Genomic DNA, 115,343 nt, shown 5'->3' with positions numbered 1-115,343 from the left:
TCAAATTTTAGCGTTCTCCTCGTAAAGTACTTTCCTGCTGATTTAAGTAAATTAAGCACCTTTTTACTCATTTCGAATCTCCTCATAGCAGCTTTCTTATCCTAAAATTATAGAACTAGATAACAATAGAATACAAGATCGTAATATAAATATATTTTATCTGAAAATAATGAACCTATAATTAATAGTGTAGTGGTATACAAAATTATAGAGGAGGAATGAATAATGATGACGGCTTCAAGATCACGAGGACCAAGTAAGTTATTTAAAATCGCTTTGCTGCTTTGCTTGTTAGCTGGATTGGTCCAAGGAGGCTTTGGTGGTATAGGTAAACCTGGAATTGCCCAAGCAGCCACCGTTTTCCCACTTAAAGTAAGCACCAATGGGCATTATTTGGTGGATCAGAACAATACGCCATTCTTTTATTACGCGGATACAGCTTGGATGCTAACCTCGAAAATGAGTGATGCAGATGTGATTTATTACCTGAATGATCGTCAAAGCAAGGGGTTTAATACGATTCAGGTCATGCTGACAGGACCTTTTATCGATCTTGCCTACAATGGCACCACTCCTTTTGCTAACCATACTTTAACCCAACCCAACAGCACTTTCTTCACCCATATCAAATGGGTTCTTGATCAAGCCGCCTCAAGAGGCATGCTGGTTGTCGGCTCCACAAGCTGGTTTGGTGCAAGTGCGGATGGATACTTCAACTATCTGACATCCACTAGTCTTGGCACTTCATTAGCGGAAACCTTGGAGAAGCCAACCCTCACTTCTGGTGCGACAAATCCCAACTACTTAGGCTCCTACAATAACTTAATTTACTTTCTTGGGGGGGATCATGCGCCTGGTACGGACGATGCTGCCGTTAAACAGTTAGGTACGAGGCTTAAACAATTAAATCCGAATAGGCTGATTAGCTACCATCCGAATGGCGGTACTTCAGGCTCGGCGTATTATCAGAGTGAATCATGGTTGGATTTCAATATGATTCAGACCTATACCGAAGGCTCTACGAATGCTTATTCACTGGTGAGATCAGACTACAATCTGACATCTCCAAAGATCAAACCGTCCATGCTGACAGAGCCAAACTATGAGAATGAGCATAATACTACCCCTTATTATGTCCGCACTGCCGCTTACTGGTCGATGTTCTCTGGAGCATTTGGTCAAGCATACGGAAACGGAGCTTTGTGGAATATTAATTCCGCCAGTGATCCGTCAGGCTTGTGGAAGAATCACTTGAATGATTCTGGTGTAATCCACTTGGGTTATCTGAAAAATCTGATGACTGCACGTACTTGGTATAATTTGGTTCCCGATCAAGCACATACTTTTATCACGAGTGGCTATGGCTCAGGTTCAAGCTTTGTTTCATCAGCAGTTGCAAGTGATTCCAGCTTTGGAGTCGCCTATGTGCCTTCTGCCAGTACAGTCACAGTCAATTTAAACAAAATTTCGGGAGGCGTAACCGCCAGATGGTTTGATCCTACAAATAACAGCTACACGACTATTTCAGGTTCGCCTTTTGCTGCTAATTCTGGTTCAAAGACTTGGACCTCACCAAGCACCAATAGTGCAGGAAACTCTGACTTCGTGCTTGTCTTGGATTCAGGTACTGCACCCACACCAACCCCGACACCAACGCCAGGTAATCCTGCTGTATATGAAGCTGAGAATGGCACTTACGCAGGTGGAGGACAGCAGCAAAGTGCAAGTAATGCATCCAATGGATTAGTGGTTGGAGCTTTAAACAACGTGGGTGCATATTCTCAGATCAGCAATGTAAATGGAGCCGCTGGAGGGAATGCTACTCTGAAAATCCGGTTTGCTAATGGTTCTGGAAGCACAAAGTCACTGAGCTTATACATCAATGGCGTAAAGCTGCTGCAAAACAGCTTTGCAAATACAGGCAGCTGGAATACCTTTGCCGATACAGCCTCAATATCCATTACTCTTAATTCAGGAACCAGCAACACTATAAAGCTGCAAAGAGATGCAGCAGATACTCCCGCAGCCGATATTGATAAATATACAGTCACCACATTAGGCACAACTCCAACTCCCACACCTACACCAACGCCAGCCGCGTTTTACAAAGGAATCAATTTAAACGGACCCGCGACTACCATTGACGGCAAGTCCTGGATATCTTACAGCAGTGCACAATCAAACGGTTTATCGTCAACGTCGGTCAGTCTCTTTTCAACCAGTGTTACGTTTAGCGGGACTCCAACTCCTGACACCAATAAGAATGCCATGTTGAATACGGGGATCTGGTGCAGCGTTTGCAATATTACACTTACTCAAGCATCATTGCCCGCAGGAAGCTACCAAATTTATCTCTATTCGGTTGAGAATTATATGACAAACTTTCGCAGCTATAATGTAAAATTGCAAGGAACCCAAGTAGCCACAGGTATTGGCACTATGGCCAACAATACCTATCAGAAATTCGGCCCCTATTCGGCAACTGTCTCTGGCACTGGAATTCTAACCATTGATCTTGTACGAGTAACAGGCGATCCCCAGCTATCAGGTATAGAATTCTATCATTAAAAGTTTAGAAAAAAAGCGATTCTTTTAGTAGAGAACTCTACTGAAAGGATCGCTATTCTTAACATTAACTTTATACCTCTTGTTCAGGTTCATGCTCCAGATCAGCCTGCTCCTGGTTGTACCAGTTTTCCACTTTCATCCAAGTCGAATCCGGAATTTCACTGGTCAGCGCAGCTAAAGTAGCTAACAATTGTCCCTCATTCGCTGGTCCTGTTAAATTGATATCAATTGCAGCTTGCCTTACTGGAAACTGCAAAGCAAGCGTCAAAAGCGGCAGATTGTTTTCTTGGCAAAACTTATAGAACTTTACAGCCCGCTTCTGCCTCCATAACTGAAGCGCTTGTCCCTGAGGAACCTTAATCCTATTTGGGTCTTCGCCTGTTAGAAGTCCGCTAAGGAGCGGAGTTGCATTGATGACGCCAAGCCCAGACCGGCTAGCGGATAAAATTACATTTGCCGCACTTGGGTCAACAGGCGTGTAATCCGAAAAAGTCAGAATCGTATCGAATTCCCCATGGTTAGCTGCAGCTTCCAATAGTTCAAGCTGTCTAGTAGCCATCCCGATATTGCGAATCCTTCCACTTCGTTTAGCCTCTAGCAGCATCTCCAGCACTCCATTGTCTGCAAGCAAATGGCTAAAGCTGAGGATATCGTGAATTTGGAATAAATCGAGATAATCCGTCTGCAGCCGGTTCAAACTGCTCTCCAAACTTAATTTCATCTCTGCCGCAGCCTCTTCGGGGGAAACGTTTCTAAGTACATATGATTTGGTAGCAAGGAAGATGGATTCCCTAGGAACTTGACTGACAAATTCTCCGACAACCACTTCACTTTCTTCATAGGCAGCAGCCGTATCATAATAAAGAAAGCCCTCATGGTAGGCCATAGCTAAAAGCTCTGCCTCTCTCTTGATTGTTTCCGTATCTACTCGGTCTCTTCCCAGATAGGCACACCCAATTCCATATGGAATCGTTTTTCCGGCGGTTCTCAGCTTATAGGAGTTCACTATTTCTTTAAATGCATTTATTCGGGAAGTCATGTTCGATCCTCCTCGCTCCAAGGTGTCTTGTATGACGGATCGTTAGCGAAGCGCTTTGTTGCTAAATTAAGCTTTGTATGACAGCCAGGTTCTAGCTCCACGAGCAGCCAATTGTCATCTATTTGCTGGATTTGTGTGCCGACAACGGGTTGTTGAATACCTGACGGCAGCTTCTCAGTCGTAGTAGAACCACCCAAATTAAAGGAAGATGATTGTGATGCTGCACCTCTTACCGTATATTGAACGCTGGTAAACTGATGCTCCCCGAACGCCCCTGCCTGCAAAATGACTCTGCGTGATTTTGTCGGATGAAGATTAACCAGTCGTACAATGGTGCTTTCACTCTCTAGTTCTTCTACAAGAGCAGCTACATCAGATGGTAGTCCTGGACGTTTGCTATCTGCGTCATAATATCGCAAACGGGCCATGAGCAGACCTCCATTGTATAGAGGTGAAGGTGCGCCAAGCGTTAGCTGAAGCAAACCTTCTACAGTAATCGGGTTTCTTATTTGAAGATAATCATCCTTGTAATCTGCCGGATCCTGCGTGTCCATCTTCATAAAATCAAGTCGTTGGTAAACCTGAGAAATATTGAATTTAAGCATTTCAACCGGATAGTTCACGTAATTACCCTCGAGGTAAGAGACCCAAGCGTAATCGTGGCCGCCTTGGTCCTTTGTCTTCCGGAAGCGGATATGTTCCCAATCAGGATCTGAATAATTGCGAAGTCTATTAAGGATGGTCTTATCCGAGTCTTCCATCGACATGTACCACAAGTGAGTCGGATAGAAAGCCTCAATTGGCCTAAATTCAAACCAACCATCTTTCCATAACACATTCTTATTCTGACCTTTAGTGGCAGCTTCCAGCGAATAGTCTTCACATAATTCATCCCCGCCCTCCACATGGTAACCATACCAGCCTTTGTCACCATGCTTATGAGGGACAAACCGAGTTCCTGCGGACTCTACGGCACGATCATCTAAGGCTACAATTTGAGAGCGGAGGAATTCCAGATAATCGGGATTTCCATCCAATAAAAGCGCATTCTCTGCAGCTACAGATACCCCCTGCCCAATGCTTACCCAACCATGAGGCCATGTCCATCCATACCAGCCTCCATACCATTTGCCTCCGTTATGTTCACCAACAATTCCGTTTAGACCAATATTATCTGGAACAATGCCGTTGTTCATCTGTGTTCGCTTGATCCAAGCATCCACATATGATTTCAACCAAACCTTGTATTTAACCTCACCCGTATGCAAATAGGCGTTGGCAACCATAGTTGTAGCTAGCAGATTCAACGGCACGTCGCCCTTGGACATCCGCTCAATGATAGCCGCTCCCATACTTAAGGCATTGTCATCCTCTTTAAGATCTTCAATTGTATTAACTCCAGGGACATCCTGGAATTGCAGCCCGTAATATCTCATCCAATCCAAATAGGACCATTTAACGAAATGCTGAATGAAATTTCGGTCCGTTGCCCCTTTGCTCCCAGAGTGTGGATAAGGAATGATATAATGCTCTTCATCGAAGTTAATAGCTTCCGGATCCTCATTGAGAAAAAAGCCGGCATAACGAATGGCTCGCGCTTTGTTCACTTCGTGGCTTGGATCCATTAGTGCCATATGATAGAAGAAAGTATAACCCTCGCCTTGATGGAACCAGTCGTAGCCTTGCTCGTATTCCTTCTCCACCATTCTGTGGCCAGTACCGGAGTCGTAGCCGGCAAACTGTTTGGTTACGGCTTCATACTCTTTCAAGGAAAGCTCGCGGAATTTCTCATGCCCCCCGATTACATAGAATAAAGGCCAGTTAAAGAAACTCTCATACGCATCATCCAGAGCATCAATTCCAACATGATCATCTGTCGGAGGCCATTTAATCCTGCCATCTGGATGTATATATCGTTCGATAAGCGGATCAACCGCCTCATTCATTAGATCAATCAGCTGTCGCTCCAGCAATGCCCACTCCGGAGGCTCGATAAACGGCAAATCCACTTTAATCTGTTTCATGATGGCTCCCCCTTGTTTAGACAAATCCATTTTCTTTTTTCCATTGCTCGAATTCTTGTCTTGCTTCAGCGTTAGGCGGATAGTGGGTATGCAGGGAAGCGCCCTCATCCAGCTTAAGCTTAATCCATCTTTCCTCAAGCTCATCGTGTTCTCTTGAGACCTTAATGATATGCTCGACACATTGAGGTGGAATAGCCACTACCCCGTCTCGGTCAGCTAAGATTATATCTCCAGGCACAACCCCTACACCACCGCATCGTATAGGCTCATTAAATCCGACCGACATGAGCGAACGCGGAATCGCACTACCGTGTACTCCTTTAGAGAATACAGGGAAATTCACGGCCTTAATCCGAATCAAATCTCTGATGCATCCATCAACCACGATAGCTTGACCGCCTAAGTAACGCAGACGTCGAGTGAAGATATCTCCAAAGACACCCGTTTCCATATGTCCTCCTGTATCAATAACTAGAACATCATTCTGACGGATAGATTCCAATGCCTCTCTATGCGGGGATTCTGTCAATGATTCATATTGTTGCATAACCAAGTCTTCTCGAAGTGGAATAAAGCGCAATGTAACCGCACGCCCTACCGCACTGTCCTGCCCCTCAGGGAAGCACATGGGCAAGATCCCCTGCATATAGGCATTCCTATACCCCATTTCCACTAGCATATGCGAGGCTGTAGATACGCTGACAAGCTTCAGCTCCTCCAACAATTCATCCGATATTTCATGCGTATTCTTAACGATCATCTGAATATCTCCTTTACTTTATCAAGCATGAGTATAAAGTCGTTTCTTCTTATAATAGTAATGATTCGAGCGGAGCTGCATCCATATACAAAGGAGATGGCCTCTCTGTCGGAATTGCCCATTGAACGGCATTTGAGATTACTTTTTGCACATTAGCGTCATAGTACGTTGGAAAGGTTTCATGACCGGGCCGAAAATAAAAGATTTTACCCATTCCGCGTTGGTAGCAGCAGCCGCTGCGGAAAACCTCTCCTCCTTTAAACCAACTAACGAATACCAGCTCATCTGGAACTGGAATATCAAAATGCTCACCATACATTTCTTCCTGCTCCAGCTCGAAATACGCGCCGATCCCTTGGGCAATTGGATGACCAGGAGACACCACCCAAAGACGTTCCTTCTCGCCAGTATCCCGCCAATTCAAGCTGCAGCTAGTACCCATCAGCTTCTTAAACAATTTGGAATAATGCGCAGAGTGGAGAATGATACAGCCCATCCCTGCTAAGATTCGTCTATGAACGCGCTCAACTACCTCGTCTGCCACTTCGTTATGCGCCGTATGTCCCCACCAGATTAGCACTTCAGTATCGTCAAGTACCGCATCTGTTAGTCCATGCTCAACCTCGTCAAGTGTTGCAATACGAATGTCGCAATGGGCTGCCAATCCTTCGGCGATCGGTGCGTGAATCCCGTTCGGATAAACTTTTTTAACCTGTTCATTGATCTTCTCATGTCGATATTCATTCCAAATGGTTACTTTTATTTTTTGCCCCATTGAGATTACCTCCTCTAATTTCCAGCACATCCAATTGACCTACGGATAACTCAAGCTCTACAGTTGCTTTACCCGTAGTAGAATCATAGTCAACTTCAACTGAAATGCCGTTCTTGGTTACAATTGGCTTTCTGCCAGCAGCTATCAGCTTAAGCCGACTAGTTCCGGATCCTTGTACATCTGCAGAGATAATACCATCCTCATATCGGTAATTAAGCAAATCCATTCCGTAAGCTGTTTGGATCGAGATTGGAAACTGGTTTTCTGCGACTCTATTAACTGAGATCGACACATGTTTTTCCCCGCCCATTAAATCAACAGGCAGCTTATTTGTTGCTAGCAGCGTTTGACCATCGATTATGATCGACTGAATATAAGGGCCGCTGCCTTTCATCTCGATATCTACGAGCTTGTTGCGGAAGTGAAGCCCCTGCAGGGTCATTTCCTCTCCAGCGTACGGATAGAATGTTAAACCGCCTGCTTCCATATCCACACCAACTACTCCATGGATGGCCGCTTGATAAAAGCCACGCATCGAATAAGCGTGCCACATGCCTTTAGCTGTATTCCAGCGGTCAATATCCGGTTCATCTGTATCGATATAACAAGAAATCCCTTCTGGGCATGTCAGCTTCTTCGTCCAATAGCTCACCCAACCGACCCATTGCTTGATCAAATCACCGCGGTTATTGCCGTTAATTAATCTCATGTAATATTCGCCAGTCACTGGCCACCAGCAATGCAGCTGATTGGCATCTGCATCATAGGCCTCAGACCAAGTCGGGATCTCCCTCAATCCGGCTTTGCACACGATATTCTCTTCAAAAAAAGACAAGCAATCCGCACTAATCGCTTCCATTAGCTCTCCGCAATAGCTGTTCTCCCATTTAACCGCATTCGAATTAAACGAATTTCTTTGCTGCAAGGTCTCGGAGTCAATGGAGCTGACAATGAACTTTTTCTCTTTATCAAAGAACAGCGGCAGGAAGTTTTTTTCGATATTGGTGAAGGTTGTTTTGGCTTCCAGCATCATTTCAAGATCGCCTGCGAGATCGGCTAAATATTCCATGGATCTTGCAGCACAATAGAAAATCGTATTATTCAGGCCGCTAATATCATGTCCGGTTTCTTTCATGTACAACGGGTAATCCGGGAATAACGAGGTTGATTCGCAGAAGCCTGTTCCTTGAACCTCGCGGGTCTTAATTAACTTAAAAATTCGCTTGGCGAATGGGTATCTATCTTTTACTTCCTGCAGATCACCCGTTATTGTATAGTACTGCTGCAGCAATGAAATATACATGCTCTGCGAAGGCAGTTCGCTAATGCTATTCAGAGACATATTATGGCCAAAACTATGGCCAATACCTAACTCAGGATCAGCTGTATTCTCGTAGAATTGCAGCATCTCCTGGATAAACGATTGATCTCCCCAATAAAGCGAAGCATAGTTGCTCGTCATCCCATCCCAGCCCCAAACCCAGTAGTTCGCATTCTTGGCTTTAATCGCACCTGGAGTATCCGTAACCTTGCAGGATTCGTGGTACATGGGAACCAAGCTGATAAAATCATTCAATTCTTTATATGGGCTAATTAATACCGGCGATTGATCAGCTACGCTTTGATAACGCTTGAATTGGTTGGCGATTAATGGTTTTAAGTTGGAGGTTAGATCCTTCATTTTAACCAGCAAATTTTGCTTATTTGTATCAAAAGTGATTACAAAGCTATAACATGTATTAGGCAAAAGCATCTCATCACTCATTAAAATATATTTTGGGTTAAGCGGGCGTTTCACATAGCTCAACGGAAAATCAGCGCTTATCCCAATGTGTAGTGGAGCTGTCTGTTCCTCGTTACGCTCAAGGTTTAACGTGCGGATGTCTTCTTCCTCATGCTCAGGCTCTCTTTCTTTAAAATGATCCTCCATCGAAGTAAGCAAAATAGAGTTTGCCGCGTCGAACTCCCATTCCTGCCAGGTACGGACCGCGCCGCCGCTGCCAAAACGCGGATCCTGAGAATCAACGGGAACCAAGCCGTAATCCTTATAAAATTCAAGCTCAAATTTGAGATCAGCTGGCAGATCAGCTGGTGTAATCAGCTGGATTACAATCGAATCTGCAACTGCAAACATCTGATGCTTCAATAGGGAGCCTTCAAACTCACATTGCGATTCAAGCCCAAACGGCCATATTTTCGATTGATTATGGTCCAACCTGTAAACCACTTGTTTCCGCTCCAGAAAATATCGAAATCCATCCCAAAGCCTCTGGAGGAATATCGTGTGGTTTCCCCGTGATTGCAATGGATTACGGTAATCGACCTGAGTGATTGAATTTTCATCCATTTGGAATGTCAATCTACTGTCTGAGAACCATCTTGGTGTCTCAGGAATCCCTTTCTCCGCGTAAATAATTCCTTTATCAACTGTATGTGTCATGGTAGTTAACCCTCTTTCTTTCTATATTAAATACATTCAAATAATCACATAATCATTGGTCAAGCCATTGAGCTCAATCCGACAATCTTTTTCACTAATGATCTCGATGATTGTATCCGCTCGCAATTTTATTCCGACTAAATTCCCGTTAGTAATCGTTAGTTGGTTGCCCTTATATTGAAAAGCAGCATTGATTTTTGAACCCCAGTGCCCTGTGAGAGTAATAACTGAGATATCACCATCATGGGAGACTTTTGAAATTATCCCATCAGGCAGCCTCACCTCGCAATATTGTTCAAGCTCACTAAGAATAGTGTTGAAATAGTGGGTCAATGGCATTTCGAACGAATAATATTCTACGTTGCTTTTCTGGACCCCCAGAATGTCCCCTTCATGACTCAGTTGAGTGTCACTATCCACGGACTGCATAGGATAACACTGCATAGGAATTTTGTTGGTTGTAAACCACATATCCCATGCGATATATTCATATTCTCCCTCATAGGAATTACTGGAGAATAGATCCCCGACAGCAGCACCGGTTAATTCAGCAAATTCTCCGCTTATATCGCGTCCCTCAACCGTGTATTGTGCTGGCGGACCGATGAAAATGATTTTTTTACCAGAGGCCGCATACTCCTTGATCTCTTTCCAAGTCGCTTCAGGCAGCATCGCAGGCCATAAAACGATTAGCGTATCGAATCTTGATAGATTGTTATCGTAAGTAGGTATGATATCGATTTCGATATTGCGCAGCAGCATCTTATCCAGTAAAGCTTTCATGCTTAGCTTGTGGTAATGCATGTTGTCATTGTTGAAGCAAGCGACCGACTCCCATACATACATCATCGCTACCTTAGGCTGGCTTACTGCATTGCCAATAAATGCTTGCAGTGTTTTCTGGCGGTGCAGGCTTAATTTCGTATCTTTCCAGGTAATGTGGTCGGGATACCCCGGTCCATAAGGGCCTGCACTGCCATATGCATGTCCGACCCATCTTACATTGCGGACTGCCAGAAGTCTTTGATAATAATCGAGCTTGCCTTGGGTCGTATTCCTGTCCCAGCACATATTGTATGCGATTCCACTATCTGAGAATTTTGCAAGCGATTCAGCCAACATAGTCATGGAGGTCATCGTTCTTTCAGCATCAAATTGCGCATCCACAAAACCGCCGCTTAAATTTTCTGTCAGCCGAAAATAGTCAATATTCCCTGACCATACATCCCCAGAGTTGCCTTCTCCCCACCATGTACTATGAAATCCACCAAATAGATCCTTGCCATAGAGTTCGGTATATCGGTCTTTGACATGTTTTTGAATTTGATAAGTGTGGTCCATGGTCAGCTGATAAAAAGCATATCTCGTTTTGCCAGCACATTCGTCTATGGCCTCATTTTTCAGCAAATAAAGCTTATCCAACAGCTCGTATCCATATTTTTCGCGAAAATTACTCTGAAAGCATTCACTGATAAAATAAGCATCACACACTCTGTTGCCAGCACCGAATTCATCAATGGCGTAACCGCTCAACGGCAAATCCGTATATTGCTCCATAAATTCATCAACAGAACGATTAATATCCTTGGATGCAAAATCCATATAATCCGTATGGTAAGCGGGATAAATGAGGATTTCCCCATCCTGCTCATAAGTACCCTTAAAAATAAAGGAGGAGTTAATTTCAATCGAATAGGTAATTTTGGCGGTAATATCAACTGCTTGCACAATCCTGCCATTCTCTCTAGTGACATGGAATGCCTTCGCAATTCCTCGGATCGAGGGCTCCGTTGAAACAAACCCGGCATTGTTCAAGCTTTTAATAGTCACCGAAAATAGCTTGTTGCTTATATGGCCGCGATGTTCTACGGTCCAAACTTGTCGGGATTCCGGAAATTGTTTGACCACATTAGGGCCTATCATTGGCATGATTTTGACAAATTGGATCCCAAGCCTTTGTGTTTCCTCTGCGACAATTTTCATTGCTGCTTTGCCTTGTGGATCATACTCCGTGTACAGGCAATTGCGAAATTCCAAACAAATCGTGTCAAAGCCTTTCTCGTAAATGTCTGAAACCGCATGACGAAGCCGTGCGTGATCCAAAAGAAAGCTGGTATCCACCAGAAGCATAATTGGAGCTGAATACATGTAGAAACCTCCTAAGATTTATATAGTTAAAGTCTGGCTAGTTTACGAGTGTTAACACCCAATCCTGCTGATCGGGAGTCACGGATCGCCACATCCATCCACAGCCATAAGGCGTATAGTCCCCTGCGGCTTTGCTCCATTCACCAGATCTCGGATTAAACCACTGTCCGGCAAAATGCTTCCCTTCTCCTTCCACGACCATTACCATTACAGGGGCAGGAGAATTTCCTCCAGTAATATAAATCACATATTGCTTACCGGAAATTGCAGAACAATAAATAGAATTTTCCTTCAGCGTAGTGACTCCTTCCGGATAAGGAACAAGCCTCCACCATTCCAGCGTTTCCATCAACGTTCTTAAATGCTTCATTTGCATAGATCCAGGAAGCTCCAGGTCGTGATACCACATGTCCGGCCGTTCATCATCTCGCCATTTATCGGATTCATCGCCATTAAACAAAGACCATATTCCGTGAGCTCCGTAGGTTTGGCCTACGCAGCCTTGAAGCAGTGATACATAAGCTGCGAATCGGATATCTTGATCTTGGATCCATTTTCCATCATCCATCAGTCGATTCGGATGATTCTCATACCAGGATTCACTCATAATTGCCGGTTTTGCTGGCTGTAAATGATAATCGATATACGGAAGCATTTCCATAAAATTCTTAAATGCAAGCACATGCCCAACCTGAATCAGGTTAAAATCATACCAGGCCTCCTTGTGATAATGCTGGCTGCCGCTGTGCGGAGCAACAGAATGGACAGAAGTTGGGTGCTTGTACGGATCATAGCTTTTCATCACCTCGCCAAGCTCACGCCATGCTTGCACATCCCAGGTAAAGAGGTATTCGCCTGCAGGCGACCAACTGACATTAAACGCTGCATATCGTGCAATTATGTAGCAAAGATACTCTTTTGTTATTTGCACACTCATCCCCTTGAGTTCTTGCCCCCACATTCCCATGATGCAAGGAACGAATCCCATATCGGTCATAAGCCTGATCCGTTGATCCAAAAACTGAAAATATTGCGGATTAATCAGATCGTATCTCTTCAGATAAGGAGCACCGCCTTCATTGAGAAAATATTTCGGGCTGTAGCTCACATAACTCCCATATTCATGATTGTCCTCGTCAGCTTCCGGATGGCCTGCCACCATTTGAATGACAGAGAAGCCTTTCTCCTTGCGGTCTAGCAAATATTTGGGAAGCGTATTCTCCAAATCGCATCTGGATGTATGAGCAGCCCATAACGTATCTCCCAACCAATAAAAAGGCGTTCCATCTGCGTATTCAAAATATCTGCCTTGCTCATGTACTCTGATAAAACCACGCCGATTAGGATTCTCCGCTATTTCCTTGACAGACCAAGGTAAAGCAGTAATCAACCCAACATTGCTATGCAATCCATTATCTTTTGGATTGGAACAGCTTGACCTCCAGCTCCACTCGCCATCTGCAACAGGAGCAAACCGCACCTTCCATAAATCGGCACCATCCCAAAACCCAGGAACAAGCAGCGTTTTTTCAGATAGGCAAGAAAACTCGACCTGAAGCTCCACATCTCTAAAAGGATTCTCATAGTTCATTTCTGCTCTAAATGACAATTCGATGCATTCCCACACATGCGTGCTATTTTCTCTATTCATAAAAGTAATCAATTCCCCCTTTTGAATACATCGGCCATCCCTCGTCGATACCAGCACGTTTACGAACCTGCACTCCAAATTCTATGCCAATCAAGAACCAAGTTATAGTAAATATACGGATATCTTATACCGCTATATTGATAGAACGATTAGGAAGATATTTCGCCAGATGTAATCAATGAATAAAAATATTTCCAGGTACTATATGAAAAAAAATTTCATATAACACCTGGAAACTGTCATTCACCTTGAAGCAGCTTATTTAATTTTGTCGATGTAATCTTTATTACTTTTTAGGAAGTAATCCGTATATTCTTTCAGAGATTGTTCGGTAGCCCCTTGTTGAACAGCTAATTCTTGGAACGCTTTCCACATGGACTCGAACTGAGCATCATCTTTAGCTGCCAATGTTTTGGTCAACGTTTTCTCAAAGGCATCTCTATTCTTCCAGAATGCATCAGCACTTGGTACGGCACCAAAGAAAGCCCAAAGTGCTTGATCTACTGCCAAGGTAGATGACGCTTCCGCTTGTGAATTACCCGGTAAATTACCTGGATCAAACCAGCCTAAAGCATCGGCAGCACTTGGTATTCTGACATAGTTATTCAATGGAGCATTCGGTCCTGCACCCCACATATAAGCCGGGTAATAAGGCCATGCGTTTCCATAATTACTTGTCGTACTGATTCGAGTATTGAACAGGTTATATTTAAGTGCTGCTCCATTATCTTGGTTGTTATAAACCATTGCCGCTTCTAAATCTTTATCTTTGAATATGCGTTTGCCGTCTGTCTCATCGAACAAACCAGCACTCTTAGGTCCCCATGAATACATTTTCTCGCCAACATCGGACATCAAGTAATCCAAGTATCGGATAACCTGAGGAAGATCTTCTTCTTTTACTTTATCTTTGAAGACCATAACGCTGTAATTCCCACCATCTGGACCCAACGGTGCAATATGGGTATCGAAGTTTACAGGAGCATCAATCCAGAGTTTTCTGTAACGATAAGTTTTACCTGCTGCTTTCATCACGGATGCATCAGGCGTATCGTAGAGATAAGGAACCGCGTATTGGCCGTTATTCAGCTTTTCTAGATGAGAAGCATTGTTCTCAAGCAATGAGTTCGGATCCATAATGCCATCACGAACCAATTTGTTGAATTCTTTAATGCCTGCTTTGAAGAAATCCTGTTGGAACGAATATTTAATGGTTTTGGATAATTTATCATAGTAAGTGAAATAATTGTTATTTGCTGGAAGCCGATTAATATTACCAAAGAGCTGAGTCATTGTGCTCCAGTTGTCTTGACCGCCGTTAGCATAAGATACCTGCATTGGCTTGCCGTTCTCTTTCAGCCCTTTATCTTTAATCAATTTCTGGACATCATAGAGGAATTTAATAAAATCATCGTGAGATTTAATCGGTACATCAAAAATATCTTCTTTGGTAAACTTCCCATTTTTTACATACAAAGCATCAATTTCATCTTGGCTTTTTGCTGAAGGATACATCATTTTTAGAATATCATCCCGAACCCATATCCAGTTATACCCTTGAGGTCCATTTATCGGATTAGGAGAAACGTATTCGGGATGCAAGGCTTTAATCGTATTATCCGGATTGCCAAGCAAAGCTGGGAAGCCCCAAACCTTCTTGCCGTCTTGATAATTGTTGGTAGTTTGTTTCTCTATAAGCGGAAATGTACTGATAGGCAATCTTTTTTGCATATTAGGTGCATATTTTTGAAGCGCGTCTGTCAGGTCATAAACCTTTCCAGCTTCAATCATGTCCTTGAAAGGTCCCATATCGCCTACAAAAGCAATTTCTGGCCAGTCATTGGAAGCATTCAACATACCCATCTTCACTTTTACATCTTGGCCGCCATTATCAAATGAGCCATCTTTGTCTATAGTTACGCCTGTTACACGCTTAATTTCCGGTGTTACCACATCATCCGAAGAAGATGGACGCTTTGCATCACCGCTGCCATGAGTATACCAGGCTTTTAAAGTCAATTGTTTGCCTGTCCAATCTGGCAATTCCGAGCTGTCTGCAACTTTATCGAGCATTTCATAATAATTTCCTGCGGCAGGTGCCGTGGTTTCAGCAGCTGCAGTGGTTTCAGTCGGTTTATCTGTTGCGACAGCTGTTGAGCTTGCTGGAGTTGTTTCAACCTCTTTGGTTTTGGTGCAGCCTGCATAGAATGCCATAATAAAAGATATCGTTAAGATAAGAGTCATACTCCTGATTAATTTCTTATTCATTTTCAATCCTCCTGGGTTTTTTCTATAAAATATGTTTGGTAGAAATACGCATGTTATGAGATAATTATAGCTGTATACGGTTTCATCTGAACATGTTAATGAGTCCATTTGGCTATTACGTTTTGCGACCGAATCAGCCATCTGCAACCTCTTTAATGTGTTCTTTTCTTCCTCCTCCCGATTTCTTTTACTCCCCAATGTGTGATATTCAATAGTATTGCAGCCCCACTAAAGACAACATCACCTCCCTAGATGAAAACGTTCTCATTAAATCTTTTATATCATACATACCAAGTATGTATAACACAAGAATGTAGACTAACTATTCTTTAACCGCTCCCATTGAAACTCCCTTTACAAAGTATTTTTGTAAAAATGGATACATAATGACGATCGGTAGGGTTGTAATGATAATATTGGCGGCTCGAATGGCTGCCGGAGTTATATGCTGTTGAGAGGAAGCTACCGGATTTATCCGATGTATGATTGCTTCTTCGAGAAGCTTTGCAACCCGATCGCCTTCCTTCAATATCTGCATTAAAATGTATTGCAGTGTAAACAGTTTATGATTGGTGATAAAGTATAACGTGGTAACCCAATCATTCCAATGAGATACAGCAGTCCACAATGTCATAACCGCAATAATTGGCAATGATAAAGGCATATAAACTCGCATCATGATAGTGAAGTCATTAGCACCGTCCATTCTTGCCGATTCACCTAGGCTTTCAGGAATACTGTATAAATAGGAACGAATAATGACCATATTATACAGGCTGAAGGACACAGGCAGAATATATACCATAAAACTGTTAAGAATATGCATTTTAGAGTAAATCAAGTAGGTTGGAATTAATCCTCCATTAAAGTACAAAGGAATTAGCAAGAAAATTAGGATTAAACCTCTCCCCGTAATTCCCCTCATCATAAAAGCATAAGCGCAAGCATATTGAACCATAACAGCAAAAGCAGTGCCTATAACCACTCTCAGGATAGAAATCCAGAAGGCTTGGATAATCGCATTGTTTTGCAGCAACAGATTGAAGTTATCAAATGTAAACACCCTGGGATAAATCGTGATTCCGCCAAATTGAGAATCCATCGAGTCGTTAAAGGCATATGCCAAAACATTCACATAGGGGAAAATCATAATGATAACAAGGATGGTTAATAAAGTTATATTGCAAATCTTAAAAATCTTATAAGAAACAGATTCATGATTCATTTTACTTTCACCCCTACCATAATGAAATTCCGGATACTTTTTTAGAGATTTTGTTAGCAACAATAATTAATAGAAAAGCGACCAGTCCTTGTACAAATCCAACAGCTGCTGCAGTTGAGTAATTCCCTTGCTGGATACCAGAAGAGTATACAACAGTCGAAATAACTGGAAAATCAATATACGCATTCTGCATGCCGTATACAAGCTCAAAATTACTGCCAAACAAAGTTCCAAGTGTAAAGATTAACATAATTACTGCGGTAATCTTCATACCAGGCCACGTAATATGCAAATGCTGTTTAAATCTGTTGGCTCCGTCTATTCTAGCCGCTTCATATAAACTGGGATCGATTGAAGTTATGGCTGCGAGAAATACTATCGTACCCCACCCAACTTCTTTCCAAACACTTAACAACAATAGAAACGGCAAGAAAAGCGATTGCTTCGAAAGAAACATTTCACGTCCGCTGTCACTGCCAAATAGTAAAAGCTTGAGATCATTTAAGGGTCCATCTACATCCATAAAAGAGTAAACCAGACCAACAACAGCAATCCAGGATAGAAAGTGAGGCAGATAAGTTAAAGTTTGCACACTTCTCTTAAACAATCCATTACCCACTTCGTTAATCATTAATGCAAGAATAATGGGTGCAGGAAATCCGACAATAATAGTTAATACACTCAAGATGAACGTATTGATAATCGAATTATACAATAAGGGGACTTGAAAAATTTCGATGATATGCTGCATCCCGACCCAAGGACTATGCAATATTCCTTTAAACATATTGTAATCCTGAAAAGCTACCAAAATTCCCGGCATCGGAAAATAGGAAAAAATCAATGTCAGGACTATAGATGGCAGCATCAGCAGATAGGCAAAATAACTTTTCTTAAAGTTTTTAATCCATTTTTTCTTCGATCGCTGCACAATACTTTTGTTTGCAAACGCTTTCTCCATTTTAACCCTCCCTGTTGTCAATACTCTTCTCTGTTCACAGTATATCGCTCATGGAAGCGTATTTATAGTAAAAATACGGAAGGAATATACCGTTATTAGGAGGGATTCCTCCATAAAAAAACTTATGATGAGGAAGCAGGTTTCCCTGACTAATCCCTATCATAAGATTGATTTCATGCTCATCTGAATGTTAGCATTTAAGAATGCAGGGATTCTGATAATGACTGTAGTACCCTGATCCTGAATGCTTACAATTTCAATCCCATACCCGCTTCCATAGAAAATCTCCATTCGTTTGCGGATATTTTCCATCCCATAGCCACCATAGGTTCCATCATCAGATCCATTCAATACTTTTTCCAGTTTTTCAGAATCCATCCCAGCTCCATTATCTGAAATGTCAAAAGCAATATCGCCTTCATAGTTCCTTGCATGAATACGAATTATTCCCCCCGTTTCCCGCCCATTCAACCCATGTAGAACGGCATTTTCCACAACTGGCTGGAGTAAATGCTTTAAGATCAGGTAATTGCCAATGCCCTCTTCCATTTCGATAACAAACTCAAATTCATTGCCGTATGCAAATTTCTGCAGCCGCAGATATTCCTCGATCATTTCCAATTCTTGTGTGATGGTAATAATGCTGCTTCCTTTGTTTAGAGCAATCCTGTAATATCTAACCATCGAATTTACAACTTCCTTGACCTTGGTATCCTCCGTGATCCACCTGATCGTGGATAAGGTATTATATAAAAAATGCGGATTGAATCGCTCTTGCAGAAGCTGCGTTTCCAATACCTTTCTTTCCAATTCGTAGTCTGTTATTTGTTTATAATACTCTTTGATCTTAACCGTCAATTCATAAAAAACATTTCCTATCGTACCGAATTCGTCTTGGGTTTTATTGAACTGCATATCGTTATTATTGATCAAGCTCTCCACACTTTTTTTATTCATTTTTCTGAATAGCACTTCCAATTTCTTAGTCAGAAAATAAGATACCACCTCAACTGTAAAAATAAGAAAGGCAATAATGACCAAGAAAATGACGATAACCGTAACCCAATACAATTTCAATTCCTGAAAAACCAGACTTCGCGGAATGAACATCGATATGTTTCCAACTTCAGAATATAATTTCAAGCTTAAGACATAGTATTTTGACAGCTTGTCTTCATCCAAATAAAGCTGTTGTTCCGTTTGGGCAATAGGGAGTCCCACAGCCTGACTCGTTCTGATAATAATATTTTTTTCACCTTTATCAGCCTCATAAACGATAGTGCTGCCTTTAGGAATATCATATTTAAAGAAACTGATTATCTGATTGAAGGGAATTCGCATTTCAATAATAGCCAACGGCTTATTCAAGGATTCGATTTTCTTATAGGCAAAGATATAGTCTGCCTTAAAATCTGAATTCATCGCAGGTTTGGCTGACCGAAATTCCCACATTATTTCCCCATCATTCAGCTTCAGAACTTCATCCTTAATACTCATTCCATTACTTCCTATTTCATTCTCAAGACTCTGAATACTCCTTAAGTACTCCCCATCATAATTGGTATCCTTTAAAGCGTAAATGGCTACATCTGTTTGCGAATTATCCGACTTAACTGCAGCCATAACACTCTGTAAATAGTCACTGAAATTCATGATGCCCAGTAAATTTTGATCCGAATTGGTCTCAAGATAATTGTTAATATAATAGTTTTTGTTAATATAAATCATTTTTTCGGTATTTGCGGAAAGCAGGCTGTTGATCCCAACCACGCTGCTTGTGAGCTGGGCGTTCTTCACCTCTAGGATATCCTTCACTTTGCTATTCCATATTTTGACGGTTAGAAAAGAACCAAGCACAAGCATCGGCAGCAAAGTGAATATAAAAATGATCAAGGCAATTTTATGCCTGTACTTTAGCTTCTTAAATTTAGGCATGCTTTACCCCCATTGCTTGAACAATACTCATCGCAGAATAACTTTACTTTTATATTCAGCTGGTGTCATTCCGACATTCTTTTTGAAGGCAAGGCAAAAATACGATGTATTCAAATATCCGACAATTTCAGCAATTGCGGCTACTTTACTATCCGTTTCCTTCAAGAGCTTCTTCGCCATTTCAATCCTGATTTGGATGATATAATCAAAAATTGTTTTTCCCGTTTCTTTTTTAAAGAGAGCATTCGCATGTCTGCCGCTTAGAAAAACCGATTTGGAAATGTCCTCAATTTTAATTTGCTCCTGGTACTTGCTTTTAATAATTTCCTTGATTGTTTCAACCATTTTCACATTCTTAGTAGGGTTAAGTTCGATCAGATGCTCTTTAATCTTCATGAAAACATGATGGATCCATTGCACCACATCGGCCTTTGTGTCCATTTGGCTTAATTTCTCCCATATCATAATATCATCTCCATAAATATCCTTAAAGGTGTGATTGGCTTCCATCAGAATAATTCCAGTTAGATTTACGATCAGAAAAGAAAAGCCTTTGATATAGTTTTCATTAGTTCTAAAGCCTTCTGCATTCAAATATTTATCAATAAAATCCTGAATATCCTTGTCGTTTCCAAAGGACATCAATGCCTTTACATCCTGATATACGGCTTGCAAATTGGGCATTTCCTCAAACGGGATATCGGAATGATCTTCGATTTCTTCAAAAATAATAATCGGATTGCTGCCGCTATAAAATCTCGTGTTCACAGCTTTCTGGGACTGCTTATACAATAAAGCTATATCGGATAACTCGGAGGAGCATTTACTGATTCCCATTGTTGTATTAAGATTCAAGCGTCTGCTAATTTCCATATTAATTTCTACCGAAGCATTGATTATGCTTTCCTGTTGGTCAAAACTCTGGTTTGAACTAGTAAAGCGATTGAAGCTATCGAATGCGATCGCAACAAATTCATTCCCTGAGATTTGCACGGGATAAATCTTGCGTTGCTCAGTTTCGAAAGATCGGATGATCCCCTTAAACGAATACGAAATTAAATAAGAATTGGCAACACTTTGATTATCCAAGCTTTTCTCCATGTCATTCGCCTTTATAGAAATCACATAAATGTTAGCGTTTTCTTCTATGGGAAGCTTTAAAAAGGCAATCCTCTGGACTATCTCCTCTTTATTACGGTAATCCCCAAGAAGCAGTTCTTTTAAGAATTGCTCCTGTACCAGAGGCAGCATCTCTTCAAGCTGCTTCATCATTCTAGCTTTCTCAACCTGCTGTGAGTTTTGTACAGCAAATTCATTCAACAGTTTCTGTATGGCATTCACCAATTCATCCGATAGGATTGGCTTCAATACGTAACCGTAAATGCCTAAATCTACAGCTGATCTTGCAAATTCAAAGTCGCTGTGACAGCTTATGAAAATGATTTTGATATCCGGATTACTCTTCTTAATATGTTCGGACATCTCAATCCCATTCATCACGGGCATAGCAATGTCCGTGATCACAATATGAGGCTGTAGTATTTCTATTTGGGCAATAGCCTCCGCTCCATTGGCGAAAACTCCAACGACTTCAATCCCAAGTGCCGTCCAATCTATCGAATTCTTAATCCCGGTTCGTTCATACTTGTTATCGTCTACAATAAATAACCTGAACACAGAGATACCCCCTGTCATCGAACTGAATTTATGGTTAATGTAGCTTGCTATTTCTCAATTCTATGCGAAACGTTCCAAATTAGATAGCTTATCTTACAAGGAATCCATATCTTGCATTTGCCTTTTCATCGTAAGATTAGCTTCTTCCCAAGCCTCTAATAAGCTATCATAGTAGGGTTGTTCAACCTGGCAGTCAATTGCGCCGTTTTCGTCTAACAGACGAATGACAGCTTGAATTCCTTGCGACCACGGAATTGTATAGCTAAAGCCAAGATCATTACGTGCTGCTGTATTATCAAAAATATTAGGGTGCTGGAAGTTTTCGACACACCATTCTGCACGGTTTGGCAGTAACGAACCCAACAAATCCGTCGGAATATGCACAATATGCGGCTCGGGAGCACCAAGCACTTCCGCCACTATTCGCCAGTATCGATCATAAGTCATCCATTCCTCTGCCGTTACATTATAAGCCTTTCCGCTAACGCGCGGATTGCCGATGGCTTGGATAAAAGCTCTAGCGACATCGCTGCGATGGCAGGCTGCCCAAATCGATGTTCCATCACCATGGATAATGATTCTGTGCCCCTGCCGCAGACGCTTCATTTGATAGGTGCCGTCCCCAAGGGAAGCAACAGCAAAACCCGTCCCGCCATAGGTTTGGGCAGGACGGAATATAGTAACAGCAAAGGTTTGCGGATCGTGCGCTGCAAGCAGCAGTTCTTCACAAAGCATTTTATTGTAGCCATAGGCAAAGGAAGGAAGCGCTTTGCGGCTGTGTTTTTCATCAATGGGGTAATAGTCGGCTTGCTTCGTATAGACATCAACCGTGCTGCAGAAGATGTACTGACCGACTTTCCCTTTAAACGCCCGAATGGCACTTTCTACTTCATCTGGCAGAAAACCAATCATGTCGATTACACAATCAAAGTAACCCGCCGTTTTCATTTGCTGTTCAAAGCTTATAAAGTCTCGTCTGTCCCCAATTATCGTTTGCACTCCGTCTGGTGACTCTCGATTTCCTCGATTGTAATGTACAATTTCCATTTCCGCCTGTTCCATTAGCTGTTCCGTGATGGCTGTGCTGATATTGCCAGTACCGCCAATAATCAATACCCTCATAATGGCTGATCACCTCTCAATTTTCGCTGTAAATGATTAATAAGGCATCTTGCTGAAAAGGTGAGCTAGAGGAGAATTCGTTATCCATAATCGCCTCGGCAGCAACCTGATCCCCACTCCCCGGCTCCCACCAAATGGCACGGATCGAAGAATCGAGTGAGGAGATATCCAAGCGGATCGGCCCCTTTTCTGGTAAATAGGCCAGCAGTAATTTCCCATCCTTCGATGCTGCAACGGAAATATACGATTGTTGTTCACTCAGCAATCTTTCAGAAGAAGGCTCCAAGCTATACCAAGGCAGCTTCATCAATAACTGCTTCATTCTCACCAAATCTAACGCACCAGGCAGCTGCAAAGCTTCTTGCCACGATATGTATTCTGCTGCTGAACGGTTTAAATGGACTTCACCGCTTCTAGCCCAATGCCAAATCCCATCGGCTCCATAAGTGACGCCAGTAATAGAACCTTCCATCACACTCCGCCAGCAAGCGCGACGAACATCATACCGATCAAACGGATGCTCTTTGTCCCTGAGTGGATGCTGTTCATAACACGGTTCTGCATTCAAGACTGGTTTAGGCGGATTTCTGTTCCATTCATCACGCACGAATAAAAAGGCCGTATCCTGATTATTACCATGACCGCTTTGTACCATATTGAAATCAAGCCAGCTGGCCTGATGATAGGTATCTCCCGATTTGTGCACAGGATGTGTCGTGATCAACCTGCCATACGTATCCGTTTCCTTGACTGCCAAAGCTACAGCATTGTAGAAATCAGCAACTCCATCTCCCTTGTAATCATCATCCCCGCTAATGATCCAAATGACATTTAAATCTTTCAGCTTCTTGACCAAATATTTTCCGTAGTGTACTCCTTGCTTAACCGTCATCCCTGGATGATCGGGAGGAATGACAGTAGGTCGTGAGTGGGGTACATGCTCAAACCAGATGACAATAAGCGCTATAAGCATCCCTTTGTTATTTGCGTAAACAATCATTCGCTCCAGAAAATCAAAGTAATCCTCATGAATATGATCATAATCCCATTTAAAAATTCTTCCGTCCTCGCTTTTAGCATCCTGCAATGAAAAAGGCTGGCGTCCTTGAAAGATTGGTTGATAAGCATCATGCTGCGGTAAAGAATTCATTTGAATCACATTAAATCCTTGGCTGGCTCTCGTATCGACATATTCGACCCACTCCTCCCAGCTTGCGCGTCCTGGGCAAGACCAAGCGGTATCCCCTAACCAGAATACGGGAATTCCCGCTTTAGTTTGAAAGCTTCTATTATTGGAAGCAATTTCTAAATAGCCATTTATATCCACTACTGAACAACTCCCTTATTTAACGTAAGCGCTTTCTATGAGCTAATTCAACTCAAAAATTTTCCCAACTCAATATTAATTATAGCTTTACGAAGTTTTATTTATAGTAAAGATTCGGATGACCTATAACGGTATTAGGAAGTTATTTTATTAGCAATAACCACCACATCTGCATTGAAATCTGACATTGCGATTGTTGTTACTCCCGCTTCTACTGAAATATCAAGCTTAAGAATATTACGTTTCTCAAGCTCAATGAATACAAAATCATATTCACTCATATCCAAATCAAGCTGCACTTCATTATTATAGGGAATGTATACGGCAATTTTATCTAAACCCTCACTTGCTGCTACCCTAATCTCTGGGTAAGGCGTAATAAGCAGATGCTGGGCAGGCTTCAAAGCGAACAACTCATATTGCTGAAAAAGCCATGCTGAATAACCAACATCCCATGCACCTTGGAGTCTTAGAGCGGATTGCCAATCTAACGGTACTTTCGACCAGCCGGCGTTATTAAACTCGGCGCCTGCTTTATGCCAAGACCAAATCCCATGGGCACCATAAGTAAAACCAGCACTTGCCCCGCTAAGCGTACTCCACCAGAAAGCTTTCCTTAAATCAAAAGCGCCAAATCTGCCATAGCGGCTGCCATGCCCATGGCCTTCATAACAAGGCTCTGAATTAATAATTGGACGCTGCACGGTTTTACTCAGAAATGCTTCTGCTAAACCATAATTCAAGTGCTGATCCTCCAAATTATGACCCGATTGATAAATATAGAGATCAAGCTTTTCAGAGTCGATAAACTGCTGCGGCAGCACATGATAATTACCCACTACGTGTAAAGCGGTTAAAGCTTCAGGCACAACTGACTTGACTGTATCCAGCACAATTTGGTAGTAATCAATAATTTCTTCACTTTCAAAGCTAGTATCTCCACTGACAAAATAGATCGGATCATAGGGTGTAAAAAGCTTTACAGCAAATTCCGTAAAAGCCTTTACGGCTGCCTTCGGCATCGTGTAAGCAGAAGCGATACGATTAGCCCAAGCCCCCGGAACAAAATTATTCCAAAGGATGACCAATGTGAGCACAAAGCCTTTATCATAGGCCATGCTCACCATTTTTTCAGCCTTCTCAAAGAAAAGCTTATTGGGTTGATAAAAGTTCCAAATTCCCTCTTCATCCATTTCAAAAGGATATTCCCCTGTATAGGTTGAGCTGGCATCGTGAAAAAGCGGTAAAATACTGATTTGCAACGTATTATAATTTTGCATTTTACGGTAATTCAGGTAGGTCTCCCATTCCTCTAGCGTTGTATTCGAAAAAACACTCCACACCGTATCTGCGAGATAGAAAAAAGGCTTGCCGTCTTTAATCAAATATTGTTTATTAGCGGAAACGCTTACTTTACTCATTTACTTTGCTCCCCATCATCTTAGGATTATGATAAATTATAAATACTTAATGCTGTTTTGCTTAATAACCATTCCTGCTGACTCTCGCTCAGCCCACATGAATTAATCTTCGCCAATTCCGTTCCTGCATTGTCAGCGTGATCGCTTCCAAACATAAAACGATTCGCTCCCAATTCATCCGACCAGCGTTTGATATTGAACCCTGCTGTCCATGTAATATCCGCATATATATTAGGGCAGCGTTTCATAGCTAAGTAAGCCTCTCCCGCCATAATCATCATCCCGCAATGTGCCATTACGATCTTCAAGTCTGGAAACTCCTCAGCAATTGGGATCAGATTAGCAGGATTGGCAAAAGGAATTCCCGCTCCAGTGTGAATCATAACGGGTAGATTAAGCTTTTGTGCTAAAGTAAAAACCTTGCGCCCCGCTACTCCACTTGGATTAACAGCATGTGCAAACGTATGGATTTTGACCCCAATAAATCCTAGCTCCTCGACACAACGTCTAATTTCTGCTTCGTACTTACTATCCGGTAAATGTGGGTTCGGATTAGCCATACCATAGAATTGATTTGGATATTGTTGAATTAGAGTTGCTATCGCATCATGCTGACTTATTACTGTGTCTAGATCATGACAGGAAGCAGGCTGAAGAATGGTTTTACTGATCTGCCAATCCTTATGTTTATTAAACTGATCCTCCGCAGTAAAATCCTCGTCAAAGACACAATCCTTGCCTAAATGAGCGTGTACATCAATGATCATCGTTATTGTTCCTTTCCTATTTCTCTGAGTTAGCTTATGCGGATAGGCATGTGTTCCTCTGCACTCTGGTAAGTCCCAAATGCCATTTTTAAAGTTATTAAGTTATCTGCAGCACTCGTATCGAACTCTTCTCCCGAGTTCAAGCAAGTAATGAAATGGGATTGCAACCGGAAGTGGCTTTCCTCATGGTCAAGCTCTGTTGTTTCAGCTAATACTTTTTCGTTAAGGCCATCTTTATCAATTAGTGTAATCTTGCCGTTGGTGAACAGCTTAAGCGTACCATTATCCCCGTCAATCACCATCTGCTCTAAGTGCAGTGCCCCTACCTCATGCCCCAGAGGTTTATCCAGCTTCTGCCGAGTTGCCCAACTCATATCCATGAATCCGTAAAAATCATCATAACCGAGTGTCACGATACCTGAATCTTCACCTTGAATATGGGGACTAACTCGGGTTGTTTCCGCATATAAACGTTTTGGTGTCCCGAAAAGAAACCGCCAGGTATCAAACCAATGCACACCCATTTCATAAAAAAGCAGCTTTGGCATTTCTCTAAAAAAGGGCTGTGGAATCTCAACTCCAGGCTCCATCCGTGGTGTGTAGTAATCGGTATGAACGTATCTAGCCACATTAAGCTTACCTAAAGCACCTGTTTTCAGCGTTTGTTTGATCAACTGAAAGGGCTGCAGCCAGCGCCAGTTTTCCGTAACCATTAAACGAACGCCCGCTTTATCCGCAGTATCGACCATTTGCTCCGCTTCTTCCAATGAACGTGCAAAAGGTTTTTGGCACATAATGTGTTTCCCATATGCTGCCGCTTTCTCTACAAATTCTAAATGCGTTTCCGGTCCAGTTACAATATCCACAATATCTATGTTTCCATTGCGGAGCATATCTTCTATGTTATCAAAAAGACAATCCTTAGCAATCCCATATTCCAACGCTTTCGCTTCAAGCTTGCTGCGGCTGCGATTACAAAGCCCGGCAATCACTACATTCGGAATTCGTTTCCATGCCTTTAAATGTTTATCCGACCAAAAGCCTGTTCCAACTAAACCGACTCTCCAAACCTTCATTACTTCATCTCCTATTTCCAAACTATTTTATTGCTAAACTAACATACTCATTTAATAAAAACAATAAATATTTGTATTGTATACAAGATGTATTGATTACACTAAATCCTTTTGTTACAATGACTTTACTTATAACGAAAGGTTGCGATTAACCATGTTGAAGCTTGGAATCAGTTCTTATACGCTCACTTGGTCGGTAGGTGTACCCGGCTATGAGGAGCCGCAATTCCCACTTGGCCCACTTGAATTAATTCAGTTAGCTGCCGATAACGACATTCCTGTTGTGCAAATTGCCGACAATATGCCGCTGCATCTCATGAACGAACCACTCCTCCAGCAGCTCAAGCTGGAATCAAGTAGATTGAAGCTTGAAATCGAAGTCGGGACAAGAGGATCAGAGCCTGCTCATCTCTTGAAATATTTAGAAATAGCGAAGAATCTCTATTCCAAGGTTTGTAGAACACTCATTACATCCATAGATATGGAGCAGGCAGAGAAAGATATTGCATCCGTGTTACCTTCTTTTATTGAGGCAGGTGTAACACTAGCCATTGAAAATCACGGCCTTCATACTACACAGCAGCTTATAACCTTATTCAAAAATTTGAATAATCCCTTAGTTGGGAGCTGTTTGGACACCGTCAATTCCTTCAGCGCACTTGAGTCTCCAGATCAAGTTATCCAAGCGCTTGCGCCTTATATCGTCAATTTGCATATTAAAGATTTCAATATTCAGCGAATTCATCATCAAATGGGATTTGAAGTGATCGGAACAGCAGCCGGATCAGGCAGACTCGATATCCCCTTGCTGCTGCAAACATTGAAAAAGCTTAAAAAACAACCAAATGCCATTCTTGAGCTTTGGACGCCTTACACAAACTCTGTTGCAGAAACCATTCAATTGGAAAAAACATGGTTTGATATGAGCTTAAATTATCTCAAAGCCGTTAATATTTGATATACTGTTTGGAATGTATATTCGAAAGGGGATTCTAATGCAAGAAGCTACACTTAAAGAAAAAGCTTACGTTAAACTTAGAGAATGGTTAATGAATGGTCACTTTACACCTGGTGAATTTTTAACCGAGCGTAATCTTGTCGAGAAGCTGGAAATGAGCCGTACTCCCATCCGTGCGGCCTTAGAGCGCTTGGAAGCAGAAGGCCATGTTAGCTATACGCCAAACAAAGGAATCTTTGTTAAGGAGCTTTCAATAGACAAAGTGATCCATTTCTACGATTTTCGGATCGCGATTGAATCCTTTGTCGCCAAAAAATTAGCCGGTCTTTCCTTATCTTCCGAGCAAATCGCCTGGTTTGAAGACAATCTAAGCCGCCAAAAAAGCTGTGTAGATAATCGAGACTATGCGCTTTTCACGACGATAGATTCCGAATTCCATTTAGGTTTAGCTAATTTATACGGCAATTTAGAAATCGTCCAAACCATGGAACGTTTGCAGGACAGGCTTTACCAAATTGCTTTAAAGGTATTACAGAAGGACATTACCCGTATTCAAATTTCCTACGAGAACCATCTCAATATTTTCAAGTTTATTACAAATGGTGATGCAGATGGTGCCTCTACTGAAATGACACAGCATTTAGAATATGGCAAAAGAATATTGCTGTTCTAAAAAATGTTCACCCTAAATATATACTTAATGGCCGCTCATCAGATCGGCTTTTTGAGTTTTTCCGGATGCAGCATAACATCCACTTGATCATATATACTGGCAGGCTCGAATAATTTTTTCCAGTCCTCTTTAATCATGTGTCGCTTACCGTATTCGATCGCGATTAGACAAGCATCTGAGAATGGGTTTCCTGCTGCTCCAAAAACAATGGCTAGTTGAATATTGATATGGCCTAGCATAAAATCCTTGGCTGCTTCAAGAGGAACACCACGTTTTACAGTTTCATCCAAAGCTTCACCTAGCATAGTCACAACCATGGAGCTAACCGTCTCAGCCATAGTCGGCTCTAAGATCGCCATTTGATCCACTGTAATTCGATGGGAACGAATTACTGGAGAATACATGATTTTAGCAACATCTTCACCCTTAAGATAATCTTCATCTGGCCCTTGCTTTAATGCACAAACAATAGCTTGCTTAGCCAAAACCCCTCCGAAAAAGTCCTTTTTAGCTTCCATCGTTGTTTCATCGTTAAAGACAGGAGGATGACAAGGATGGGATACAAAGTAGGTTATATCCTCACGTTCAGGCAGCTTTCCTAAATAGGCTGCAGCGGGATCAAGTAAAATCATCATAGCGCCACTTTGCATTTCTGGCACTATAGTAGCTGATATCACACCAATTCGAACATCTGGAACCGCCATAATCACAACATCGGATTGACCTACTGCTACTTTCATTTCAGTCGCTGCTAATCCACGGGAGGCCAGATTAAGCTTCCCCTGTTCACCAACCTCCACATAAAACACCTTATATTCCGTGTCTTTTAAATTATCTGTAATCCTACAGCCCATCTTTCCGCCTGCACCAATAAGTGTAATAGTCGTCATTATTGCTTCCTCCATTAGTTAAGTTTTGTACCAATAAGCTCAAATATTATCGCATCACCACGTCTGGCGATGTCTCGAATATAACTTATTGGCATAAAAAATACAACAGATATTTTTATTAAATACCTATTGTATACCACTTTAAAACCAAAAAATAATTACCCTTGCAGCTGATTATATTGCTGAAGAAGCAACTTACATTTTGAATTTCCAAAGGAATGAAAACTAAGGCAATACATGTCGGGTTCACTTAACTGGAAAATAAATAGGTTGTTGAGAAAGTCAATTTTTAGAGAACATGACTCCTACCACTCAGATGATTTAGATGGATTTTCTATTAATCCTATTTCGATCATTTTAGATAGATTTTTTCCAGTTAATCGATTGCAAGTGTAACAATGTATACTCTTTTTTAGTATTAGGCTTAGATTAAGCCTTTGAACGATTTACGATCACAATCCCCGAAACAACCAAACCAAGCGCTAGCAATACGATCAGATGTATTTCTTCGCTTAGCATTAGAGCTGATAGAATCACACCAAAAACTGGAACTAGAAATAGATACATTGAAATTTTTCCAACCTTATTATATTTCATCACATTATTCCAGAGTACAAAGCCTAATGCCGAAAGAAAGGCTAAATATAACAACATCAAGATCGTTTCCCAGGTGAATGTGAATGGCATTATTCCTGCAAAAGCTACTCCTAGAAGCAGCATTGCACCTCCTCCTATCAGCATTTGCCAGCTCGTGATATACAGGACATCCAGCTCTTGAGCTGCATTTTTGGAAAAGACATTACCCAATGCACCGAAAAACATCGCAATCAGCAAACAGATTTCAGCAATTCCAATATTCAGCGACAGCGTTCCTTTAGTCATGTTTACAATAATAACACCAGCAAAACCTAACAAAGTACCGATAACTATTTTTCGATTAATGCGATCATTTTTGTACATAAAGTGCGCTAATAATAGTTGAAAAAAAGAGGTAGTCCCGGCAATAATCGAGCCTTGGATACCAGAACTCCCACTTAAACCATAATAAAAAAAGACATATTGAAGAAAGGTCTGAAATAGTCCGATTTTACCGATTTTCAATAGAGTCCCGCTTTGGTAACCCGCTTTCTTCCTAATCAACATCATAAATCCAAAAATTAGTAAAGCTGCCATCACAAACCTGTACCCCGCAAACAAAAGCTGTTCCGGCCAATTATCTTTGCCAATTCCCAATTTACCATAGCTAAGCTTAATAAAAGGAAACGCACTTCCCCAAAGTAATGTAGCCATGGTTGCAGCGAGCATTATCCCGACTGGATGTTTAAAAAACTTCTCTGCATTCATATTTACGGACACCTCACGCTTCTAGATCTTATGCAAAAATCGACCAATCCGCGATACTGCTTCCGCCAATCGTTCTTCGTTTTGCACCAAGGCAATCCGCACATACCCTTCGCCTTCTAATCCAAAAGCATCTCCAGGAATGACAACAACCCCTGTTGCTAGTAAAATTTCCCGGGAAATTTGTCGAGAGGTCCAGCCTTGTGGTATCGGTGCCCAGATAAACATGGTCGCTTTCGGAAGCGGGATGTCCCAGCCAGCTTGCTTCAGTCCTTCGATGACCAAATCCCGTCTCCGTTCATATTGTTTAGCAACTGTATATTCATGGGTCATATCTTCTTCTAAGGCAGCAATTCCCGCTTCTTGCACAGCTAAGAATACACCATAATCAATATTTGATTTTAAGGTCCGCAGTGCTTTGACTACACTTGCATTTCCAACCATAAATGCCAAACGGCAACCTGCCATATTGAAGCTTTTCGATAACGAATGAAATTCCACTGCGATCTCCTTAGCACCTGCAATTTGAAGAATGCTAAGTGGAGAAAAGCCGTCAAACGTCATTTCTGAGTAAGCTAAGTCATGAACGATGATGATTTCATTCTTAACAGCAAACTCTACCAATTGCTCGAAAAAAGCTCGATCCGCCACCGCAGACAGAGGGTTACTAGGGTAATTTAAGAGCATAAATTTAGCTTGTTGAGCAATCTCTACGGGAATATCTTTTAAATTGGGCAGATACTCATTCTCGGCACGAAGCGGCATGGTATAGGCAGTAACCCCAGCTAGAATCAAGCTAGCCGAATAAATCGGATACCCCGGATCAGGGACCAATGCCAAGTCGCCAGGATCCGTTATCGCCATCGCCAAATGAGCCAGCCCATCCTGCGAGCCCATTAGCGCTAAAATCTCGTTGTCCGGATTCAATTCAACATCAAAACGGTGCTTGTACCATCGCGCAACCGTTTGACGAAAAAGCAGGCTGCCTTCCGATGAGGGGTAACCATAATTCTGCGGATTACTAACGGCATTAATTAATGCTTTCATAACCGTCGGGGAAGGTGGTTGATCTGGACTGCCAATCCCTAAATCTATGATATCCATCCCTTGGCTTCTTACCTGTTCCTTCCACTCGGCAATCTCGGCAAAAATCGCCGATCCAAGCCGCTTCAATCGCTTAGAGCCTGCTATGTTCATTTTCTACCTCGTTAAGTTATTATTTTATATAAAGCTCCATTTTTGATGCCGCATGCATCATATACCCTAAAAAAACCGCAAGTAAGGCATAGGTTATGCCATATTTCCATCTTACTTTAGGTGCAACCTCATAATAAGCATCGTTTGTATGAGGATAATAATCAACCTGACAACGAATAAGTAAATAAGCTTTGTTTTCTTTCGTTATCCGCTCAATTTGTGAGGTGTACACACTTTTAATCAAGCCTTGCTCGAATAAATTAAGCAATCCATGGAGGCCCATTTCCCGCCAATAGATCAGTACCCTCTGTTTGCCATCTTCCAGCTCAGAATACGTTTCAAAAGCCAATTCGCGACGATGCTCCGTTCCCGGAATGAAAAAACCTTGTTCAAGAATTGGGTCCATATCAACTTCAAAAGTCCCCCAAGTGCTTCTAGGCTTTGAATCTTTTTTACGAACATACTTATTATAGAGGTCCCAAGCAAACAATGCCCAGAAAATCAACATAACATAAGCATGAATATATAGAATGATGAATAGCCCGCCTGTTAATCCAAACAGCCACAACCAACGACTTACTGCAACTGAAATGCGCCCGCCATCTAAAGGGTGAATCGGCAATAAATTAATCAGGTTAAGAAAAAAGCCAATCCATGCAATATAAATAAATAATGGTAGCTCCCAATACCAGCCGATAAAGAAAGCACCAAGTGCGCCTACGGTTCCTAGAAGAGGACCGCCAAAAGCAATATAAGCTTCTGTTTCAGCATCACGCGGATTACGTTTTAAATTAATCATAGCACCTAAAAACGGGATAAATATCGGTGCGCTTGTTGGCAAGCCTTTTTGCTTCGAGGCAATGACATGTCCCATTTCGTGAATAAAAATCATCACAATTAGTCCAACTGCAGTTTGGATAGGTGCAATTTGCGCAAATGCCCAAACAGAAACCGCCATCGTTATTATTGTTCCGCCAAAAGTACCTAACTTGAGCAGTGGCAATAAGAGTTTTATTTTAGTTAAAAGAAATATACCGGCTGCACCCATAAACCACCATGGTTTATTCTTCTTTTGTGGTTCTCGTTTATCCGTCATTCGTTATTTCCCCCAAACCTCGACATATTCAGCTTCTTTAAAGCCTACCGTGACATTATGCTCGTCAAAAGCGATAGGGCGTTTAATTAACCTTCCATTAGATGCAAGCAAGGCAAGCTTTTCCTCATCCGACATCGAAGCCAGCTTGTCTTTCAATTGCATATCTCTATATACTTCACCAGATACGTTAAAAAATTTCTGAATTGGCAGTCCGCTAGTCTCAATCCAAGCTTTTAATTGCTTCACAGAAGGTGGAGTTTCAAACAATTCAATCATTTTCAGCTCATAACCTTTAGCACGAAGCGATTTTATAGCATCACGACAGGTATTACATTTGGAATAACCATATAATTGCAGACTCATAGCTGAATTCAATCCTTTATAGTAAAGTTAGTTTTTCAATAAAATGACTCATATCTGTTGGCAGCTTTGCCGTAAATTCCATCCATTGCTTGGTAGCTGGATGAGTAAATCCAAGCTTCTCCGCATGTAGAGCATGCCTTTCTATAAGCGGTACCGAATTATCTGCAAGCAGCTCTTCCCCAGCCTCATTCGTAAAATATAACTTATCCCCCATTAAGGGATGTCCAATCGACCTCATATGCACACGAATTTGATGAGTTCGCCCCGTATCGAGCCACAATCTGACGAGTGAAACATCCTTATATCGCTCTACCACTTCATAATGGGTAACGGATGGATAACCTGTTTCCAGAACAATACGTAAATGCGGACTTTCCGGATTGCGATCAATCGGAGCATCAATTGTACCTCGATCAGCTGCTACATGGCCATATACTATCGCCACATATTCTTTCTTAGTCGTTTGAGCAATCATTTGCTCCGATACCCACTGATGAACATAAGGATTTTTAGCGATAGCTAACACACCGGAGGTTTCTTGATCTAAGCGATGAATCGGACGAAAGCGAATATTCTGTCCGCTCTGTTGCCAGTAATAAACGACTCCGTTAGCAAGCGTGTTTATGTAATGCCCATGCGTCGGGTGGACAATTATCCCTGTTGGCTTATTTAAGATAAGCAAATGCTCATCCTCATGTATAATGTCTAGCGGAATATTCTGCGGGATAATATCTGTCGATGTTTCCTCTTCCATTCGCACTTCTACTCGGTCTCCCACAGCCACGCGCACACTAATGTAGACACGTTCCCCATTCAGCATGATTCCTTGCTCTGTCTGCTTCAACCGAGACAGCAAGCTCCGTGAAATAAACATTCTTTTCTGCAAAATAGTTTTTAGGATCCAACCATCTTCTTCTACCGGTATCTCGTAAACCAAGGGCTTATAATAGTTCATTTTGTTTTCGTCCGAAACACCAAGGCACTGCGTTCATATTCGACATCCTTTATATCTTCACGGAGGTTACCTACTCGAGCAATAGTGAAGAACAAATCAGACAATCTATTTAGATATCTGCGCACCTCTGGGTTAATTTCCTGCAATCGGGCCAATGCAACTACATTGCGTTCGGCACGTCGGCAAACTGTCCGGCAGATATGCAAGCTTGATGAAATCATACTGCCTCCTGGCAGAATAAACCGCTGCAAGTCTTCTGTTTCTGCATCATATTTATCAATCAAAGCTTCCAAATGATCAATCATTGCTGCAAAAACTTTAACAGGATGAAGCTCCAGCTTAGCTAGTGCAAGATCATGGCCGCAGTCAAAAAGCTCATGCTGAATATGTAATAGATCAATGCTTAAATCTGCATATTTAACATCAATCAACAAGCTGCGAGCCTGCCCTACAAAGCAATTAAGCTCATCCACAGTTCCGTAAGCTTCCACTCGAATATCGTCCTTCTCCACACGTCCCCCAATAATACCCGTTTGTCCCTCATCACCTGTGCGCGTATATATATTCATTCCTTCAGCTCCTTTTCCAAAATATAAGTATAAGCTTCACCATTATACAGCTCTTATATTTCCGGACAAACGCCATCTTAAAAGACATCTTAACGGTTTATCCTTGATATTCGTATCATCTCATAAAATTCCGCCATATCCAAATTTTTTAGTGCGTAATATGACAAGGACCAAACGCATCTTAATTTAAAATGCAGAAAAACCAGTACCTTTATGGCACTGGGATTTCTTACAAGTATTTTACCGTTATACAATGCTAGTCAGTGCTAGTTAGAATCCACACGTCATTAGGTTGAAGCTTCATGTCACCTTGCTTAATCTCACCTGATACTAGCGCAATTACAACCCATGAAACAAAATGGGGGATATAAGTAATGGTTTGTATCGTTCTTTTAAAAAAGGTTAAACGCACCTCATTTAAGAGAAGAGCAAGAACAATCGCACCAATAAAACCAAAGATAAGATTCAAAAAACCCATGCTCAATGTATTGCGCAGAACCAAGTAAAATTGCTCATCTGCAAACAACGTACGAAAATTGTCGAAGCCAACAAATTTACTGCCGAAGATGCCTTTATTTACTTTATAGTTCTGGAAAGCCATAATCCAGCCCCATAATGGAAAGTAGTTGAATACAAAAATCAGCATTAACAAGGGAATCGACATCACCAGGAGCTGCCATTGCTTGGAAAGCTTGCTAAACCATACTTGGGTTTTTCTCCATCTGCTTAATTGTGCTCTCTGTACCATAATAGGATTAACCAATTTCGCTTCCACTTCCTTTCTACTTTATTATCATAGAACGCCTAGTAACGAACAACCTGAAATTCAAGCTATTTTACCCCACAGATTACAGATTAACCAAAATTTACTCCCTAAATCATTCAATCATCAATTCCATAAGATTAATGCCCCTAACAATAAGAGCAGCTCCAAAAGCTCATTAAGTGCACCGTAAGCACGTCCTGTTAAGCCGCCTAATTTTCGCACTAAACCGTTTCCTATCAACCAGCCCATCAGTCCGCTTATTACAGGGAAGCCAATCGAATAACAGAACAACTCCACTCCGCCAAAGCCAAAAATCCACAAGGCTCCCAAAGACAGCAAATAGGCGATTGAAGTTGACCCCACTAGATGCTGTGAACGAACATTGCGATATAAGCTGCCTAACCCATCAGTTGTCCATACCTTAACATAGGGCCACCGAGCAACAGCGATCCCCATAAACCAGCGACTCCAAATAGGCGTACAGAAGAAAAAGACCGCAGCAAACCGCCAGGACCCATCCACCAATTCCATTATAAAAGATAGCTTAAGCAGCATATATAATACACAAACGATAACACCCATCGCTCCGACGCGCCCATCCTTCATAATCTCTAACATCTGCTCACGCGATCGATGACCAATCACTCCATCTGCTGTATTCATTAAGCCACCTAAATGCACTCCACCCGTAATCGCAATCCATAAACTTAGGAGGATGATTGAGGTTGGAAAGCTAGGCAGCCATTCTCGCAGGCTTGCTCCGGCTAGAGTATTGATTAAACCAACCACTGCCCCAACAAAAGGGTAGAATATAACGCTTCTCCGGAACAGCTTCTCGGTATACGCCATTTTTACCGGGAGTGGAAAACGTGTGAGAAATTGAAAAGCTGCCAAACAAGCTAACACCCAGCTTATAATCAACGCACGAAAAGCGTGCATGCCAAACCTCCCTAAATTAGATATCTCATTACCAGTATGTCCCAATTTACAGCAAAGCAAATACCGGTGGCGCAAAAAGAAACCACAAAGAAAACCCCCTACTTGTAAAATGTAGAAGGTTTAAGATTTTTCCCAAGAAAAAAGAACCGAGTTAACGGTTCCGATATGTTTTATACATATATTCATTTATTTTATGATCCAATAGATGGCTCAATTCTAGAACTGAATCAGAGGTTAACGATTGCTCTTGGTTAAACATTTGTTCCATTCGCCTACGTAAGAAATAAATTTCATCTTCTAGAAATTGTTCGGGGGAGGCTGTTTTTGAGCTGCGGTAATACCACTGTGGACTTAGGTCTTGGTCCCAACTCTTATGCTGTTCACGACAAGATCCGACTTTCATCTTAGTTGCTAAACCCACCTATACCCCCCTTTAATCCTGTCATTTGACAAAATTCACCTTAACTTAACACTAATGTAACATTTATTTATACAAAAGAAAATAGTAAATTATACCTTGTTTTGCTTTCTTACAAAATTCCCAATTCGTTCCATCGCTTCATTTAACTGTTGTACGGAAGTTGCATAGGAGCAACGAATAAATCCTTCGCCGCCTAGGCCAAAAACATAGCCTGGAACAGCCGCTACTTTTGCTTCGGTTAATAATTTTGTGGCAAAATCCTCCGAGCTTAAACCCGTTGAAACGATCGAGGGAAATGCATAAAATGCCCCCTGCGGTTCATGACAATCCAGCCCAATTTCTCTAAATCCTTTCACTACCAAACGGCGCCGTTGATTGTAGGACTCGACCATACGGTCTTTTTCACCCAATCCATTCTTCAAAGCTTCGAGTGCCGCAACCTGCCCCATGACAGGTGCACACATCACCGTATATTGATGAATTTTTAACATTGCAGAGATCAAATCTGTGTGGCCACAAGCATAGCCCATCCGCCAGCCGGTCATCGCAAAAGCTTTCGAAAAGCCGCTAACTAAGATAGTCCGATCCTTCATTCCGGGAATTGCAGCGAAGCTAACATGCTTTTGACCGTAGCTAAGCTCGGCATAAATTTCATCTGAGATCACAATTAAGTCATTATCTTCGACAATTTTCGCTATTGGCAGCCAATCCTCATAAGTCATAACGCCACCTGTCGGGTTACTTGGGTAGCATAATATGAGTATTTTGGAGCGCGGTGTAATCTTGGCACGCAAAGCTTCAGCCGTTAATTTGAAATTATTATGGGCAAAGGTTTCAATCCCAACGGGTACACCGCCACTTAAAGCAGTAATGGGAGAATAAGAAATATAGCAAGGCTCAGGGATTAGAACCTCATCCCCCTGCACGATTAAAGCTCGCAAAGCTAAATCAATGGCTTCACTTCCTCCAACTGTAACAAGAACCTCATTCTTCGGCTCATACGTTGTCTTAAAGCTAGTATGCAAATATTCAGCAATCGCTTCACGTAATTCTATATCGCCTGCATTTGAGGTATATTTGGTTCTACCACGCTCTAATGAGTAAACGGTAGCTTCACGCACATGCCAAGGAGTTCCAAAATCAGGCTCGCCTACTCCTAAAGATATGATGTCCTTACTGCCACTTACTAGATCAAAAAATTTACGAATTCCAGAAGGTGGGATAGTCCGAACACTTGGTGAAAGATAGTCCTGCATCGATTTACTTGTTTTTATCATCGCAACTCGTCCTTTTTATGGCGAGATCAGCAGTCGTTGATCATCTTCATGATCTTCGAAAATAACCCCGTCCTGTTTGTATTTTTTAAGAATAAAATGTGTTTTAGTAGAAAGCACTCGATCTATGGAGGATAATTTGCTCGAAACGAATGAAGCTACCTCTTTTAAAGTAGTCCCTTCAATTTCAACAAGTAGATCATAAGCCCCTGACATTAGATAAACTGATTTTACTTCAGGATATAAATAAATCCGTTCCGCTATAGCGTCAAAGCCACGTCCACGTTCCGGTGTAATTTGCACTTCAATTAACGCTGTTACTTTATCATCATCGACCTTGCCCCAGTTCACGACAGTCGCATATTTCACAATGACTTTATCTGCTTCTAATTCTGCTATAGCCGTTTCTACGGCCGCTCGGTCTTCGCCGAGCATAGTCGCCAGCAATTCCGCACTGTGCCTCGCATCTTCTTTAAGCAAATTAAGAATATTCAATTTCAGCTTATCCATTCAATAGCCTCCTACATAATGATTAGTTCCAATATACAACGAATTGTGGCTATCTGCAAAGAAAAAAACCGTTCACCTAGAGGTGAACGGTTACGTACTGCTGGCAAATTATTTCAATAGCTTGTCAATCTCTTCCTTAAGCAAAAGATAACGGAACACACTGCGTGCTACCTTAATCTTCGTTAATCCTTTTTTATCGACAAATAACTTCATTTGGTCTTTGGAAAGACCTAACATTTGCCCTGCTTCAGCAACCGTTAAAATTTCTTCATTACTTGTTGCATTAAACGTTTTTTTAAAAGCTTGATCTGAATCCTCAAACAAGTTCATCCGCCTCATCCTTCACTCAAAATTCCATTCCTTCAAATGCTGCTGACAAAAACCTAAACGCAAAGCATCCGTTTCACAACCAGCTGCATTACATTTTTTTACATTAAATATTTTTAATTTTGGTTTATTTCCCGCATTTCGTTGTTTTTGATAATGATTTGCACAAAACCCTTTGGATTTGGCAGCCTTCTCACAGCCATCTATGCTACAAAGTACCATTCCATCACCTTCCGAATACAAAACTGCAATACACATGTATATCTATTTTAACACGTTCGTCCCAATAAAAGGAGAGCTATTCAATTTTTCTTTTTATAATCGCTAAAAATGTGTCATATTTTAGTTTTTGCTGTATAAAGCAAATTTAATCAAATACGCAGTAAAGCCTGTCGTTCTGCTTGCGGTTTACATGTATTACATACACCGATTACTTTTCCTTGACGATCTGCGTAGAATGAAAGCTGGTCTACTTTTCTCTTGCAATAGGTGCAGGCTTGTTTGGAGCTCTGGCCAAGACGCTTTCGATTAATAGGAGTTACTTTAAAGTTACTCCTTTTCGCACGACTCACAAAGGAATAAATCAAGAAGGCTATAACTCCCAACCCAATTACTATACTTATTGTGCTTGTCATACTAGCATGGCTCCTTTCGTTATTTTAATGCCAACCCCAGAAGAATCCGTCGCGTTCCCAAGCCGCTCTACCGCCATGCAGCTTTTTAAAAGCTTTTTTAACTTCCTTATCAATCGATTTATTTCCATTCTCATTAATGTAAATGAATGCTTCGCCATATTGACGGACAATATAATCAATAGCTGCCCCCTGATGTAAGACGCCTGCAGATTTAACTTCATTTAACATCCATTCGGCAATTTCATTTGCAGTATTCTCCATTAGTTAAACTCCCAATCTTCTCGTTAGTATGAATACTTCTATTATATCACGATAATCCAAAACTGAAAAAGACGACTACCCATTAGGTAACCGTCATTTCGTTTGAAACTGGTCATAAACATTCACAAAGTTTATTTAGCTTTTAAGAAATCTCGCAGTACGGAAACAATAAGTCCGTGATCTTCTTCACCAGGCAACCCTGAAACCGAAATTGTCCCGATAGGCCCAACGTTCTTAATGAAAATCGGAAAGGCCCCGCCTTCAGCCGCGTAGTCCATAGGATCGAGATAGGAGTCTTCTTGAATATTCGTTTGCTTTGATTCAAGCAGCACATGCATATAATACGAGCTATGGCCAAAATGATTCGCAACATTGTTCTTGCGTTGAATCCAATGATCGTTATTAATTGTAGTTCCATCCAGCTTCCCATGAAATAAAGGCTGTCCATTTTTTTTGATATCCACTACGATAAATTTATTCTCCTGCATCGCTCGCTCTAGAATTGCGCTGCCAACTAAAACGGCTGTCTTATTAGTAAACTCCTCAAACTGCAATTCGCTTTCTTGTTGAAGCAACTGTTCCAACAACCCTGTAAAATCTTCCATTATGTACACATCCTTTTCAGAAAATAAGCTATCTAATAATCATACAAGCCACTCAACCTAAAAACAAGCTGATCACTTGGACTTATGCCATGTCCGATATGCATCTATATTTTCGTCCGAATGATGCCCTTTGCTGTTTTTTTCATATCAACCAGAACTCAGAGCCTTCCCGTAAATAATGCCCGCCATCCAAGCTGACTGAATCCTCTGAAAATCCTTCAAGAAAACCTACAGCTTCCAATTTCCCATTCGTCCATACCTCTATTTTCCTGCGAAAAACAATACTCCGTTGAAAGTCGCTATCTAATTTACATGCTTTTCTGATCATTTTATTTAATTCTCCTATGTTTTAATTTTCTTATTCATTGCATCCAACAAATTAATGATCTCAGCAATCCCGATCAACAATACCCCTGTCACAACAGAAACAGCCAACCAATATAAAGCAACAGTAACATTAAATTCACCTGATACCAAATTTCCAATATAATTACCTTGAACTGTACCTATAATAATGCCTGCAATTATGACTATGTATCCAATAAACTTAATTGTGGTTCCCACATAATTACCTTTGAAGCTATCTTCAACTATTACCTCTGTATGTCCATACTGTTTTAATTTCTCTGCATTTGAATTTGCTGACTGCCGATCAAAAAACCTAATTTCTTTATCTATGCCTTCATCCTTATCCTTAAACTTAAGCGTAAATGCCATCTTCATTCCCCTCTACTAAACTTTTAATCTCATCCATGTTTTCCATATTGTATCACAGCTGAAATCTCACGGAAAGATTATCCAAGTTTAGTCGCTTAAAGGCATCTTACAAAAAAGACCTCCTTAGCTAAGTGATTGACTTCACCTAACTAAAAAGATCATTTATCCTAGTAATTTTAATTCATAAGCTATTATTTCACACTAAACTCAAAGCTTCTTCATGAATTTCTTTAACTGCTCTATCTGTATTACTCAATTGATCATACATAAATTGCATCTGAACAATACTAAGCTTCCTATATTTACTCACTGGCAGCTGATACTTGGACCACAAAATATTACTTAAATTGTTAAGGGTACTGAATCTTAATTTCTTTGCTTCATCTGCGTTAGCCACGGTGTAACCTCCTGTAGGATTAAAAATAATCGACCTGATAAAATTAAGTCTTGTAACCCTATGATAATATATTATGGCAGAAGTAAGCAACTTTACCAGCGACTAATCGACTTCAACTGCGATTATTTTCCAATTTATCATACTATGGAACTCAACACTAAGATGGCCTGGATGAAAAATATCTATGCTGTGGAAACGAAAGAGCTCTTAAACGCTTTTGAACCACAATACTTGGGATAATCTGTTTTGCTGATTCCTGATCTTTAGGGAGTGGTTTATTTCCTTTTAGGTTTTAATGATATTTCTTTACTAAAAGCAGGATGATTATTATCTCTTTCCGATGTTATAATTTTCATTCCTTCTGGGATCGGCCAATCCACCCCTATTGTTTTATCATTCCAAAGAATACCGCCTTCATCCTCGGGCTGGTAATAGTCAGTTAACTTATAAGCAAATTCAGCCGTTTCAGAAAGGACTAAGAAACCATGTGCAAACCCTTCCGGAACATATAACATGTTATTCTTTTCAGCTGATAAAACAACACCAAACCATTTACCATATGTTTTAGATCCATCACGAATATCAACTGCCACATCAAAAACTTCTCCACTTGTAACACTTACTAGTTTTCCTTGCTGATACATTTTTTGAAAATGTAATCCTCTAAGAACACCTTTTTTAGACATCGATCGATTTTCTTGAACAAATTCCATAACAAGACCAGCTTCTTTAAAATCTTTAGAATTGTATGACTCTAAATTAAATCCTCTTTCATCTGAAAATATTTTAGGTTCTATTGTATAAAGTCCTTCTATGTCCAAACATTTATCAAACTTGAATTGTCCCATTTTCCACCTCAATCTATTGAATTTTTGATAGTCAAAAAACGACTTGAAAGCCTTTTTAAATATATCTAACAACCCAACTTATTAAAATAGAAGCAGGTATTAAAAACGCCTGAGCCAATAACGTTCCAATTAATCGTGAAACCATAAGCAAACCAAATATTCTTCCTAATCTCTTCTTCTCGTCACTATCAATCATTGCCTTTTCAGTTAATAAGGCCATCTGAGGGTCTATCAATATAGTCATAATTATTGTAGCAAGTCCATTTATAATTCCAGAGGATTGTGATGCAGTCACACCAAATTCCGGATTCATGTATGAGGCATTTAAAGCTGCTAATACGCCTACAGTATATATTCCCGACACAATGCAATTTAAAGCTAATAAACGTTTGGGGACCCCCATTAATCTTAACGATTTCAACATTCCAAGATTAGGACTTCTTAAATGATGACCTGCATGTTTTACTTTCCTAATCGTAACCGAAGTAATCAATTTTGGGATTGAGCCAGCTATTTCAAAATGATTTATAATTCTTACAGCCAAATATACTGCTGAAGGAAACAGTAAAATTGCTAATACTGTCCCGATAGATGCTGATCCAATAATTATTCTTAAATTTCGTTCAAGGTTATATTCATTATTTATTTTTGCATAATCAATCATCTTCCCTGTTAATGGTGCTTGTAATAGATTGGAAGTTCTAGAGATAAGTACAATGATTCCAGTTAAGGATAATGCAACAGCTAATTTCCCAACTCTCACACCAGCCAATCTAAATGCATAAGATAAAGTTTCTACCATATGAATAATCATAGTTAGTATAGAAATGAATATAAGCTTTTCTACCAAACAATAACCCCCAATATATGATTAACTCTTACTCATATGATGTTTCTTATCCTTTTTTTTAAAAGACAAAATAAAGTTTGTTTCCTTTTCATTTGATTCAAATTCTATTTCCCCATTATTTTTAGTCATTATTTCTCTACAAATTGCTAAGCCTAACCCTGTACCATTTTCTTTGTTAGTCATAAAGGGAATGAATAACAAATTTCGAATTTCATTTGGTATTTCTGGACCATTGTTCGTTATATGAATATACACATATTCTTCATCCTGAAAGCTTACTATTCTTATCAATTTATCGAATTTCACTGTAATTAGTGCGTCAATCGCATTGCTAATAATATTCGACATGACTTGTTGTATCGATATTTTTTGAATATTAATCTTACAATTTTCTATGTTGTTAATCGTTAAATGTATATTTTCATTGGTCAATCTTGGATTTAGCAAAAAAAGAGTTGAATTAAATAAGTCCATAATTGAGATTTCTATTTTCTTTTCTTCAAAAGCTTTATTTCTTGAAAAACTTAAGAAACCAGTTATATGCATATTTATTGAGTTAAATTCATCATCAATAACATCGATGTACTTCTGTAATTGCGTTTGCCCTCTGTTAAGAATATCTTGGCGTATTAATTTTAAAAATCCAGCAATGGCTGTCAATGGATTTCGTATTTCATGCGCCATACTAGAAGCCATCTTTCCAATTAAATTTAATCGATCATTATGCAATTTGTCGATTTTGGAATCTTTTTCATTTAGTAATTCTAAAGATATTTTCATATGAGATTCACAGTATTCTCTGAAAAATATATTTTGCCTTTTAAACAACACTTCCAAGAATTTTAATACATCCTTTGAATTTTCATAATCTATAAAAACATTAATAAAAGCATCTTTCAATTTATCGTTCACATTTAAAATGGAAGAGAATGATCTATGCTGCTGATAATTTTTCTTGCTCCATTCTCTAGTCGAAATAATAAAAGGATGGGTTTCCGCTTCAATATGAAAATCTGCTATAAAATCTATAAATAAATTTGCTACTCTTAGCCGCTCTGTTATATCAATTTGCTCTGGATAAATATCATCTTCCCTATTTAAGGAACTAAACCATCTTGCTATTACAGTTTTCTTTTGTTCCTTTAAAAACTGCAATTCTTTCTCAAAAGCCATTCCTAATCCCCCTGGTATTATGCTCACAAGCCCGTTCCTAAACATCATACCAATTTCCACCAGTTCTGTGAACATATTAAATAATTATCCAGAAAACTATGATGCCTAGGCTTAAATAAAGCTTCATGATCTTTACGCCATTCCAGCTCAACAGCATAAAATCACTCAACCACCGCACATACACGGAAATCGATCTGCCACCATTAATTTCTAAAGCAAAAACAAACGCTTAGAAGTTCATCCTAAAGCGTCTGTTTCTATTTATGTTCAACTCACACCTAGCCTTACATAAAGAAGTATTTTATCTAATCAACTTTCTTCAACTCACTAAACTTAATAGCATTCAGAAGCATTTTTTGAAATTCAATTGAAAGCTCGTGTTCTTTAGCCATCTCATACGTTTCAATAAGCTGGTGGTATTCAAGATACATTAGCATACTGTTATTATTCATTTTATCTCACCTAATCTTAATAGAGTCCTTACTATTCAGACTTTTTTTAACAATTTCCCATGAAGCTAGAATTTGCTCTTCCTTATAAATGTAATCTATATGTATTTCTCGAAGCATTTTCTCCATTACTAAATCAAACATTTGATCAACACTAAGTTTCATGACTTCCCTCCGTAACAATCAATTTACAACACAATCCACTATTTCAGTTGGAATTCTCCATTAAAAATACCATATATCCCCATGTTCAGGCGTAGTATTGAGAGTATGAATTTATATGGTAAAATTCTACAAATTATGATATGATAATGTGTTTTGGTTCATTATTAAGACTTTGGAAAAAGAAAATTTGTATTTTAGAAATATTTGGTGACTCCCTCACTTTATTACAGTACACTAGAACATAATGAAAACCTTTCCAATGGAGGATGTTTGAATGAACTTTTTAGGATTTATGATCTTCTCCCCTTTTGAATACATAGCAATATTCATACTTATGTTCAGTTTGTTTAGATTCAATTTTGATAGATTTTATACCAAGAGAATTATATTTGCTTCAATCTTATTATCTTGCCTATCATTTACAATGAGAGCTGAGTCCTTAACAAACTTTAATACACCAGTTATAGGTGTATTATTATTTATCTTTGTATGGCTTATGTTTGAAGTAAGAATATTCCATGCACTAATTATGTCTATTTCAGTATTCATTGCTTATGGGCTAATTCAGGCTACTCTAATAACCCTATTCCAATATATGAATATTTTTGATTTAAAAGAAATAGAGTCAACTGCTACAGGTTACACATTCCCTGGTTTTGTTATTGCAATAATTTCAATTCTAATTTTCATGATAGTTGCTTGGATAATAAAAAAACGTAATAGTGGTTTTGACTTTGTCTCTCATGATACTTCTAAAAAAAATGAATATAATGGCATAAACATCCTTCTTTCAATTGGAATACTTATTACCGCTACTATAACTGCTGTAACCTATTATTTAATTTTAGATTACGAACAAGGATTCTATTTAATGGCATTAGTATTGTTATTTACATTAATAATCATCCTGTATCTATCAAACCGTAAGGATTTACATGACGCGGAGGTTACTAGATGATAGAGAATATTAGTTTAAGACTGGCTACGATAATAAAAAACGCTAATGAAGAAAATACTGCAAGTATTGATGTAATGAAATATGGTTTGCTCATTCTAATCAATGGGATAATTATTTCAGTACTTTCAATTCTCTTAGGATTTCTTTTTGGAAAACCTACAGAAACCTTAATAACGATGATTTCATTTGTTATGTTGAGAATGGTCTCTGGTGGTTACCATTTTAAAACAGCAAACCAATGCATAATTATTTCAATCATATTAATGATTACCCTTCCATTTATTCCAATTAATGATAAAATAGAAGGAGTTCTAATAATAGTTTCTTTTGTAATTGTATTAATAAAAGCCCCTTCAAGCATTGAAAAACAATCAAGAATACCTAAACAATATTACCCACTACTAAAGTTAATAGCAGCATTATTGATCGTAACCTGTTACTTTATTGGTTCTGATACAATAACGAAGGCTTTTTTCATTCAATCGTTACTTCTTATTAAAATTAAAGGAGGTGATTGACATGAAAAAAAAATTGGCATTTTACGCTTCTTCCTCGCTAGTACTTATAGCATCATTTGTAGTAAGCGTAGCTTCTCCATGGTGGACACACAGCCCAGAAGTACCTACAGAACTATTAAAGAAGTAAAAAGGGTTAATTAGGGGTGTGAACTTGAGAATACGTGCTTTAAGAAATTCCAAGAAAAAGGAATCCTTCCTCATTGAGGAAGGAGATATAACTCATTTATCCATACATGGGAAAACTGTATCCATTCATATTGGTAGTGATGAATTTATTTTGCCTACTTCATTTGACGATTGGGTAAAGTGCCTTGAACCATTAGGACTTACGCAAGTAGATAGAAATTGCGCTGTGATAAATAACAAAATAAGAAATATAGATTTAGATGATCTAAAAGTTTATTTTGTAGATAGAATAAGTCATGATTCAAAATATGCCACAATTTCAAATGCAAGGTTCAGCGGCTTAAAAGATTCACTTAAAAATATGTTACATAAAAATAAGCAATCTAAATTGGAATAGACACCTTACTCTAATAAAATGGAGTAAGGTGTCTATTGATTTAAATCATAATGAATATACAATTCCTCATATAAAAATTGCCTTCAACGATTACATACGACAAGGACCAGTACTCCGTGCCTTGTAGCTTTGTCGATTACAACGTCTCGGCGAAGGGTTTTGACGATGAAGTGATGATAGTGGTTCATCGTGTTATCTTTACTATAAATTATCTTGTAAATAATACTTTTGCTGTTAATTGCAATTCTTCTTTCACTCTTTTTTAACAAAATAAAAAACCTCCTGAGTAGTGTATACATCATACACAAGCTCAGAAGGTTGTAATCTACAACCCATAACACTCACTTTTAGGGTTGTGTTCACCTAAAACCTTATTAAACCTCGACCTTATCATCACACTTCTCAACTAAGCCCTCTTCATCTCTTGCCTTAAATGACTGACCGCACCCGCAAGAAGCAACTGCGTTAGGATTTTCGATGGTGAAACCGCCGCCCATCCCGGAGTCTTTGAAGTCGATTTGCACACCGTCCAGATATTTATTGCTATCGCTGTCTACAACGACTTTAAGGCCGTGGAAGTCCATTACTTTATCTTCTGCGCTTTGGTTATCGTCAAAGCCCATGCCATATGAAAACCCACTACAGCCTCCAGCTTTTACACTGAGACGAAGAAACATATTGGGAATTTCTTCTGCGGCAAGCATTGTTCTTATTTGATCCGTTGCGGATTCACTGATTGTAATCATGATTATGACCTCCTAAATAATTAAGATTGCTCGCAGCGGACTGCTTACTTTAAATTATACTCCTTTATTTTGCTTTTTGCCATGTTCCATGTCACACATTTGTCGAACTCTTTCTTGCCCCTCTAACAGCATAGGTTTATAATAGGTAAGATACATGACTTTATCGTATTAATATAAAAGTAACCCTTTCATAGTATAGGAGGCCGCACTCATGAGTATTGTATTGAATTCAACAGAGAGACGCATGCAGGAAATAGCCGAAAAGGTGGAAAATCAACAACGTCTTACCTTAGAAGATGGCATATTTTTGTATGAGTCCGATGATTTATTATCCATTGGTCAAATGGCCAATAAAGTAAATTTACGCAAGAATGGTAAAAAAGTTTATTTTATCGAGAATATGAGTCTATATTTCACTAATGTATGTGAAGCTCATTGTTCTTTCTGTAATTTCCGTAAGGATGAAGGAGATGAAGGTGCTTATACATTAAGCGGTGCAGAAATGATTGCTTATGTGGAGAAGTATTATCACCCTGGTGTGCGCGAATTCCATATAGTCGGCGGACATAACACTAATGTTCCCTTTCAATATTATGTGGATTCCATTCGTGCTTTGCATGAGCGTTTTCCTGATGTAACTATCAAAGCTTACACAGCTGCTGAAATCGAGTTTTTCTCTCGTATTAGTGGATTGAGCTTTAAAGAAGTGCTTCAGACATTAATGGCTGCTGGATTAAAAACCTTGACAGGCGGCGGAGCGGAGATACTATCCGACCGTTATCGCGATAAAATGCATGTGGACAAAGCTAATGTCGAGCAATATCTTGAAGTACATCGTACCGCTCATAATTTAGGTCTGAAAACCCATACCACTATGCTTTACGGATCTCCTGTAGAAACCCTGCAAGAGCGTGTACAGCATATGATTTATTTGCGCGAGCTGCAAGATGAAACTAACGGATTCCAAGTTTTCATCCCCTTAGCCTTACAACCGATTAAACAAACTGCTGGCATCAAAAGACGGAATTCCGCCTATGATGATCTACGTGCCATTGCTATTAGTCGATTAATGTTGGATAATTTCCAGCATATTAAAGCTTATTTTATCAATATTGGTACACAGCTGACTCAGCTTGCTATGACTTTTGGTGCATCTGACGCTCATGGAACGATCATTAAAGAAAGAATCAGTCATGCAGCTGGTGCGCTTACTCCAGATGCGCTTACTCGTGATGAGTTAGTTTGGTTAATTAAAGGAGCTGGACGTATTCCAGTTGAACGCGATACTTTCTATAATGAAATTAAAGTTTATTAAAATTATTATACCCCTGGAAAATGCAAAGGTGGCGACAGTATGGAATTAATTTTCTTACTTCTCATGGCATGGACTAACGTAATCGGTGCTGCAGGCGAACAAGCCAAAGCAGATGCTTTAAAGCTCGAGCTGCTTCAGAAATCTGAGGCAGTTTTGTATGCGGAGCAGGCACCCACAGTGATGAATGCCGATGTTTCATTGATTCCAGCTATTACTTATCCAGGTGATGCCGTTCTTGTGAGGACGAAGAAAGCAATGGAAATTAAGTGGCAAGGTAAAACTTATCCTTTACTTCCCTTTGACAGCGGCTATTTCACCTATTTACCGATCCCGTTGGCTACAAAGCCAGGCAATTATTCAATTGAAGGACAAACCCTGCAGGTCAAAACAAAAAAGTTCCCAACCGACATGCTTACTGTAACTAAACAACAAGAAGCGATGAAGCAAGATACAAAGCGAATAAATGCCGATCAGCTTAAAATAAACTTAGCTCGCAGTAAGTCTGATCCGACTTTTGCCAGTACGGATTCTTTCATGATGCCCATACAAGGGAGATTATCTACGCCCTATGGGTATACTAGATATGTCAACGGCAAATATGACGGCAGTCATACTGCAATTGATTTGGCAGCACCAACAGGTACCGAAATCCATGCAACGAATGGTGGCAGAATAGTACTGGCAGAAACCTTATATTTAACTGGTAATAGTATTTATATGGATCATGGGATGAATTTATTTTCGCAATATGCTCATCTTTCCAAATTAATGGTCAAAACAGGAGATATCGTCAAAAAAGGCGATGTCATTGGATTAGTGGGTACCACCGGTTTCTCAACTGGCCCTCATCTTCATTTCACATTCTGGGTGGGGAATAATCCAGTAAATCCTAATCTATTCTTCGATACAACTCCCTTCCAATGGGGGAAAAAGTAAGCTTACTAATACAAAAGGGATGAACGTAACATGACTAAAAAGCTTGTGATACTTGGAGGCGGGTATGGAGGTATAACCATCGCTCAGCATTTGTTAGACAAAAAGAATATACCAGACGATGTTGAGATTGTGCTTATTGACCGTATGCCTTTTCAAGGATTAAAAACAGAGTATTATGCCCTTGCATCTGGAACCGTGTCGGATGTTGATATTCGCGTTCAATACCCTGTTGATCCAAGATTGCGTATTGTATATGGCGAGGTAACAGGGATAGATTTAACCAACAAACAAATTGATTTTGCAGGCATGGAATCCTTTGATTACCATACTTTAATTATTGCTCTTGGCTGTGTCGATAAATTCCATGACATCCCTGGTGCCGAACAATATTCCAATACGATCCAAACCTTATCGGCAACGAGAAGCACTTACCAAATGATTAATGATGTGAAGCCTTATGGACAAATTACGATTGTAGGCGGCGGATTAAGTGGAGTCGAGCTAGCTGCAGAGCTGCGTGAGAGTCGCAAGGATTTAAAAATCCGCATTATTGACCGTGGTCCAAGCATTCTGTCCGCATTTCCTGAAAAGCTGCAAAGCTTTGTTCGTACTTGGTTCACCGAGCACGATATCGAGATGAAAGGTCAGGCCGTCTTAACACAAGTAGAGCCCGGGATTATACATAACGGGATTGAATTAATCTATACGGATGTAACGATTTGGACGGCTGGTATTCAACCAAGTCCGATTGTACAGAAGCTAAATGTGTTAAAAGATGGGCAAGGCCGTGTACTAATTAATGAATTTCATCAAATCCCGACTTTTCCAGAGGTTTATGTTGTTGGCGATTGTGCCAGTCTGCCTTTCTCTCCAAGTGCGCAAGCGGCAGAAGGCCAAGGCAAACAAATTGTTGAAGTCATTCATGCAGGCTGGAAGAATGAAACTCCACGTTTAGGTCAAATCAAGCTTAAAGGTGTACTGGGTTCATTAGGTAAAAAATCAGGCTTTGGGCTTATGGGCAAACGGACCATGACGGGCAAGGTACCTCGCGCAATTAAAAGCGGTGTGCTCTGGATGTCAAAGCGCCATTTTGGTTAAAATAAAGAGGAGCAGCATCTTTACTAGTAACGGGCAACAATTAATGATTCCATTCCATCTAAACGCGAGGTTTCTCGCGGATTTCTCGCGAATGGAAATGTAACAAGTTGCCCGTTAACAGTATGCTACTCCTCGCTTAATAGGTTAAACATTTCTTCATTTTCTTTAATCTTAGCTTGGATATCTTTTTCTAAATCTTCCACCGTTGCAGATGCAACAACTTCGCCATTTACCAGAGCATATGGGGCTAAATAGCACTCGCCACAATTACCAAGACAGCCGTACTCAATGACATCATATTCGAGATTTTGTTCCAAATTTTTCATGAGGCGTTCTGTGCCATGATGCATATTATTTGTACAAAATTCGATAATTGGTCTCATTTTTAAACCCACCTTACTTTTAATTAGTGATTGCCATTTTATTTTGCAGCGATTTGTATTATAATAAGAAGATAACGAAAGGAGTTGATCCATATGACTGAATTAGTTCAAAACGCAAACATGTACGAAGAAGTATTGGATGTTCTAGATAAATTACGCCCGTTTTTACAACGTGATGGCGGTGACGTAGAACTTGTTGATGTTGAAGATGGCATCATTAAATTAAAATTAATGGGTGCTTGCGGCAGCTGCCCAAGCTCAACTATAACATTAAAAGCCGGAATTGAGCGCGCATTGCTTGAAGAGGTTGAAGGTGTTGTAGAGGTTATGCAAGTATTCTAATTAACCAAGAGTCCTGATAATCAGGGCTCTTTTTTTTGGATTTCACTCAAGGTACGTATTGGATCCAGTCCTCCGGAAATATCCATAATGTTGCCTGTAATAAAATCCGATTCGGCTAAACACAGAAAAGCAATAACGCGCGCAATATCCTCGCCAGTTCCTGGTCGTCCACGCAATGATTCTTTATCAATTTCATTAGCTACTTCAACAATCATTTTCTCTTTATTCAAGCCATAAATGTCCCCAGGACATATCATATTCACGGTTATGCCTTGCCCTGCTTCTTCAACGGCTAATGTTTTAGTAAAAGATACAAGCCCAACCTTAGCCGCTGCATAAACTGCACGATGAGGCCAGCCTCGAGCTTCAGCAGCATGGCCAAATCCAAAATGGATGATTCTCCCCCATTTTTTGCTGCGCATATAGGGTAGTACCAAACGATCCAGCTCCATAACGCTAATTAAATTGCCGTTCATTATATATTGAATTTCCTCTGAAGCATAATCGACGAAAAATCTGCGCTCGCGTATAAAGGGTCCAGCGTTATTAATTAGAACATCAATGCCGCCCCACTCACGCTCAATCGTCTCGAACATCGGTCGCAATTCTTTAAGATCTGCAATATTCGCTTTATAAATCATACAGCTTCTGCCTTTGTGCTCGATAGCCAGCTGCAGTTCTTTAGCATCATCGTCATTGCTTCGATAATTAACAACAATATCATAGCCTTGATCAGCAAGCACCAATGCCGTCATTCTTCCTAAACCTTTTGCACTTCCTGTGATGAGAGCTACCTTGCGAACCTGTCCCATACGCACCTCTAATTTATTAGGATTAGACTATTATACGCTAAGCAATTTGGAAAAACTATATTGTGGATAACATAGGAAAAAACAGCCTAGGCTCTGCCATCTGTAAAACAAGGAGCATTATAAATCGCAATAATCGTCTCACAAACCATTTCAAAGCATTTTTGCAAAATTTGATTATTGCCCGGTAAATTCTCAATGTGATTCCAACTGAAAGCACCGACTGTTGCGGAGTGCAGCAAGTCATCTGCGGCTTCATAATTAATCGAATGAATTTCTACATTCCGGTAATCGCGCAGTTTATTTAATGGTTCACTATATTTAACTTTAAGGTTGTACAGCTTTTGTTCCAAATCAGTCTGAATATGACGATCATGCATTTGGCGGATCACTGTAAAATAAGAAAATCTTGGCTTGACCTTCTCTGTATTCAAATGCAGCCGTTCATTGAGGAAAAAGCCAAGCTTATCGAGAATGGCAAAAACGCGAATGAAGCTATTTTTGTAATAATAGAGATAGCGCCGATACTCCGTTTGCTCTTCGCTCTTCATGTCTTCCACGTTCCGATTTAATACCTGTTCACTATACTTGAGACTGCTATAGACCCCCTGCTCCAGCTCGTCCACTGCCGTGATAAAGCTATGCACCCATATTTCCCAGCGACGCAGCTTGCTTAAATCGGATTGTCCCTTGGACTCAATGTCATGGAGGTCATTAAGATAGCGTCCAAGCACTTGATTCGTTTTCAATATCAGTCCACTATCCTGCCGTTCCGGTTCACCGAATAAGTGTCTTAGCATAGTACAAGCTCCTTTTTAAGCTGACTTTCTCAATACCTGCATCCGATCCTTTTGCACCAGATACATCGCGAGCAGCACACCTAAACCACCTAGAATCTGATTCAATCCGATATGTTCCTTCAAGATCCATAAGCCAGCCAATGCACCTGTAATCGGTAATAAATAACCGTAGACCGAGGATTTAAAAGGACCTAAATGACCGAGGCTCCAATTATGCAACGTATAACCCAAGATAGTAGCAAAAACCGATGTATAAATCAGACTGATCCAGCCAGCCGCAGAAACGGAAGCAAAATAATGAAAATCCATATTCAGTACAAAAGGCAATAAACAAATCCCAGCAAAGGTTACTTCCATGCTTATTAGAAGTGGTAAAGGATATTTGCCAACCAAGCGACTGACACCAATTAAATAAACAGCTCCGAAAACACTTCTTAATAATAACAGAGAGTCCCCGCGCAACGAATCTGAATTAAGATGAAAACCTTGCGAGCTTCCACTAACAATGACAACGGCACTCAGTAACGCAAGCGGTAAGCCCACCATTATTCGCCATGTTAGACCCATTTCACGAAGAGCTAATGAAATAATCACGGTTACTATTGGCATAAGCCCACGCCCAAGCACGGAACCATTAGCTGCATTTGAGTATTGCAGTGCATACGAGAGAAGGGCTTCCATCCCCAACCCCGTAATCACACCTAGCACGACAATAAGCATAAAATCTTTACTTTTCATCCGCATGGAAAGCTTGCGTTTTCTACAATAGTAATAGGTATAAAGCCATAGCAAGGGCGTGATACTTAGAAATCTCAACCCATTAAAAACAAATGGATCCCATTCTTGACCGCCAAGCTTCATTGAAGATATATTAATCCCAAAAATGATATAAACGATGATTAAGCTTAAATGAGGAAGAAAGCTAAAGAAGCGATGTGGAGCTTTTGTTGCTTGCATGAGGACTACCTTCTGCCTTCCATCAATTAGACTTAGAGCGCACTAGCACACCTAAGTAACTCAAAGCCCCGAACAAACAAGCAATAATTAAAGCATGAATCATCCCCGCTGTTAAATACCAACCAGTTCCAAGCGCAAACGTGACGAATGCTCCGCTTAGCACCTGCATCGACACCAAGTAAAAGCTCCATTGGGTAACAAAATGATTACGTTCCCCTTGTTTATTACCCTTAGCAGAATATGCGATCATGGCAATCAGTCCGAATAAAGCCAATGCGGCTAGACGATGAACGAAAACAATACCTTGAGCTCCTGTTATTTCGGGAACCAGCTCACCATTACATAAAGGCCAACCAACACAGCCTCCCGATGAATTCGTATGCCTTACAAAGGCACCTACATAAACAACCACATAACAATAAACCCAAGTAAACCATACCAATCGTCGAAATCCAGCGGTTATAGTTTTTGGAGTTGAAGCTGCTCGCTTATTTCCCGCTATGAGCTTTGCATCCTGCAAGACAAGAGCAAGCAGCAAAGTACTCACAAAGGCAAGCAAAGAGAACCCGAAATGCAGCGCTAATACAGGCGCTGACTGGGGCCACTGTACAGCTAATGCACCTAATACAGCTTGTACAATGGTAAAAAACAAGGCTGAAGAAGCATAAATAATCGCATCTCGCTGTTTAAATTTTAAGATAACAAGAATAAATACACCCAGTACCAGAAATCCTTCAATACCTGTAACAAACCGATGGCTATATTCAATCAATGATGAAAGGGTATAATCGGGGATAAACTTGCCGTTGCATAATGGCCAATCTTTGCCGCAACCGGCACTTGATCCTGTTTTAGTAACTAAAGTACCCATAATTAGAACGAGAAACATTCCAATTGATGTAATCCATGCAAGTCGATTCAATAAGCTGCGCATAAAAACCCCTACTCTGTAGAAAACAAATGTTAGTGAACGAAGTAACAATACCGATAATGGCTAATAAGCAGCCCGATTACAGTACAGTACAATTATAGCGATAAACATCGCTCAAATCCATTCGTAATTGTGACAAAACACAAAAACCGACACGTCTCTTCACAGAAACGAATCGGTTTCACAGCTGACTGATTAAGATTTCAAAGCTTCTGCCACTTCCAAAGAGCGATCCAAAAATTGCTCAATTTCCTCACGTGTCTTGCGCAGCTTACTTACGAACCTTGTCAATTCCTGTCCCTCGCGAAAAACAATAAAGCTTGGAATTCCCAGGATATTATACTCGGAGCACAAATCAGGCAGCTCATCGCGATCAATATGTACAAATGTAAGCTGATCCGCATATTTAATTTCTAAATCTGGCATGAAGGGCTCAATGTAATGACAATCCTTGCACCAATCTGCTTTAAACACAGCGACAGTTGTCTTTTTATCAGCTATTTGCGCCTTAAACTTATCTTCTGAACTGATTTTCTCCATCAGATTGACCTCCTTGATTTACATAAACCTTCAGGTGATTATACCACAAAAAGTTAGATTTCAAAAAGGAACGTTACCGATGGATAAATCATTTTCTAACAAACGCACTTCCAATTTTATTCCAATCCAGCCGCTTTGAATACCTTTGTAAACCCCGCTTGCGATCTGGCAACTAATTCTTCAGGTGAATCTGTAGCTGCTGGAGCTAAGATCTCTTGAGCTACTGGGCCTAGATAGTTAATTGCATGCAATCCACGAAGGAAGCCAGCCAGATCTATCACACCTTCACCTGTAAAGAGTCTTTCACCATCCATTACTTCCGCGATTGGCACATCTGGTGCGTCATTGATGTGCACATGAACGATTTGGTCCGCTCGCAGCTTTTCAATATCCGCAACGTTGGATCCATTGGTATACCAGTGATAAGAATCAAACAGCAAGCCAACATTCGGCTCGCCAATGGCATCTATCCAATCTAAAGTATCCTCCATAGACCAGATAAAAGGATTTTTCCATTGTGTACGTAGATGATGCGGGCCAACAAATTCCAAGCCTAAGCGGATGCCAAAAGCTCCTAAAATTTGTGCGCATAAACGCAATCTTTTTGTAGCAAGCACCATGAAATGGGCTGCATTCATATCCACCGAAGGAAGCACATAGGTGCAGCATCTTGTACAGCCTAGGGCAACTGCAGCCTCTGCATCTACAACCAATCCAGATAACCCGGCAAGAAAGAGCTCGTCCGTAGAACGCCAATCAACTGATAAACCAATAGAGCCAATCGTGACTTCTTTTTGTTGTAGAAACTCCAACGCTTGTGCAGCTCCGCCAAAATGAGCGATAACCCCTTTAGCATCAACGTCTACCGTTTGAAAGCCATATTTCGATGCTAATTCAATGAATTGTTCATCATTGCCAATCTCCCCGAGACCCGCGCGCGAAAGTCCTTTAAGCATATCAACAGCCTCCTTATTTTTTTATCCTATCCCTAATTCATTAGGGTTTCTAAACTTCCCATTTTAACTTAACTTCTTGTCCTGTTCGAGATGATTCATAAATCGCATCCAAAATTAAATTGCTTGTAAAACCTGTATAGGCTGAACTAATCGGCTGCTTTCCTTCTCGAACGCATTCAAGAAAATAGCGGCTTAAACGTTGACGTGCACCTTCATCATTATCAGGTGTACTTAATAATGTCTCCATGGGCCGATCAAATTTCTCCGTCAGCAGCTTTCCATTATCACCGCGATAGCTGGCTCCGCCTTCTGTTCCCATTAAATGAATGAAAGGAACGCTATCTGTGTCCATATGAACTGCCCAGCTCACTTCCAAGGTTAACGTACTGCCATCTTCCATTCGGATCAAAGCCGTTGCCAAGTCCTCCACGTCATACGTCCCGTTCCAATCTGGAGTTCCCCAGCTGCCAATCCCTTTGCGTTTAGGACCAAACTCAGCATAAGTAGCGCCTGATACAGCAACTGGTTTAGGGTTGCCCATTAAGTATAATGCCAAATCCAACAAATGGACACCTATATCGATTAAGGGTCCACCACCGGATTGGTCCATTTGCGTAAACCATGTTCCCCAGCCGGGAATACCTTTTCGACGATACCAGCCTGCTTTAGCTGTATAAATCTTGCCTAACTCACCATGCTCCACTTGCTCTTTTATTTGTAGAGGTATCGAGTCCCACCGCATTTGATGTGCGACCATTAGTGTCTTTCCTGACTTTTGGCTTGCTTCAACAATCTCACGCGCAGCGCTTACATTTATCCCCATTGGTTTTTCCAAAAGCACATGTTTACCCGCTGTTAACGCTTGAACGGCAAGTGGTGCATGAAATTGATTGGGAACGCCAACAATGACCACATCCACATCAGGATGGTTAATCAGCTTATCATTTGAATCGAGGACTAGCGGTATGCCAAATTCCTTAGCTCTCGCCTCGGCAAAAGGCAAGTTAATATCCGTAACGGCTACAATTTCACATTCTTCCGACAGCTGCTGAAATTCACGAATATGAACCCCACCGATATTTCCTAAGCCAATAATGCCAATCCGAAGCTTCTTCAACTGACTCATCTCATGATCTCCTTTTTTACAATCCATATCTATCATTTTCATGTTAGAATAAAGGCAGAAGAAACTCACACCTCATGTTTCGGAGATTGTCTCCATATTTCGCCCAAGGAGCTTAAGATGACTTATTTTCCGATGTATTTAAAAGATTACCCTAATATGCATTCCATGTTTCCCTTCCACCTCAGTTTAAATCAAATAGACAACGGATATCCCGCTCATCGCCATGATTATCTGGAGTTCTCTTATGTCATTTCAGGATATGGTTCAGAAGCCATAAACGGAATTCATCATCCGATGCGTCCGGGTACATTTACCTTCCTTCTGCCCTACCAAATTCATGAGTTATTTACTGATCCAGGTGAGAGCTTGGTCTTGTATAATTGCATGTTTAGCATGGATCTCCTTATGGAGACAGGCTCTAAGCTTGAAATGGAAGAGCTTCTAACCGATTCGGATGAGCTTTCTGCTTTTGTACAGCTAGGAGATGAGGATCACCAACGAATTAAGCTGCTAATGGAGGAGACTATCCTCGAATATAAAGCAAATGAGCCGAAAAAATCCTCGCTTTTGAAAGCCAAGCTGACTGAAATCTTGATTAGGTTTGATCGCTTTCGTCGATTGGAGCAGCAAATCTCACAAATAGACACCCATGAACGGGATACCCCGCCAGCTAAGATTAGGAAAAATCCGCGATGGCCGATTATCCATCATATCCAACGCAGCTATCAAGAACCCTTAATGTTAGCAGATTTGTCGCGTATTTTCGCCTTGAGCATGTCACGCATCAGCGAATGCATTAAAGAAACTACAGGCCAAACCTTCGTCCAGTATCTGAATGATCTGCGGATTCGTCATGCTTGCAGCCTGCTTATTTCGACTGAAATGAGCGTGTCTGAAATTGCATACGAAGTTGGATACGGATCCTATAAAACCTTTTCCAAGCTATTTCGCGATCAAAAAGGCATAGTCCCTACTATCTACCGAAAACAGAAAATGGCCTCTGAGCAATAAGCTCACTTTATAGAGGAATTCCAAGCTTTTTCAAGCAGCGGCAGCAATTCAAGCGCAAAGACAACTAATGTTTTTGCGTTTTTAATTTACATTTATTTCAAATAATAATATCATAATAGTATCAAAATAATATCTAGGGGAAAGCTCACTATGAATGAAACTAAGGCTTGGGCAATGAACGGGTTTTTAGGGATTTTAACAATTATTGTCACTGGTGGTTTAGGGCTTTATTGGATGATTCAAGAACAATTTATCATTGGAGGCATTTTACTGCTTTTTGCTTTTGTATTAGTTACTGGCTTAACGATTGTTCAGCCGAACAACGCATACATTGTCACTTATTTTGGCAAGTATGCTGGCACTATTAGAGAAAGCGGCTTTTGGATAGCTATCCCTTTTTCACTTCGCAAAAAAATCACATTACGGGTACGGAACTTTAACAGCGCACAGCTGAAAGTAAATGATATCTCTGGCAATCCAATTGAAATTGCGGCGGTAATTGTGTTTAAAGTGGTGGATACAGCGAAGGCTTCATTTGATGTTGATAATTATTATAAATTTGTTGAAATCCAAAGTGAAACGGCTTTGCGTCATGTAGCTAATCAATATCCTTATGACAATTTGAATGAAGATGGCTTCTCACTTCGTGCTAATACGGATGAAGTTGCCGCTGAGCTCACGCGAGAATTACAGGAACGTTTATCTGCGGCAGGTGTAGCTGTTATAGAAGCACGTTTGACTCATCTTGCTTATTCACCAGAAATTGCTGGCGCTATGTTGCAAAGGCAACAAGCTTCTGCTGTAATCTCAGCAAGAACCTTACTGGTTAAAGGTGCGGTTAGTATGGTGCAAATGGCGCTTGCCCAGTTAAAAGAAGAAGGCGGCATAGAATTAGACAATGAACGCAAAGCCGCTATGATCAATAACTTGATGGTTGCGATCGTCTCCGACCGATCCGCCCACCCTGTAATTAATACGGGATCGATTTATTAAAGCGGATGAGTGAGAAAAAAAGCTTTCCCCTGCGGATCGATCCCAAAATTTATGAAGTGTTGGAGCGTTGGGCATCGGATGAGTTTCGCAGCGTAAATGGACACATCGAATTCCTGCTCCGCGATGCCGCGAAACGTGCAGGCCGACTGAATTCAGCAGCTAATAAGCCAGATATAGATGAGAAATAAATTAAAAGCCCCTTTATCCGTATCAACGGACATAAGGGGCTTCATTTATAAAGCTATTATTTCTTGCTGATTGTAACCGTTTTTGTAGCTTGGTCCCAGCCAGCTTTTTCACCAGTTAATGCCTTAGAGATAAAGCCTAGTGGAACATAAGTGGAGCCATTTACTAGAACTGCTGCTGTAGCAGGATCATCCATTGGAACTACCGCTCCGTCTACTGTTGCATTCTTGCTGCCTAATGTAATAATAATGGTTTTGCCAGTCATTATATCAACTATAGTGGCTTGCTTCTTCACAGCATCCCATGTCACTTCGGAGTCAAGTGTTTCTGCGATATATCTAACAGGAACCATGGTTCTACCATCTTTGCTGATGAAAGAGCTGCCGATCTCCACTTTACCGCCTTTGCCTGTAGGTGGAACGATTAGCTTAATTTCTTTCTTCAATACTTTTAGATCCGAGTATAGAAGCTTGTAAGCATCCGAGTCACTATTCATCGACTTCAACAAATGAGCCATAATTGATGTACCTTCCCATTGGAAAGCATTGGTTGGTATCGTCATAGCTGGATCAGCCGTTACAGGCTGATTAACTTTCCAGAATGAAAAATTACCTGCCACTTTAATGGCCCCTCCTAGATTTACATCCAAACCTAATTTACGAATCTGTGCTGAGCTATCTAGATATACATCCGTTTTTATCGATGTTTTATCATTCAATAGAGCTGCAACGCCACCCGTGCTTGCCGCAGTATCTAAGCCAGCTGCAGTCTCCTTCAATAGGTCAACAACCGTTTGGGAAGCACTATCTATGATCCCCCCAAAAATGTCCATCTCGCCTTCTTTAACATCTGGAATGTTATAGAAAGCCTTTAAAACTTTAGTCAGGAGAATTTTTACTTCGGCTGGGTTAGCCACCATATTGTTCAACAGGCTTTTTGCAAAAGCTAACGTTTCTGCACTATTCAGCTCAGCATGAACCTTCTGCAAATCCAAGCTTTCTTCATTGATCTTCTCGTTAACAGCACTCACGCTGACGTTCTTAAGATCAGGAAGCTTGCTAATCACAAATGGTGACAGCAACGTTAATAATTTATCGGGATCCCCAAATATAGCTGAAATATCAAATCCAGAAATATTGATCGATTGACCAATCATAGCATCCAATTTAAATACAATTGGCTTAGGATTGTTATCTATTAGAATAGATAGCTGTGCTTTACTAAGCTGCAGGGAGAAAGGAATTGAATGATTCATAATGGCTACATTACCCGTAAGTGATAAAGTATTAGGCTCAGACTGCTTCATACTTGTAATCGTCAAATTTAATTTCCCTAAGCTGGAAAGCTCTACATCACCTAATTTAATAGGCTTCGCCGTTCCCTCATTCGTAAATTCAAGGCTTAGATTACCACTACCTTCGAAGCTTTTTATACCCGATGCATTGTTTAGAACCTTGGTAACATCCAAGCCCGTAACTTGACAACCTGTTAGAACAACTAGCATAAGACACAGTAACCCGCTAACTATAAGCTTCAATCTCTTATTCATCGTATCTCTCCTTCTCTCATTTTATAACCTATCTTTTATCATATCACTGATTGCTTCCTACTGAAATAGCACCTATTGTTCATTTCTAACGAATCTAGTTTCGACACGCCGAATCAGCTTGCGCAATGGCGCTGGAAATGCGGCGATATCATCTTTGGTGACAACTCTAGTTATGGTAAGAAACAGGAAGTATAATCCGATTACGACCAACCCAATTAAGGCAGCGATGATAAAATGGTTCACTCTGGTTGGAAACCAATTGATATACTGAACTCCATAATTTTGCAAAAGAATCCCGCTTAAACATATCAATGCTGAGCTAAGCGCCAATCCCTCCCAGTTTCGCAAGGTGAATATTCTTAAGCCTGTCAGCTTTCGAAGCACCCTGAGATTAAGAAAGGTCATAACTGCGAAGCAAATTCCTGTAGATGCAACAAAACCGTAAATTCCTAGCCAGTCTGCTAGTAAGAATACACCTGCTATTTTGCAAATAATCCCTATGGATACATGAATAATGAGCACTCGCATTCGCCCTAGTCCCATTAATATCGCACCAGAGGTTTGCATTAGAATCTGAAAAAAGGTCGATGCGGTTAAGGCAACAATCACACCTGTACCGTTATTTCCAACGAATAGCATTTCATTCAAAGACTGCGCTGCTAATACGATAAACAGAATAATCGGCAATCCGGAAAGCACAGAAATACGTAAAGCTTTTGTCGCTTGTGCTCGAACCTGCTCCATATCATTGCGGGCAAAAGCAGAAGCTACAATCGGGACGATTGATTGACTTAAAGCAATAGCCAGAATAATTGGAATACCCGCCAATGACTGTGCACGAGCCGTTAACACCCCTAGAAGATGCTGTGCAGCAGATGAACTCATTTGGTCTACGAGCATTCTTTTAAAGAAGGTACTATCAATAAAGTAAATCATCGGGACTAAAATCGAGTACAAAACAATAGGCACGGATATCATAAAAATTTGTTTGTATATCTGTTTATAGCTATGCAAGGTTGTAGTGTTTTTAGAAGTCTTCTGGATTAATCCTAGCTTAACATCCGAACGGCGAAGCTTGATATACGCATATATCATAATAGCTAATGCACCTAAGCTTCCCGTTACACCGCCGAATGATGCCCCCGCTACCGCCCAAACTATACCCCAATCCAATTGATAAAGCAGCAAATAAGTTAATCCAATAGCGGCTATCAAACGAGCGACTTGCTCCACAATTTGCGATATCCCATTAGCCATCATCGAGCGTCTTCCTTGAAAGTAACCTCGCATCATGGCAATTACCGGGAAGAAAAGCAAGGCTGGAGCCAGAGCACGAATCGATAAAGCAGCATTCTCGTCTTTGGCAAAAGCGGCATAGCTTGAAGCTGAAAAGTAAACGACAGCAGTCATAATCACTCCAGCAATAATCGCAAAATAAATCGCTGCCCGATAGATGCGGTTAGCTTCTTCCATTCGTCCAAGCTCTACCCGCTCAGACACAAGCTTGCTTATCGCAGATGGAATACCCGCTGTTGCAACAATAAGCATAATACTGTAGATGTTATAAGCAATTCCAAAAGTCCCCATACCATCATCATGAAGCATATGCTGCAACGGCACCCGCTGCACGATTCCTAAAACTCGTGCAACAAGTGCCGCTACTGCAAGAATAATTGTCCCTTTAATCAGTGAATCTTTAGACACTTGCAGCCCATCTCCCTTGCAGTTAAATCCGCATCTCGTATTTTAAATTTGTTCCAAAGGCTGTGCGTTTCCATAAACCGGTGTTGCACCATGCTTGGGAGCAGCCCATTGTACCGCATTGGATATGACTCGCAGAACCTCTTGGTTGTGGTAAGTCGGATAGGTTTCATGTCCAGGACGGAAGTAGAATACCTTTCCTTGCCCACGATGATAAGTAACTCCGCTGCGGAAAACTTCCCCGCCTGCAAACCAGCTTACAAAAACAAGCTCCTCCGGAGCTGGAATATCAAAATGCTCACCATACATCTCTTCATGCTCAAGCTCGATATAAGCACCCAAGCCCTCAGCGATTGGATGTGCTGGATCAACGACCCATAAGCGCTCTTTTTCACCGGCTTCACGCCATTTAAGATCACAGGAAGTACCCATGAGGCTTTTGAAAATTTTTGAGAAATGTCCGGAATGCAGCACAATTAATCCCATGCCTTTAAGTACACGCTGATGAACTCTTTGCACAATATAATCTTCCACACGATCATGGCCTGCATGTCCCCACCAAATTAATACATCCGTGTTATTGAGGACCTCTTCCGTAAGACCATGCTCATGTTCTTCTAGAGTAGCCGTTCCAACCTCAACGCCATCCTTACGAATGCCGTCAGCAATTGTATTGTGAATGCCTCGCGGGTAAAGTGATTCTACTACCTTATTTTCTTTTTCGTGTATATACTCATTCCATACGATTACTCTTGTCATTTGTTTATTCTCCCCTTAGTTGGATTGTTTTAGAATATATTGTTCTATAATTTGTGCCACGCCATCCTCATTGTTGGTTGCTGTGACTAAATCGGCAGCTTGCTTAATTTCTTCCTGTGCATTACCCATCGCTACACCAAGCCCCGCGGCACGAATCATCGCTATATCGTTCAAGCTATCACCCATGGCAATGACCTCAGACATCTCAATACCTAAAAACCTGCATACATCAATCAACCCGCTTGCTTTGCTAACACCCAACGGATTCAATTCTAAATTAAAGGGATGGGAATTAGTAATTTCAAAAACGCCCCATGCCTCTAGCTCCATCCGAATTCCAGCTAGTTTTTCTAGGTTTTCTGTATGAAAGCCAAATTTAATCCAATCTATGCTATCGATGTCACCAGGCCAATTATCCCGATTATAGACACCTTCTACCGCATAAGCCCAAAACCAAGTATCCTCGAGAATGGCCATTTCATGCATTTGGCGAATCCATTTTGCCTCCATCTGATGACGCTTCATGAGATCATCTGGCGCTCGCCAAACCTCTCCCCCATTGGTCGTTACAATTGGTGATTGTAGATTTAGCCGATCAATAAAGGGTCTTGCGCTCTGAATCCCGCGACCTGTTGCAAACATAACCGTAACACCTGCTTCAATGGCGGCTCCAATTGCTTTTTTGTTTCGTTCTGACACCTTTTGCTCTTCGTTTAAGACAGTACCATCCATATCCAAAGCAACCAATTTAAATTTTCCCATGTATCCTCCTTGTCGTTATCATGTTGTAATTATCATTTATTTATCATAGTCACTGCGCTGCAAAAGCATAAGTCGGCTGTTCCTGCATATAAGTAACATGCCATAAAGCAAATACATAGATAACCCAGAGACGTCTGGAATAATCACCTTGCCCACTGCGATGCTTAGCAACCATCAGCTCCACTTCCTGCAGATTCACATAGTCGGCTATGCCTGATTCAAGTATTTGTTCGAGAATCAGAGCACCTTGTGGTCCTTTAAGCCAATCACGCAAAGGTACGGGGAATCCAAGCTTGGGACGATTCAGAATTGGATCGGGTATAATTCCTTCCATCGCCTTACGGAACACATATTTAGTCGTGCCTTGTGCCAAGCGATATTTAGTTGGAATGTGTCGAGCAACTTCGAATAACTCCTTGTCCAAAAAAGGTACCCGCAGCTCCAAAGAATGAGCCATTGTCATCTTATCCGCTTTCATCAGAATATCACCCGGCAGCCATAAATTCATATCAATATATTGCATCCGTGTGACAGAATCCAAATGCTTGGTTTTGTTATAAAACTCAGCCGCAATTTTCTGTGGATTCTTATAGGTTCGCAGTAATTCAGCATCCTTGCTGAGAATCGCCGATTTCATGCTTTCGCTGAACACCTTGGCATTTCCAAGGAAACGCTCCTCTAACGGAGTTGTCCCGCGCAGCACATAATTCCGTCCTTTTACTCCACTTGGTAAACTCAGCGTTAAACGATGCAACAGACGCTTAAGCGAAAGCGGCATCCAAGAGAGTGGCTTCAAAGAGCTCGGCTCTCCATAAATCCGGTAGCCTCCGAACAGTTCATCTGCGCCCTCACCGGAGAGCACAACGGTAACATGCTCGCGCGCAAGCTGAGCAACATGATAAAGTGCTATCGCCGAAGGATCCGCAACTGGCTCATCCTGATGCCATATCGCTTTCGGAACGGCAGAGAAGAAATCGCTTTGCGTAATGACTTTCTCATAATGCTCAGTCCCTAATGTCGCTGCCGATTCCCGTGCAATCGGTGTCTCATTATTCGCTCCTTCAAACCCAACAGAGAAGGTACGAATCGGTTCTATTTGGCGCATATGTGCTGCAATCGCTGTTGAATCAATACCGCTGGACAAGAAACAGCCGCGATCGACATCACTGACCATATGCAGCTTAACCGAGTCTTTTAATGTTTCACGTATCTGCTCAACATAATCATTAAAAGGACGTTCGATAGGCTCGAACATTGGATCCCAATATTTATGAAGCGACATTTTACCACTATCGGTTACCTTCACATAATGGGCAGGAGGCAGCTTATTAATCCCTTGGAACATCGTATCTGGCTCAGGCACGTATTGAAAGGTCAAATAATTAAGCATACTTTCTGGTTTGATCCTGCGTTCTACAATATCGGCTGCAAGAATCCCCTTTATCTCGGAAGCGAACACAAATTGGGTTGCGGAAGCATGATAGTAAAAAGGCTTGATCCCAAAATGATCTCTTGCCCCAAACAACTCACGTTTCTTGCGATCCCAGATCACAAAGCCAAACATACCGCGTAAATGCTGGACACATTGCTCTCCATATTCTTCATAGAGATGAACAATCACTTCTGTATCCGTATGTGTTTTAAAAATATGGCCTTTGGCCTGCAGCATCTCGCGCAACGCTTTATAATTGTAGATTTCACCATTGAAAACGATCCAAACGGTATCATCCTCATTGCTGAGCGGCTGATGACCTTCTTTAATATCAATGATCGATAATCGACGAAAACCAAGCCCAATGCCATCCTCACTCCAAAAGCCACTGTCATTCGGACCGCGATGCTCCATAATATCCGTCATTCGCTTCAATACCAACGGATCCGGCACCTGTTGCCCGTAATTCATCATCCCTGCTATGCCGCACATAAATCTATTCAATCCCCTCTTATTTACCTTTTGGTACTCCATTCAGTCCAAAGCTTTGATCATATGCATCGAAAATTCCTCTGGCAATTGGACCCGCTCCGAACTTTCCATACCCACCTTCAGGAACAACTATCGCGATGGCAAGCTTCGGGTGGTCTGCTGGTGCATATGCAATAAATACGGCATTTTCCAGTTTCTTACCGGCAACCTCAGATTGCGATGTTCCCGTTTTACGATTTACTTTATACATGGCAACGTTGGGTACATCTTCAAAACCGGTATAACCCACCTTGCTCATGCCATCTTCAATCACATTCCAATATTCATCGGGAAACTTAACCTCATCTAGCAGCACAGGTTCAATTTTTTTGATCAATTGGCCATCATATGTCTTAATCGAATCGACAAATTGCGGTTTATATCGCTTGCCGTGGTTTGCCAGCATCATGCTATATTGAGCTAGCTGCAGGGTTGTATATCGTGCCGATTGCCCAAAGCTTCCTTGAACCATAGCTTGCTGGGTGGACATGGACTTGTTATCGGCATATTCCTTAATGCCTTCACTTTCATTAGGCAAGTCACTGCCTGTTAATACGCCTAGACCAAACTTCGCCATGTAGTTATCCCAGATATCTACAACCTTCGCTCCACTATATTTACTATAAAGCGGTTCACCGATCTTAGCGGCCATAAATGTATTAGAGGAAACGGCAATTGCTTTAGCAGGTGTTAATAATCCATAAGCATGACCATCTGAGTTGGGAACACTCGCATTATCATCCTTACCGTAATAAAATCTGCCTGAGTCCTGGTAGGTAGAAAATGGTGAAATTAATTTCTCATTAAGCCCAATTAGAACAGTCAAAGGCTTTAACGTCGAGCCTGGAGGAACAAGCGAACCTGGGTGTTTACCTCTTTGATCATTATCCACAAAATTAGCAGCCCTGCTCCGAATAGCTCCATTCGTATAGCTGTATTGAATTTGATCATAAATCGTTTGCGTCATCGTACCAATCCATACATTAGGGTCGTAGTCAGGCATGCTGACCATTGCCATCACCCGCCCTGTATCTACTTCAATGGCTACAGCATATCCAGCAACCGCGTTTTTTCCCATCGAATAATACTTATCACTGCTATGCTGTATGAGCTCTAGATGATTGGCTACCGCTTTTTGCGCAGCTACCTGAACATTCTTGTCAATTGTAAGAATCAGATTGTGTCCCTTTTCTGGTGGGGTAATCTTCACCTGTCCAATAATTTGCTCCCTTGCATTAATCGGATAGCTTTTACTCCCCGGTTTACCGCGGAGCTCATCCTGGTAAAGCAATTCTAAACCGTCATAGCCAACATATTCTTCGTTTAAATAACCTTCTTTGCCATTATAGAAATCCAAGGTGCTCGACGTATTATATGAACGCATGTAACCAATCAACTGCGGCGCAATAAAGCTGCCTTTACCGTTATTGGCTTTATCAGAATTATCTGTATCATAGAAACGGGTACTTTCTTCAGAAATTTCTACACCCTTCAACTCATCACGATGCTCGGAAATATAAGCAATTTCCGCCTTTGTCAAATTCGTTTTAATTCGCCGTGGTACAAAAGTGATGCTAATCGAGTTGGCTTCTTTAGTTTTATTGCCATTAATATCAATACCTATATCCATCAGTTTAATAATCTCACTTGCAACGGGCTGTGAGAAATTTTTGTCGCCATAATCCTTAAAAATCAATGCCAAACGCTTCGCTAGCGCAATTTGATCTTGCTTTGCCGTTTTACTGTTGGATTGCTGCACCCGATAAAAAATCGATTGTGCCGATATAGTGTAGGCAATAGGTGCCCCTTTAATATCATAGATATTGCCGCGAATAGGGGCAATAATAATATCCTTATTCCTCGTTTGCTTCTCTTCTGCCGAATAAGCTTTACCTTCAACAAACTGCAAGCGCGCCAGCTGAACAATCAGAATAGAAAACAAGAGAAAGGTGAAGAAAAAAAACACATTGATCCGGATCGAAAAATGACGGCGCTTCTGCCATTCTTTTTTTTGCTGCTCTTCTGTTATAACTTGATGCTTCATAAGCTTGATCCACTCCAATCATTCTCCAAGTGTAGCATAAAATCACTTTAGACTCTACGCGTCCTCCCGAATGTGTGTTTCATTGAATTGCGGTGGATTAAACCAATCCTCTCCGCTAGATACCCAAGTGGAATCCAAAGGTACATATTTGTCCTGAGCTGTAAGAAAAACCTCATTCCATGCATGCGAGCCGTAGCTGCCTTGCCCGTTATAGCCTAAGCCCGTAACTACTTTTACATCCAACCCTACTGCTCTAGCCATCACAGCGTATAGGCGAGAATAATCGATGCAAACCCCTTTTTTAGTAGCGAATGTATCCTCTGGAGTTTGCTCGTGCCAAATTCGCTTTTGCTCATAATCATTCACTTTATCCCAATCGTACGTAACTCGTGTCCCGACCCAAGTATATAACGCCCGAGCCTTTGCTTCATCTGTCTTAGCGTTTTCGGTTACTTTTTTTGCTGCCTCGGCGATATTAGGAGGAATTTGAGCATCCAAAACCTCGTATTTACGCTGCAAAATTTGCTTGAACTCTTTCTCGACCGCACGCGTGAAAACGGGCAGCTGCTTAACAAGAAACTCACCGGTAAATGGTTGAATAACTTCTTGGGCACCTTTTTGGTAAAGCGCTGAATCTTCAATATAGGTCGTTAATGCGGCTTGCGGGAACAAAGCCGTATAAGTGAATAGCAGCGCAATCATCATAATTACCCGCCCTACCCCAGTTAAGGAACCGATCACCCCGCCTGCAGCAACACTCATCCAGCTTTTCTCGTTAATGTACTCCTTCTGATTTTTAGCGACAGCCCATTGTGCCAGCACCAGATATACCAGCCAAGTCAAGACATTCTTCAATATTCCATATCCAATTAAAAATAAAATCGCCGAGCGCATAAGCGAAAAATCGCGTAACGCTGTGACGAAGGTATAATACATTTGACGGAATCCATTTAACTCCGCATTTGGGATTGTTATATTACGCGAAATCAACCATGAGCTTACATGGGGGGAACTCCAAAGCATCCATTTCCAGGAAAGAAACAAGGCCAGAAGGGTCACTATACCTTCCAGTACAAGCGCCATAAACTGTCTGGCTGATCCAGATGCCCCTTTTCGTGCGCCTTGAATCGCTGACCCCAATAAAATCACAAGAAGTAAGATAGTTAACAAATTAAACGTAAATAAAGCTTCCATCTATATCACCTACTGGTTTTGTTTAGCTTGATCAATAAATTTCTGAATGGTTTTATTAATGGATACTTTGTAAGACTGCCCCATAAAAGAAACTTCTGCATCATCAGAGCCTGGTTTACCGTCTAATTTAATATTCTTAGTATGAACGGTATAAGAGCCATCCGTATGTTTAACATAATCCGCATCTTTACCTTCTCCCACAATTGCGCTTGTAATCTGCTGCTTGGCTTCATCTGCTACTGCATTGCCCACGGTGGTTTTCAGCCCGCTTAGACCACCTGCATAGGTTGACCCGTAATAAATCACAGCTGCAATAATGGCAAGAACAAAAACCCATTTAATAAACGTTTTCACTAATTTCATCACCAAGAATAATACAACAATCGCCACAATAATTAATATCCACTTATCCTGTATAAAAGTTGACCATTGATCCATCTGCTAATCCCCCATTATCATCTTCAAAATATATCCTATGTATCCTATCATACTATATTATGTTTATCGCGAGAAGTTATCTTGTGTATATTCAGCAAATTTCAAATTACTCTTCGTCTCTTTTTCTACGTAGTTCTTCTAATTTAGTGTTTATTCTTTCTGCTTTATCACCCATCCGCGATTTGCGAAAGGAATGGCGCAGTCTCATAAATACGCTCAATCCAATAATGGCAATAACAACTTTAACAACTGGATCCATGAGGTTACCTCCGTTCTTTAAATTATAAGCAAATATAAGCTTCACATATATATGGATCTTAGAATTCCGGACAAACGCGCCGTCCCTAAAAGGACGCGAAGCCGTTTATCCTTGGCATAATCTTAAGACAAGCTGCGTAAACGTTAAATAAGAAGCTATGAAGGGCGGTTAATAATGAAAACGGCGATTTGGCTATACTTATTCATGTTCGTTGCATTTTTTGATCTCCATGCACAATATCCCATTCTGTCTCCATTTGCACTTTCACTTGGTGCCGCTCCTTCTTTTATCGGCTTTATTCTCGGCATGTATTCCATTACCCATATTCCGGGTAATTTAATCGCCGGATACGCGGTTGACCGATACGGGAGCAAACGATTCATCATAATCAGTCTCATCCTTGGAGGGATTATTCTCCTCTTTCAATCGCACGTGACGAATCCGTGGCAGCTCCTCTGCCTTCGCTCCATTAGCGGCTTTGTACTAGCTTTTCTATCTCCATCTTGTTTAGCCTGGTTAGCTAAATTAGCTAAAAATCGCACTCATCAAGGAAAGCTGATGGCTGGCAATGGATTAATCCACACTCTAGCTTCTGTTGTTTCTCCAGCAGCAGGCGCATTATTAGTGGCCAAGCTCGGCTTTACACTATCGTTTACCATTCTTGGCTGGGGCTTAATCGCTACAGGCCTCTTGGCTATCTTCGGTATCAAAGAAACCACTTACCTACTTAATCTAAAAAACTCGCCAACCGCACTTGAGCAACAAGAAGCGGATGAGCTGCAGAATCACGCATCTGTTCCTTGGTTATTCTTCGGTATTCCCTTGGCATTATCCTGTTCGCAAGGGATTTTATTTTTTGAATTGCCTTTGATGCAGGTCACCCAGCACTCTATTCTGACATCAGGTATATTATTTTCACTTGTCAGCTTAGGCGCTCTTCTAACTTTAAGCATGTTCTTCTTAAATCGCTTTGCTGCTTTTTTAAGAATTGTTTATGGGTGCTTGGCATTGGCTTTGATTTTCTTCGGCATGGCGGTACATTGGCTAATTCCCTTATCCGTATCTTTATTTATGATTGGGATGAGCAAAGGCGTCATATACCCAGCGATAGCCACTCTCTTAGCGGGTTTAACCGGCAGCGGCCGATATGGGCGAATTTTCTCTTTGCTCTCTATCGCTTATTCTATCGGTGCTTTTATCGGTCCTGTTGCTGCCGGACAGCTGCGTATGGGAACATCGCCGTTTTTCTTAGCCTTCATAGCCTTAATGCTCGGGTTAATTGCCTTGCCTATACATAAATATCGGATGCTTGTTTCTATTTAAGTAGGTATTTAGTATAAATCTTATAAGAATCCTTCAAGTTTTTTATTGAACTGGGTATATACACAATCGGTCGCGTTTCATTAACATAATATACAGAGTGCAGCAACTGACCCATTGGTCCAGAAAGGGGTGTCCCTCATGTCGGCATGTGTAGATCCTGTAGTTAGCCCTTTTACTTCAACTGGAGTCATCCTTGTTTTATTCATTCTGCTTGTCATTATCACTCGTACCTTCTGTTTGTAAGACTTAAAAAGCTATCCGAAAAGTCGATTGACTGCTCTGGATAGCTTTTTCGTTTCAGTCCAGATCATTTGGCGTCTCTTGATCCTGCAAAGCAGTTAATATGGTTTGAGCCAGCTTGCTGCCAATCCCCATAGCCTGAAAATCCTCAATAGAGGCTATTTTAATTTTTTTCAATGAACCAAAATGCTTCAATAGCTGCTTTCGACGCTTCTCCCCGATTCCAGGAATCTCATCCAGCTTAGAGGCCACCATCGATTTAGCTCGTGTTTCTCGGTGAAAGGTAATGGCAAAGCGATGCACTTCATCTTGAATCCGCTGCAACAAATAGAATTCTTGGCTGTCTCTCGGCAAAGGAACTACCTCAGGCGGGTCACCACTCATTAATTGCGCGGTTTTATGCTTGGCGTCCTTTACTAATCCACATACAGGAATATATAAACCTAGCTCATTCTCAAGCACATCCTGTGCTGCAGATATCTGACCTTTCCCTCCATCAATTACAATCAGATCAGGCGGGGGAAGGTTTTCCTTCAGCATGCGTTCATATCGACGACGAATGACCTCGCGCATTGTCCCATAATCATCTGGGCCAATGACTGTTTTCACCTTGTACTTGCGGTATTCCTTACGTGCTGGCTTTCCGTCTATGAAAACAACCATTGCGGATACAGGATCACTACCCATAATATTCGAATTATCAAAAGCCTCAATCCGCCGAATTGTTGGTGTGCCTAACCAAGTCCCTAAATTCTCTACAGCTTTCGTAGTTCTCTTCTCATCTCGGTCTATTAAATTGAACTTCTCGTTCAAAGCACCAACCGCATTTTGAATAGCCATATCGACTAGCTGCTTCTTCGTCCCTCGCTTTGGCTCGAATACCCTCACTTTAAGCCATGACTCCAGTGCTAGATTCAGCTCTGTTTTGATCTCATCTGTTTCGGTGAGTTCGATCTCTAGCAGCTCTAAATTTGGGACTTCAACTTTTGCAGATTCTGTATTAACAGCAGGTTCTGTATTAACAACAGGTCCAACATTAGCAATTTGTATTTTGCCATTGTTCTTCTTATCTTGCTGTTCGGGCAGGAATATCTCTTTAGGCAGAGCTGGGTTCTCACTATAATATTGAGTAACATAGGAGATGAAATCCTCATAGTCTTCACCATAATAAGGGAAAACGGAAGCATGGCGTGCGATCATTTTGCCTTGACGCATATAGAGAATATGTACACACATCCAGCCTTTATCTACAGCATAGCCAAAAACATCACGATCCATAATATCCGCAGAATTAACTTTTTGTTTTTGCATGACTGCATCAATCGATAACATCTGATCCCGCAATTCCTTAGCACGTTCAAAATTCATTTCCTCGGATGACTCCAACATTTTCTTCTCTAACTCAGCCCTAATTTGCTCGTGTCCGCCTCCAAGAAACCTTGTAATCTCTTGAATCATTTTATCATATTGACTTTGCTCGACTTCGAACTCACAAGGCGCAACGCATTGTCCAAGATGATAGTACAAACAAACCTTCTCAGGTAAAGTGCGACATTTGCGCAATGGGTACAAGCGGTCCAGCAGCTTCTTCGTTTCTTGAGCCGCATAACCATTCGGATAAGGACCAAAATACTTGCCCTTATCTTTATAAACCTTACGGGTAATCTCGAGTCGCGGGTGCTCCTCATGAGTTATTTTAATATAAGGAAAGGTTTTATCATCCTTAAGCAGCACGTTGTATCGCGGAAGATGCTTCTTGATTAGATTGCACTCGAGAATAAGCGCTTCCACATTATTGCCTGTCATGATATATTCAAAATCGGCAATTTCACTAACAAGCAGCTGGGTCTTAATGTTATGGCCGCCCGTAAAATAAGAGCGCACGCGGTTTTTCAATACCTTCGCTTTGCCTACATAAATGATCGTACCTTCAGAGTTCTTCATAATGTAACAGCCCGGCTGATCGGGCAGCAGCGCTAGCTTTTGTTTAATCGCCTCGCGATAGTTCTCACTCATCCCTATTCTCTCCTGTTACCTGTAGTTCTATTAGTAAGTATAAAAAGCAAAAAGCCCCTTTTCTGCTAGGCGGAAAAAGCGACTTCTTGCTGGGCAGTTAATGAATGGTAAAATTACTGATGACGCGATACCACGTTTTTCAACGCTTCTTTGGATTGAAAGCCGACAATTTTATCAACTGGTTGACCGTCTTTAAATACGATCAAAGTTGGAATGCTCATAACGCCAAAACGTGCAGCAGATTCTGGATTGTCATCTACGTTTACTTTCGCAATTTTGAGGTTAGTCGATTCTTTATCAAGCTCTTCAAGAATTGGAGCAATCATTTTACAAGGACCACACCAAGGCGCCCAAAAATCAACCAGCACCGTACCTGTCGCCTCAACTTCTGTTTTGAACGATGTATCTGACACATTTACAATAGCCATTGGGAATCCTCCTTATTTCGTTTAAAGCTTAGTATACCACAGTCCTAGCTGTTTTCATAACAAGTAAATAATGAACATTTTGTTGCAAAACCCAATTTTATTTTGGATAATCGACTGAGCTTGGTGCAGAATACTTTACGAACGAATTTAAGTTGGTTATACTACAGGTATAAGATTTAATACTTAGATAAGCTTACGATGTAAGTTTTTATGAAATTTTAAGGAGGATCACCATGAGCGAACTTAACCACCCGGAAGAGCATCTGATGGAAGAACCAAGTAATGACTTTTTGGACACGGCGCTTGGCTTTGCCGGTATGTTCGGATTTTTATTCCTCATGGGTATCGTTGCAACAGCCATTACTTTACTGCAATAAATATCCGTGATTGTTCACAATACCCCATAAGAGAAACCGCCAAAACCTTTGTCGGTTTTTTTTGGTTTTGTGGGCGGCTGTGTGGCTTGATTTAAAACCAACTTGGAGCACAAACCGCCACTGATAAGCTGAAAAACAGTCTAACAGACAGTTACTTTAACAAATACGAACACCATACGCTGTTTTTCAGCGTAATGCTTTTCACTAATAATCGCTGGGAGGAAACTAAATTTTCAACTTTCCAGATAAGATCTTTGCTTAAAAAAAGAACTAGTGCATATCGCACTAGTCCTTTCTACTGCCTCTTTTATTGAAGCCTTTCACATGTACCACTTCGACGAAGGGGCGAATTCGATCCATGATTCGCTGGCCTTTAAACTCTTCCTCGCCATCCTTGCTCGTAAAGCTGAAATGCTTCTCCAAAGCGTTCAACTCATAATTCGAAGTGAAAAACGTCGGCTTGCGATTCATTCTGTAGTTAAGAATCGTACCCATGACATGATCACGCAGCCAAGGATTCATATTCTCCGCTCCAATATCATCAAATATCAGCAAATCCGTTTCTTTCAACAAATCAATGGTTTCTTTTAGCTTTTGCGGTTCAGCGAACATTGCCTTCAGATCCTCTGAAAAGTCAGGCATATAGATAATTGCGCCAGTTAAGCCTGTTTTCGCTAACTCATGAAGCATATAGCACATTAAAAAAGTTTTACCAGTACCAAAGCTACCAACTACATAAAGTCCATTTTTAGGCAAGCCACTTTTCTTTGTTAGTAAGATATATTCCAATACCTGACCTACGGCTTCTTCACGTTCTTCATCCTTGTTAAAAATTTCTTCCATGGAGTAACCTTCAGACAAGGCACGATCATCTACATAAAAACTATGAATGCGGCTGCGAATAGCCTCTTGTGTTTGCTTGGCTATATATAATTTACAGGATACCTTCTGATCATTAATTTCTGTTGATCCTTCAAAATTCTCTGCAGTCAAATCAGAGTAGTGCCCCTTATAATCATTTGGGCATAGCTCTAAACCAGGACAATTCTTGCAATTGTTGGATTCTACGACAAATTGATAGAATCGATTCATATTAAGCTTAAAATCCTGATCTTGAACAAATGGATATTGTTTACGCCATTTTAGAATCAAAGGGTCGGAAACGATTTGCTGACTTTTAGCCAATGCTTGCTCGCGATGCGCAGCTGAAATCGGCACTTTTTTAAATAGATCCGATAACGATTCCATTTCAAACCTCCTTAAAACTTCAATAGAAAGCTAGCTTAATCCATCTTCCCATCCAACATTCGAGCTTTACGTCGCATTTCTTCACGCTTCTCATCCGTTAGTGGTGCCGATTTAGGCACATCAGCAATAATCGAAATCTTCGGCTTCTGTTTAGTAGAGTTATAGTTGGTACGAGATTTGTTATAAGAATTTCGCTCATTATTGCTAGGCTCTGCGGCTTTTTTCGCAGCTTGCTCGCGATACTTGGCTTTATCTCTGACATATTCTACTGCTAGCTCATATGTATGGATTCCTTTTCCTAACAGATCTGACGCAACGGCTTCAATCGAAGCTTTAGTCCAAGAGCGTCGATCAACATGAACGTAATGAATTAGAACATTAATAACTTCTTCAGAAAGCTTATAATTTAAATCAATAACTTCGAAAATCTTAATAACACCATCAGGTACCGAACCTTGAGGGAAAAAGCGTTTCAACACCAAAGTATAGGGTTCGTTTCGCAATATCATATTATATTGGTGAACATCACATTGTCCTTGAAAAATCTGTGGAGCATCCAAATAGAATGCCATCTCAACTGATTTTTCCATTTGCATCTCGCCATTTTCAGCTCGATTAGCATCTTCAATTTTATGCAAATGACGCTCTACCTTTTCATCATGCTGCTTCAACTGACGGAAAATTGAATTGGCTTTGTATTGCAATAAATCAATTTGCAAATTACTCTCATCGTCAAAAACCGAATCCTCATCCAACAATCTGCAAATATCCTGAAGGTTAAGCTGGTATTTCTTAGCGACAATATTAACGCCCGCCAGTTGATCTGGACGATAACGCAAATTTTCTACAAACTCACGATTACGTGATTGACGAGGAAAGCGCATAATAATATCTTCGTAAGTGAAGCCCTTAGTTGTTACATCTAATTTAACATCCGTTTGTCGAGAAGTTGCCGTTTGGTACAATGCTTGCTCCAGCTCATAATCGATTACTTGAGTATTCAGCTTGAACAATTCATAGAACGGTACGGATAAATTTTCACTATTTGTCTGGCGCAATTCATTTGGCTCTTCCGCTATAAGTTCTTCGCGTAAATTCAATACCATATGCTTGCCAACTTTGTCACGCAGCAACAAGGTTAAATGCTGATTTTTGAAAAACTCTTGCGGACCTAACGGCTCCGTTAATTGATATTCATATATATAATCATCATTTGCTTCTATATAACGTCTAGTAGTCTGCAACAAACCAACCGCTTCTAGCTTGGATGATTGCTCGATAAGGAACTTGCGCCCCCGCTCACCATGCTCCAGCTCCAAGGAGAAAAACAATTTGCGTTGCTGCTCTAGCGCCGAAAACCCTGTCATTTCACTAGGCAGCTGTTGATAGAGTGTCGTGAATAAGCCCACAGCAAAAGCACCGATCATCGGCTGATAAATATTAGTCAGCATGCGGTAATTCAAGCCACTGAGGGCAAAGTCACGAAAAACACAGAAACGGTGATTCTCGGTAAAATGGTGCAAATTCGTAATGCGCATAGTAACGACTCCACCCTTGGGGATTAATACATTTTATATCCTTTGTCGCGTAACATTTTAATTAAATAACCGCTTAAGATTGCGCCTGCCAAGCCGCCGATGAATAATATCACATCTGAAAAGGATGTTCCTTTTAAATAACTAATAAACGAGTCTTCCTCCCAAAACGAATAAACGATAATAATAACCACGATGAAATAGGCATAAACCGGAAGCCACGTTGTTTTTAAGAGCATATTGATAATGAAGCCCAACCCTAGAAAAATACAAAACGCTAAAAGCGTCGCTACAAAAAATTGTAAAAAACTAATAATCACGATGTCATCTCCTTATCTTCTTATTTTAGCCCATCGCAATTCCACTGTAAAGGTAAGTCACTGGTTTGCCCTTTGGCATATTATTGGCTACAATGAATGAAGAGAAATTGAATAGGAGTGAGAGTAAATGAGCGATACGGTTCAAACACTAGAAGGCTGGTATGCTTTACATGATTTTCGCACCATTAATTGGGCTTCATGGAAATATGTTTCCGTAGAGGAACGAGGCAAGGCCTTGCAGGAGCTGCTGCTTTTCTTGGAGCAATGGCATGTAGTCGAAATCAATAAACAAGGCAGTTCAGCTGTATATAGCATTGTCGGACAAAAAGCAGATCTTGCTTTTATGCATTTAAGAGAGTCGCTAGAGCAGCTTAATGAGCTGGAAACAGCATTCAACAAAACCACATTTGCTCAACACACTATTCCTGCATATTCATATGTTTCTGTAGTGGAATTGAGTAATTATATGACTAAGCCCGGTGTTGACCCTATGGACGATCCTGATATTGTTGCTCGCCTAAAACCAACTCTTCCTAAAAATAACCACATTTGTTTCTATCCGATGAACAAACGTCGTGATGGTGCGGACAATTGGTATATGCTCAGTATGGACGAGCGTCGCGCGATGATGCGCAGCCACGGTATGATTGGACGAAGCTACGCAGGTCGTGTTAAGCAGATTATTACTGGCTCCGTAGGCCTGGATGACTGGGAATGGGGCGTTACACTATTCGCTGATGATCCTCTTACCTTCAAGAAGCTTGTATACGAAATGCGTTTTGATCGCGTGAGTGCACAATATGGCGACTTTGGAGACTTCTACGTCGGTAATATACTTAACCTGTCTAAGCTGCAAGCTATGCTTGAAGTTTAATCTCAATAGACCCTTTAATATCGTTCTAGTGGCTTGATTCGCTTAAGAATCTTACTGCTAGCGCGGTTTTTTGTTTAAATTTCTATAATAAGGATTGAAGCTTCCTGTTATGTAACAGCAAATAAAAAAACGCGCCAGAGCAGCACGTTTTCTCCACAAGCTTACTTTTTGTCTTCCTCGTCATCATCGTCGTCGTCCTGCAGCGCACTCTGTTGACTTAAGTATTCAGCAGTATCGCGATCACGCTGTCGTCCTTTTTCCTTGAGCCGTTCGATTGCTGGCATAATCAAATAGTCAATTTCCTTCTGTACCGGATAGACCAAATCATACCGATTCTGTGCTTCAAGGAAATGACCGACTTCAATCAAAGCATTGTAACGATCGAGTTCCTCACGGGTCAATAGTCCACGCACTTGTACGCTGCAATGTCTCATTGTGCTAGAAACGACCTTTTCTGATAACCAATGGAATTCCGCCAATGATGTATAAATAACGCATATCTACAAGCTTTTTCAACAAAGCTGCTTTATTTCCTTTTACTTTACGTGTTCCCACCATACCAACAGCCTCACGCTTACCTAAAGAAGCAACCGTGCCTTTATTGATGTACTTAAACTCTTTTGGCGGCGTGTTGCGAATGGCAGCAATTAGATTATAAGCACAGGTTTCACCTTGCTGAGTAGCAATTTGACCTGACGGAGGATATGGTTTGCCTTCTGGATTCATCACAATAGAGCAATCCCCAACCACATAAACATTCTCATATTCGGTAGTCCGTAGGAAAGAATCAACCTTTACCCGACCGCGCATGGTTGCAAATCCAGCTTGATCCAGCATATGATTTCCACGAATACCACCTGTCCAAATGACAGTAGTCGTTTTCACGAACTCACCTGTTGCCAATTCAACTCCAGCTGCTGTGCATTCTTTAATAGCTGTTCCTAGTTTGAATACTACGCCTTTGTTAGTTAATACATTCGTTGCATATTCAACTAATTCAGGATCAAATCCAGGCATTGCATTAGGTGCAGCTTCGATGCTAAAGATCTTAACTAGCTTTTGATCCACATCGTACTTCTTGCACAAGTTAGGAATACGGTCAGCCAGCTCGCCAACAAACTCAATTCCAGTAAAGCCTGCTCCACCAACAATAAAGGTCAGATAATCCAAGCGATCTGGCTCACCTTTATACTTGGCAAATTGGTATTCAATATGCTCCCGAATTAAACGCACACTGTTAATACTGCGGATGTTCATGGCATGCTCCTGTAAACCAGGAATACCAAAGGTTTCGGGCTCTCCACCAAGTCCAACGACTAAATAGTCATAAGACAAAGTGCTGTCTTCTAGAATAATTTTCTTCTCAATTGGTTTAATCTGCATTACAGTTGATTTCACAAAATCCACTTTAAATTCATCAATTAGTCGGGAAATGTTAACGCGCGAATTTTCAGGGTTGTCTGTTCCAGCTGCAGGCATATGAAGATGCGTTGTAATGTAATGGTAATCATGCTTGTTCACCAAAGTTACATCCGCTTCATTATAATTTAAATGTTTCTGCAGTCGGATCGCAGTGACGATGCCGCCGTATCCTGCGCCCAGAATAACGATTCTTGGTATTCTACTCATGTCTAATCCCTTCCGTCCTATGAAATATTTGGTTGTGCTTATTACTTTGTGAAATTTTACACAAAACACACCAAAATTATTTGTGCCTCTGTTAGTTTGGGCTTGAGGCTTCTCATTTATTACCCAACATTTTTATAACGGTCAAAATTTTATCGATCATATGAAATGATATAGTTTTCAGACCAAAATAGCAAGTTTTATTTGGTTTGAAATTCAGTAAATCTTTCCTGTTTTTCTCTATAAAAGCTGATATTTCGACGTAATTCTTGCAATTACATATTTAACTAAAAATTATTTATGGGCTTGGGGTTTCTTTCCTTCAAAAGGAGGATTATAATATAAGACGAAATTGGTAATCATGTGACGGAGGTGTGTTTCAACAGTGTCAGAGAATCAAGAACCCTTAGAAATTACGGATATTCTTATTATTGGAGCCGGACCAGCTGGAATGTTCGCAGCATTTTACGGAGGTATGAGACAAGCATCTGTGAAAATTGTCGAGTGCATGCCACAATTAGGCGGTCAGCTAGCCGCGCTTTATCCAGAGAAATACATCTACGATGTAGCTGGATTCCCTAAAGTGACAGCTCAAGAGCTGGTCAATAATTTAGCGGAACAAATGAAGCATTTTCCAACTACGATTTGTCTTGAAGAGAAAGTTCTTCAAGTAATCAAAAAGGAAGAACGGTTGTTTCAAGTTGTGACAGATGTAGCTGTGCATTATTGCCGGGCTATTATTATCACAGCAGGTGTAGGTGCATTCCAGCCGCGTCGCTTGGAATTACCAGAAGCAGCTAAGTACGAAAAGAAAAACTTGCATTATTTTGTGAACGATTTGCAAATTTTTGCTAATAAAAAAGTATTGATCAATGGTGGAGGAGATTCTGCAGTGGATTGGGCTTTGATGCTTGAGCCGATTGCTGAGAAGGTTACTCTCATTCACCGTCGTGATAAATTCCGTGCTCATGAGCACAGCGTTGAAAACTTAATGAAATCAACCGTTCAAGTCCTAACACCAAAAGAGCTTACTTACTTGCACGGCCATGAATTTATTGAAAAGGTCACACTTGAGGATTGTAAAAGCGGTGAAAAGTTCGATATGGACGTTGATGCAGTTATTATTAACTTCGGATTTATCTCCTCTTTGGGTCCAATTGCTGAATGGGGCTTTGAAATCGACAATGGCTCGATCATTGTGGATTCTCGTATGGAAACCAGCATTCCCGGTATCTTCGCTGCCGGTGATGTCACGACTTACCCAGGCAAGCTTAAACTGATCGCTGTCGGCTTCGGAGAAGCTCCTACAGCCATCAACAATGCCAAGGTTTATATTGACCCTGCGGCTAAGCTTTCCCCAGGACACAGCAGTAATATGAAGATGTAGTTGGCTAAACAAATAAACATCCTTGGTTAATGTAAGATTAACCGGGATGTTTTTTTATGATGATGTTTAGTCCAAAGCTTAATTATTAGGCACGCCTTTTATCAATTTGCAGCAGCATGGACAACACATACCCCCCGATTAATCCACCAACATGGCCTGTAATACTAATTTCTGGGTCGATAAAAGTATAGACCAAATTAATCAGCAAAATTGGAATAATCGTTTTTCTTGAAGCATCATCCAACAGTGGGGATTTTTTCTGGCTTAAGTATAGAAACGCACCCAATACTCCAAATATAGCACCGGAAGCACCCAAGCCTAATTCACTGGATGAAAACAAGAACGTCGTTAGATATCCAATAATTCCTGCTCCCATATAAATGACGATAAATCGACTTTTCCCTATTAAATGCTCAAGTACTGCAACAAATATAAACATCGAAAAAAGATTGAAAATAAAATGCGATACTCCGATTTGCATAAAAATAGGAGTTATAAAACGATAATACTCCCCATCTTGGATCGACGTGTACGCATAGGCTCCCCATTTCCAAATGGTATCTTGTTCGAATTCGCCTGGAAATAAATGCATAAGCCCAAAATAGATTACATTGATTGCCATAATAAGTGAAGTTAGTGGAAATTTAGTTAAATACTCCTTAAAGCTCTCCCTACGTACAAATAAGTTCAACTCATCACCTCATCTCTAATTAGAGTATAGACACTTACCTGTATAAATATAGCATATCTCTATTAAATTCAGAAAAAATAGAGTTCGCCTATCTTTTCCCATTATTTGGTGTTTGAAAAATGAGCTCTTTTTTGAAAAGATAGAAAGGCAAGTTTATAATTTAGGAGGAACACGATGCCCCTGCGAAACTTCCAAGTGAAAACGTTTTTTTCAAACCAACCTTTAATCAAAAAAACTTTAGCCTGTACCCTCGTTCTTGGAATACTTAGTTCACCCATCATTGAAGCTAGAACAAATACATATAATATGTCTTATGTATATTACGGAGATACACCAGCGCTCATTAAAAATGTAGATGCTACAAATGGAGCATTACAAGCCATCGCGCCAAGCTATACAGAGCTCGCTGAAAACGGTACCTTGCGTATCTCCGAGTCGATGGATCCCGCTTTCGTCGATGCCATGCATAGCAGAAACATGAAAGTGATCCCTTACTTAGGAAATGAATGGAACCGAGACATAGCCGAAAAGGCTTTACAAAACCGCAACACCCTCTCCACTCAAATCACCGCTGCTATAAAAAAATACAATTGGGATGGGATTAACGTTGATCTCGAGAATATAAGCAGCTCAAGCAAAACCGCTCTTGTAGACTTCGTCAAGCTTCTTCGTACTAAATTACCTGCGGATAAGGAGGTTTCCATTGCGGTACCCGCTAATCCGGATGGTTTAGAGGACGCTTACAATTTAAAAGCACTTGCAGCCGCTTGTGATTATATCATGCTTATGGCTTATGATGAACATTATCCAGGAGATCCGAAAGCGGGTCCCGTGGCTGGTTTACCGTTTGTTGAGAGCTCTATTCAATACGCATTAACTCAAATCCCTTCATCCCAGCTTGTGCTTGGCATTCCTTTTTATGGTCGATTGTGGAATGGGCAAACCTCATACGATGGTGCAGGAGTAACGAACGAGCTTGCATCAAGACTTGCTGCTAAATATGGCGGTACAGAGTACTACGATAAAAAAGAACAGTCTGTTCATAGTGAATTTACGATTAAAGCCACCGACCCACGGACAAAGGTTTTTGGTCAATCCCTGCCAAATGGCAAGTACACTTTATGGTATGAGAATGAGCGATCACTAAAAGCAAAGCTGGAATTGGTTCAAAAATATAAGCTAAAAGGGACTGGAAGCTGGAGTCTGAATCAAGCAACTAGTGATACATGGAGCTATTATGACAGCTGGTCCAACGGCTATTATTATATCGATTTACAGAATCATTGGTCCCAGCAGGAAGCAACCGAAATGATAAATAAAGGCTGGATGATAGGTGTTTCACCCACATTGTTTGCACCAGAGCTTCCCTTAACTCGTGCCCAAGCGGCAACCATTATGGCAAGAGCTTTAGCAGACTCAAATAAAATGGTCAAGGTACCCATCAACCCCGCTTCTACAGGCTACAGCGATGTATTGGAGAATTACTGGGCTTATTCCGATATTCTTTCCATGACAAATTTAGGTGTGGTTAGCGGAATCGGCAATCAATTGTTTGCTCCTGATTCCCCGATAACACGGGAGGAAATCAGCAGCTTAATCTCACGCTTACTTAACCTCCAACCGAAATCAAGATCAGTTATTCCGTTCTCAGATGTCTCGACTAGCAGATGGTCCTTCTCTGCCATTGCTGCATTAGCTGAAAACCAAATATTATTAGGCTACGAGGATGGCTCGTTTCACCCAGAAGAACAAATTTCCCGTGCACAAATGGCAGTTATTCTTTCACGCATTCAAGATCAATTAAAGTAATTTTACAGCTCTCAATTCAGGTGGAGTTGGCGCAAGATAAGGTTTACCGGGTCTCCCGAGCTTTACTTGACGTACATCAATTCCGCTTAATTTCTGCGCAAGAGCGTGCTGGTATCTGCTTAAGCTTTCTATGTGGGTTAAAATCTGTTTAGTTACTTGATCGGATGATGCAGCACGCAGAGAGGAATTTGCTGATTGTAAGGAAGCTGTCATAACAGGAGCAATCGTCTCTACCATTTCTGCTAAAGCCCGCTGGCTTCTCGCAAGAGAATGTAGAATATCTAGTTTAAGCTCGTTTTGACGATGTAGCCCATTCATCAAGTAAATCCACCCATTCCAAAATGGCCTCCATGCCCTCCCATGAAACCGCCATTTTCTCCATTTTCGTGGGTTTCGAGTACAATTTTCAAATTCTTCCCTAGACCGTGCTCCATCTTAGTTATACCATCTATGACTTCAATCATCTGCTGATGAATAGTAAGCATCTGTAACAGCTGATCCCCATGTCCGCTAAAGTTATTATGGGAGATTTGATTGCAAAGCCAATTTTTCGCCTTCTCGGCTTCCAAAGATTTGGCTTCCAGCATAAGTGAAATATTGAATTGCATTTTGCCTGTAGCTTCCAAAATCGATAAATAAGCCTCTTCACGCTTCAATTGTTATTCACCCTCGTCTTTTATTTGGAGTTGCTTCATAACAATTGTTAAATTAATCGCTATTGCCTCTTCCAGTTCAGCCAGGCTTACAAGATAGGAAGTAACTGTTCTTGTCACATCACTTGAATTTTTAATAATGGCTTCGGTTGTGTTAAATGAGGGCTGGCGACTAGGAATTTCATTGACTATTCTCGCAATGTGCTCGACAATATGCCTTTCGGATTGTAGTATTTTAGCCATTTGTCGTTGTGAATTCATGATATGGTTGACGATACCTGTTATTTCCCGCTCCATTCACAACCTCCTAAGCTTTTGCACATGATGTTCATTGTTTATCTTATGCGCAACCTCAGTTTATGTTTCATGCTAAGTCGATTCAATAGAACTGGCTTTAAAGAATAATCGATTTTCTCTAATAAATAGCCCCGTTTTTCAAGAAAAGAAATGATTTTCGGGAGATACTTTGCCGTCTCTGGATAGTCGTGCATAAGGATTACCGGATTTATCGCTTTTTTCTCCAATCGCAAAACATCTTTAATAATCTGCTTCAACAATCGTCTATCACGAAACTTCCAATCCAAGCTATCCACATTCCAATCCCATAAGCGATAACCAGCATAATTTACTGCTTTTAGATAAGTGGGTTTCATATATAGATTACTTCCGTAAGGAGCTCGAACCAGAAAGGTATTCATCCTCGTTATACTTTTAAGAGTTCTCCGACACGTAGTAATTTCTCGCATAACGGACTCCTTAGAGGCGTAAAAAATATTTACTTTGTGAGAAACCCCATGCAATCCTATTGCATGGCCTTCATTGACCATCCGCTGCGCAATTTTCGGAAAAATCTGGACGTTAGGCTCCAGCATGAAAAATGTGCCTACGGCTTTATAGGTGGCAAGAATGTCCAGAATCTGACTCGTTGCCTGATTAGGACCATCATCAAATGTGAGATAGGCTATTTTTTTGCTGGTTCGCTGTTCATGATCGACTCCACACGCTCTATAATCATCCGTTTTACAAACAACCGTACAATTCTTCATCAGTACTTCATCTTCAACATTCCAGGTATGATGGCCTGGTTCAGCTCTTCGCACGCAAACATAATTGGCCTTAGTTGTCGAATAAATTTTAAAGTTATATCTCAGGCATGCTTTAATAAAAAAGGTGTCTTCCCCGCGGTTAAGATAAGGAAACATTACTTTCTCATAAATCTTTTTTCTGAAAAGCAAGGTTGCTCCCTTCACTCCACCCGTTATAAATAGATTTTCTTCCCCAGGCACGTGTACGGTAAGCAGCTTATTTTTTTCAAAATACATATATACAGACCTTTTTACCACAATAGATATATCTTTTTTCTTAAAAGCTTGCATCCCTTGCCCAAGGTAATTAGGGCCATAGTAATCATCATCATCAAATTTAGCTATAAAAGCATACTTTGCTTTTTCAATGCCATAATTCAGACATTCTCCCAAGGTAGTTATTTCAGGCAGCTGATAGACTGAAACATTCCAATATTGTTTTGCATACTGCTTCCATATTTCAATATCCATATCATCTTTATTTAAAATAATAATAAGCTCCTTGTTCTTCCACTCTTGGGTTTCATAATTTATAAATACATTCCCCATAAAGCTTTGTCGCATCGTGCAGCATATGATTGAGACCACACTCACCCTCCTCATATAGGACATGGATATTATAAAACAATAGATTTTATCAAAGAAAAACCTCTATGGAGGTCCATTCATAAATGAACGTCCATGTCATAGAGGTTTGTCTATTTATTATTGGAGGTTGTGTGCTGTTGCTTATTTCTTGCCTACAGGTTTTTTTACTGCTGGTTTACGCTTCGATGTTACCGTACCGTTATTGATAACCTCGCCAAAATTAGCAGGAGCCACAGCTTCATCTTGAATATCGTCAATATCACTATTGGATAAACGATTACGAGATAGAATAAAGGACGAAGTTACATCATTAAAACCACTTAGAAAACTCACATCATTGATTGGTCCTCTAAAAATACGCCGATTCCCTTGGTAATTATCATCTGCGAATAATACAAGAGTACTACTCGAGTTGCCTGATAATCGGAAGCTGGATAAAAGATCATTAAAATTGAAAACAGACAAGCTGCGAACACCAAGGTTACCGCGAAAACGTAAAAATCTTCCTACGAAATTTGAATCCGCGAATAAAGTTAAGACTGGACGTCGTTCTTGTCGAATAACTGCTTTCTTCAACATAGCCACACCTCCTTTGCTGAGATCATCATATGACGCTCAATGAAGATTGACTGTGCCTTTTACACATTTTAAAAAGGTATAGTATATTCGCCTGATTTTCTAGCAGACTGAGACAAACATCGTGTCGGGTATATTTCTCCCTTCATATAGTAAAGAGCAGCGAATATATGCTTGAGGAGCGATGCCACATGAGCGTTAAAATAATAGGATTGGATGGTTTATGATACACTCTCAACAAATCGAAAGTAATAGAAGGATGATGGGCCTATGAAAGTCCGCAAAGCAATAATTCCTGCAGCAGGTTTAGGAACGAGGTTTTTACCCGCAACCAAAGCAATGCCCAAAGAAATGCTGCCCATTATAGATAAGCCAACCATTCAATTCATTGTCGAGGAAGCTGTCGCATCCGGAATTGAAGATCTTATTATTGTAACGGGGAGAGGCAAACGTTCGATTGAGGATCATTTCGATAGCGCTTTTGAGCTTGAGTATCATTTGCAGCAAAAAGATAAATATGAGCTGCTAAACAAAGTACTTAAGCCATCGCAGATGATCGATATCCATTACATTCGTCAAAAAGAACCAAAAGGCTTAGGGCATGCTATCTGGTGCGCAAGAAAGTTCATCAACAATGAACCGTTTGCCGTGTTGCTTGGAGATACCATCCTTGAAGCCAATCCGCCTTGTTTAAAACAGATGATGGATTATTATGACCGCTATAATACATCTATTATCGGTGTACAGCCTGTGAACCCAACTGAAGTCTCAAGCTACGGGATTATTGATGCGCAGCTTTTGCATGATAAATTTTATAATATAACTGCGCTCGTAGAAAAACCAAAGCCTGAGCATGCACCCACCAATTTAGCGATGATCGGCAGATACATTCTTACCCCTGCCATATTTGAAATTCTCGAGCACCAAGAGCCAGGCATTGGCCAGGAAATTCAATTAACCGATGCAATCTCTAAGCTGCTTGAGAAAGAGTCCGTGCATGCCTGTGAAATCTCAGGGGTTTGGCATGATGTTGGCGATCTTCTCGGATTTGTTAAAGCCATACTCGCACTCTCGCTTCAAAGAGACGATTTGAGACAGCACGTGCTCGATTATATGAAGGTCATTGAAAAAGCGCGAGGGTGAGATTTATTTCACCCTTTTGGTGATTGCGAAGTTACTTAGCGCTCGTGGGATTTAAATGAGCTCGAGCAAGCCAGAAAACCAGCTCTTGAGCGATTTTCTGGCTTTGCAGAGCAATAGCAAGTCAGAAAACCCGCTGCAACGTTGTTTTATGGCTTTGCAGCGCTCGAGCAAGTTAGAAAACCGGCTGCAACGCGGTTTTATGGCTTTACAGCGCTCGAACAGGTCATAAAACCCGCTGTAACGCGGTTTTATGGCTTTACTGCGCTCGAGCAAGCCAGAAAACCAGCTCTTGAGCGATTTTCTGGCTTTGCAGAGCAATAGCAAGTCAGAAAACCCGCTGCAACGCGGTTTTATGGCTCTGCAGTGCTCGAGCAAGTTAGAAAACCGGCTGCAACGCGGTTTTATGGCTTTACAGCGCTCGAACAGGTCATAAAACCCGCTGCAACGCGGTTTTATGGCTTTACAGCGCTCGAACAGGTCATAAAACCGGCTGCAACGCGGTTTTATGGCTTTACAGTGCTCGAGCAAGTTAGAAAACCGGCTGCAACGCGGTTTTATGGCTTTGCAGCGCTCGAGCAAGCAGTATATCCATCTCTAGTGTCGATTTTCGACACTACACAGTGTGATGCCACTGCATCTCCATCTCTAGTGTCGATTTTCGACTCTGCACAGTGCGATGCCACTGCATCTCCATCTCTAGTGTCGATTTTCGACTCTGCACAGTGCGATGCCACTGCATCTCCATCTCTAGTGTCGATTTTCGACTCTGCACAGTGCGATGTCACTGCATCTCCATCTCTAGTGTCGATTTTCGACTCTGCACAGTGCGGTGCCGCTGGATCGCCAACTCTAGTGTCGATTTTCGACTCTGCACAGTGCGATTCCCCTGGATCGCCGGCTCTAGTGTCGATTAATTTTCGACACTTGCCTAAAAAAGGTCGTGAATCTCTACGCAAGTAGAAATCACGACCTTTTTTAGGTTCTCAGAAATCGCTTTATTTTTTCAATATAATTTCATCATAGAACTTTTTCTGCTTTTTCAGCTGCAGTTTCATGTTAAAGTGGGTTTCGACTTTTTTACGCGCATTTTTGCCAAACTTCTCCCAATATTCAGGATGCTCCACTAGCCAGATCATCGCTTGGGCCAGTTCAATAACAGAACCCTCCGGCACCAAGAGTCCAGACACTTTGTTTTTAACTAATTCAGGAATTCCCGCATGAGTTGTTGAAACTATAGGCATTCCAGTAGCCATTGCCTCTTTTAATGTATTGGGAATTCCCTCCTGGTTTCCTTCAAGGTCTGTTCGGCTTGGAGCGCAGAAAATATGGGAACGGTAATATTTGGTTTGAATCTTCTGGTAATCCACCCATGGGATGATTTGCACGCTACCGGTTAGAAACAAGCTTTTAATTAGCTTGCGATATTCCAACTCACAGGGTCCGTTGCCAACTAAGATCAATTTTACATTTAAATGCCGCTCTTTAACTTCTGCAAAAGCACGAATAAGATCTTGAAAGCCTTTTTTCTCGACAAAACGACCTATCGCCAAAAAACGAATTTTTTTCTCTATATCTATTTTACGTGGCCGACACTCAAATCTTTCTAAATCCACGCCCCCATAGAGTACACGAATTTTATGCTTCGGGCATCCCAATTTGATAATTTCTTGCTTAAGATGCTCACATACTGGAAAAAATAGATCACCCGTCTGGAACAGTTTTTTCAATAGTTTGAGGTTTTCTTTTTTCTTAGGGAATGCGGTGGCATCCTTCCCACGAAAACCAACAAACATGGGAAGTCCATATTGTTCCTTTAGAAATTGAAATTTGGGTGCAAGACTACCATGATGAATATGAACACCAACGATGTTATTTTCTTTAAGAAGCTTCGGATCTTGTTGGATGGCTTCTAAGGAAAGTACCGAGCTAAACGGAGATTGATCCCGATTCTCATCCTCGTTATTCGTCATCATTACGCCTTTATAACCATCGATACTCGTAATTTGCGCGGTTACGTGCCCATCCTCCAAAGAATATTTATGGTGCAGGATAGCAGAATAATCTTGCTTCACAGGCGGTTCCTCCTTTTTCTATCCAGATTATGCCGAGATCGATTGATTTTTCTTAGCAGAGCGGCGAGCACCATATTTCTTTTCTAGTCGCAGTAATGTTTCCTTATTCCAGCGATATAGCTCTAAAGCGGTTTTGCGGATATTAAAGTGACGATTGCCAGCGGGTATTACTTTTCGTTCATGCCTTCGATAGACAGCCAACGGGGTTTTTTGGCATTTACCTGTGTAATGACAGGCCAAACGCAACCACATATCCCAATCCTGGGAATATCGATATCGCGAGTTAAAAAGACCTGTTTTATCAAAGCAGCTTTTTTGGATGACTGCCGTTGATGTACGGATGGTAAATTTCCTTCTATACAGATGAAATCTAAATGCGTTTAGATCCCAGTAGCTTCTACTGTTGCGCACAACATTTCTTTTACTCCCGAATTTATCATTGTAATACCAGCTGTATAAAAAGTGGCAATCTGGATGAGCTTCTAAATAGGTTTTATTTTCTTTTAATTTATGAGCTAAAAAGTAATCATCCGAGTCTAAGAATGCAATATATTTACCTTTTGCTAAGCTAATCCCCATGTTTCTTGCCTCAGAGGGTCCACTGTTTTTCTGATATACATAGCGAACCCGCGGACCAAACGATTTTACTATTTTCGCAGTTTGATCTGTCGAACCGTCATCAACGACGATTAATTCATAATCTTTACAGGTTTGCTGAAGCACGCTTTTTATAGCTCGACCGAGAAACCGCTCGCGGTTGTAGGTGGGAATAATAACACTAAAGAGAGGTTTCTCATTTTGCTTTTTTTCATGAGCTTTAATCACCTGATCAAACAGCCGTTCCAAATTATTTGTTTGAATTTCCCTATTGAAATCCGCCTCAATTTTGACTCTAGCATTCAAGCCAAGCTTCCGCCAGGTTTCTGGCTGTTTGATTAGCACAATCAATTTAGTTGCAAGCTCACTAACGTCATTTTCCTTAACTAAAAGTCCGTTCTTGCCATCTTTAATTAATTCGGGTATTCCGGAATGAAAAGTGGATACTACGGGAAGTCCACAAGCCATTGCTTCTTTAATTGCATTTGGAATACCTTCACGATTTCCAGTACGATCCTTCAAGCTTGGGAGACAGAAAATATGCGCTTCTTCCAAGTGTTTCGCAATCTCAGAATGCGGGAGAGCACCCAAAAATTCAATGTTATTTTCCAGATGAAGGTCAAGGCTTAACTGCTTTAGTTTCTTCAGCAACCTCCCCGTTCCAATCAGAATTAGCCTTGCCTGCGGAAAAATCTGTTGAATCCGATGAAAAGCTTTAATTAATATTTCTGCACCTTTTTTCTCGACCAGCCTGCCTACATGAACAATTCTTATTTGACCATCAAGTGGGTAAAATCGCTCTTTATACGCAAATTGATCCAGATTGATTCCACTGTACTGGACCACTATCTTGCTAATCGGGCAGCCATGTTTAACTAACTCCTGTTTCATCGCAAGACAAGGTACTGTAAAACATTCTCCAACAGAAAACAACCGCTGCAAGGATCGCTTGTGTTTCTTCATTCTAGCTGTGCCTGGAGAATCACAGCCATGAAAAGAAGTAATTAAAGGAATCTGCCACTTTTCTTTTAAGCGTAACATTCGAATGCCTGACGTCCCAAACCTGGCATGGATCAGCTTAAAGAAGTGGTCTTTCAGCTTATGATTCAGCTTGTGATAATGCGGGTCAATAATCACTTTTTTATGCGGAAAAACGTTTTTATTCTTGCGTTTTATACAAAAGATATAAGGCACATAGCTTTTCATTTCTTGAATTTCATTGTAAATGAAGGTTTCGCTAAGCGGTAAAAAGTTGGATCGAATAACGGCAATAGGGTCCAGAAGCTATTCCTCCTTTATCGATTTTAATGTTTACCCTTAATCTATGATGGTTTAGATTTGATTGTATAGACAGACGTCGATGCTTGCTTGGTATCAGCGAAAATGAGCTTCTTTGCCCAAGCTTTTTATTTGACTTTGCATAGCTTGATAGGGAGAGCTTTCCGAGGAGAAAGGAGCATTGCATACAATGGAGGGGCTGAAACGTAAAACAGAGCGTGACTTTGGCTTCAAGATCAAGAAATGGAACTTGATTAAACACATAAATAAATCAAGCTATGTAGCGCGTATTGTTACCAAGGATGGCAAAAAAAGAGCTTTAAAGGGGCTTTATATCTCACCAACCAGGCAGCATTTCATCACCAAGTCAGAGCAGCTGCTTGCTGCTCAAGGAGTGAAGCTAGCCCGGCCGTTAACCACTGTGAAAGATAACTTATACATGATCTATAACCGAGATCCTTATGTCCTGTATGAATGGATTGACGGTAAGAACAATCACCTGCGTAATCCATCTGATCTTGAAGCCCTTGTTAAAGTGATTGCTCGGTTTCACTCTGCTTCCCGCAAGTTGGAATACCCCTCTGAAATAAAGATTTATTCCCATCCTCATTGGGAGAAGGAATATAAAGAACGCATAAAGTCTATTGAAAATTGGTACTCCGATCACAAATCATCCAAGAAACGAAAAGAAAAAATCATCCTCAAATACATCCCATTTTTCCGTAAAGTGGCAAATAAAGCCTATGGCGCACTTAAAAGAAGCGAATATCAGGCTTACAAAGATGGGAATATCTCAACCAATACCTTAGTACACGGCGACTTTCATCAAATGAACCTGCTTTTCAAGAATAAAGTTGGATTTCTACTGGATTTTGAAGATATCCGCTATGATCTACCTTCCAAGGATTTACTGCGAATTTTCTCCATGTATCTCAAAAAACACCGATTTTCTAGCCAGGTCTTCCGCAAAATGTTGAAAACCTATGAAGGCCTCCATCCCCTCGTTCCTGAAGTTAAACAGCTGATTTGCATCGACTTCTTATTTCCGCATATTTTTGAACGGATGCTGCGCAAAAAAACATATAACCGAATGGACAAAAAACATTTGCAGTATCGCATCAACCAGGAAAAACGTAAAGCCAGTTACATTTATCGCCATTTTGCTAAAAAACTACGCAATCGAGAATGGGAGGGACTATTTTGAAGAAAATTGCTTTTGTCCGCTTACGTTATCTTCCTCCGTCAGAAACGTTTATTTATGAAGAGCTTAAAAACATTAAAAGATTCAAAGCGATCGTATACACCCATAGAAAAATAAATATAAAACGTTTCCCTTTCCCAAGAATTAAGCACCTGCCTAGCCGAACCTCGAAAATCGCCCGTAAGTTTAGGCGAAAAAAAATCAGGCTCATCCACGCTCGCTTCGGAAATGCCGGTGTCAAGTTAATGAGTGTAAAAAAGCGGCTTCATATACCCATGGTAACCTCCTTCCACGGTTTTGATTTACCAAGTAAACGTAATTCAAGAAAACCCTATCATCGCAAGCTGCGTGTATTATTCAAAGTGGGTAACAAATTCACCGTCCCATCCCGCCAAATGAAGCGCCAGCTGATCCGTTGGGGATGCCCTGCACGTAAAATAAAAATTATGTATAGCGGCATTAATCTCCAGAAATTCTCTTATAAGCGGCGCGAAAACAAAACAAACCATATATCGCTCATTTCGGTTGGGCGCTTGCATCGAAAAAAAGGTTTAAATTATTTAATAAAAGCTTTCAAAAAAGTACATGATCAGCATCCATCAAGCCGTCTAGTTATTGTTGGTGATGGTGATCAACGCAGAATGCTAAAGCGGCTTATTGCCTCCCTAAAGCTGAAAAAATCTGTGAAACTAAAAGGCCTTATTGCGCATGGCCAGCTAACCGAGCTGCTGCATCGAGCAGATATCTTCTGTTTACCCAGCATAACGACCAAAGATGGAAACCACGAGGGTATTCCAAACTCCATAAAAGAAGCCATGGCGACGGGACTTCCTGTTGTTTCAACAAAGCATGGCGGTATCCCTGAACTGGTGACTAATGGTCGAGACGGACTATTGGTACCCGAGAGAAACGTCAAAAGCTTAGCTAATAAGATCAAGCAGTTAATTAAAAACCCAGCTTTGCGGCTGCAAATGGGCATTAACGGGCGTGAAAGAGTAGTGCGCCACTTCAATTCAGCTAAGCAGGTAAGAAAATTAGAAGGCATCTATCAAAAATTAATTAAAAAGGGGTGAATTCCATGGTTAAAAAAAATCCTCTAATCACTGTAGTTATCCCAACTTATAACCGTGCACAATTTATAGCCCGAGGAATTAGAAGTGTAATCCGGCAATCCACTGGACGCTGGAGGCTGTTAATTATTGATGATGGTTCAACCGATCGTACAAGATCTGTAGTTAAACGGTTCTTAAAGGATCCGCGAATTCGTTATGTGAGGCTTAAAAAGAACAGAGGAGTATGCTATGCGTTAAATCATGCCTTGTCGTTAGTGAAAACCCCGTATTTCTCCCAGCTTGATGCGGATGATTGGTATGATCGCCATACTCTTAAAAGCTGTCTGAAGAAGATGACAAGAGGAGGCACATCCGTTGGTGTCGTTTATGGAAATGACAGGGTGTGGAAGGCGAGGAAAAAAGGTAAAATCAAATATCAAAGTACAAAACGAAAGCGACAAATCCGTGGGAAATATGATTTTATTACGTTCCATCCGATGATTTATCCGCGCTTTTATCGCACGCAAGCCTTGCGCAGAGTTGGAGGGTGGTCGACGAAGGTCCCTCAAAAAGGACGCTTCGCTGAGGATAGACAAATATTGCTCAAGCTAGCAGGCCACTATAGATTTAAAGCCTTGCATCGAAATGCTTATAACCGCTTAAAGCATAAAAAGAATAATTCAAGAATTGGCAATCGCCATAAATATGCCAAAGTAACACGCTATTTATATAAATCAGCTTTAAAACGCTGGGGCAATAAGTTTAAAGCAAGATTCAAATGGGTTGGTGGCCGGCTTAAAGTAGGTCGATTAATCAAAAAATAAGCTTTTTGCTATAATCTGGACTACTGAACTGGACTGCTCCCTATGCCATCGATCTTGTCGGCACATATCTTAATAAAGACAAGAAAAATACACTTAGAACAGTGAGGGAATCGATGTGGACAGAAAAAAGCCAAAAAAAATGTTAACGACACTTGCCGTTATTGATGAAATCGGAAAGGCATTGGAAGAAAAAAAGCCGCTATCTGTCGTCCGTGTCGGTGATGGGGAGAACATCTGCTTGACCCAATACAATGTCTGGCCGATTCGCAAAACACTCTCTACCCGCTGGGCGATACTCTCACGTAAAACCAGCTGGAAAGGCGTTCGTTTGCCTAACCTCAAGCTTCGCGATCAATTGATTACTGCGATTAAAAAAGCCGATATTGTGGGTGTTCCCTACTACAATGACAAGGAAATATTAGCAGAGGATCAATATTTGCGCCCGCTCACAGATACCGTCTTCAAGAAATTAAACATTCAACCCAAAAAGCTTTGTTATACTTTCGTCAATCGCCATATGGTAGAGCATGAGGAATTCTGGGAAATGCTGAAGGGTAAAAAGGCAGTGGTCATCTCACGCTGGGCCAACGAGTTTAAAAAATTGGTTGATAAAAAGTACAATGACTTCAATATTAAAATAGTCAAATTGATTCAAATTTATAGGTTTGAGGAGATTCCAAAGGTCTTGGACAAAATGAAATCTGTGGATTGTGATATTGTCTTGATTTCTGCCGGAGTTAATGCCGTAATATTGGCACAGAAGCTTGCGGATGAACAGGGACGAATTGCAATTGACTTTGGAAAATCGGCGGTGTTCATGGTGAAAGGGAATCGGAAGGTCGTGCCTTATAATCCTACTAACCGCATTATTCGTAAGGAGCCAATTAAAAGGAGTGAACAGACTTTGAAGATCACCGTTATTGGTTCGGGATATGTCGGCACAACAACGGCGCTCGTATTAGCCAGTCTCGGTCATGAAGTTATCGGTTACGACATCGATTCCGTCAAAGTTGAGAATTTAAATAAAGGCAAGCTGCCATTTAGCGAACCGGGATTAGATAAATTGCTCCAACAGCAGCTTAAAAAAGCAAAAATCACCTTTACGGCCGATAGCAGAGCTGCCATAATAAATAGTGAAATTTTAATTATTTCTGTAGGTACTCCCCCAACCTCGGACGGAGGTGCTGATTTAACCTACTTGCAACAGGTCATCGACGTGATTGCCGAGCACATCAATAAGCCGAAAATTATCGTAACCAAAAGCACGGTACCAATCGGCACTAATCGGTGGATGAAGGCGCAATTGTCCGAGAAGATTGATACACGCAAATATCCCATAGAGGTTATCTCAAATCCTGAATTTCTACGTGAGGGTGAAGCACTCCACGACTCGCTTCATCCCTCTCGAACCGTAATTGGCGGCGATGCTGGTCCTGCAATTGAGAAAATGAAGCAGGTATACGCCCCGTTGAAAACCTCCTACTTTATTTGCAATTATGAAACAGCCGAGATGATCAAGTATGCTTCGAACGGTTTTCTTGCTACTAAAATCTCATTCATCAATGAAATTGCTCGTTTAGCCGAGCTGGTGGGAGCAGATATTGAGAAGGTTGCTGCCGGAATGGGATTGGATCCACGTATTTCCCCTCATCATTTACATGCCGGTATCGGATACGGCGGATCCTGCTTCCCTAAAGATGTCGATGAACTGCTTTACCTTGCGGAGCAAAACAAGCTGGATTTAAGTCTGCTCAAGCAAGCAAAACGAATCAATAATTCCCAAATCGCGTGGTTTATCCAAAAAATACAGTCTGATATACCTTTGAAAGGTAAAAAAGTACTTGTGCTCGGTGTGGCATTCAAAGAAGACACCGACGATCAACGGGAATCTCCAGGTGTGAGGCTAATCGAGCATTTGATTAAGCTAGGGGTTAAAGAAATTAAAGTGGTGGATCCTACAATCACAACGGTCGAACAAATTCGTTGGACTAAACCATTCCAAGCTCGCAATAATCTGAAAATTGAGGTAACCACTAATCCAAAAGAGGCCATTACTGGTGTTCATGCTGTAATATTAACGACCCCATGGCCTATTTTCGCCACTTATCCTTGGCAAGAGTGGGTGAAAAAAACCGAAACCCCTTATTTATTCGACGGACGAAACTTTCTTGATCCGCAAAAGATGCGTTCCTATGGTTGGAAATACTCGGGCATTGCCAGAGGTGATGAAACATGAACATTGTAATTACTGGCGCTGCAGGATTTATCGGCTCACATTTAAGTGAAGCTTTGCTGAAGCTTGGCCATACCGTCACAGGAATTGATCATCTTGAACAAACTCCCAATCGAAGCTTTAAAGAAAATAATCTCATCCATGCACTGGAACACCCAGGCTTCCATTGGCTGTCCATGGATCTATTAAATGCCAACTTGGAACAGCTCGTTGCAGATGTCGATATCATTTTTCATCTTGCTGGTTTAGCCGGTGTTCGGAACAGCTGGGGAGACTCGTTCACTGACTATCTGCAAGCAAACGTTTTGTTGACTCAGAGAATTCTCGATGCTTGCCGCAAAGCAGCAAACTTAAAAAAACTCGTTTATGCTTCCTCCTCCTCTGTTTACGGTGGCAGCAACGAACCTTACAGTTCGGAGCAATCATCCACTCAACCTATTTCTCCCTATGGATTGACTAAATTAGCCGGAGAGCAGCTTTGTGCTCTTTACCATAAACAATATGGGCTACCTTACACGGCTTTAAGGTATTTCACCGTATTCGGGCCAAGACAACGGCCCGATATGGGGTTCCACCGTTTTATGAAAGCTGCATTGTTCAGCCAATCTTTAACGGTTTATGGAAATGGTGAGCAAACACGTGACTTTACCTATGTGAGCGATGTAGTGGAAGCTAATATTAGCGCAATGAGCTATAGCAATCACGGGAATGTATTCAACATAGGTGGAGTCGAAAGAGCTTCCGTTAACGAAGTCATTCAGAAAATTGAAGGTCTATCTGGAAAGGCGTTACAGCTGACTTATTTGCCCGAACAGCCAGGTGACCCTTTTGCTACAGGTGCCGATATTTCGCTTGCGCGTGCTGAGCTTGGGTATAATCCAATTATTTCCTTAGACGAAGGAATGACGAAGCAATGGAGCTATATAACCAAGCTTTATGGAAACGTGTAATTTTGTGCTTGATGGATCGGAGGAAAAATGATGATCGGAGTTCTCTATCCCGAATCACTGCTAAATCAGTTAATTCGCAAGAAGTTTAGCTATGAGAAGCCTGACTTTTATGTCGAAGCAGCTCGTAAAACAGGGTCGGAAATAATCTTCTTCTGTTTATCAGATATTAGTTGGAAAAAAGGTACTGTTAAAAGCTGGAATGGAGCTGAGGCAGAACTAGTCAAAAGGGAGCTTCCTCCTGTGATCATTAACCGGACGAGGACAAATAGTCCTCTCCATAAGAAATGGATCCAACGCTTGAAAGCGAGGGGCAAAATAATTTTTAACGAACATAACGTTATTTCTAAGCTAAAAATTCATCACATTCTCAGCAAAAATAACAAGCTGCTCCCCTATCTTCCGGTTACCGATTCCGTTACACATCAATCGGTGAGCGAGCTTATAGAGCAAAACCCCTGTCTTTTTCTCAAACCAAGATCAGCTTCAGTCGGGAATGGAATCATTCGTATTAGCCGAAATAATCAAGATATGGTTGCTGAAGTCAATATACTCGGGCAAACCAAGCGACATAAAGTTGGAATCGACCAAATTATTAATCTTATTAAAAGTAAGAAACGAAGCTACCTTGTACAGCAGGGGATTTCTTTAATGGAATACGAAGGAAATCCCGTTGATTTCCGCGTATCCATCCAGAAAGACGGTAAAGGTCGCTGGCACTATACCGGCATGGTAGGAAAAGTGGCGAAAAAAGGCGCCATCGTCACCAACCTTCATTGTGGCGGCCATTCTATAAAAGTATCGGAACTGTTTCGTAATTGGGGTTGGAAGGGTGTGGAAATTGAGCGAAAGGTCTCAAAGCTGGGTATTCTGATCGCACAAACACTTGATCAAGAGCTGCCACATATTGCCGATTTGGGATTAGATATTGCTATTGATGAACATCAGCACCCCTGGTTAATTGAAGCCAATTTCCGTGATCTGCGCATTACATTTCGTGATGCTGGGGAGAAGGATAAGTGGCGAGCAACCTTTGCTACCCCCGTTTACTACGCGGCACACCTAATCAAGAAGCTTAAAGAACAAGAAAACCGAGATTTGCTGAAACAAAATGAATTAAAGATATCTGCAGTTCCCGCTGCTGATATAATCATCCCAAACTCAAGTATAGTTATTAAGGAATAAACACGCTGGGTAATACCTAGTGTGTTTATTCTTATAGGCAAGCTTTATAATAGTGATAAGTTTCGGTCAAGCCTTTTTCAATCGAATATTGCGGCAACCATTGTAACTGCTTCAATGCTTTTTGATTATCAAGCCGACTGTGTAGAATATCTCCCTGACGTGCTGGGACATATTGAGGTGTAACGTTGCTTCCAATAATAGCATTCATCTGCTTCAGCAGGTTATTCAGCGAAATTTGTTGGTTACAGCTAATGTTATACAGGGAGTGACTGCCATAGATAAGCGCAGCGATATTAGCAGATACGATATCTTTGACATAGATGAAATCTCTGGTATTCTCCCCATTCCCATAAATGATAGGTGTTTCCTCGTGCAATAATCGATTAAGGAAAATACTAATTACCCCACCTTCTCCCCGCGGATCCTGACGGATTCCATATACATTACTGTAGCGGAGAATGGTATAGTCCAAGCCAAACAGCTCGCCATAGGCTTGAATGTAATGTTCTGGAGTGTGCTTGGATATCCCGTAAAAAGAAATCGGCTGAAGCGCGTGCTTCTCATCTACACCCAAGTAATTAGGATGGCCATAAACAGCTGCAGACGATGCATAAATGATTTTTTTCACACCAAAGCTTTTACATTGTTCCAGTAAATTGATTGTGCCGATAATATTGACCTTCGCATCCAAGAGAGGATTATGCAGTGAGGTTTGCACATCAATTTGCGCTGCATGATGTATAACGATCTCTGGCCGGCATTGTTCAAAAACCATTTGCACACTTCGTTCCGTAATATCAGTTAAGTAAAATGGAGCATTGGGATGAATATTTGCTCTTTTCCCTGTGGAAAGATTGTCTAAGACGGATACCTCATGTCCTTCGTCAATCAAAGCATCTACAATATTGGATGCAATAAATCCAGCTCCACCCGTTACTAGAATTCTCATAGTCGCTAGCCTCCCTGTATATTTCACATTAATCAATCCAGTCCAAACAGCTATATACTAATATGGGTAATTCCATTTCGAAGAAGCGGGCTTTTTAAGATAAAATCCCCTCGAGGCAGCAGTTGAAATACGTAACGCCCTTCAGAATCTATCGTTGCCGTTTGCAATACCACACCGGATAAGTCATATAGATGAATGTATGGTTTTTTATATTCCTCAAGGCTATCTATGAATTCTGGTGGAATATGTCCCTGCAAGGTTATCCCCTCTTCGATTGTAATACCCGTATCAATCTGATTTAGCAGTTCTATATCCAGCTGCCAATGCTTCAAGCTAGGGTAGTGGCGAACCTTATCACTTGGCAGCTTTATTCGCTCATATAAGGCATAGATGGACTCCATATGTTTATCCAGCTGCCACTGTTCTAATGCCGTTTGTTGAGCCTGCAATCCTAATCTCTGACGCAGAGCAGGATCATCCAGCAGCAGTCGAAGCTTCCTAACCAGCTCCAGGCTATTCCCTGGAGGAACAAGCAGCCCATCGAATCCATCCGTAATGATTTCAGATATTCCACCAACAGAAGTAGCGAGAATTGGCTTTGCCGAATATTGCCCCTCCAGCAGCACGAACGGAAAAGTATCATGTAAGGAAGGAAGCACGATAACGTCGCTTGTTCTCATAAGCAATGGAATATCGGTACGTTTCCCTAAAAAAGAAATGTAAGGCTGTAAATTCAAGCTTTCTGTTAATTGCTGCAGCTCCTCACGATCTGACCCTTCTCCAGCGAATAAGCAGATAAAATCCTTTCTCTCTTTCTGAAGCTGATGCAATGCTTCAATTAGGTACCGTTGTCCTTTAATCGGCACCAAGCGTGCTGGGCACAAAATGATTTTCTTGCTAAACGTATTATTCTTGGTTGATAGGGCTGGTGTTTCGTGTTTATGGATATATACATTTGGCTGAATACCATAAGGGATGACATTAATTTTCTCTGGAGCTACTCCAATAGCGATTAATTGCTGCTTCAGCCATACGCTTGGCACCACGGTCACATCACCTGACATTGCCCCCAAATATTCTTCATATCGGGTATACTGCTGGATTTGAAGGTTATTATGGTTTGATTTATTTGTAATAGCTGCTTCATGAAATTTACAATTGTGCAAGGAAACGATTAATGGAATATGAGTAGGCTTGACACGAGATAATGCTCTTGCCATCATAAAATCATGGCTATGAATTAAATCATACTCGTTAATATTCATCAAATGGGCTGCCCATTCTAAGCTGTACCGCTCGATCTCGCGCCAAAAAACCCAAGGAGAGTAGGGCGTATAAAAAGTTTGATAACGATGAAAAAGCATACTTTTGATTAGTGCCTTATTCACTTTATGTTTTTCCCCAATTTGGATATAGAGTCCATTATCATCATGGGACAGGATATCAACCTGATTGCCTGCCTTGATAAGCTCGCTTCGCAATAAATCTATATAGGTGGAAGGTCCATTAATATGTGGTGAATAGCGATAGTATGCCATTAGTATTTTCAAAGTCATTTTCTCCTTTCCCTTATAGATTCGCGAAACTAAGCTTTCTCCGGGCAATCGGCGAAACATGATTATCTGGTTCTTCTCTCTTGGGGATTAGAGCCTGACACCGGATTATTGGTTTTATTGTATTCAATGGTAAATGCATTTGCTGCCTTAACGATTTCTTGACTGCTGAAAGTACCCAGTCTTCGCTCTATTTCAGGCAAAATATCGGAAATCATTTGCGGCTCTATTCCCCATTCTTTTGGAGCTGTACTAACGACATAGCTGATCAATGCATATCTCTGTGTAAAGTTTAATTTCTGAGGAGACTCCTTAAAGCTGCATAATCCTATCAAAATCAACCGCCAAACCTCCGATTTTTTGTAGCTCTCTGTTAGCTGATTTACTTCAAAGTTCAGAGCTTGAACGATGATTGCTCCTGCAGGCGATGAGTTAAATTGGTTGTTCCTATCTTCAATTTCTTGCTCTTTCAGCTCCAGCTGCTTCTCAGACCGAACATTTGCTTTAAACAAATGGAACCACTTATTATTAATAATTAAGATGCTCCCGACAATACAAACAATGATCGCTAAATCGTTTAGCATCAAATCCCAGTTGAAATCCACATTTATCAACTCCTTCCTATTTATTGAGTATTTCCTATTACGATATGCATTTTATTAAGAAAGGTATCCATCCATGCTAAGCTCGAGAAAATATCCCCCACATTATCATCCGTTCGTGAAAGGATTGAATGTGAGGGAACGAATCATTTCATCTTGGATTGGTATTGACTTAGCAGTTCAAGAATTCGCGGGTCAGGAAGAATATAATCAATCGGTAAAAGAGCTCTAATCAGCTTCCAAATCTCGCCGTCAATAATGCTCTCCGGATTAGATTGTCGAATAGCGAATAAGTAATTATATAAATCGCCGCTCATAGAATTAAAAACATCCTTCGTAGTGGGATCAAGAAGAGTATAGCCTTGAGGTAATGCAGCTGTAATCTGAGTCCAAACCTGACCATCCACCATTACATCTGGGTTCATTATTGTAGTCGAAAACAAGGTGTTATAGTAATCAGCACTCATTGGACCAAGAATAGCCATTGTGGCTGAATTAGGAAGGTCATAGCCATGTGGCAAGAAAGCTGCGATTTTTTTCCAAATTATGTCATCTACTAGAAGCTCAGGGTTTGATCCTGGGGCTGTAAACAAGAAGTTATATAGATCGCTATCCACATCAGATGATTCCAAGCTGCTATCATTAAGGCGTTTTCTTCTGTTCTTCCAATCTCGAAAATATTTAACTATTCTATGCCACAGCTGGATGATCCAAACGGTTAAAAACCAGGAGTTTCGAGAGCTTCTAGCTAGATTCCGAATTCGCTTCATTCTCCTCGCTCTCCCCCCGCATGGCAATAGCTTCTTCATAAACAACCATCAGCCGCTCAGTCATCGTTTCTAGTGACCAATGAGCCTTGGCGAATTTCTGGGCGTTAAGAGCCAAAGAGTCTCTGTGTCTCTCACTCTTTAATAAAAGATTGATATTATGGCATAATTTCTTAGTATCTCCAACAGGTGTTAATAAACCTGTTACTTCATGCTCCACCATCTCAGGCAAACCTCCGGTCTGGCTGACAATAGCAGCAACTCCAGCTATCTGAGCTTCAATTAAGGCTACAGATTGATTCTCAATGATGCTTGGAAGTACAAAAATATCGGAAAGACTTAATAAATAAGGGACATCATCTCGACCTTCAAAGAATAGGACATCCTTATCTAAGCCTAAAACTCTGCTCTGGACCTCTAGCTCTGCTTTCTTATCTCCCTGGCCAACAATCCAGCAAACCCAATCTTTGCGAATTCCTTTTAATTCACTAAGTGCATCTAGTAGAAAATGAACTCCCTTTAGCTCAACCAGCCGCCCCGTAAAAATAATAACCTTCTTGCCAACCGGACGTTGAATATTGGATTTCTGTTTCATTCGTTTCTTAAAATCATCTATATCAAACCCATATTGAAACATTCTAATTTGCTCTTTAGGCACATCGAAATCCTTGGTTAAAGTATCCATTAACCACTCATTCGCAACATTTGTGATTTCGGCAGCTGTAGCTCCAATATGCTCAAGCTCATTATAATAAGCCTGTGCAATAAAGCTCGTAGGAGATTTATGAATAGTAGTTAATTGGTGCTTAATTTCATGAGCTACACAACCATGCAAAGTGGCTACTAAAGCTGTTTTTTGCGGTCTAACTCGATCTATACATGCAGTCGAAATAACATCCTGTGTATGAATAACATCATATTTCTCCAAATTAAAATAAGCGGCAGCCAGTTCAAAAACATAACGTTGAAATTCCGCATACTGTACTAAAGCATTAGCATACAGCGTTGGGTAATTGGCTTGATTCAATTTGGCTTTAAGTAGCGGAAGCAGCTTCTCTTTATACAACCTGCGATCTTGATTTACCAAGTAAACAAAAGTATTCCCGTAGTCGTCACCATTTCCCAACAAATCCACTTCATGTCCCATAGATTCCAGCTTTTTCTTAAGCTGCACCATATAAGGCCAAACTCCACCTACATGTGGAACAGGCCAATAAGTAGCTAGCAATATTTTCATAGCTCCGTTTACCTCCATTATCTTAATGTGCTTTTTTTAAAAACTGGCAATTCAAGCTATGAAACCGCCTTTTGTTAACATTCTCTTGATCTCATCTTTGGTCATTAAATAATCAGTAGAGCAATATGTCTTCGTTGCCCTAGAGGAAAGATCAGAGTAGTAGGCTTGTAAATTGGGAATGTTCATCGTAGGTAATACAATTAAATATTGTTTATCATAAATATACGTATTCTGAATCTCATATTCCGAAATCAGATTCTCATGCAGCTTCTCACCTGATCTAATGCCAAGTTCAACAACGCCGAGACTATTGTCCCCATAAGCTTCCATTAGAACCTCTGCCAAATCTAGAATCGTACAAGCAGGCATCGTAATTACAAAGATCTCTCCGCCAATGCCATCATTGGCTGCTTTTAATAGAAACTCAGTCGCTTTCTGTGGCGTTAAGAAGAATCGACTCATGCGCTTATCGGTAATGCCAATTTGCTTCTTCTCTTTGATTTGATCAATGAATAACTGCAAGACACTTCCATTCGAACCTAGTAGATTTCCCCCTCTTACACAAATAAATTTGGTTTCTGTATTTAGTAGATTGGCATAGACCATTAGCTTTTCACCGATTGCTTTAGTCATTCCATAGAAGTTGATCGGATCCACTGCTTTATCGGTCGATACATTTATTACTTTTTTCACTTTATTCTCTATGGCCGCTTCAATCACATTTTGTGTACCTATTAAGTTTGTTTTTAAAGCTTCGAACGGTTGATCCTCACATACGGGAACATGCTTTAATGCCGCTAAATGAAACACATAATCTACGCCCTCACAAGCTTTGTTTAATGCTTCCCTATCTCGAACATCACCAATACAAAAACTTAATTTGGGGTTCTCAAATGCTCTCTTCATCGCCACCTGGTTTGATTCGCTTCGCGAATAAACGATGATTTTTTTAGCATTTTGAGATAATAATTGTGTTACCAGTTCATATCCCCATGTTCCTGTTCCACCGGTAACTAAAACAATCGCATTTTCAAACATTTATTATCCCTCCAGAATAGATTTAATGAGACGCATCTATAGTTCGGGTAACGGGCAACAATTAAGGATTCCATTCCAACAGAATGGAAAGGTTACACATTGCTCGTTAACCGTTTAATTCAATTCCCTCCAATATGGCCTGCCAATAATTATCATTACCGTTCCATTTTTCCTCATTTGGGAGCTCAATAGCGCAGACCTTTTTTAATGGCCAATCGAGCTCAATAATGCCTCCGACATTGGAATGTCGAACTAGAAGAATACGAAAATCATGTTTAATTAATTTTGACAAAATGCCCTGCAGCTCCCTGGCTTCTTCCAAATCGCCTTCTGTTCGGATAAAAAGAATTTTTCTGCAGGTAGCGGCTTGTTGAAAGAAACGTTTAATCCGTCTATCAAATTTCTCTCTTACCTCAGGATAGGTTGCTAAATGTGTCAAGGTATTTTGATCTGCATAAAAATCATGATTAGAAACAATATTATAGACTTCATCCTTTACCCATAGACGACCTTCATCAGCATATCCGCCAATTCTCATATAAGGCAGCTCCATAAAACCGATAAACCGATTCTTCAATAAGCGATTGACGTCTGATAAATTAGGAGATCCCATCCAATCTAGCACACCTGCATAGGTTCTTAAGTCGTTCTTCTCTAGCTGTAAGGACGGCAAACATAGATCTCCTAAGCTAATGATAGCGTCATAGTTGCCTTTCAAATCTGCTACTCTCATATTCTCATCTCCTCTCCTTTAATTTATTCGATAAGCTATTAAATGTAATAGAAACATAAAGTGATTGGACGAATAGATTACCCCCAGCTAGGAAATTTTTCCATACTTAAATCAAGGTGAATAAAACCTTATTCTGACGATAAAAGGTCATCCTCTGGTCGCTTTCTAAGTACTTAGATGAAGGTTCATTCTTTCAGACAATACAAGCTTTTAGATGGCTACTAAATATTTCTATTAAATAAAGAATGTTAAGGCTTGAATAAACGTACATTTTTAATAAACGGAGATTTCACCCAACCTCTATATGGAAATCTCACATATCGTAACAAGTAAATTGGAAATGCAAGGAGTGTACCAGATTCTCGTAATCCGCCGGTTTTTCATTGGGAGGTCGATAGGAATGTCAGATCAAAGGGTTCATATGAAACAATTTGAGGTAGCAAAAATACTCCATAATAATGGAGTAGCCGGTGACAAAAAAGCGGTGGTAAAAGCAAACGAGATGCTCTTAAAGCTGCGTGAGTCCGAGCCTGATAATGCGCTAATTGAAGCTTATTACGGCAGTACTCTCGTTCTATTAGGCCGAGATGCCGTTAAAATTCTGGAAAGAGCGGATAAAGCGGAAGAGGGATTAGACGCATTGAATCGAGCCGTTACTTTAGACTCAAACCATAAAGCAATTCGGTTGTTACGCGGGAACATTTGTCTGAGGCTGCCGGAGTCCTTTTTCCATTGCTCGGAGATGGCGATTGAGGACTTCACTTTCCTGCTTGACCGCTATAAAGAGAATTCCAGCTACCTTACTCAGAAACAAGTACGTGAAGTACTTCGAAACCTAAGTGCAGCTTATCAAAATGCAGGAAAACCCGACAATGCAGCTGAAGTCTTGCAGCGTCTCGATCAATTGGAACGGAAGAAAAAATCAAAAGATTAAATCGCTGTATATGAATGGCGATAGCGTGAAAGGAACCACACATCACTGGAGGTGAGGATTTTTGGAAAAAGTATTCATCAACGGCGTGAACATTTGTTATGAATCAATTGGGGAGGGCTTTCCCTTGATCGGGCTCACAGGAAAAGACAGCAACATGGACTGGTGGCATCCGGCAATCAAGACCGCGTTAAGCGAAAGCAACCACCTTATCATGCTCGATCATCGAGGTACTGGCCGGAGTGACGCTCCAACGGAAGCGTACAATATCTCGGATATGGCCAAAGATGTCATCGCGCTGATGAACGTGCTCGATATCGACAAGGCACATATTTTAGGCCAATCGATGGGTGGAATGATTGCACAGGAGCTTGCAATTGAATTCCCCAATCGTGTAGCGAAGTTAGTGCTATGCTCTACGACCTGCGGGGTCAAACGGGTAATACCCTCTTTGCGGATGGTAAAGTGGCTAATGCGAAAAAACGCTGCTTTTTCGCCGCAAGACACACTAAATATGCTTTACTCCCAAGCCTATATTCAAGATAATCCGGCTATGATCGCTTCACTCGTGGAACGGATGCAGATCGCGCCTTCGAATCCCAGAAGCATGGAGATTCATAAACATGCCAGCAAAAGCTTCGACTCGTACCATCGGATCGGGCAAATTTCGGCACCAACGCTTATTATTCACGGGGAGGAAGATTGGGTCTTCAGTCCGAAGCATGCCAAGATTCTGAACCGACGTATTCCGGGCTCCAAGCTGATTCTATTTCCCCATGCGGGCCACGGTATATTTTCACAGGAGCATCACAAGGTGTTAAAGGAAATCCAACATTTCATCGGTTGACCGGCCTGTCCGCAATAAAAAGACGACTCTTATTCATTTTGAATGAGTAGTCGTCTTTTTCACTGACTGCTGGCCCTAATCACGGACTCCCAACAGCTTTTAAAGCAATATCTAGCACTTCCTCAATTGAGCAGGCGGAGCGGTTCCGTTTGATCAGCGCCGCACCGATCTCCAGCGCGATCCGCTGTGCACGTTCGCGGGTAGCAGCATTCTCAATCTGGTCGATGTCCGCGACGTGGATAAAACCATGGATGCGGCACACTATTATCGTCCCGGCAAAGCCGATTGTGTCCTGCAGCAGTCTTGCTACATACAAATCCTGATAACCTCGGGTCTTCGCCATCCGGTCGGCGGCATGCTCGTTCCAAAGCTTGCGGAACTGAAGCTCGAATTGTGTCCATAGGTCGCGTACGGTATCCAGCAGGTAAAGACGGTAATCGGTGCGCTCCTGCGCATCCGTGCTCCAGCCCTCTTGGCCTGAATAATTCAGCAGCAGATTGGCGATAATCGTGCCGATATCAAAGCCCATTGGACCATAATAAGCAAATTCAGGATCAATAACCTTCATTGAATCCAGCTTGATGAAGATATTATCTGAATGCAAATCTCCATGCAGCAAGGCCTGTGCTTTCGTCAGAAATGCCTCCCGCAGCAGTGCAACCTCGAGATGCAGCCCCGTATCCGCCCAAATGTGCTCAACGGCATCGCGGATATGAGGCTCGAAGACATTCATCCGGGATTTCTTATAAGGAGCGTCTAAGATAAGATCCTCGGTAATATTGCAAAGCTCCGGATTGATGAAAGCTTTCACCCATTGCTTCTTCTCTAGTAGGTCCATGGCCAGGTCTGAGGTGAAGAACAACGTCCGCGCCAAGAATGATCCGATATTCACTGCGAATAACGGATAATGGCCCCGCTCCATCAGTCCTTGACGCATTATGATGTGATCACTCAAATCCTCCATGACCATCAGAGCCAAATCCGGCTCGTACGCGTATACCTTTGGCGATAGATCAGGACAAAGCTCCCCTTGAATGCGCAAAGCCTCGTTTTCAATGCGTGCTCTGTCCAGCGACATGGGGACAGATTCACCGACCACCTTGGCGTAAGGCAGCACTTGCTTCAGAATTAAGCCCCGCCCTGATGCCGGTTCCGTTATATGAAACACATGGTTAAGATTACCGTCGCTGATCTCCCGAGACTCTAGCTGCGCACCATCCGGGAATATATTCTCGATGCCGCGCGCATACTCGACCGCTTCTGCTTGCGTTAGTTCATGATAATCTGTCATTTACGCATCCCTCCGATTACCCATTCCTACCGTGGCGTGATTCTTGATTACCTAACACTTATGATAATGACTCCATCGATCAGAATAAAAACCGCCTATTATTCATAGGCGGCAGAAGCATCACATATCAAAGCTGAACGTCTTAAGCAAGTTAATCTCAGACACGTTTACCCATAGCAATCCAGGTAAGTATGCAATCCATATCCGTGCTTTGTTTTAAACGAACCAGTTCAATCAATGCTGCCCCACACGTCTGTTCCTTTAAAACGGCATGACAGGACGGATGGCTAGTCATTGCAACAATAGCGTAATTCTCATTTGCATAAGGTTTACTGAATTCGATAACAAGCTCAACATTCTTATCTTTAGCAGCAAAATGAAAAGGTAGTACCCCATATTGGTCTAAAGTTTTAGCTTTTTCAGTAAAATCAAGTGGAGCAAATTCCTCTGATAGATGGTCAAACCGAATTGCTCCTACATCGATATGCGCGGAACTTATCGCTTGTTTAGCGATGATTTCTCCATTAATAGCTTCATTCGCAAACTTATCGCTTCCTAAAGAACCATTAGCGATATGCTCGCTTTGAATAACAGATGCTTGAATATGCTTGCTTAACACACTTGCTTCGGCCAGTCTGTCACTTGTTATGGCATTAAAGGCCAGCTTGCTTGTCGTTACAGATTCATCTTGAAGCTTCTCAGAAGTAATAACCTGATCTTCGAGATTTATATTCTGAATAACTTTCTCACCTACATGCTGCGTGAGGACGGAATGATTGGCTAAATGTTCACTTTGAACACTTTGCAAAGCGAGCTTATCTGCAGTTACAGCCCCATTAACTAAGTGATCTGCATCAATGATCTGAGACTGAAGTTTAGATCCATCAATGCTTTGATTAGCGTAGTGCGCTGAGCTTATTGCATCATTCGCAATATGTTCACCCTGAATAGTTTGAAAAGCAAGCTTTTCTCCAGTTAAAGCTTTATCGATAATATGATCATTACCAATAATGGCTGCTTTGAGAATAGTGCCATCAATGCTTTTTTTCGCATAATGCTCTAGCTCAATAGACTCGACCACAAGATGTGCCGATTGAATGGCTGCTTGATGAATATGTCTGCTATTAATGGTTGCAGATTGGATATGCTTCCCTTGTACGGCAGCTAAAGCTAGCTTTTCTGCTGTAACAGCATGAGCTGCCAGATTATCACTTTTGACGGATTCAAATTGCAGTTTTTGGGAGGAAACAGCCCCATCTTGGATATGGTCTGTTTCAATTGTCTGCGCCTTTAGAACAGTACCGTCTACACTTTGTTTAGCATAATGCTCCGGCTGAATCGATGCCTGCTCTAAATGAGAGGATTGTATAGCAGCATTCTGAATATGGCTGCTTTGAATAGTATCCAGTTGGATATGCTTGCCTTCCACAGCAGCAAGTGCTAGCTTCTCCCCAGTAACAGCACTAGCTGCCAGATTATCTCCTGTAATGGATTCAAATTGCAGTTTTTGGGAGGATACAGCCCCATCTTGGATATGGTCTGTTTCAATTGTCTGAGCTTTTAGAACAGTACCATCTACGCTTTGTTTAGCATAATGCTCCGGCTGAATGGATTCCTGCTCTAAATGAGAGGATTGAATGGCAGCTTTCTGAATATGGCTGCTTTGAATAGTATCCAGTTGAATATGCTTGCCTTCCACAGCAGCAGGTGCTAGCTTCTCCCCAGTAACGGCATGAGCTGCCAGATTAGCTCCTGTAACGGATTCAATTTGCAGCTTCTCCGATGATATAGCACCATCTTGAAGATGTCTTGCTTGAATGATATTTTCAAGAATGTGCTCAGCGTTTATAGAGTTACTCGCGATTTGTTCACCCTGTACACTTTGAAGTGCAAGTTTTTCAGTGATTATGGCTCCATCTTTGATATGGTCTGTTTCAATTGTCTGAGCCTTTAGAACAGTACCGTCTACACTTTGTTTAGCATAATGCTCCGGCTGAATCGATTCCTGCTCCAAATGAGCGGATTGAATCGCAGCGTTCTGAATATGGTTGCTTTGAATAGCGTCCGTTTGAATATGTTTGCCTTCCACAGCAGCAGGTGCTAGCTTCTCCGCAGTAACGGCATGAGCTGCCAGATTAGCTCCTGTAACGGATTCAAATTGCAGCTTCTCCGACGAAATAGCACCATCTTGAAGATGTCTTGCTTGAATGGTATTCTCAAGAATGTGCTCAGCGTTTATAGAGTTGCTCGCTATTTGTTCACCCTGTACACTTTGAAGTGCAAGTTTTTCAGTGATTATGGCTCCATCTTTGATATGGTTTGTTTCAATTGTCTGAGCTTTTAGAACAGTACCGTCTACACTTTGTTTAGCATAATGCTCCGGCTGAATCGATTCCTTCGCCAAATGAGAGGATTGAATGGCAGCATTCTGAATATGAAGGCTTTGTATAGAATCCAGTTGAATATGCTTGCCTTCCACAGCAGCAGGTGCTAGCTTCTCTGCTGTAACGGCATTCGCTCCGAGTTTTTTTGTCTCAACCGCATGATCTTTAAGCTTAGCCGTTGTAACTGCTTTGTCCGCAATGCTTCTTTCGACAACTACGTTTTTCCCAATATGAACGGCAAGGACGGATTCATTAGCGATATGCTTCGATTGAACGGAATCATTGGCTAAATGTTGTGCTAATATAGCAGCTGATTGAATATGAGTGCTCTCCACAGCTAAAGCTTGAATATGCTTATTTTGAATACTTTCAGCTGCCAGTTTAACACTGGTAACAGATTCTGGGGCAAGCTTATTCGATGTAATAGCATGCTTTGCAAGCTTCTCCTCCGTTACAGCAGCATTCTCCAATTGCTCAGACTGCACAAGCAAATTCACAATATTATGACCATCCAAGCCTTGATTCACAAAATGCTCTACAGTCAAAGTCCCAAGCTCAATATGACGACCGTTTAATACGGCGGGCTTAATATGGCGGCCTTGAATAGTCTCATTCTTAATATGCTTGCTTGAGATGGATTCTACGTCCAGCTTATCGGCTGTTACACTGCCAGAAGCTAACTTGGCTGTTGTAACTGCATGATCCTGCAGCAAATCGGCAGATATAATACGATCTTGCAAATGCTCCGTACCAATACTTTTGACAGCTATATGCTCAGATTGAACAGCATGCGCAGCAATATGGCTTCCTTGGATGACTTTTGCTTTAAGCTTCGCTGAAGTAATAGCCTTATCAGCTAAGTGCTGCTCTCTAATCGTGCCTTCGCGGATTTTTTGGAAGCCAATTGATCCATCTGCTATTTTCTCCTCCGTCACACTCCCTGGGTCCAAATGGTATGATTTAATGATTTCAGACGCCATATGATAGCTTCGAACAGCTTCAGGACGAATGTGCCAGCTATCGATGATTTCTTCTGATATCTTATCGGCAGTAATGCTGTGTAAAGCAAGCTTATCTGTTGTTACCGCTTCATTCTGAAGCTGCGCAGAGGTGATTGAATTTATCTGAATATGATCAGATAATACAACTGAAGGAGATAGATGCCTAGAGAGAATCAATTGATCTGTAAGCTGCTTAGACATAATAACACCGGATTGCAAATGCTTGTTCTGAATAGCTTCATCCACAATTTTATCCGAAGATATTGCCATTAATCCAATCTTATGAGCGGTAACAGAGCCATCCATCAGCTTATGTGTCGATACACTGTTTGTAGAGAGCTTTTCCTCTGTCACAGATTCTTGGACTAAATGCCTTGAGTCAATCGATTTCGCTTCGATATGTTCCCCGTTAATGGAGTTATCTGCGATGTGGTCATGACGAACCGCTCCATCACTAAGGTGAATCGCACTGATCGATTGTTGAAGAATATGTTGAGAATGGACGCTATCATTTTGCAGATGATTCGATTGGATACTGCCTTGCTGAATTTTTGAATCCGTGACTGCTCCATCTCTAAGCTTCTCTGTAGTAACAGCGCCATCCGAAAGCTTAGTTGAATTAATCGATTGATTGGCTAAATTGCTCGTTTGAATGGTACCGCTTTTTATTTTTTCTGAGATGATGGATTGATCTTGGATCAAATCCGTAGTTATCAAATAAGGGTGCAAATGCTTGGATAGAATCGAACCGTCTGCGATTTTAATGGAATCAATCGTCTTATCCATTAATTTTTCAGAATTAATACTGTTATCTGCGATTTTCTCGCCATGAATCGAACGATCCCGCAGTTTGTCACCTGTAATTGAACCATTGGCGAGATGCTGATCTTCTATAGAAAGTTTAGCGATTTTAATGGAAGTTACAGCTTCATTCGCAAGCTTGTTTGTCGAAACAGCATAATCCGCCAATCCATCCGAGTTAATGCTTTCTGGTTTGATCTTCGTGCTGTCGATTGCATAATTCGCTATTTTTTCCCGGGTAACCCCTTCATTAACAATATCATCCGTATAAATGATCGCCATATTCTTCAGTTCATTCTTTCTTTCGAGGATTGAATCTTTTTTACCGAATACCACTTCTGGAGCAAGCAAGGCAGGGGGGATTTCTACAATTTCAATGATTGGGTTAACCTTTTTACTTAATTCCAGCATATTAGTTGATTCTTCTACATAGCTCGGATCCATCAGCTCGTATGTTTTCAAATTCTCTTTTACACCAACATTGTGAATGAATACAGTTTCTCTAACAGGATTAGTTGGGCGAACAGGTGGTTTTTTAGGT

The 115,343-nt window shown here is 41.0% G+C and carries 116 protein-coding genes (2 of these 116 running past the window's edge); 30 read left to right on the top strand and 86 right to left on the bottom strand.

Features of this window, described 5'->3' with window-relative positions; genetic code table 11:
- Nucleotides 1-71, bottom strand: partial view of a sensor histidine kinase gene (locus EHS13_RS09060; protein ID WP_162463017.1) — the beginning only. It extends 1,720 nt beyond the left edge of the window; 71 of the gene's 1,791 nt are visible here — the first part of the coding sequence; its start codon is at nucleotides 69-71; its stop codon lies beyond the left edge, outside the window.
- 154 nt (nucleotides 72-225) lie between these two features.
- Here EHS13_RS09060 and EHS13_RS09055 point away from each other — a divergent pair, with 154 nt between their 5' ends.
- Nucleotides 226-2,568 carry an apiosidase-like domain-containing protein gene (locus tag EHS13_RS09055; RefSeq protein ID WP_155700026.1) on the top strand — a complete coding sequence of 781 codons (2,343 nt, stop codon included), beginning with the start codon at nucleotides 226-228 and terminating at the stop codon, nucleotides 2,566-2,568.
- A gap of 70 nt (nucleotides 2,569-2,638) precedes the next feature.
- Here EHS13_RS09055 and EHS13_RS09050 read toward each other — a convergent pair whose 3' ends face one another.
- The 17 genes from EHS13_RS09050 to EHS13_RS08970 all read right to left on the bottom strand — a co-directional run bounded on the left by EHS13_RS09050 (nucleotide 2,639) and on the right by EHS13_RS08970 (nucleotide 27,184).
- Nucleotides 2,639-3,607 carry an aldo/keto reductase gene (locus EHS13_RS09050; RefSeq protein WP_155700025.1) on the bottom strand — a complete coding sequence of 323 codons (969 nt, stop codon included), beginning with the start codon at nucleotides 3,605-3,607 and terminating at the stop codon, nucleotides 2,639-2,641.
- Nucleotides 3,604-5,631: a DUF8034 domain-containing protein gene (locus EHS13_RS09045; protein WP_155700024.1), complete on the bottom strand. Its 2,028-nt coding sequence runs from the start codon at nucleotides 5,629-5,631 to the stop codon at nucleotides 3,604-3,606. The genes EHS13_RS09050 and EHS13_RS09045 overlap by 4 nt, the downstream gene beginning before the upstream one ends.
- A 16-nt stretch (nucleotides 5,632-5,647) precedes the next feature.
- A complete protein-coding gene (locus tag EHS13_RS09040) occupies nucleotides 5,648-6,391 on the bottom strand; it encodes an RraA family protein (protein ID WP_155700023.1) in 744 nt (247 codons plus the stop codon).
- 49 nt (nucleotides 6,392-6,440) lie between these two features.
- The gene (locus tag EHS13_RS09035) at nucleotides 6,441-7,166 is read right to left on the bottom strand and encodes a ThuA domain-containing protein (protein WP_155700022.1); all 726 of its coding nucleotides are present in this window, start codon (nucleotides 7,164-7,166) and stop codon (nucleotides 6,441-6,443) included.
- On the bottom strand, nucleotides 7,132-9,606 hold the full coding sequence (locus EHS13_RS09030; RefSeq protein ID WP_155700021.1) for a glucosidase family protein: 2,475 nt from the start codon (nucleotides 9,604-9,606) through the stop codon (nucleotides 7,132-7,134). The genes EHS13_RS09035 and EHS13_RS09030 overlap by 35 nt, the downstream gene beginning before the upstream one ends.
- Before the next feature lie 36 nt (nucleotides 9,607-9,642).
- Entirely contained in the window at nucleotides 9,643-11,754 is a 2,112-nt protein-coding gene (locus tag EHS13_RS09025) for a type 1 glutamine amidotransferase family protein (protein WP_155700020.1), read from the bottom strand.
- Between the two features lie 37 nt (nucleotides 11,755-11,791).
- Nucleotides 11,792-13,405: a glycoside hydrolase family 140 protein gene (locus EHS13_RS09020; protein ID WP_155700019.1), complete on the bottom strand. Its 1,614-nt coding sequence runs from the start codon at nucleotides 13,403-13,405 to the stop codon at nucleotides 11,792-11,794.
- 258 nt (nucleotides 13,406-13,663) lie between these two features.
- A complete protein-coding gene (locus EHS13_RS09015; RefSeq protein WP_155700018.1) occupies nucleotides 13,664-15,673 on the bottom strand; it encodes a type 2 periplasmic-binding domain-containing protein in 2,010 nt (669 codons plus the stop codon).
- Nucleotides 15,674-15,995: 322 nt separating this feature from the next.
- Nucleotides 15,996-16,898, bottom strand: coding sequence for a carbohydrate ABC transporter permease (locus tag EHS13_RS09010; RefSeq protein ID WP_155700017.1), 903 nt, complete (start codon nucleotides 16,896-16,898; stop codon nucleotides 15,996-15,998).
- A gap of 13 nt (nucleotides 16,899-16,911) precedes the next feature.
- Entirely contained in the window at nucleotides 16,912-17,859 is a 948-nt protein-coding gene (locus EHS13_RS09005; RefSeq protein WP_155700016.1) for an ABC transporter permease, read from the bottom strand.
- A gap of 159 nt (nucleotides 17,860-18,018) precedes the next feature.
- Nucleotides 18,019-19,794 carry a sensor histidine kinase gene (locus tag EHS13_RS09000; RefSeq protein ID WP_155700015.1) on the bottom strand — a complete coding sequence of 592 codons (1,776 nt, stop codon included), beginning with the start codon at nucleotides 19,792-19,794 and terminating at the stop codon, nucleotides 18,019-18,021.
- A 27-nt stretch (nucleotides 19,795-19,821) separates the two neighbouring features.
- Nucleotides 19,822-21,471 carry a response regulator transcription factor gene (locus tag EHS13_RS08995; RefSeq protein WP_162463016.1) on the bottom strand — a complete coding sequence of 550 codons (1,650 nt, stop codon included), beginning with the start codon at nucleotides 21,469-21,471 and terminating at the stop codon, nucleotides 19,822-19,824.
- 93 nt (nucleotides 21,472-21,564) lie between these two features.
- Nucleotides 21,565-22,593: an NAD-dependent epimerase/dehydratase family protein gene (locus tag EHS13_RS08990; RefSeq protein WP_155700013.1), complete on the bottom strand. Its 1,029-nt coding sequence runs from the start codon at nucleotides 22,591-22,593 to the stop codon at nucleotides 21,565-21,567.
- Between the two features lie 16 nt (nucleotides 22,594-22,609).
- Complete coding sequence (locus EHS13_RS08985) at nucleotides 22,610-23,920, bottom strand: glycoside hydrolase family 140 protein (RefSeq protein ID WP_155700012.1); 1,311 nt, start codon at nucleotides 23,918-23,920, stop codon at nucleotides 22,610-22,612.
- Nucleotides 23,921-24,054: 134 nt separating this feature from the next.
- Complete coding sequence (locus EHS13_RS08980) at nucleotides 24,055-25,341, bottom strand: glycoside hydrolase family 140 protein (protein ID WP_155700011.1); 1,287 nt, start codon at nucleotides 25,339-25,341, stop codon at nucleotides 24,055-24,057.
- A gap of 26 nt (nucleotides 25,342-25,367) precedes the next feature.
- Complete coding sequence (locus EHS13_RS08975; protein WP_155700010.1) at nucleotides 25,368-26,108, bottom strand: amidohydrolase family protein; 741 nt, start codon at nucleotides 26,106-26,108, stop codon at nucleotides 25,368-25,370.
- 29 nt (nucleotides 26,109-26,137) lie between these two features.
- On the bottom strand, nucleotides 26,138-27,184 hold the full coding sequence (locus EHS13_RS08970; RefSeq protein WP_155700009.1) for a Gfo/Idh/MocA family protein: 1,047 nt from the start codon (nucleotides 27,182-27,184) through the stop codon (nucleotides 26,138-26,140).
- 154 nt (nucleotides 27,185-27,338) lie between these two features.
- Between EHS13_RS08970 and EHS13_RS08965 the strand changes: the two genes are divergently transcribed.
- Nucleotides 27,339-28,142, top strand: coding sequence for a sugar phosphate isomerase/epimerase family protein (locus tag EHS13_RS08965; RefSeq protein WP_155700008.1), 804 nt, complete (start codon nucleotides 27,339-27,341; stop codon nucleotides 28,140-28,142).
- A gap of 37 nt (nucleotides 28,143-28,179) precedes the next feature.
- Nucleotides 28,180-28,815, top strand: a complete 636-nt coding sequence (locus EHS13_RS08960) for a GntR family transcriptional regulator (RefSeq protein ID WP_155700007.1) — start codon at nucleotides 28,180-28,182, stop codon at nucleotides 28,813-28,815.
- 38 nt (nucleotides 28,816-28,853) lie between these two features.
- Here EHS13_RS08960 and EHS13_RS08955 read toward each other — a convergent pair whose 3' ends face one another.
- From EHS13_RS08955 to EHS13_RS08835, 25 genes are all read right to left on the bottom strand, one after another.
- Nucleotides 28,854-29,705 (bottom strand): phosphogluconate dehydrogenase C-terminal domain-containing protein, encoded by an 852-nt coding sequence (locus EHS13_RS08955; RefSeq protein WP_155700006.1) that lies wholly within the window; start codon nucleotides 29,703-29,705, stop codon nucleotides 28,854-28,856.
- 429 nt (nucleotides 29,706-30,134) lie between these two features.
- A complete protein-coding gene (locus tag EHS13_RS08950) occupies nucleotides 30,135-31,049 on the bottom strand; it encodes a DMT family transporter (RefSeq protein WP_155700005.1) in 915 nt (304 codons plus the stop codon).
- Between the two features lie 21 nt (nucleotides 31,050-31,070).
- On the bottom strand, nucleotides 31,071-32,243 hold the full coding sequence (locus EHS13_RS08945) for an aminotransferase class I/II-fold pyridoxal phosphate-dependent enzyme (protein WP_155700004.1): 1,173 nt from the start codon (nucleotides 32,241-32,243) through the stop codon (nucleotides 31,071-31,073).
- A gap of 19 nt (nucleotides 32,244-32,262) precedes the next feature.
- A complete protein-coding gene (locus EHS13_RS08940; RefSeq protein ID WP_155700003.1) occupies nucleotides 32,263-33,339 on the bottom strand; it encodes a site-2 protease family protein in 1,077 nt (358 codons plus the stop codon).
- Nucleotides 33,340-33,342: 3 nt separating this feature from the next.
- Nucleotides 33,343-33,702, bottom strand: a complete 360-nt coding sequence (locus tag EHS13_RS08935; RefSeq protein WP_155700002.1) for an arsenate reductase family protein — start codon at nucleotides 33,700-33,702, stop codon at nucleotides 33,343-33,345.
- A gap of 16 nt (nucleotides 33,703-33,718) precedes the next feature.
- On the bottom strand, nucleotides 33,719-34,657 hold the full coding sequence (locus EHS13_RS08930) for an RluA family pseudouridine synthase (protein WP_155700001.1): 939 nt from the start codon (nucleotides 34,655-34,657) through the stop codon (nucleotides 33,719-33,721).
- Nucleotides 34,654-35,226 carry a cob(I)yrinic acid a,c-diamide adenosyltransferase gene (locus EHS13_RS08925; RefSeq protein ID WP_155700000.1) on the bottom strand — a complete coding sequence of 191 codons (573 nt, stop codon included), beginning with the start codon at nucleotides 35,224-35,226 and terminating at the stop codon, nucleotides 34,654-34,656. Before EHS13_RS08925 ends, EHS13_RS08930 begins: the two co-directional genes overlap by 4 nt.
- Nucleotides 35,227-35,482: 256 nt before the next feature.
- A complete protein-coding gene (locus EHS13_RS08920) occupies nucleotides 35,483-35,974 on the bottom strand; it encodes a hypothetical protein (RefSeq protein WP_155699999.1) in 492 nt (163 codons plus the stop codon).
- Between the two features lie 141 nt (nucleotides 35,975-36,115).
- Nucleotides 36,116-36,931, bottom strand: a complete 816-nt coding sequence (cobS, locus tag EHS13_RS08915) for an adenosylcobinamide-GDP ribazoletransferase (protein ID WP_155699998.1) — start codon at nucleotides 36,929-36,931, stop codon at nucleotides 36,116-36,118.
- Nucleotides 36,932-37,082: 151 nt separating this feature from the next.
- Nucleotides 37,083-37,352, bottom strand: coding sequence for an aspartyl-phosphate phosphatase Spo0E family protein (locus EHS13_RS08910; RefSeq protein ID WP_227013851.1), 270 nt, complete (start codon nucleotides 37,350-37,352; stop codon nucleotides 37,083-37,085).
- An 89-nt stretch (nucleotides 37,353-37,441) separates the two neighbouring features.
- Nucleotides 37,442-38,629: an aminotransferase class I/II-fold pyridoxal phosphate-dependent enzyme gene (locus tag EHS13_RS08905; RefSeq protein WP_155699997.1), complete on the bottom strand. Its 1,188-nt coding sequence runs from the start codon at nucleotides 38,627-38,629 to the stop codon at nucleotides 37,442-37,444.
- 15 nt (nucleotides 38,630-38,644) lie between these two features.
- The gene (locus tag EHS13_RS08900) at nucleotides 38,645-39,136 is read right to left on the bottom strand and encodes an Lrp/AsnC family transcriptional regulator (protein WP_155699996.1); all 492 of its coding nucleotides are present in this window, start codon (nucleotides 39,134-39,136) and stop codon (nucleotides 38,645-38,647) included.
- 108 nt (nucleotides 39,137-39,244) lie between these two features.
- Nucleotides 39,245-39,466: a MerR family transcriptional regulator gene (locus EHS13_RS08895; RefSeq protein WP_155699995.1), complete on the bottom strand. Its 222-nt coding sequence runs from the start codon at nucleotides 39,464-39,466 to the stop codon at nucleotides 39,245-39,247.
- A gap of 12 nt (nucleotides 39,467-39,478) precedes the next feature.
- The gene (locus tag EHS13_RS08890; RefSeq protein ID WP_155699994.1) at nucleotides 39,479-39,721 is read right to left on the bottom strand and encodes a hypothetical protein; all 243 of its coding nucleotides are present in this window, start codon (nucleotides 39,719-39,721) and stop codon (nucleotides 39,479-39,481) included.
- A 113-nt stretch (nucleotides 39,722-39,834) separates the two neighbouring features.
- Nucleotides 39,835-40,098 carry a hypothetical protein gene (locus EHS13_RS08885; protein ID WP_155699993.1) on the bottom strand — a complete coding sequence of 88 codons (264 nt, stop codon included), beginning with the start codon at nucleotides 40,096-40,098 and terminating at the stop codon, nucleotides 39,835-39,837.
- Between the two features lie 24 nt (nucleotides 40,099-40,122).
- Entirely contained in the window at nucleotides 40,123-40,359 is a 237-nt protein-coding gene (locus EHS13_RS08880) for a DUF6953 family protein (protein WP_155699992.1), read from the bottom strand.
- A gap of 131 nt (nucleotides 40,360-40,490) precedes the next feature.
- Complete coding sequence (locus EHS13_RS08875) at nucleotides 40,491-40,964, bottom strand: heme-degrading domain-containing protein (protein WP_155699991.1); 474 nt, start codon at nucleotides 40,962-40,964, stop codon at nucleotides 40,491-40,493.
- A 142-nt stretch (nucleotides 40,965-41,106) separates the two neighbouring features.
- The gene (locus EHS13_RS08870; protein ID WP_155699990.1) at nucleotides 41,107-41,292 is read right to left on the bottom strand and encodes a hypothetical protein; all 186 of its coding nucleotides are present in this window, start codon (nucleotides 41,290-41,292) and stop codon (nucleotides 41,107-41,109) included.
- A 14-nt stretch (nucleotides 41,293-41,306) separates the two neighbouring features.
- Complete coding sequence (locus EHS13_RS08865) at nucleotides 41,307-41,687, bottom strand: hypothetical protein (RefSeq protein ID WP_227013850.1); 381 nt, start codon at nucleotides 41,685-41,687, stop codon at nucleotides 41,307-41,309.
- Nucleotides 41,688-41,877: 190 nt separating this feature from the next.
- Nucleotides 41,878-42,078 carry a hypothetical protein gene (locus EHS13_RS08860; RefSeq protein WP_155699988.1) on the bottom strand — a complete coding sequence of 67 codons (201 nt, stop codon included), beginning with the start codon at nucleotides 42,076-42,078 and terminating at the stop codon, nucleotides 41,878-41,880.
- A 275-nt stretch (nucleotides 42,079-42,353) separates the two neighbouring features.
- Entirely contained in the window at nucleotides 42,354-42,926 is a 573-nt protein-coding gene (rfbC, locus tag EHS13_RS08855) for a dTDP-4-dehydrorhamnose 3,5-epimerase (RefSeq protein WP_155699987.1), read from the bottom strand.
- 55 nt (nucleotides 42,927-42,981) lie between these two features.
- Entirely contained in the window at nucleotides 42,982-43,776 is a 795-nt protein-coding gene (locus tag EHS13_RS08850) for a lipid II flippase Amj family protein (RefSeq protein WP_155699986.1), read from the bottom strand.
- A gap of 21 nt (nucleotides 43,777-43,797) precedes the next feature.
- Entirely contained in the window at nucleotides 43,798-44,949 is a 1,152-nt protein-coding gene (locus EHS13_RS08845) for a sensor histidine kinase (RefSeq protein ID WP_162463013.1), read from the bottom strand.
- 305 nt (nucleotides 44,950-45,254) lie between these two features.
- The gene (locus EHS13_RS08840; protein WP_155699984.1) at nucleotides 45,255-45,401 is read right to left on the bottom strand and encodes a hypothetical protein; all 147 of its coding nucleotides are present in this window, start codon (nucleotides 45,399-45,401) and stop codon (nucleotides 45,255-45,257) included.
- Between the two features lie 6 nt (nucleotides 45,402-45,407).
- A complete protein-coding gene (locus EHS13_RS08835; protein ID WP_155699983.1) occupies nucleotides 45,408-45,563 on the bottom strand; it encodes a hypothetical protein in 156 nt (51 codons plus the stop codon).
- Nucleotides 45,564-45,837: 274 nt separating this feature from the next.
- On the opposite strand from EHS13_RS08835, the gene EHS13_RS08830 reads away from it, so the two are divergent.
- Genes EHS13_RS08830 through EHS13_RS08815 form a run of 4 tightly spaced genes read left to right on the top strand, consistent with a single transcriptional unit; the run spans nucleotide 45,838 to nucleotide 47,562 of the window.
- Nucleotides 45,838-46,521, top strand: coding sequence for a hypothetical protein (locus EHS13_RS08830; protein ID WP_155699982.1), 684 nt, complete (start codon nucleotides 45,838-45,840; stop codon nucleotides 46,519-46,521).
- Entirely contained in the window at nucleotides 46,518-47,039 is a 522-nt protein-coding gene (locus EHS13_RS08825; RefSeq protein ID WP_155699981.1) for an accessory gene regulator B family protein, read from the top strand. The genes EHS13_RS08830 and EHS13_RS08825 overlap by 4 nt, the downstream gene beginning before the upstream one ends.
- Nucleotide 47,040: 1 nt before the next feature.
- On the top strand, nucleotides 47,041-47,166 hold the full coding sequence (locus EHS13_RS08820; RefSeq protein ID WP_155699980.1) for a cyclic lactone autoinducer peptide: 126 nt from the start codon (nucleotides 47,041-47,043) through the stop codon (nucleotides 47,164-47,166).
- A 24-nt stretch (nucleotides 47,167-47,190) separates the two neighbouring features.
- On the top strand, nucleotides 47,191-47,562 hold the full coding sequence (locus EHS13_RS08815) for a LytTR family transcriptional regulator DNA-binding domain-containing protein (protein ID WP_162463012.1): 372 nt from the start codon (nucleotides 47,191-47,193) through the stop codon (nucleotides 47,560-47,562).
- A 374-nt stretch (nucleotides 47,563-47,936) separates the two neighbouring features.
- On the opposite strand, the gene EHS13_RS08810 is transcribed toward EHS13_RS08815, so the two are convergent.
- Nucleotides 47,937-48,308 carry a HesB/IscA family protein gene (locus EHS13_RS08810; RefSeq protein WP_155699978.1) on the bottom strand — a complete coding sequence of 124 codons (372 nt, stop codon included), beginning with the start codon at nucleotides 48,306-48,308 and terminating at the stop codon, nucleotides 47,937-47,939.
- Between the two features lie 211 nt (nucleotides 48,309-48,519).
- On the opposite strand from EHS13_RS08810, the gene mqnE reads away from it, so the two are divergent.
- From mqnE to EHS13_RS08795, 3 genes are read left to right on the top strand one after another with little or no spacing between them, the layout of a single operon-like run.
- Entirely contained in the window at nucleotides 48,520-49,623 is a 1,104-nt protein-coding gene (gene mqnE, locus EHS13_RS08805; RefSeq protein ID WP_155699977.1) for an aminofutalosine synthase MqnE, read from the top strand.
- 39 nt (nucleotides 49,624-49,662) lie between these two features.
- The gene (locus tag EHS13_RS08800; protein WP_155699976.1) at nucleotides 49,663-50,559 is read left to right on the top strand and encodes a M23 family metallopeptidase; all 897 of its coding nucleotides are present in this window, start codon (nucleotides 49,663-49,665) and stop codon (nucleotides 50,557-50,559) included.
- Nucleotides 50,560-50,589: 30 nt separating this feature from the next.
- Entirely contained in the window at nucleotides 50,590-51,657 is a 1,068-nt protein-coding gene (locus EHS13_RS08795) for an NAD(P)/FAD-dependent oxidoreductase (RefSeq protein ID WP_155699975.1), read from the top strand.
- A 125-nt stretch (nucleotides 51,658-51,782) separates the two neighbouring features.
- On the opposite strand, the gene EHS13_RS08790 is transcribed toward EHS13_RS08795, so the two are convergent.
- Entirely contained in the window at nucleotides 51,783-52,040 is a 258-nt protein-coding gene (locus EHS13_RS08790) for a YuzB family protein (RefSeq protein ID WP_155699974.1), read from the bottom strand.
- A 93-nt stretch (nucleotides 52,041-52,133) separates the two neighbouring features.
- Here EHS13_RS08790 and EHS13_RS08785 point away from each other — a divergent pair, with 93 nt between their 5' ends.
- The gene (locus EHS13_RS08785; protein ID WP_155699973.1) at nucleotides 52,134-52,382 is read left to right on the top strand and encodes a NifU family protein; all 249 of its coding nucleotides are present in this window, start codon (nucleotides 52,134-52,136) and stop codon (nucleotides 52,380-52,382) included.
- Nucleotides 52,383-52,402: 20 nt separating this feature from the next.
- Here EHS13_RS08785 and EHS13_RS08780 read toward each other — a convergent pair whose 3' ends face one another.
- The 7 genes from EHS13_RS08780 to EHS13_RS08750 form a co-directional block, all read right to left on the bottom strand.
- The gene (locus tag EHS13_RS08780) at nucleotides 52,403-53,194 is read right to left on the bottom strand and encodes an SDR family oxidoreductase (RefSeq protein ID WP_155699972.1); all 792 of its coding nucleotides are present in this window, start codon (nucleotides 53,192-53,194) and stop codon (nucleotides 52,403-52,405) included.
- 86 nt (nucleotides 53,195-53,280) lie between these two features.
- Nucleotides 53,281-53,991 carry a Cthe_2314 family HEPN domain-containing protein gene (locus EHS13_RS08775; protein WP_155699971.1) on the bottom strand — a complete coding sequence of 237 codons (711 nt, stop codon included), beginning with the start codon at nucleotides 53,989-53,991 and terminating at the stop codon, nucleotides 53,281-53,283.
- Between the two features lie 15 nt (nucleotides 53,992-54,006).
- The gene (locus EHS13_RS08770; protein WP_155699970.1) at nucleotides 54,007-54,948 is read right to left on the bottom strand and encodes a DMT family transporter; all 942 of its coding nucleotides are present in this window, start codon (nucleotides 54,946-54,948) and stop codon (nucleotides 54,007-54,009) included.
- A gap of 22 nt (nucleotides 54,949-54,970) precedes the next feature.
- Nucleotides 54,971-55,882 (bottom strand): COX15/CtaA family protein, encoded by a 912-nt coding sequence (locus EHS13_RS08765; protein WP_155699969.1) that lies wholly within the window; start codon nucleotides 55,880-55,882, stop codon nucleotides 54,971-54,973.
- A 192-nt stretch (nucleotides 55,883-56,074) separates the two neighbouring features.
- Nucleotides 56,075-56,419 (bottom strand): thioredoxin family protein, encoded by a 345-nt coding sequence (locus EHS13_RS08760; protein WP_155699968.1) that lies wholly within the window; start codon nucleotides 56,417-56,419, stop codon nucleotides 56,075-56,077.
- 116 nt (nucleotides 56,420-56,535) lie between these two features.
- Nucleotides 56,536-57,375 (bottom strand): sugar phosphate isomerase/epimerase family protein, encoded by an 840-nt coding sequence (locus EHS13_RS08755; protein ID WP_155699967.1) that lies wholly within the window; start codon nucleotides 57,373-57,375, stop codon nucleotides 56,536-56,538.
- Nucleotides 57,376-57,424: 49 nt separating this feature from the next.
- Entirely contained in the window at nucleotides 57,425-58,501 is a 1,077-nt protein-coding gene (locus EHS13_RS08750) for a Gfo/Idh/MocA family protein (protein ID WP_155699966.1), read from the bottom strand.
- Between the two features lie 117 nt (nucleotides 58,502-58,618).
- Here EHS13_RS08750 and EHS13_RS08745 point away from each other — a divergent pair, with 117 nt between their 5' ends.
- From EHS13_RS08745 to EHS13_RS08735, 3 genes are all read left to right on the top strand, one after another.
- Nucleotides 58,619-59,512, top strand: coding sequence for an AraC family transcriptional regulator (locus EHS13_RS08745; protein WP_162463011.1), 894 nt, complete (start codon nucleotides 58,619-58,621; stop codon nucleotides 59,510-59,512).
- Nucleotides 59,513-59,662: 150 nt separating this feature from the next.
- The gene (locus EHS13_RS08740) at nucleotides 59,663-60,505 is read left to right on the top strand and encodes an SPFH domain-containing protein (protein WP_155699964.1); all 843 of its coding nucleotides are present in this window, start codon (nucleotides 59,663-59,665) and stop codon (nucleotides 60,503-60,505) included.
- A 5-nt stretch (nucleotides 60,506-60,510) separates the two neighbouring features.
- Nucleotides 60,511-60,693, top strand: a complete 183-nt coding sequence (locus EHS13_RS08735; protein ID WP_155699963.1) for a type II toxin-antitoxin system antitoxin — start codon at nucleotides 60,511-60,513, stop codon at nucleotides 60,691-60,693.
- 56 nt (nucleotides 60,694-60,749) lie between these two features.
- Here EHS13_RS08735 and EHS13_RS08730 read toward each other — a convergent pair whose 3' ends face one another.
- The 9 genes from EHS13_RS08730 to EHS13_RS08690 all read right to left on the bottom strand — a co-directional run bounded on the left by EHS13_RS08730 (nucleotide 60,750) and on the right by EHS13_RS08690 (nucleotide 71,360).
- The gene (locus tag EHS13_RS08730) at nucleotides 60,750-62,240 is read right to left on the bottom strand and encodes a copper amine oxidase N-terminal domain-containing protein (RefSeq protein ID WP_155699962.1); all 1,491 of its coding nucleotides are present in this window, start codon (nucleotides 62,238-62,240) and stop codon (nucleotides 60,750-60,752) included.
- A gap of 72 nt (nucleotides 62,241-62,312) precedes the next feature.
- Nucleotides 62,313-63,944, bottom strand: a complete 1,632-nt coding sequence (locus tag EHS13_RS08725; RefSeq protein WP_155699961.1) for a putative polysaccharide biosynthesis protein — start codon at nucleotides 63,942-63,944, stop codon at nucleotides 62,313-62,315.
- Between the two features lie 42 nt (nucleotides 63,945-63,986).
- The gene (locus EHS13_RS08720; protein WP_155699960.1) at nucleotides 63,987-64,700 is read right to left on the bottom strand and encodes a ThuA domain-containing protein; all 714 of its coding nucleotides are present in this window, start codon (nucleotides 64,698-64,700) and stop codon (nucleotides 63,987-63,989) included.
- Nucleotides 64,701-64,715: 15 nt separating this feature from the next.
- Complete coding sequence (locus EHS13_RS08715) at nucleotides 64,716-65,462, bottom strand: Cof-type HAD-IIB family hydrolase (protein ID WP_155699959.1); 747 nt, start codon at nucleotides 65,460-65,462, stop codon at nucleotides 64,716-64,718.
- Between the two features lie 49 nt (nucleotides 65,463-65,511).
- Nucleotides 65,512-67,386 (bottom strand): asparagine synthase (glutamine-hydrolyzing), encoded by a 1,875-nt coding sequence (gene asnB / locus EHS13_RS08710; RefSeq protein WP_155699958.1) that lies wholly within the window; start codon nucleotides 67,384-67,386, stop codon nucleotides 65,512-65,514.
- Between the two features lie 19 nt (nucleotides 67,387-67,405).
- On the bottom strand, nucleotides 67,406-69,469 hold the full coding sequence (locus EHS13_RS08705; protein ID WP_155699957.1) for a peptidoglycan D,D-transpeptidase FtsI family protein: 2,064 nt from the start codon (nucleotides 69,467-69,469) through the stop codon (nucleotides 67,406-67,408).
- Between the two features lie 54 nt (nucleotides 69,470-69,523).
- The gene (locus tag EHS13_RS08700) at nucleotides 69,524-70,663 is read right to left on the bottom strand and encodes a transglutaminase domain-containing protein (RefSeq protein WP_155699956.1); all 1,140 of its coding nucleotides are present in this window, start codon (nucleotides 70,661-70,663) and stop codon (nucleotides 69,524-69,526) included.
- Between the two features lie 9 nt (nucleotides 70,664-70,672).
- Nucleotides 70,673-71,101, bottom strand: a complete 429-nt coding sequence (locus EHS13_RS08695; protein ID WP_155699955.1) for a hypothetical protein — start codon at nucleotides 71,099-71,101, stop codon at nucleotides 70,673-70,675.
- Between the two features lie 106 nt (nucleotides 71,102-71,207).
- A complete protein-coding gene (locus tag EHS13_RS08690; protein ID WP_155699954.1) occupies nucleotides 71,208-71,360 on the bottom strand; it encodes a hypothetical protein in 153 nt (50 codons plus the stop codon).
- 174 nt (nucleotides 71,361-71,534) lie between these two features.
- Here EHS13_RS08690 and EHS13_RS08685 point away from each other — a divergent pair, with 174 nt between their 5' ends.
- Nucleotides 71,535-72,683 carry an MFS transporter gene (locus tag EHS13_RS08685; RefSeq protein ID WP_155699953.1) on the top strand — a complete coding sequence of 383 codons (1,149 nt, stop codon included), beginning with the start codon at nucleotides 71,535-71,537 and terminating at the stop codon, nucleotides 72,681-72,683.
- A gap of 138 nt (nucleotides 72,684-72,821) precedes the next feature.
- The gene (locus EHS13_RS36690) at nucleotides 72,822-72,926 is read left to right on the top strand and encodes a YjcZ family sporulation protein (RefSeq protein ID WP_227013849.1); all 105 of its coding nucleotides are present in this window, start codon (nucleotides 72,822-72,824) and stop codon (nucleotides 72,924-72,926) included.
- A 54-nt stretch (nucleotides 72,927-72,980) separates the two neighbouring features.
- Here the strand turns inward: EHS13_RS36690 and uvrC are convergent, their stop codons facing one another.
- Nucleotides 72,981-74,939 carry an excinuclease ABC subunit UvrC gene (gene uvrC / locus EHS13_RS08680; RefSeq protein WP_155699952.1) on the bottom strand — a complete coding sequence of 653 codons (1,959 nt, stop codon included), beginning with the start codon at nucleotides 74,937-74,939 and terminating at the stop codon, nucleotides 72,981-72,983.
- A 113-nt stretch (nucleotides 74,940-75,052) separates the two neighbouring features.
- Entirely contained in the window at nucleotides 75,053-75,367 is a 315-nt protein-coding gene (gene trxA / locus EHS13_RS08675) for a thioredoxin (protein ID WP_155699951.1), read from the bottom strand.
- Nucleotides 75,368-75,600: 233 nt separating this feature from the next.
- On the opposite strand from trxA, the gene EHS13_RS08670 reads away from it, so the two are divergent.
- The gene (locus EHS13_RS08670; protein WP_155699950.1) at nucleotides 75,601-75,744 is read left to right on the top strand and encodes a YqzM family protein; all 144 of its coding nucleotides are present in this window, start codon (nucleotides 75,601-75,603) and stop codon (nucleotides 75,742-75,744) included.
- A 285-nt stretch (nucleotides 75,745-76,029) separates the two neighbouring features.
- Here the strand turns inward: EHS13_RS08670 and dnaI are convergent, their stop codons facing one another.
- From dnaI to EHS13_RS08655, 3 genes are read right to left on the bottom strand one after another with little or no spacing between them, the layout of a single operon-like run.
- A complete protein-coding gene (gene dnaI / locus EHS13_RS08665; RefSeq protein WP_155699949.1) occupies nucleotides 76,030-76,992 on the bottom strand; it encodes a primosomal protein DnaI in 963 nt (320 codons plus the stop codon).
- A 35-nt stretch (nucleotides 76,993-77,027) separates the two neighbouring features.
- Nucleotides 77,028-78,530, bottom strand: a complete 1,503-nt coding sequence (locus tag EHS13_RS08660; protein WP_155699948.1) for a replication initiation and membrane attachment family protein — start codon at nucleotides 78,528-78,530, stop codon at nucleotides 77,028-77,030.
- A gap of 23 nt (nucleotides 78,531-78,553) precedes the next feature.
- Nucleotides 78,554-78,847, bottom strand: a complete 294-nt coding sequence (locus EHS13_RS08655) for a YuiB family protein (RefSeq protein WP_227013848.1) — start codon at nucleotides 78,845-78,847, stop codon at nucleotides 78,554-78,556.
- Between the two features lie 127 nt (nucleotides 78,848-78,974).
- Between EHS13_RS08655 and hemQ the strand changes: the two genes are divergently transcribed.
- Nucleotides 78,975-79,721, top strand: coding sequence for a hydrogen peroxide-dependent heme synthase (gene hemQ, locus EHS13_RS08650; RefSeq protein ID WP_155699946.1), 747 nt, complete (start codon nucleotides 78,975-78,977; stop codon nucleotides 79,719-79,721).
- 161 nt (nucleotides 79,722-79,882) lie between these two features.
- Here the strand turns inward: hemQ and EHS13_RS08645 are convergent, their stop codons facing one another.
- Both EHS13_RS08645 and EHS13_RS08640 read right to left on the bottom strand, forming a co-directional pair.
- A complete protein-coding gene (locus EHS13_RS08645; protein ID WP_155699945.1) occupies nucleotides 79,883-80,155 on the bottom strand; it encodes a hypothetical protein in 273 nt (90 codons plus the stop codon).
- Between the two features lie 4 nt (nucleotides 80,156-80,159).
- A complete protein-coding gene (locus EHS13_RS08640) occupies nucleotides 80,160-81,350 on the bottom strand; it encodes an NAD(P)/FAD-dependent oxidoreductase (protein WP_155699944.1) in 1,191 nt (396 codons plus the stop codon).
- Between the two features lie 382 nt (nucleotides 81,351-81,732).
- Between EHS13_RS08640 and EHS13_RS08635 the strand changes: the two genes are divergently transcribed.
- Nucleotides 81,733-82,734, top strand: coding sequence for an NAD(P)/FAD-dependent oxidoreductase (locus tag EHS13_RS08635; protein WP_155699943.1), 1,002 nt, complete (start codon nucleotides 81,733-81,735; stop codon nucleotides 82,732-82,734).
- A gap of 85 nt (nucleotides 82,735-82,819) precedes the next feature.
- On the opposite strand, the gene EHS13_RS08630 is transcribed toward EHS13_RS08635, so the two are convergent.
- Nucleotides 82,820-83,425: a rhomboid family intramembrane serine protease gene (locus EHS13_RS08630; protein WP_155699942.1), complete on the bottom strand. Its 606-nt coding sequence runs from the start codon at nucleotides 83,423-83,425 to the stop codon at nucleotides 82,820-82,822.
- A gap of 306 nt (nucleotides 83,426-83,731) precedes the next feature.
- Between EHS13_RS08630 and EHS13_RS08625 the strand changes: the two genes are divergently transcribed.
- On the top strand, nucleotides 83,732-85,234 hold the full coding sequence (locus EHS13_RS08625) for a glycosyl hydrolase family 18 protein (protein ID WP_227013847.1): 1,503 nt from the start codon (nucleotides 83,732-83,734) through the stop codon (nucleotides 85,232-85,234).
- Here the strand turns inward: EHS13_RS08625 and EHS13_RS08620 are convergent.
- The 5 genes from EHS13_RS08620 to EHS13_RS08600 all read right to left on the bottom strand — a co-directional run bounded on the left by EHS13_RS08620 (nucleotide 85,226) and on the right by EHS13_RS08600 (nucleotide 88,139).
- Nucleotides 85,226-85,552 carry a hypothetical protein gene (locus EHS13_RS08620; RefSeq protein WP_155699940.1) on the bottom strand — a complete coding sequence of 109 codons (327 nt, stop codon included), beginning with the start codon at nucleotides 85,550-85,552 and terminating at the stop codon, nucleotides 85,226-85,228. The two genes, EHS13_RS08625 and EHS13_RS08620, sit on opposite strands and share 9 nt — an antisense overlap.
- On the bottom strand, nucleotides 85,552-85,890 hold the full coding sequence (locus EHS13_RS08615) for an alpha-helical endospore appendage domain-containing protein (RefSeq protein ID WP_227013846.1): 339 nt from the start codon (nucleotides 85,888-85,890) through the stop codon (nucleotides 85,552-85,554). Before EHS13_RS08615 ends, EHS13_RS08620 begins: the two co-directional genes overlap by 1 nt.
- A 3-nt stretch (nucleotides 85,891-85,893) precedes the next feature.
- Nucleotides 85,894-86,184, bottom strand: a complete 291-nt coding sequence (locus EHS13_RS08610; protein ID WP_155699939.1) for a nucleoside-diphosphate sugar epimerase — start codon at nucleotides 86,182-86,184, stop codon at nucleotides 85,894-85,896.
- Nucleotides 86,185-86,222: 38 nt separating this feature from the next.
- Complete coding sequence (locus tag EHS13_RS08605; protein WP_162463010.1) at nucleotides 86,223-87,560, bottom strand: polysaccharide deacetylase family protein; 1,338 nt, start codon at nucleotides 87,558-87,560, stop codon at nucleotides 86,223-86,225.
- 141 nt (nucleotides 87,561-87,701) lie between these two features.
- The gene (locus EHS13_RS08600) at nucleotides 87,702-88,139 is read right to left on the bottom strand and encodes a hypothetical protein (RefSeq protein ID WP_155699937.1); all 438 of its coding nucleotides are present in this window, start codon (nucleotides 88,137-88,139) and stop codon (nucleotides 87,702-87,704) included.
- A gap of 267 nt (nucleotides 88,140-88,406) precedes the next feature.
- Here EHS13_RS08600 and galU point away from each other — a divergent pair, with 267 nt between their 5' ends.
- Nucleotides 88,407-89,279, top strand: coding sequence for a UTP--glucose-1-phosphate uridylyltransferase GalU (galU, locus tag EHS13_RS08595; RefSeq protein ID WP_155699936.1), 873 nt, complete (start codon nucleotides 88,407-88,409; stop codon nucleotides 89,277-89,279).
- 141 nt (nucleotides 89,280-89,420) lie between these two features.
- Complete coding sequence (locus tag EHS13_RS08590) at nucleotides 89,421-89,600, top strand: hypothetical protein (RefSeq protein WP_155699935.1); 180 nt, start codon at nucleotides 89,421-89,423, stop codon at nucleotides 89,598-89,600.
- A 233-nt stretch (nucleotides 89,601-89,833) separates the two neighbouring features.
- Here EHS13_RS08590 and EHS13_RS36685 read toward each other — a convergent pair whose 3' ends face one another.
- The 3 genes from EHS13_RS36685 to EHS13_RS08575 all read right to left on the bottom strand — a co-directional run bounded on the left by EHS13_RS36685 (nucleotide 89,834) and on the right by EHS13_RS08575 (nucleotide 93,154).
- Nucleotides 89,834-90,064, bottom strand: a complete 231-nt coding sequence (locus tag EHS13_RS36685) for a hypothetical protein (RefSeq protein ID WP_155699934.1) — start codon at nucleotides 90,062-90,064, stop codon at nucleotides 89,834-89,836.
- A 210-nt stretch (nucleotides 90,065-90,274) separates the two neighbouring features.
- Nucleotides 90,275-91,351: a glycosyltransferase gene (locus EHS13_RS08580; protein WP_155699933.1), complete on the bottom strand. Its 1,077-nt coding sequence runs from the start codon at nucleotides 91,349-91,351 to the stop codon at nucleotides 90,275-90,277.
- A 27-nt stretch (nucleotides 91,352-91,378) separates the two neighbouring features.
- A complete protein-coding gene (locus EHS13_RS08575; protein ID WP_155699932.1) occupies nucleotides 91,379-93,154 on the bottom strand; it encodes a glycosyltransferase in 1,776 nt (591 codons plus the stop codon).
- A gap of 262 nt (nucleotides 93,155-93,416) precedes the next feature.
- Here EHS13_RS08575 and EHS13_RS08570 point away from each other — a divergent pair, with 262 nt between their 5' ends.
- The 6 genes from EHS13_RS08570 to EHS13_RS08545 all read left to right on the top strand — a co-directional run bounded on the left by EHS13_RS08570 (nucleotide 93,417) and on the right by EHS13_RS08545 (nucleotide 100,668).
- On the top strand, nucleotides 93,417-94,430 hold the full coding sequence (locus EHS13_RS08570) for a phosphotransferase (RefSeq protein WP_155699931.1): 1,014 nt from the start codon (nucleotides 93,417-93,419) through the stop codon (nucleotides 94,428-94,430).
- On the top strand, nucleotides 94,427-95,500 hold the full coding sequence (locus EHS13_RS08565; protein WP_162463008.1) for a glycosyltransferase: 1,074 nt from the start codon (nucleotides 94,427-94,429) through the stop codon (nucleotides 95,498-95,500). The genes EHS13_RS08570 and EHS13_RS08565 overlap by 4 nt, the downstream gene beginning before the upstream one ends.
- A 5-nt stretch (nucleotides 95,501-95,505) precedes the next feature.
- The gene (locus tag EHS13_RS08560) at nucleotides 95,506-96,303 is read left to right on the top strand and encodes a glycosyltransferase family 2 protein (protein ID WP_155699929.1); all 798 of its coding nucleotides are present in this window, start codon (nucleotides 95,506-95,508) and stop codon (nucleotides 96,301-96,303) included.
- 115 nt (nucleotides 96,304-96,418) lie between these two features.
- Entirely contained in the window at nucleotides 96,419-98,539 is a 2,121-nt protein-coding gene (locus tag EHS13_RS08555; RefSeq protein WP_155699928.1) for a nucleotide sugar dehydrogenase, read from the top strand.
- Nucleotides 98,536-99,486, top strand: a complete 951-nt coding sequence (locus EHS13_RS08550) for an NAD-dependent epimerase/dehydratase family protein (RefSeq protein ID WP_155699927.1) — start codon at nucleotides 98,536-98,538, stop codon at nucleotides 99,484-99,486. Before EHS13_RS08555 ends, EHS13_RS08550 begins: the two co-directional genes overlap by 4 nt.
- 27 nt (nucleotides 99,487-99,513) lie before the next feature.
- Complete coding sequence (locus EHS13_RS08545; RefSeq protein WP_155699926.1) at nucleotides 99,514-100,668, top strand: YheC/YheD family endospore coat-associated protein; 1,155 nt, start codon at nucleotides 99,514-99,516, stop codon at nucleotides 100,666-100,668.
- Between the two features lie 31 nt (nucleotides 100,669-100,699).
- Here EHS13_RS08545 and EHS13_RS08540 read toward each other — a convergent pair whose 3' ends face one another.
- The 7 genes from EHS13_RS08540 to EHS13_RS08510 all read right to left on the bottom strand — a co-directional run bounded on the left by EHS13_RS08540 (nucleotide 100,700) and on the right by EHS13_RS08510 (nucleotide 107,547).
- The gene (locus EHS13_RS08540; protein WP_155699925.1) at nucleotides 100,700-101,617 is read right to left on the bottom strand and encodes an NAD-dependent epimerase/dehydratase family protein; all 918 of its coding nucleotides are present in this window, start codon (nucleotides 101,615-101,617) and stop codon (nucleotides 100,700-100,702) included.
- 50 nt (nucleotides 101,618-101,667) lie between these two features.
- Nucleotides 101,668-103,167 (bottom strand): glycosyltransferase family 4 protein, encoded by a 1,500-nt coding sequence (locus tag EHS13_RS08535; RefSeq protein ID WP_162463007.1) that lies wholly within the window; start codon nucleotides 103,165-103,167, stop codon nucleotides 101,668-101,670.
- Nucleotides 103,168-103,235: 68 nt separating this feature from the next.
- Nucleotides 103,236-103,775 (bottom strand): hypothetical protein, encoded by a 540-nt coding sequence (locus EHS13_RS08530; protein WP_155699923.1) that lies wholly within the window; start codon nucleotides 103,773-103,775, stop codon nucleotides 103,236-103,238.
- Nucleotides 103,776-103,918: 143 nt separating this feature from the next.
- The gene (locus EHS13_RS08525; RefSeq protein WP_155699922.1) at nucleotides 103,919-104,542 is read right to left on the bottom strand and encodes a hypothetical protein; all 624 of its coding nucleotides are present in this window, start codon (nucleotides 104,540-104,542) and stop codon (nucleotides 103,919-103,921) included.
- Complete coding sequence (locus EHS13_RS08520; protein ID WP_155699921.1) at nucleotides 104,517-105,776, bottom strand: glycosyltransferase family 4 protein; 1,260 nt, start codon at nucleotides 105,774-105,776, stop codon at nucleotides 104,517-104,519. The genes EHS13_RS08525 and EHS13_RS08520 overlap by 26 nt, the downstream gene beginning before the upstream one ends.
- A gap of 51 nt (nucleotides 105,777-105,827) precedes the next feature.
- The gene (locus tag EHS13_RS08515; RefSeq protein ID WP_155699920.1) at nucleotides 105,828-106,814 is read right to left on the bottom strand and encodes an SDR family NAD(P)-dependent oxidoreductase; all 987 of its coding nucleotides are present in this window, start codon (nucleotides 106,812-106,814) and stop codon (nucleotides 105,828-105,830) included.
- Between the two features lie 106 nt (nucleotides 106,815-106,920).
- Nucleotides 106,921-107,547: a DUF1796 family putative cysteine peptidase gene (locus tag EHS13_RS08510; protein ID WP_155699919.1), complete on the bottom strand. Its 627-nt coding sequence runs from the start codon at nucleotides 107,545-107,547 to the stop codon at nucleotides 106,921-106,923.
- Between the two features lie 400 nt (nucleotides 107,548-107,947).
- On the opposite strand from EHS13_RS08510, the gene EHS13_RS08505 reads away from it, so the two are divergent.
- Nucleotides 107,948-108,481: a tetratricopeptide repeat protein gene (locus EHS13_RS08505; protein WP_155699918.1), complete on the top strand. Its 534-nt coding sequence runs from the start codon at nucleotides 107,948-107,950 to the stop codon at nucleotides 108,479-108,481.
- An 85-nt stretch (nucleotides 108,482-108,566) separates the two neighbouring features.
- Nucleotides 108,567-109,325, top strand: a complete 759-nt coding sequence (locus tag EHS13_RS08500) for an alpha/beta fold hydrolase (protein ID WP_227014004.1) — start codon at nucleotides 108,567-108,569, stop codon at nucleotides 109,323-109,325.
- Between the two features lie 79 nt (nucleotides 109,326-109,404).
- Here EHS13_RS08500 and mtnK read toward each other — a convergent pair whose 3' ends face one another.
- Together mtnK and EHS13_RS08490 are read right to left on the bottom strand one after the other, a co-directional pair.
- A complete protein-coding gene (gene mtnK, locus EHS13_RS08495; RefSeq protein ID WP_155699916.1) occupies nucleotides 109,405-110,616 on the bottom strand; it encodes an S-methyl-5-thioribose kinase in 1,212 nt (403 codons plus the stop codon).
- A gap of 157 nt (nucleotides 110,617-110,773) precedes the next feature.
- A protein-coding gene (locus tag EHS13_RS08490; RefSeq protein WP_155699915.1) for a WIAG-tail domain crosses the window boundary here: on the bottom strand, nucleotides 110,774-115,343 show its 3' portion. It continues 134 nt past the right edge of the window; only the last 4,570 of its 4,704 coding nucleotides appear in the window; its start codon lies off the right edge, out of view; it ends in the stop codon at nucleotides 110,774-110,776.

This window comes from Paenibacillus psychroresistens, assembly GCF_009728935.1.
In the GTDB taxonomy this organism is placed as follows: Bacteria; Bacillota; Bacilli; order Paenibacillales; family NBRC-103111; genus Paenibacillus_AC; species Paenibacillus_AC psychroresistens.
Note: the sequence above shows the minus strand (reverse complement) of the source record. Positions and strands in the feature narration are given on the sequence as shown.

Excerpts from the sequence above, each read along its gene's own strand:
- EHS13_RS08900 (WP_155699996.1), bottom strand. The coding sequence starts at position 39,136 with ATGGATAAGCTGAAATTGAATATTCTTAATTTGCTTAAAGAAGATGCG.
- EHS13_RS08810 (WP_155699978.1), bottom strand. The coding sequence starts at position 48,308 with ATGATTACAATCAGTGAATCCGCAACGGATCAAATAAGAACAATGCTT.
- EHS13_RS08825 (WP_155699981.1), top strand. The coding sequence starts at position 46,518 with ATGATAGAGAATATTAGTTTAAGACTGGCTACGATAATAAAAAACGCT.
- mqnE (WP_155699977.1), top strand. The coding sequence starts at position 48,520 with ATGAGTATTGTATTGAATTCAACAGAGAGACGCATGCAGGAAATAGCC.
- EHS13_RS08670 (WP_155699950.1), top strand. The coding sequence starts at position 75,601 with ATGAGCGAACTTAACCACCCGGAAGAGCATCTGATGGAAGAACCAAGT.
- EHS13_RS09030 (WP_155700021.1), bottom strand. The coding sequence starts at position 9,606 with ATGACACATACAGTTGATAAAGGAATTATTTACGCGGAGAAAGGGATT.
- EHS13_RS08510 (WP_155699919.1), bottom strand. The coding sequence starts at position 107,547 with ATGAGAGTAGCAGATTTGAAAGGCAACTATGACGCTATCATTAGCTTA.
- EHS13_RS08515 (WP_155699920.1), bottom strand. The coding sequence starts at position 106,814 with ATGTTTGAAAATGCGATTGTTTTAGTTACCGGTGGAACAGGAACATGG.
- EHS13_RS08790 (WP_155699974.1), bottom strand. The coding sequence starts at position 52,040 with ATGAGACCAATTATCGAATTTTGTACAAATAATATGCATCATGGCACA.
- EHS13_RS08720 (WP_155699960.1), bottom strand. The coding sequence starts at position 64,700 with ATGACAAGAGTAATCGTATGGAATGAGTATATACACGAAAAAGAAAAT.
- EHS13_RS08745 (WP_162463011.1), top strand. The coding sequence starts at position 58,619 with ATGACTTATTTTCCGATGTATTTAAAAGATTACCCTAATATGCATTCC.
- EHS13_RS08930 (WP_155700001.1), bottom strand. The coding sequence starts at position 34,657 with ATGAACTATTATAAGCCCTTGGTTTACGAGATACCGGTAGAAGAAGAT.
- EHS13_RS08945 (WP_155700004.1), bottom strand. The coding sequence starts at position 32,243 with ATGAACATAGCAGGCTCTAAGCGATTGAAGCGGCTTGGATCGGCGATT.
- EHS13_RS08800 (WP_155699976.1), top strand. The coding sequence starts at position 49,663 with ATGGAATTAATTTTCTTACTTCTCATGGCATGGACTAACGTAATCGGT.
- uvrC (WP_155699952.1), bottom strand. The coding sequence starts at position 74,939 with ATGAGTGAGAACTATCGCGAGGCGATTAAACAAAAGCTAGCGCTGCTG.
- EHS13_RS08880 (WP_155699992.1), bottom strand. The coding sequence starts at position 40,359 with ATGGAGAATACTGCAAATGAAATTGCCGAATGGATGTTAAATGAAGTT.
- EHS13_RS09010 (WP_155700017.1), bottom strand. The coding sequence starts at position 16,898 with ATGAATCATGAATCTGTTTCTTATAAGATTTTTAAGATTTGCAATATA.
- EHS13_RS08840 (WP_155699984.1), bottom strand. The coding sequence starts at position 45,401 with ATGAATAATAACAGTATGCTAATGTATCTTGAATACCACCAGCTTATT.
- EHS13_RS08750 (WP_155699966.1), bottom strand. The coding sequence starts at position 58,501 with ATGAGTCAGTTGAAGAAGCTTCGGATTGGCATTATTGGCTTAGGAAAT.
- EHS13_RS08835 (WP_155699983.1), bottom strand. The coding sequence starts at position 45,563 with ATGAAACTTAGTGTTGATCAAATGTTTGATTTAGTAATGGAGAAAATG.
- EHS13_RS08820 (WP_155699980.1), top strand. The coding sequence starts at position 47,041 with ATGAAAAAAAAATTGGCATTTTACGCTTCTTCCTCGCTAGTACTTATA.
- EHS13_RS08975 (WP_155700010.1), bottom strand. The coding sequence starts at position 26,108 with ATGATCATTGATGTACACGCTCATTTAGGCAAGGATTGTGTCTTTGAC.
- EHS13_RS08875 (WP_155699991.1), bottom strand. The coding sequence starts at position 40,964 with ATGGAAGATTTTACAGGGTTGTTGGAACAGTTGCTTCAACAAGAAAGC.
- EHS13_RS09045 (WP_155700024.1), bottom strand. The coding sequence starts at position 5,631 with ATGAAACAGATTAAAGTGGATTTGCCGTTTATCGAGCCTCCGGAGTGG.
- EHS13_RS08935 (WP_155700002.1), bottom strand. The coding sequence starts at position 33,702 with ATGAGTCTGCAATTATATGGTTATTCCAAATGTAATACCTGTCGTGAT.
- EHS13_RS08570 (WP_155699931.1), top strand. The coding sequence starts at position 93,417 with ATGGAGGGGCTGAAACGTAAAACAGAGCGTGACTTTGGCTTCAAGATC.
- EHS13_RS08870 (WP_155699990.1), bottom strand. The coding sequence starts at position 41,292 with ATGATCAGAAAAGCATGTAAATTAGATAGCGACTTTCAACGGAGTATT.
- EHS13_RS08550 (WP_155699927.1), top strand. The coding sequence starts at position 98,536 with ATGAACATTGTAATTACTGGCGCTGCAGGATTTATCGGCTCACATTTA.
- EHS13_RS08890 (WP_155699994.1), bottom strand. The coding sequence starts at position 39,721 with ATGTGTATTGCAGTTTTGTATTCGGAAGGTGATGGAATGGTACTTTGT.
- trxA (WP_155699951.1), bottom strand. The coding sequence starts at position 75,367 with ATGGCTATTGTAAATGTGTCAGATACATCGTTCAAAACAGAAGTTGAG.
- EHS13_RS08865 (WP_227013850.1), bottom strand. The coding sequence starts at position 41,687 with ATGAAGATGGCATTTACGCTTAAGTTTAAGGATAAGGATGAAGGCATA.
- EHS13_RS08700 (WP_155699956.1), bottom strand. The coding sequence starts at position 70,663 with ATGGAAGCTTTATTTACGTTTAATTTGTTAACTATCTTACTTCTTGTG.
- EHS13_RS09040 (WP_155700023.1), bottom strand. The coding sequence starts at position 6,391 with ATGATCGTTAAGAATACGCATGAAATATCGGATGAATTGTTGGAGGAG.
- EHS13_RS08645 (WP_155699945.1), bottom strand. The coding sequence starts at position 80,155 with ATGAGACATTGCAGCGTACAAGTGCGTGGACTATTGACCCGTGAGGAA.
- galU (WP_155699936.1), top strand. The coding sequence starts at position 88,407 with ATGAAAGTCCGCAAAGCAATAATTCCTGCAGCAGGTTTAGGAACGAGG.
- EHS13_RS08740 (WP_155699964.1), top strand. The coding sequence starts at position 59,663 with ATGAATGAAACTAAGGCTTGGGCAATGAACGGGTTTTTAGGGATTTTA.
- EHS13_RS09025 (WP_155700020.1), bottom strand. The coding sequence starts at position 11,754 with ATGTATTCAGCTCCAATTATGCTTCTGGTGGATACCAGCTTTCTTTTG.
- EHS13_RS36690 (WP_227013849.1), top strand. The coding sequence starts at position 72,822 with ATGTCGGCATGTGTAGATCCTGTAGTTAGCCCTTTTACTTCAACTGGA.
- EHS13_RS08690 (WP_155699954.1), bottom strand. The coding sequence starts at position 71,360 with ATGGATCCAGTTGTTAAAGTTGTTATTGCCATTATTGGATTGAGCGTA.
- EHS13_RS08845 (WP_162463013.1), bottom strand. The coding sequence starts at position 44,949 with ATGGCTTTTGAGAAAGAATTGCAGTTTTTAAAGGAACAAAAGAAAACT.
- EHS13_RS08730 (WP_155699962.1), bottom strand. The coding sequence starts at position 62,240 with ATGAATAAGAGATTGAAGCTTATAGTTAGCGGGTTACTGTGTCTTATG.
- EHS13_RS08600 (WP_155699937.1), bottom strand. The coding sequence starts at position 88,139 with ATGTTGAAGAAAGCAGTTATTCGACAAGAACGACGTCCAGTCTTAACT.
- EHS13_RS08575 (WP_155699932.1), bottom strand. The coding sequence starts at position 93,154 with ATGAAAAGCTATGTGCCTTATATCTTTTGTATAAAACGCAAGAATAAA.
- EHS13_RS08765 (WP_155699969.1), bottom strand. The coding sequence starts at position 55,882 with ATGCGCAGCTTATTGAATCGACTTGCATGGATTACATCAATTGGAATG.
- EHS13_RS08520 (WP_155699921.1), bottom strand. The coding sequence starts at position 105,776 with ATGAAAATATTGCTAGCTACTTATTGGCCTGTTCCACATGTAGGTGGA.
- EHS13_RS08950 (WP_155700005.1), bottom strand. The coding sequence starts at position 31,049 with ATGAATGCAGAGAAGTTTTTTAAACATCCAGTCGGGATAATGCTCGCT.
- EHS13_RS08540 (WP_155699925.1), bottom strand. The coding sequence starts at position 101,617 with ATGAGAATTCTAGTAACGGGTGGAGCTGGATTTATTGCATCCAATATT.
- EHS13_RS08715 (WP_155699959.1), bottom strand. The coding sequence starts at position 65,462 with ATGGGAAAATTTAAATTGGTTGCTTTGGATATGGATGGTACTGTCTTA.
- EHS13_RS08610 (WP_155699939.1), bottom strand. The coding sequence starts at position 86,184 with ATGGAGCGGGAAATAACAGGTATCGTCAACCATATCATGAATTCACAA.
- EHS13_RS09035 (WP_155700022.1), bottom strand. The coding sequence starts at position 7,166 with ATGGGGCAAAAAATAAAAGTAACCATTTGGAATGAATATCGACATGAG.
- EHS13_RS08735 (WP_155699963.1), top strand. The coding sequence starts at position 60,511 with ATGAGTGAGAAAAAAAGCTTTCCCCTGCGGATCGATCCCAAAATTTAT.
- EHS13_RS08830 (WP_155699982.1), top strand. The coding sequence starts at position 45,838 with ATGAACTTTTTAGGATTTATGATCTTCTCCCCTTTTGAATACATAGCA.
- mtnK (WP_155699916.1), bottom strand. The coding sequence starts at position 110,616 with ATGACAGATTATCATGAACTAACGCAAGCAGAAGCGGTCGAGTATGCG.
- EHS13_RS08960 (WP_155700007.1), top strand. The coding sequence starts at position 28,180 with ATGCAAGAAGCTACACTTAAAGAAAAAGCTTACGTTAAACTTAGAGAA.
- EHS13_RS08755 (WP_155699967.1), bottom strand. The coding sequence starts at position 57,375 with ATGCTTAAAGGACTTTCGCGCGCGGGTCTCGGGGAGATTGGCAATGAT.
- EHS13_RS08925 (WP_155700000.1), bottom strand. The coding sequence starts at position 35,226 with ATGAATATATATACGCGCACAGGTGATGAGGGACAAACGGGTATTATT.
- asnB (WP_155699958.1), bottom strand. The coding sequence starts at position 67,386 with ATGTGCGGCATAGCAGGGATGATGAATTACGGGCAACAGGTGCCGGAT.
- EHS13_RS08545 (WP_155699926.1), top strand. The coding sequence starts at position 99,514 with ATGATGATCGGAGTTCTCTATCCCGAATCACTGCTAAATCAGTTAATT.
- EHS13_RS08990 (WP_155700013.1), bottom strand. The coding sequence starts at position 22,593 with ATGAGGGTATTGATTATTGGCGGTACTGGCAATATCAGCACAGCCATC.
- EHS13_RS08705 (WP_155699957.1), bottom strand. The coding sequence starts at position 69,469 with ATGAAGCATCAAGTTATAACAGAAGAGCAGCAAAAAAAAGAATGGCAG.
- EHS13_RS08775 (WP_155699971.1), bottom strand. The coding sequence starts at position 53,991 with ATGCTAAGACACTTATTCGGTGAACCGGAACGGCAGGATAGTGGACTG.
- EHS13_RS08795 (WP_155699975.1), top strand. The coding sequence starts at position 50,590 with ATGACTAAAAAGCTTGTGATACTTGGAGGCGGGTATGGAGGTATAACC.
- EHS13_RS09005 (WP_155700016.1), bottom strand. The coding sequence starts at position 17,859 with ATGGAGAAAGCGTTTGCAAACAAAAGTATTGTGCAGCGATCGAAGAAA.
- hemQ (WP_155699946.1), top strand. The coding sequence starts at position 78,975 with ATGAGCGATACGGTTCAAACACTAGAAGGCTGGTATGCTTTACATGAT.
- EHS13_RS09020 (WP_155700019.1), bottom strand. The coding sequence starts at position 13,405 with ATGAATAGAGAAAATAGCACGCATGTGTGGGAATGCATCGAATTGTCA.
- EHS13_RS08940 (WP_155700003.1), bottom strand. The coding sequence starts at position 33,339 with ATGACGGATAAACGAGAACCACAAAAGAAGAATAAACCATGGTGGTTT.
- dnaI (WP_155699949.1), bottom strand. The coding sequence starts at position 76,992 with ATGGAATCGTTATCGGATCTATTTAAAAAAGTGCCGATTTCAGCTGCG.
- EHS13_RS08885 (WP_155699993.1), bottom strand. The coding sequence starts at position 40,098 with ATGACAAGCACAATAAGTATAGTAATTGGGTTGGGAGTTATAGCCTTC.
- EHS13_RS08660 (WP_155699948.1), bottom strand. The coding sequence starts at position 78,530 with ATGCGCATTACGAATTTGCACCATTTTACCGAGAATCACCGTTTCTGT.
- EHS13_RS08505 (WP_155699918.1), top strand. The coding sequence starts at position 107,948 with ATGTCAGATCAAAGGGTTCATATGAAACAATTTGAGGTAGCAAAAATA.
- EHS13_RS08920 (WP_155699999.1), bottom strand. The coding sequence starts at position 35,974 with ATGGTACAGAGAGCACAATTAAGCAGATGGAGAAAAACCCAAGTATGG.
- EHS13_RS09015 (WP_155700018.1), bottom strand. The coding sequence starts at position 15,673 with ATGAATAAGAAATTAATCAGGAGTATGACTCTTATCTTAACGATATCT.
- rfbC (WP_155699987.1), bottom strand. The coding sequence starts at position 42,926 with ATGGGACAATTCAAGTTTGATAAATGTTTGGACATAGAAGGACTTTAT.
- EHS13_RS08955 (WP_155700006.1), bottom strand. The coding sequence starts at position 29,705 with ATGACGACTATTACACTTATTGGTGCAGGCGGAAAGATGGGCTGTAGG.
- cobS (WP_155699998.1), bottom strand. The coding sequence starts at position 36,931 with ATGCACGCTTTTCGTGCGTTGATTATAAGCTGGGTGTTAGCTTGTTTG.
- EHS13_RS08905 (WP_155699997.1), bottom strand. The coding sequence starts at position 38,629 with ATGATAAAAACAAGTAAATCGATGCAGGACTATCTTTCACCAAGTGTT.
- EHS13_RS09050 (WP_155700025.1), bottom strand. The coding sequence starts at position 3,607 with ATGACTTCCCGAATAAATGCATTTAAAGAAATAGTGAACTCCTATAAG.
- EHS13_RS08980 (WP_155700011.1), bottom strand. The coding sequence starts at position 25,341 with ATGAGTAAAGTAAGCGTTTCCGCTAATAAACAATATTTGATTAAAGAC.
- EHS13_RS09055 (WP_155700026.1), top strand. The coding sequence starts at position 226 with ATGATGACGGCTTCAAGATCACGAGGACCAAGTAAGTTATTTAAAATC.
- EHS13_RS08780 (WP_155699972.1), bottom strand. The coding sequence starts at position 53,194 with ATGGGACAGGTTCGCAAGGTAGCTCTCATCACAGGAAGTGCAAAAGGT.
- EHS13_RS08785 (WP_155699973.1), top strand. The coding sequence starts at position 52,134 with ATGACTGAATTAGTTCAAAACGCAAACATGTACGAAGAAGTATTGGAT.
- EHS13_RS08525 (WP_155699922.1), bottom strand. The coding sequence starts at position 104,542 with ATGAAGCGAATTCGGAATCTAGCTAGAAGCTCTCGAAACTCCTGGTTT.
- EHS13_RS08695 (WP_155699955.1), bottom strand. The coding sequence starts at position 71,101 with ATGGATCAATGGTCAACTTTTATACAGGATAAGTGGATATTAATTATT.
- EHS13_RS08640 (WP_155699944.1), bottom strand. The coding sequence starts at position 81,350 with ATGAGTAGAATACCAAGAATCGTTATTCTGGGCGCAGGATACGGCGGC.
- EHS13_RS08965 (WP_155700008.1), top strand. The coding sequence starts at position 27,339 with ATGTTGAAGCTTGGAATCAGTTCTTATACGCTCACTTGGTCGGTAGGT.
- EHS13_RS08685 (WP_155699953.1), top strand. The coding sequence starts at position 71,535 with ATGAAAACGGCGATTTGGCTATACTTATTCATGTTCGTTGCATTTTTT.
- EHS13_RS08625 (WP_227013847.1), top strand. The coding sequence starts at position 83,732 with ATGTCTTATGTATATTACGGAGATACACCAGCGCTCATTAAAAATGTA.
- EHS13_RS09000 (WP_155700015.1), bottom strand. The coding sequence starts at position 19,794 with ATGCCTAAATTTAAGAAGCTAAAGTACAGGCATAAAATTGCCTTGATC.
- EHS13_RS08970 (WP_155700009.1), bottom strand. The coding sequence starts at position 27,184 with ATGAAGGTTTGGAGAGTCGGTTTAGTTGGAACAGGCTTTTGGTCGGAT.
- EHS13_RS08760 (WP_155699968.1), bottom strand. The coding sequence starts at position 56,419 with ATGGAGAAAATCAGTTCAGAAGATAAGTTTAAGGCGCAAATAGCTGAT.
- EHS13_RS08895 (WP_155699995.1), bottom strand. The coding sequence starts at position 39,466 with ATGAACTTGTTTGAGGATTCAGATCAAGCTTTTAAAAAAACGTTTAAT.
- EHS13_RS08620 (WP_155699940.1), bottom strand. The coding sequence starts at position 85,552 with ATGAATGGGCTACATCGTCAAAACGAGCTTAAACTAGATATTCTACAT.
- EHS13_RS08770 (WP_155699970.1), bottom strand. The coding sequence starts at position 54,948 with ATGCAAGCAACAAAAGCTCCACATCGCTTCTTTAGCTTTCTTCCTCAT.
- EHS13_RS08560 (WP_155699929.1), top strand. The coding sequence starts at position 95,506 with ATGGTTAAAAAAAATCCTCTAATCACTGTAGTTATCCCAACTTATAAC.